Source organism: Thioclava sp. F42-5, assembly GCF_002213195.1.
Lineage (GTDB): Bacteria > Pseudomonadota > Alphaproteobacteria > Rhodobacterales > Rhodobacteraceae > Thioclava > Thioclava nitratireducens.
Map to the genome: position 1 here is coordinate 507,492 of NZ_NBNZ01000001.1, position 115,343 is coordinate 622,834.

At 64.7% G+C, this 115,343-nt stretch carries 65 protein-coding genes (2 of these 65 cut by a window edge); 27 read left to right on the plus strand and 38 right to left on the minus strand.

Annotated features, from left to right (window positions below; translation table 11 throughout):
* Both B6V74_RS02395 and B6V74_RS02400 read right to left on the minus strand, forming a co-directional pair.
* Nucleotides 1-351 carry the 5' portion of an acyl-homoserine-lactone synthase gene (locus B6V74_RS02395; protein ID WP_088718978.1) on the minus strand. 315 nt of this gene lie to the left of the window's left edge, so only the first 351 of its 666 coding nucleotides appear in the window; its start codon is at nt 349-351; its stop codon lies off the left edge, out of view.
* Nucleotides 352-424: 73 nt separating this feature from the next.
* Entirely contained in the window at nt 425-1,027 is a 603-nt protein-coding gene (locus B6V74_RS02400) for a LuxR family transcriptional regulator (RefSeq protein WP_088721860.1), read from the minus strand.
* Nucleotides 1,028-1,126: 99 nt separating this feature from the next.
* Between B6V74_RS02400 and B6V74_RS02405 the strand changes: the two genes are divergently transcribed.
* From B6V74_RS02405 to B6V74_RS02425, 5 genes are all read left to right on the plus strand, one after another.
* Nucleotides 1,127-1,558: an autoinducer binding domain-containing protein gene (locus B6V74_RS02405; protein WP_075776039.1), complete on the plus strand. Its 432-nt coding sequence runs from the start codon at nt 1,127-1,129 to the stop codon at nt 1,556-1,558.
* Nucleotides 1,559-1,948: 390 nt separating this feature from the next.
* A complete protein-coding gene (locus tag B6V74_RS02410; RefSeq protein WP_240497060.1) occupies nt 1,949-2,923 on the plus strand; it encodes a UDP-glucuronic acid decarboxylase family protein in 975 nt (324 codons plus the stop codon).
* Nucleotides 2,920-4,734 carry a glycosyltransferase gene (locus B6V74_RS02415; RefSeq protein WP_088721862.1) on the plus strand — a complete coding sequence of 605 codons (1,815 nt, stop codon included), beginning with the start codon at nt 2,920-2,922 and terminating at the stop codon, nt 4,732-4,734. Before B6V74_RS02410 ends, B6V74_RS02415 begins: the two co-directional genes overlap by 4 nt.
* Nucleotides 4,735-4,766: 32 nt before the next feature.
* Nucleotides 4,767-5,678 (plus strand): glycosyl hydrolase, encoded by a 912-nt coding sequence (locus B6V74_RS02420; protein ID WP_233243027.1) that lies wholly within the window; start codon nt 4,767-4,769, stop codon nt 5,676-5,678.
* A 267-nt stretch (nt 5,679-5,945) separates the two neighbouring features.
* Nucleotides 5,946-6,221, plus strand: coding sequence for a hypothetical protein (locus tag B6V74_RS02425; RefSeq protein WP_141104886.1), 276 nt, complete (start codon nt 5,946-5,948; stop codon nt 6,219-6,221).
* A 54-nt stretch (nt 6,222-6,275) separates the two neighbouring features.
* Here the strand turns inward: B6V74_RS02425 and B6V74_RS02430 are convergent, their stop codons facing one another.
* The 13 genes from B6V74_RS02430 to B6V74_RS02490 all read right to left on the minus strand — a co-directional run bounded on the left by B6V74_RS02430 (nt 6,276) and on the right by B6V74_RS02490 (nt 64,546).
* Entirely contained in the window at nt 6,276-7,082 is an 807-nt protein-coding gene (locus tag B6V74_RS02430; RefSeq protein ID WP_088721863.1) for an efflux RND transporter periplasmic adaptor subunit, read from the minus strand.
* Nucleotides 7,083-7,094: 12 nt separating this feature from the next.
* Nucleotides 7,095-9,089: a preprotein translocase subunit SecA gene (locus B6V74_RS02435; protein WP_088721864.1), complete on the minus strand. Its 1,995-nt coding sequence runs from the start codon at nt 9,087-9,089 to the stop codon at nt 7,095-7,097.
* Nucleotides 9,082-11,232, minus strand: coding sequence for a biotin/lipoyl-binding protein (locus B6V74_RS02440; protein WP_088721865.1), 2,151 nt, complete (start codon nt 11,230-11,232; stop codon nt 9,082-9,084). Before B6V74_RS02440 ends, B6V74_RS02435 begins: the two co-directional genes overlap by 8 nt.
* Nucleotide 11,233: 1 nt before the next feature.
* Nucleotides 11,234-13,075: an HlyD family efflux transporter periplasmic adaptor subunit gene (locus B6V74_RS02445; protein ID WP_088721866.1), complete on the minus strand. Its 1,842-nt coding sequence runs from the start codon at nt 13,073-13,075 to the stop codon at nt 11,234-11,236.
* A gap of 156 nt (nt 13,076-13,231) precedes the next feature.
* Nucleotides 13,232-51,475: a matrixin family metalloprotease gene (locus B6V74_RS02450; protein ID WP_146694508.1), complete on the minus strand. Its 38,244-nt coding sequence runs from the start codon at nt 51,473-51,475 to the stop codon at nt 13,232-13,234.
* Between the two features lie 337 nt (nt 51,476-51,812).
* Nucleotides 51,813-55,226 (minus strand): error-prone DNA polymerase, encoded by a 3,414-nt coding sequence (locus B6V74_RS02455; protein WP_088721868.1) that lies wholly within the window; start codon nt 55,224-55,226, stop codon nt 51,813-51,815.
* On the minus strand, nt 55,223-56,701 hold the full coding sequence (locus B6V74_RS02460; protein ID WP_088721869.1) for a DNA polymerase Y family protein: 1,479 nt from the start codon (nt 56,699-56,701) through the stop codon (nt 55,223-55,225). Before B6V74_RS02460 ends, B6V74_RS02455 begins: the two co-directional genes overlap by 4 nt.
* A 96-nt stretch (nt 56,702-56,797) precedes the next feature.
* Nucleotides 56,798-58,024 carry a glycosyltransferase gene (locus tag B6V74_RS02465; RefSeq protein WP_088721870.1) on the minus strand — a complete coding sequence of 409 codons (1,227 nt, stop codon included), beginning with the start codon at nt 58,022-58,024 and terminating at the stop codon, nt 56,798-56,800.
* Nucleotides 58,021-59,631 carry an ABC transporter ATP-binding protein gene (locus B6V74_RS02470; protein WP_088721871.1) on the minus strand — a complete coding sequence of 537 codons (1,611 nt, stop codon included), beginning with the start codon at nt 59,629-59,631 and terminating at the stop codon, nt 58,021-58,023. The genes B6V74_RS02465 and B6V74_RS02470 overlap by 4 nt, the downstream gene beginning before the upstream one ends.
* The gene (locus B6V74_RS02475; RefSeq protein WP_075776049.1) at nt 59,628-60,740 is read right to left on the minus strand and encodes an ABC transporter permease; all 1,113 of its coding nucleotides are present in this window, start codon (nt 60,738-60,740) and stop codon (nt 59,628-59,630) included. Before B6V74_RS02475 ends, B6V74_RS02470 begins: the two co-directional genes overlap by 4 nt.
* Nucleotides 60,740-61,897 carry an ABC transporter permease subunit gene (locus tag B6V74_RS02480; protein WP_088721872.1) on the minus strand — a complete coding sequence of 386 codons (1,158 nt, stop codon included), beginning with the start codon at nt 61,895-61,897 and terminating at the stop codon, nt 60,740-60,742. The genes B6V74_RS02475 and B6V74_RS02480 overlap by 1 nt, the downstream gene beginning before the upstream one ends.
* Before the next feature lie 32 nt (nt 61,898-61,929).
* Entirely contained in the window at nt 61,930-63,846 is a 1,917-nt protein-coding gene (locus B6V74_RS02485) for an extracellular solute-binding protein (protein ID WP_088721873.1), read from the minus strand.
* Between the two features lie 151 nt (nt 63,847-63,997).
* The gene (locus B6V74_RS02490; RefSeq protein ID WP_075776052.1) at nt 63,998-64,546 is read right to left on the minus strand and encodes a cytochrome c family protein; all 549 of its coding nucleotides are present in this window, start codon (nt 64,544-64,546) and stop codon (nt 63,998-64,000) included.
* A 206-nt stretch (nt 64,547-64,752) separates the two neighbouring features.
* Here B6V74_RS02490 and B6V74_RS02495 point away from each other — a divergent pair, with 206 nt between their 5' ends.
* Entirely contained in the window at nt 64,753-65,610 is an 858-nt protein-coding gene (locus tag B6V74_RS02495; protein WP_088721874.1) for a prephenate dehydratase, read from the plus strand.
* 12 nt (nt 65,611-65,622) lie between these two features.
* Here the strand turns inward: B6V74_RS02495 and B6V74_RS02500 are convergent, their stop codons facing one another.
* Both B6V74_RS02500 and nudC read right to left on the minus strand, forming a co-directional pair.
* Complete coding sequence (locus B6V74_RS02500; protein ID WP_075776054.1) at nt 65,623-66,090, minus strand: SRPBCC family protein; 468 nt, start codon at nt 66,088-66,090, stop codon at nt 65,623-65,625.
* A gap of 65 nt (nt 66,091-66,155) precedes the next feature.
* On the minus strand, nt 66,156-67,187 hold the full coding sequence (gene nudC, locus B6V74_RS02505; protein WP_088721875.1) for an NAD(+) diphosphatase: 1,032 nt from the start codon (nt 67,185-67,187) through the stop codon (nt 66,156-66,158).
* A gap of 232 nt (nt 67,188-67,419) precedes the next feature.
* Here nudC and B6V74_RS02510 point away from each other — a divergent pair, with 232 nt between their 5' ends.
* The 4 genes from B6V74_RS02510 (at nt 67,420) to B6V74_RS02525 (ending at nt 72,146) form a co-directional block, all read left to right on the plus strand.
* A complete protein-coding gene (locus tag B6V74_RS02510; protein WP_168184170.1) occupies nt 67,420-69,336 on the plus strand; it encodes a 5'-nucleotidase C-terminal domain-containing protein in 1,917 nt (638 codons plus the stop codon).
* 174 nt (nt 69,337-69,510) lie between these two features.
* Entirely contained in the window at nt 69,511-70,524 is a 1,014-nt protein-coding gene (locus B6V74_RS02515; RefSeq protein ID WP_088721877.1) for an ABC transporter substrate-binding protein, read from the plus strand.
* Nucleotides 70,525-70,596: 72 nt separating this feature from the next.
* Nucleotides 70,597-71,385, plus strand: coding sequence for an ABC transporter ATP-binding protein (locus B6V74_RS02520; RefSeq protein WP_088718999.1), 789 nt, complete (start codon nt 70,597-70,599; stop codon nt 71,383-71,385).
* On the plus strand, nt 71,385-72,146 hold the full coding sequence (locus B6V74_RS02525; RefSeq protein ID WP_088721878.1) for an ABC transporter permease: 762 nt from the start codon (nt 71,385-71,387) through the stop codon (nt 72,144-72,146). Before B6V74_RS02520 ends, B6V74_RS02525 begins: the two co-directional genes overlap by 1 nt.
* Nucleotides 72,147-72,286: 140 nt before the next feature.
* On the opposite strand, the gene B6V74_RS02530 is transcribed toward B6V74_RS02525, so the two are convergent.
* The gene (locus B6V74_RS02530) at nt 72,287-75,544 is read right to left on the minus strand and encodes an efflux RND transporter permease subunit (RefSeq protein ID WP_240497032.1); all 3,258 of its coding nucleotides are present in this window, start codon (nt 75,542-75,544) and stop codon (nt 72,287-72,289) included.
* Nucleotides 75,534-76,523 carry an efflux RND transporter periplasmic adaptor subunit gene (locus B6V74_RS02535; protein WP_088719001.1) on the minus strand — a complete coding sequence of 330 codons (990 nt, stop codon included), beginning with the start codon at nt 76,521-76,523 and terminating at the stop codon, nt 75,534-75,536. Before B6V74_RS02535 ends, B6V74_RS02530 begins: the two co-directional genes overlap by 11 nt.
* 200 nt (nt 76,524-76,723) lie before the next feature.
* On the opposite strand from B6V74_RS02535, the gene serS reads away from it, so the two are divergent.
* Together serS and B6V74_RS18875 are read left to right on the plus strand one after the other, a co-directional pair.
* Nucleotides 76,724-78,013: a serine--tRNA ligase gene (gene serS / locus B6V74_RS02540; protein WP_075776060.1), complete on the plus strand. Its 1,290-nt coding sequence runs from the start codon at nt 76,724-76,726 to the stop codon at nt 78,011-78,013.
* 123 nt (nt 78,014-78,136) lie between these two features.
* The gene (locus B6V74_RS18875; RefSeq protein ID WP_157771566.1) at nt 78,137-78,310 is read left to right on the plus strand and encodes a hypothetical protein; all 174 of its coding nucleotides are present in this window, start codon (nt 78,137-78,139) and stop codon (nt 78,308-78,310) included.
* An 83-nt stretch (nt 78,311-78,393) separates the two neighbouring features.
* Here B6V74_RS18875 and der read toward each other — a convergent pair whose 3' ends face one another.
* The 3 genes from der to B6V74_RS02560 form a co-directional block, all read right to left on the minus strand.
* Complete coding sequence (gene der / locus B6V74_RS02550; RefSeq protein ID WP_075776062.1) at nt 78,394-79,908, minus strand: ribosome biogenesis GTPase Der; 1,515 nt, start codon at nt 79,906-79,908, stop codon at nt 78,394-78,396.
* 49 nt (nt 79,909-79,957) lie between these two features.
* The gene (locus tag B6V74_RS02555; RefSeq protein WP_075776063.1) at nt 79,958-81,280 is read right to left on the minus strand and encodes a PQQ-binding-like beta-propeller repeat protein; all 1,323 of its coding nucleotides are present in this window, start codon (nt 81,278-81,280) and stop codon (nt 79,958-79,960) included.
* 71 nt (nt 81,281-81,351) lie between these two features.
* The gene (locus B6V74_RS02560; protein WP_088721879.1) at nt 81,352-82,029 is read right to left on the minus strand and encodes a hypothetical protein; all 678 of its coding nucleotides are present in this window, start codon (nt 82,027-82,029) and stop codon (nt 81,352-81,354) included.
* 196 nt (nt 82,030-82,225) lie between these two features.
* Between B6V74_RS02560 and B6V74_RS02565 the strand changes: the two genes are divergently transcribed.
* Both B6V74_RS02565 and B6V74_RS02570 read left to right on the plus strand, forming a co-directional pair.
* Entirely contained in the window at nt 82,226-83,404 is a 1,179-nt protein-coding gene (locus B6V74_RS02565; protein ID WP_088721880.1) for an efflux RND transporter periplasmic adaptor subunit, read from the plus strand.
* Entirely contained in the window at nt 83,401-86,955 is a 3,555-nt protein-coding gene (locus B6V74_RS02570) for an efflux RND transporter permease subunit (protein WP_088721881.1), read from the plus strand. The genes B6V74_RS02565 and B6V74_RS02570 overlap by 4 nt, the downstream gene beginning before the upstream one ends.
* Before the next feature lie 158 nt (nt 86,956-87,113).
* Here B6V74_RS02570 and B6V74_RS02575 read toward each other — a convergent pair whose 3' ends face one another.
* Entirely contained in the window at nt 87,114-88,961 is a 1,848-nt protein-coding gene (locus B6V74_RS02575) for an ABC transporter ATP-binding protein/permease (RefSeq protein WP_088719006.1), read from the minus strand.
* A gap of 137 nt (nt 88,962-89,098) precedes the next feature.
* Complete coding sequence (locus tag B6V74_RS02580) at nt 89,099-90,670, minus strand: LysM peptidoglycan-binding domain-containing protein (RefSeq protein WP_088721882.1); 1,572 nt, start codon at nt 90,668-90,670, stop codon at nt 89,099-89,101.
* Between the two features lie 135 nt (nt 90,671-90,805).
* On the opposite strand from B6V74_RS02580, the gene B6V74_RS02585 reads away from it, so the two are divergent.
* On the plus strand, nt 90,806-91,360 hold the full coding sequence (locus B6V74_RS02585; RefSeq protein ID WP_088721883.1) for a TIGR00730 family Rossman fold protein: 555 nt from the start codon (nt 90,806-90,808) through the stop codon (nt 91,358-91,360).
* Here B6V74_RS02585 and rarD read toward each other — a convergent pair.
* Nucleotides 91,346-92,287: an EamA family transporter RarD gene (gene rarD / locus B6V74_RS02590; RefSeq protein WP_088719009.1), complete on the minus strand. Its 942-nt coding sequence runs from the start codon at nt 92,285-92,287 to the stop codon at nt 91,346-91,348. The genes B6V74_RS02585 and rarD overlap by 15 nt on opposite strands.
* Before the next feature lie 134 nt (nt 92,288-92,421).
* Here rarD and B6V74_RS02595 point away from each other — a divergent pair, with 134 nt between their 5' ends.
* On the plus strand, nt 92,422-93,267 hold the full coding sequence (locus tag B6V74_RS02595; protein ID WP_075776071.1) for a DUF1206 domain-containing protein: 846 nt from the start codon (nt 92,422-92,424) through the stop codon (nt 93,265-93,267).
* A gap of 219 nt (nt 93,268-93,486) precedes the next feature.
* Here the strand turns inward: B6V74_RS02595 and B6V74_RS02600 are convergent, their stop codons facing one another.
* From B6V74_RS02600 to B6V74_RS02620, 5 genes are all read right to left on the minus strand, one after another.
* Nucleotides 93,487-93,942, minus strand: coding sequence for a host attachment family protein (locus B6V74_RS02600; RefSeq protein ID WP_088721884.1), 456 nt, complete (start codon nt 93,940-93,942; stop codon nt 93,487-93,489).
* Nucleotides 93,942-94,169: a hypothetical protein gene (locus B6V74_RS02605; protein ID WP_088719011.1), complete on the minus strand. Its 228-nt coding sequence runs from the start codon at nt 94,167-94,169 to the stop codon at nt 93,942-93,944. The genes B6V74_RS02600 and B6V74_RS02605 overlap by 1 nt, the downstream gene beginning before the upstream one ends.
* Nucleotides 94,170-94,360: 191 nt before the next feature.
* Nucleotides 94,361-94,960: a superoxide dismutase gene (locus tag B6V74_RS02610; RefSeq protein ID WP_075776074.1), complete on the minus strand. Its 600-nt coding sequence runs from the start codon at nt 94,958-94,960 to the stop codon at nt 94,361-94,363.
* Between the two features lie 102 nt (nt 94,961-95,062).
* Nucleotides 95,063-95,908, minus strand: a complete 846-nt coding sequence (locus B6V74_RS02615) for a DMT family transporter (protein ID WP_075776075.1) — start codon at nt 95,906-95,908, stop codon at nt 95,063-95,065.
* Nucleotides 95,909-96,032: 124 nt separating this feature from the next.
* Nucleotides 96,033-97,052: a ribose-phosphate pyrophosphokinase gene (locus tag B6V74_RS02620; RefSeq protein WP_075776076.1), complete on the minus strand. Its 1,020-nt coding sequence runs from the start codon at nt 97,050-97,052 to the stop codon at nt 96,033-96,035.
* A gap of 111 nt (nt 97,053-97,163) precedes the next feature.
* On the opposite strand from B6V74_RS02620, the gene B6V74_RS02625 reads away from it, so the two are divergent.
* From B6V74_RS02625 to purF, 5 genes are all read left to right on the plus strand, one after another.
* Nucleotides 97,164-97,763 carry a 2-hydroxychromene-2-carboxylate isomerase gene (locus B6V74_RS02625; protein ID WP_075776077.1) on the plus strand — a complete coding sequence of 200 codons (600 nt, stop codon included), beginning with the start codon at nt 97,164-97,166 and terminating at the stop codon, nt 97,761-97,763.
* Nucleotides 97,764-98,579, plus strand: a complete 816-nt coding sequence (locus tag B6V74_RS02630) for an alpha/beta hydrolase (protein WP_088721885.1) — start codon at nt 97,764-97,766, stop codon at nt 98,577-98,579. It abuts the gene before it with no gap.
* 4 nt (nt 98,580-98,583) lie between these two features.
* Complete coding sequence (radA, locus tag B6V74_RS02635) at nt 98,584-99,948, plus strand: DNA repair protein RadA (RefSeq protein WP_088721886.1); 1,365 nt, start codon at nt 98,584-98,586, stop codon at nt 99,946-99,948.
* A gap of 22 nt (nt 99,949-99,970) precedes the next feature.
* Nucleotides 99,971-100,582, plus strand: coding sequence for a CvpA family protein (locus tag B6V74_RS02640; protein ID WP_075776080.1), 612 nt, complete (start codon nt 99,971-99,973; stop codon nt 100,580-100,582).
* Between the two features lie 106 nt (nt 100,583-100,688).
* Nucleotides 100,689-102,167 (plus strand): amidophosphoribosyltransferase, encoded by a 1,479-nt coding sequence (gene purF / locus B6V74_RS02645; protein WP_075776081.1) that lies wholly within the window; start codon nt 100,689-100,691, stop codon nt 102,165-102,167.
* Between the two features lie 68 nt (nt 102,168-102,235).
* Here the strand turns inward: purF and B6V74_RS02650 are convergent, their stop codons facing one another.
* Genes B6V74_RS02650 through B6V74_RS02660 form a run of 3 tightly spaced genes read right to left on the minus strand, consistent with a single transcriptional unit; the run spans nt 102,236 to nt 103,600 of the window.
* Complete coding sequence (locus tag B6V74_RS02650; RefSeq protein WP_088721887.1) at nt 102,236-102,658, minus strand: MliC family protein; 423 nt, start codon at nt 102,656-102,658, stop codon at nt 102,236-102,238.
* A complete protein-coding gene (locus B6V74_RS02655) occupies nt 102,655-103,032 on the minus strand; it encodes a cell division protein ZapA (protein WP_075776082.1) in 378 nt (125 codons plus the stop codon). The genes B6V74_RS02650 and B6V74_RS02655 overlap by 4 nt, the downstream gene beginning before the upstream one ends.
* Nucleotides 103,025-103,600, minus strand: a complete 576-nt coding sequence (locus B6V74_RS02660; protein WP_088719018.1) for a hypothetical protein — start codon at nt 103,598-103,600, stop codon at nt 103,025-103,027. Before B6V74_RS02660 ends, B6V74_RS02655 begins: the two co-directional genes overlap by 8 nt.
* Before the next feature lie 201 nt (nt 103,601-103,801).
* On the opposite strand from B6V74_RS02660, the gene tkt reads away from it, so the two are divergent.
* The 3 genes from tkt to B6V74_RS02675 are packed head-to-tail and all read left to right on the plus strand — an operon-like array spanning nt 103,802 to nt 107,636.
* Nucleotides 103,802-105,820, plus strand: a complete 2,019-nt coding sequence (gene tkt, locus B6V74_RS02665) for a transketolase (protein WP_088721888.1) — start codon at nt 103,802-103,804, stop codon at nt 105,818-105,820.
* A 41-nt stretch (nt 105,821-105,861) separates the two neighbouring features.
* Nucleotides 105,862-106,749, plus strand: coding sequence for a DMT family transporter (locus tag B6V74_RS02670; protein WP_158275080.1), 888 nt, complete (start codon nt 105,862-105,864; stop codon nt 106,747-106,749).
* A gap of 11 nt (nt 106,750-106,760) precedes the next feature.
* Nucleotides 106,761-107,636: a lysophospholipid acyltransferase family protein gene (locus B6V74_RS02675; RefSeq protein WP_075776085.1), complete on the plus strand. Its 876-nt coding sequence runs from the start codon at nt 106,761-106,763 to the stop codon at nt 107,634-107,636.
* Nucleotides 107,637-107,687: 51 nt separating this feature from the next.
* Here the strand turns inward: B6V74_RS02675 and B6V74_RS02680 are convergent, their stop codons facing one another.
* The 5 genes from B6V74_RS02680 to B6V74_RS02700 all read right to left on the minus strand — a co-directional run bounded on the left by B6V74_RS02680 (nt 107,688) and on the right by B6V74_RS02700 (nt 112,976).
* Nucleotides 107,688-109,289 (minus strand): APC family permease, encoded by a 1,602-nt coding sequence (locus B6V74_RS02680; RefSeq protein WP_088719020.1) that lies wholly within the window; start codon nt 109,287-109,289, stop codon nt 107,688-107,690.
* Between the two features lie 119 nt (nt 109,290-109,408).
* Nucleotides 109,409-110,824 (minus strand): aldehyde dehydrogenase family protein, encoded by a 1,416-nt coding sequence (locus B6V74_RS02685; protein WP_075776087.1) that lies wholly within the window; start codon nt 110,822-110,824, stop codon nt 109,409-109,411.
* Nucleotides 110,825-110,885: 61 nt separating this feature from the next.
* A complete protein-coding gene (locus B6V74_RS02690) occupies nt 110,886-111,671 on the minus strand; it encodes a metal ABC transporter permease (protein WP_075776088.1) in 786 nt (261 codons plus the stop codon).
* Complete coding sequence (locus tag B6V74_RS02695) at nt 111,664-112,464, minus strand: metal ABC transporter ATP-binding protein (protein WP_088721889.1); 801 nt, start codon at nt 112,462-112,464, stop codon at nt 111,664-111,666. Before B6V74_RS02695 ends, B6V74_RS02690 begins: the two co-directional genes overlap by 8 nt.
* Entirely contained in the window at nt 112,461-112,976 is a 516-nt protein-coding gene (locus B6V74_RS02700; RefSeq protein ID WP_088719023.1) for a Fur family transcriptional regulator, read from the minus strand. Before B6V74_RS02700 ends, B6V74_RS02695 begins: the two co-directional genes overlap by 4 nt.
* 85 nt (nt 112,977-113,061) lie before the next feature.
* On the opposite strand from B6V74_RS02700, the gene B6V74_RS02705 reads away from it, so the two are divergent.
* The 3 genes in view from B6V74_RS02705 to B6V74_RS02715 are tightly spaced (at most 35 nt apart) and all read left to right on the plus strand, a layout consistent with a single transcriptional unit that may run on beyond the window.
* Nucleotides 113,062-114,012 (plus strand): zinc ABC transporter substrate-binding protein, encoded by a 951-nt coding sequence (locus B6V74_RS02705; RefSeq protein ID WP_088721890.1) that lies wholly within the window; start codon nt 113,062-113,064, stop codon nt 114,010-114,012.
* Nucleotides 114,013-114,044: 32 nt separating this feature from the next.
* Complete coding sequence (locus B6V74_RS02710) at nt 114,045-114,809, plus strand: 2-dehydro-3-deoxygalactonokinase (protein ID WP_088721891.1); 765 nt, start codon at nt 114,045-114,047, stop codon at nt 114,807-114,809.
* Between the two features lie 35 nt (nt 114,810-114,844).
* On the plus strand, nt 114,845-115,343 hold the 5' portion of the coding sequence (locus B6V74_RS02715) for a MarR family transcriptional regulator (protein ID WP_075776093.1). 32 nt of this gene lie beyond the right edge of the window; only the first 499 of its 531 coding nucleotides appear in the window; the start codon lies at nt 114,845-114,847; the stop codon falls past the right edge of the window.

Here is a 115,343-nt window from a genome sequence, read left to right on the forward strand (position 1 = left end):
AATCACCAGCCGCGTACATTCCCAGACCGTCTCGCTGGCAATTTCGGTCGGCAGGATTTCCGGCGGAATATGCGGCAACTTTCCCAGATGCGCGTCGCGCAGCATGTAGGTATTGCCACCCCAGATCGCCGCGGTGGACATCGCGCGCGCACCGCCCACCACCTGCCCCTCCTTCAGCACGAGCGAGTAATGCGCTAGGGGCGTATCATATTGATCCATCTCCACTTCGTCGTTATGCGGCACGTCCCAACCGAGCGTGTCGACGAAGACCTCCTTGCGCAGGCGCAGAAAGTCGTAAAACGCGGTGCCGAAGCGGTGAAGTTGCGAGAATTCGAAAGTGCAGTTTTGCATTGGAGCCTCCTTCTGGATAACTCCATCGAAACCACGAATTTGTAAAAAATTCACCCTTTTAGGTTGTACCAGCCTAGATGAGTCGCCTCGACGTCGCGATTGCGAGCATCTCGATCGCATTTCGCGCACCCAGCTTTCGGCTGGCAGAGGAAAGCCGGGCCTTCACGCCGCTCTCGGAAATCGCGAGTTTCGCGGCGATCTGCTTGATCAAGAGCCCGTCCGCGCGGTAGCGGATCGCCTCGAGTTCGGCTGCCGTGAGAGAGCGTTGCGAGGCATCGACATGCAAGGTCTTGAGCATCTCGAACGCTTCCTGCAGCTCGGCATCGGTGAAGTCCCGATCCGACCGGAACAGCGCGGCGTGGCTGCGTCGTCCGACATCGCGCGGCGTGTTGAACGAGATCGTCGCGCCATAGAGAAGTCCCATGCGCCGCGCCATCCCGACGACGTCGCGGGGATCGTCTTTCAGATCGGCCCAGCGCACGTACCCAACATTGTGATAGACCCAGTGCATCGAAGGGTCCTGCACCACCAGACCGTGCTGAGTATAGAGGTCCACCCAGTCACTATTCAGACGGTTGAGTTCGGCCTCAGGGAAAGAATAGCCAACCCTTAGCGCGAGATAAAACCCGGCAGGGGCGATTTGATTCAATCGCGTTTCGCAGTCCCTCAGTTCCATGATCTGATGGTCAATTCACTTGCACTCGATGCGGTCTCAGCCTACCGTCGCGCGGGACGCTGAGACCCTCTTCCGACAACCTAAAGACGAAATCCCGTGATGGAAACAGCAAACCGCAAGGAAATCGATAACCTTCTCAAGGAACTCGGTCAAACCTGCGACACCGGTTTCGCGTTTGCCCTGCACATCCGCTTTACCCGCCCGAACATCCTGTATCGCACCTACCCCGAGCCGTGGATCGAGGAATATAGCGAGAAGGGCATGATGATGGATGATCCCGTCGTGCTATGGGGCATGCAACACGAGGGTATCGTGCGTTGGGAGGATCTCGATGACCCCAAAGGGGTCTTGGAGGGGGCAAAAGCCCATGGCCTTCGGAACGGGTTGACCTGCGCGGTACTGGAAAACGGCTCTCGTTCGATCTCGGGCTTCACCCGCTCTACCCAGCCTTTCTCTGAGGCCGAGGCGCAGGAGCTGTTGGAGATGACCCGGCAGCTACACAATCTTACGGCGGGCCTCTCTGACCTCTGAGACGCGGCCTTTCGCACCAGCCTCGCGCCGATTGTGCAAATCGAATCAACGGGTCTCTGCAATTCCGACTGGCCGAAGCCGCTGCACCTAATTCAACCTCGGCGTGTAAATTTCATCTAACCGAAGGTTGGTTTTTGTCGGCCATTCGAATTTCGGTCGAAAAGCTTGGCTTTCGCTTGATAGGCGCAAAAGGCGCCCCCTAACCTCTTAAGTATCTGTAATCGGGATCGACGGGCCTGGTCCGGCCCAAAGCGATTAAGTCGATATCAAACCGGACTGGGCAGTCGCTGCCGTTCTTCTGTGGGGGGGAACATGACGCATCTGCCACGTTTCGAGACGCAAGATATCTCTTGGGCAAGGCCGCGCCGACATCGGGGGCAGTTGCGTTGTCTGGTTGCCGGAGGGGCCGGGTTTCTGGGATCGCACCTGTGCGACCGGCTGATCGAGGCCGGTCACGACGTTATCTGCATCGACAACCTCCAGACCGGGCGGCGACAGAATATCGCCCACCTGTCGGAGCATCGCGATTTCACTTTCTTCTGGCATGACGTCATCGCACCGCTGCGGATCGAGGGCGAGATCGACCGGATCTACAACCTCGCCTGCGCGGCCTCGCCGCCGAAATACCAGCTCGATCCGCTGCACACGTTCCAGACCTGCATCGCCGGGTCGCTGAACCTTCTGACCTTGGCCGAGGAGAAGGGCGCGCGCATTCTTCAGGCTTCGACCTCCGAGGTCTATGGCGATCCTGACATCTCGCCCCAGCACGAAGACTATCGCGGACGCGTGAACACCACCGGCCCCCGCGCCTGCTACGACGAGGGCAAGCGCGCGGCAGAAACACTGTTCCACGACCTTCAGGCCAGCCGCGGCATCGACACCCGCATCGCGCGGATATTCAATACCTACGGGCCCCGGATGGACCCCGAGGACGGCCGCGTGATCTCGAATTTCGTCACGCGGGCGATCCGTGGCGCGCCGCTCCAACTCTATGGCGGCGGCACGCAGACTCGCTCGCTTTGCTATGTCGACGATCTGATCAGCGGGCTGGTCGCGCTGATGGAAAGCGAGACGGTCGGCCACGATCCGGTAAATCTGGGCAATCCGGGCGAATATACCGTCGCCGAGCTTGCCCATATCGTGCGCGACATGTGCGATAGCCGGGCGCCGCTCGTGGTTTCGGACCTGCCGCTCGACGATCCGATGCAGCGCTGCCCCGACATCACCCGCGCCGAGACCCGCCTGGGCTGGCATCCCGAGATCGCATTGCGCGACGGCCTAGTGCCGACCATCGCCTATTTCCGGGCCGAAATGACGGGCGCGGCATCCGAAGCCGCCCCCCCGATCGCGACGGCCGCGGAATGATCCAGCGCCCCGACATACGGGCCGCAATCGCGGCGGGGCATCTGGCACCGATCCTCTCCCCGAGACAGGCGCTGCGCTACCGGGTGCTGTTCGCGCTGTGGATGCTCGCCACGGTCTATTTCTGGAGCTGGTGGCTCACACCGTCGCATATCCTTGCGACGGTGCCTTATCTGATCCTCACCGGGGTGCTGATCTGGCTTCTGGCGATGCAGGTCTATTTCTTCGTGATCTTCCTGCAGGCGCTACGACCGGTCTCCCCCCTGCCGGAGCCGGGTCGCTGGCGCGTCGCGATGATCACCACGAAAACCCCGTCTGAGCCCTTCTCGGTTGTCCGCCGCACGCTGGAGGCGATGCTCGCACAGGATTATCCGCATGACACGTGGCTGGCCGACGAGGCGCCCTCGCCCGAAACGCTCGCATGGTGCAAGATCCACGGGGTGAAGGTGTCCAGCCGCCAGGGCATCGAGGCGTACCATCGCAAGGAATGGCCGCGACGGACGCGCTGCAAAGAGGGCAACCTCGCCTATTTCTACGACCATTGGGGCTATCGCGATTATGATATCGTGAGCCAGCTCGACGCGGATCACGTCCCGCAACCGGGCTACCTACGCGAGATGCTGCGCCCCTTCGCCGATGATGCGGTGGGGTATGTCAGCGCGCCCTCCATCTGTGCTGCCAATGCCAAGGAAAGCTGGGCCGCGCGCACGAGGCTCTATTTCGAAGCGGCGTTCCACGGCGTGTTTCAGGCGGGCTATACCGGGGTTCTGGCGCCGATGTGCATCGGCTCTCACTACGCGGTGCGCACCTCTGCGCTGAAGGAAGCTGGCGGGCTCGGCCCCGAACTGGCCGAAGATCACTCGACGACGCTCCTGATGAACGCGGCTGGCTGGCGAGGCGTTCACGCGATCGATGCGATTGCGATCGGCGACGGTCCGGCCACGGTGACCGACCTGATCACCCAGGAATTCCAGTGGTCGCGCTCGCTGTTGAGCCTCCTTCTGCGCTACATGCCGGACTATGTCGGCAAGATGCCGTGGCGGCTGAAGTTCCTCTTCGTGCTCTGCCAGAGCTGGTATGTCTTCTTCGCGCTTTCGATGTCGACGATGTATATCGCCCCGATCATCGCGATCAGCTTCGACATGCGTTTTGCCGACGTGACCTATCCCGCCTTCGTCGGACATGTGCTGCCCGCCGGCATCGTGACGCTGATTTTCGCCTTCATGCTGCGGCGCGATCAGTTCTTCCGTCCGCGCGATGCCAAGATCATCGCGTGGGAGAAAGCGCTCTTCGTGATGATGCAATGGCCTTGGGTGCTATGGGGCTGCATCATGGCCATCTATGACAGGCTATCGGGAAAATTCGTCGATTTTCGGATCACACCGAAGGGCGAAGCGGCCTCGACGATGCTGCCCGAGCGGATCATCGCCGTCTATGGCGGGCTGGCCCTGGGGGCCTTGCTGCCGGTTCTTTTGGTGGACAACGTCATCGAGGCGCGCGGGTTTTACCTCCTCTCCATGTTCAACGCCGCGTTCTATTTCGTCTTGCTGAGCGTGATCTTCGGCGCTCGCGCGCGCCGCGTTCAGATCGATTGGCGCGGCTGGCCCCGCGACATGGCGGTTCAGATGGGCACGCTGAGCGTCATCGTCTCGCTGAGTTTCGGAGCCCTTTGGCTCCGCGGCGGCGAAAGCGTCTACGCGCTCATGATCGGGCTGACATCGGTTCAGCTCGCAAAGGTCGAATACATCGTCTCGGGGGCCGGCATGGGCGCTCCGGGACAAGCGAAGTTCCTCGTCAAACCGAGCTGGAAGTGACGGAGCTTCGCACCCAAAAGGAGGAGACTGAAATGGCTTATGATCTGATGACCCGTCGCGAGGTGATGGCCGGTGCCGCGGCGTTGGGACTGACCGTATCGGCGCGACCGGCATTCGCTGCGGATGTCAGTGTGCCGCCCGGCTCCTTGCCGTTCGGGGTCTATGATCCCGATGGTGATTTTGCGGATGTGTCGGGCGTGGTGATCGAACACCTGTTCCTGCCCTGGGAGGACGTTTTCCTTCCGTCGCTGAATGATGCCGATAGCTATGCGCTCGAACGCAACCGCGCACTTCTGGTGACACTGGAGCCCTGGACATGGTCGCGCTCGGAGCGCAACACCGCGCAATATCTGCGCCGCGGGATCGAGCGGGGCGAATACGACGCCAACATGATCGCGGTGGCCGATGTGCTGGCGACGCTGCAAAGCCCGGTCACCCTGCGCTTCGCCCATGAGATGGACGACAAGTCCGGCCAGTTCATCTGGTCGGATTGGAACCCCGACGACTACATCGCAGCTTATCGCCGGATGACCGACGTCGCCCGCGACCGGGCGCCGAAGATCAACCTGATGTGGTCGCCGCTGGGCGACGAGAACATGGGCGACTATTACCCGGGCGACGACTACGCCGATATCGTCGGGCTCACGGTCTTCGGACTGCAGGCCTGGGATCAGGCCAAGTTCGGGCGCGATCAGACCTTCGACGACATCTTCGCGCCCCGCTACGCTCGGGCGGCGACCTATGGCAAACCGGTCGCGGTGGCCGAGCTCGGCTATGTCGGAAACCAGTCCTATGTTTCGATGTGGCGCGACCGCGTCCGTCAGGAATTGTCGGATTATCCGAGCCTCGTCGGCGTCAGCTACTTCAACCAGCGCGAGGTCTATCCGTGGCCGGAAGGGTTCGGCGCCCCGGATTGGCGAATCAAAAATCAGGTTTTGACGTAACCCACCACGGATAGTGGCGAGTTTTCGCCTATCACACCACCTCTAGACAAGACCTTGATGCCGCGCGGGAAATCCTCCCGCGCGGCACTTTTGCGATTTGCCATGATCTTGCCTGCTTCCCGCCACGTCACCTACCAACTTGACCCATAGGCTGGGATCGACCAATCCTTCTGCATGAGGACGCAATCGGCCCTCTTCCGCGCAGACGGGAAGGGCCAGACCGCAACACGAGCAGACAGGATTACAGTTCCGATGACGTTTTTATCCGTGAAAGCGGCCCGCCTTGTCGTGGCCGGCCTGATCTTTGCTGCCCCGCTGAGCAGCGCCCATGCGCAACAAGCCGGCATGCTGGATCTCAAACCGATCCGCGTCGCCGCCAAGAGCACGGCCGGGCATGGCAGCGCCAAGTTCGACTGGCTCGCCGGGCGCACCAGCAAATCGCAAGCGACCCCGCGCGTCGTTCAGACCCGGTTCATCGGCAAGGGCAAGTGGATTTGCTCGCCCGCGGGTTTCGGCAAGAAAGCAAACTGCTTCCAGCGCTGAGCGCCGCGCACATGCATGGGATGACGGCCCTGTCCTAACCGGGCCGCCTCGCGCTCATTCGGCGGGGAACCCCACGGTGCAATCGATCCCGGCGGGCAGTTTGCCCTCGGGATTGGGCAGCGCGAGACGCACCCCGAACGTGTCCGAGGCCGCATCGAAAACCTTGTCGACGACGCTCACCGTCGCGTCGTATTCGCCGCCCACGGGCGCGGCAGGATAGACCTTCAACACCTGATCCTTCTTGACCCGGTCATACATCGCGGTCGGCAGGAAGACCTCGACATGCAGCGGGTCGATCTGCGCGAGCTGCGCGATCGGCGCTTGCGAATAGACATATTCGCCCGGCCCCATCATCCGAGTGATCACCAGCCCGTCGATCGGTGAGCGGATTTCGCGCCGCGCCAGTTGCGCCTCCACTCGCTGCAGATCGAGCTTCGCCAGATGCTGGTCCATCTGGGCCGAGCGCAGCTCCAGTTGCGCGACCTCCGCATTGGTCTGCGCCTCCTGCACCTGCGCATCTGCCATCACGTTACGCTTGCCCATCTCGGTCGCGCGGTCGGCGGCCTTTTGCAGCAGCGCCACCTTGGAGCGCGCGATGTCGATCGGCCCCTCATCCTGCGCGCGTTCCTTCGCATAGGTCAGCTGCGCCTCTTCCGCCTTCGATTCCAGCTTCGCGATCGGGTCGCCCTTCTTCACCGTATCCCCGCGCGAGACGAAAACCTGATCGATCACCCCGTCCACCGCCGAGCCGATCTCGAGCACTTGCCCCGGGTCGATCAGGCAATCGAAGCGCTCCTGATCCTGCGCGAGCGCCGCACCGGGACCGAGGGCCAAAAGAAGGGTGATGGAAGTAAGCCGCATGGGTGGTCCCTTTCAGTTGCCCCTGCCGCTGAAGGCGAGCAGGTCTTCGAGATTGTCGTCGGCGCGCAGAAGCGCTTTGCGCACGCCCGAATGGCGCGCTTCGGTCGCGCGTTGCGCAAGCCGGGTCACGGGCGCGCCGATCAGCCACGGCACACGTCCCTTCCCGCCCGAAAAAGTGCGGATCAGGCTGGAGAGCCGTGTGCCGTAGAAGACCCGCAGCAAATCGTCCTCGAGCGAGACGAAAGTGATGAAACTGCCCGGATCGCCTTGCCGTCCGCAGCGCCCGAAAAGCTGACGATCGATGCGGCGCGCGTCATGGCGGCCCGTCGCGATGACATGCAGCCCGCCAAGGGCGCTCATCTGCTGATCGATGCGGATATCGGTGCCGCGCCCGGCCATGTTGGTCGCGACCGTGATCCGCCCATGCCCGCCCGCTTCGGCGATGATATGGGCCTCGTGCTCGGTCTCGCGGGCGTTGAGCACGCGATGCGTCAGCCCCTCTTCGGTCAGGAGCGCGCTGATCTCTTCAGAGGCGGCGATGGATTGCGTGCCGATCAGGATCGGGCGGCCCGTCATGTGAACGCGTTTGGCCTCGGCCAGCACGGCGCGCCATTTCTGATCGGCAGTCGCGTAGTGCCGCTCGCCCAAGTTCTTACGGCGTGAGCGGCGGTTCGTCGGTATGCGTTTCGTGCGTAGCCGGTAGACTGCGCGCAGCTCGCCGGAGACCTCGGCCGCGGTGCCCGTCATGCCTGCCAGCGTCAGATAGCGGCGGAAGAAACGCTGATAGGAGATGCGGATCAGCGTCTCTTGCCGCCCCGTGATCTCGCACCCTTCCTTCACCTCGATCATCTGGTGTAGCCCGCGCTCCCACGAGCGGTCGGACATCACCCGGCCGGTATATTCGTCGACGATCTGAACGCCCGCCTCATCGACGATGTAATGCTTGTCGCGGTGATAAAGATGCAGCGCCGAGAGCGCCTGCCGCGCCAGTTCCTCACGGTGAATCTCGGTCGCCCAGACGCCCCCGAAATGCGCGCTGAGCTGGCGCAGCCGCGCCTTGCCCAGATCGGTCAGTTCGACCTTCCATTCCTTCTCGCGCAACGTGAAATCGCGCGGCCGGGTCAGTTTGCGGCCGATCTCGACGGCGCGCTGATAGGTCTGCTCCAGCCCAGAATGATCGCCCGCCCGGGTGATGATCAGCGGCGTGCGCGCCTCGTCGACCAGCACGCTGTCCGCCTCGTCCACGATCGCGTAGCATAGCCCGCGCATCAGCAACCGCTGCCGTTTCGGATCGGTCTTCGACAGCCCCTCCAGCGCCATATGCAGCGCGCGGGTCTCGCCTTCGAGCACCAGCCGGTCCTTGAGGTAATCGAAGGCCAACTGCTTGTTCGTGCAGTAACAAATATCGCAGGCATAGGCCGCCTGACGTTTCTCGGGGCTGAGCCCTTCGATGATAACGCCGACGCTGAGACCCAAAGCCCGATAGAGCGGCCCCATCCATTCCGCATCGCGCGCGGCAAGGAAATCGTTCACCGTCACGATATGCACGGGGACGCCCGACAGCGCCATGATCGCGGCGGGCAGCGTCGCGGTCAGCGTCTTGCCCTCGCCGGTATCCATCTCGGCGATCCGGCCCCGCAGCATCGCGCGCCCGCCCAGAAGCTGCACGTCGAAGGGGCGCATCTGAAGCGAACGTTCGGACTGGATGCGCACCAGCGCGAAGGCACGGGCCACCAAATCGGCGCGCAACCCCTTCACCCGCAGCTTCTGCGCGACCTCGACACGGGCCGCGTTGAAGGCATGCGCCTCCAGCTTCGCAAGCGCCTTCTCCTCTTTCGCGACGCGCCGCAGGAAACCCGCGCCCGCCGCCGATTTGACCGAGAAGAATTGCGAGACCCGCCCCACCGCGCTCGCCATCACCCGGTCGAGCGTGCCGAGGCGTTCATCCTCGCGCTCGGGGTAGAAGGCGGTCAGCAGGCCGGGGCGCTGGACGAGTATCTCAGACATCGTAGAGCCTCAGGAACAGCTGGCGCAGCGCTCGGTAGGCCTGAAACCCGATCGGCAGAGTGCCGTGAGAGAAACGCACCTCGACGCGACGGCCCAGCAGCGGCAGCGCGGCGTCGGGGGCCATCTCCAGCTCGAACTCGAAGACCCGTTGCAGCGTGCGCAGCCCCTTGTTGTCGCCCGGATCGACGGGAACGGTGCCGCCGCCCTGCAGTCCCAGCGCGGGGGTCGGCAGGTCGCGGATCCCGCCGGGCACTTCGCGCACGATGGTCGCGGGATAGCTCTGGCCGCCATATTCGACCGGCATCACATCGACGCGGCCGGTCGCATTGCGCACCAGATCGACATCGTCCTGACCGACCACGACGCGCAACGCCGCCGTGTCTTCCTCGGTCAGAACGTAGGAGATCACCTGCCCGCGCTTGGCGAACCTTCCCTGCAGATCCTCGCCATTGGGCACCACGGCCAGACCTGCGCGCGGTGCGCGGATCGACAATTCGTCCAGCTGCTGGGCCAGCCGGTTGCGGTCTTCGCGGGTCGCGGAAATCTCCGCCGCGATCATCTCGGCCTCGACCCTGTCGGTGCGCACCGCCGCCTGACGCTGCAGCTCCAGCCCCGCAAGTTGCGAGTCCAGCACCTCGAGCCGCGCGCGCAGCAGCGGATCGTCGAGCTTGATCATCACCTCGCCCGGCTTGACCGCGTCATAGGTCGCGACCGGTACCTCCGTCACGAAGCCGCTGGTTCCCACACGCACCTGCGCCTGCTCGGAAGGCCATGTCACCCCGCTCACCACGGATCTATACGGTGCTGGCAGCACGAAAAGGATCACGAAAAGCGCGGCGATGAGCCCGCTCGTCACAAGGATCGCACGCGGCCTGTTGGAGCGGAGTTTCGGACTGGAAGACAGAAAGGACATGGATTTGCCTATGGGCACGAGGATCTGCGTCGTGATCGCCCAAGCTGCCAGCAGCACCCCGATGAAGAAGAAGCGGCCGGCGATATAGGTGATGATCGCGAACATGATGAAGAGGCGATAGATGAAGGCGGCGATCCCGTAGAACAGGAACCAGCGTTTCTCGGCGGGCAGCGAGGTGACGGGGTCCGCCTCTTTCATCCCGAACAGGTATTTCTGCGCGAGATAGGCATAGTAGCGGTTCGCGCGCTGGCCAAAATTGGGGATCTCCAGCCAATCGGCGAAGACGTAATAGCCATCGAAGCGCAAGAGCGGGTTGCCGTTGAACAGAAGCGTAGAGACGCCCCCGATCAGCATCACGTTATAGGCGACCGCATGGGCCGCGCCGGTCTCGGCATTAAGCCAGACGAAGAGCGCGATCGAGGCGAGGAACAGCTCCACCATGATCCCGATCCCTCCGACCAGCATCCGTTGATACTTGTCACGCAGTGCCGAGGCGGCGGAGGCGTCGACATAGGGCACAGGCACCAGAACCAGCAGCATGATCCCGATTTCATGGACCTCGCCGCCGTTCTTCTTAACCGCATATCCGTGACCCAATTCGTGAAACGCCTTCACCACCGGATAGACCAGCCACAGCACGAAGAGGTTCTTCGGCGTCAGCACCCGGTCCGCGATGTTGTCGGTGATCGCGCCGAAATTGATCGCGGCGAAGATGAAACCCGCGAGCACCACCAGCACCCAGATCACCGCAAAGGTGCGGGTAAAGAAGGGGCGCACGAAGGGCATGGTGCGGGAGAGAAACGCGTCCGGGTCCCAGATCGGGATGCGGACGGCGAGCGGCGACCAGATCTTCTGCTTGATCTGCATCGACTGGTGGCGCTGGTAGCGGCGGAACAGCTCGCGCCCGTCGGGCGGCACGTCACAGATCAGCGCATCGGCGGCGTGCAACTGCCCCATCAGCCGGATCGCCTCGTCCTGCGTGGGGGCCTTCTCGCCAAGCTGCTCGTTGGTGGTGTTCCACAGTTCGTCCATCGTGCGTTTGCCGTTCATCAGCCCGACCAGCCGCCACGCGGCTGGCGAGATACGATGGAAGCGCCCCGTCGCGATGTCCTGGATCACGAACCAGACGCGGCCGCGATAGTCATGCCGATGAACCGCGACATGCCTGCGCAGGCGCGGTTTGAGATCCTTCACCCGATACCAGGACGGAGAGAAGAGCGAGGTGGCCATGTCACGGCCACCAGGACCAGAGCGTCATGCGCACCCAGAGAACGATCCGCCGGGTCCAGATCCAGACCAGGCGGTGTTCCTCGACCTCGATCTTTGCTACCCCTTCCATACCGGGGCGCAGCGCGTTGATGGGCCCGTCGGTAACGGAGGCCTCGACGAGGAACTTGTTCGCCCCGGCTTCGGCATTGGAGATCGGCGTGACCCGGTCGACCTTCACTTCGATCGGGGTGTCGGGCAGCGAGGCGAGCACCAGCGCCCCGCTCTCGCCCGCCTTTACATCCTTCACGTCGCGCTCGTCCACGCGCAGCATCACGCGGTAGTCGTTGAGCGGGGCGACCTGAAACAGCACGTCGCCGCGCCCGATCGGGGCTCCCAACGCCTGCGTCAGATCGCCCGAGACCACGACCCCGTCGAAGGGCGCCTTGATCACCATCCGTCCGATTTCCTGATCGAGCAGTTCGATCTGCGCATCCGCTTGTTCGATCTGGCTTTGCAGGATCAGTGCCTTGGCGCGCTCGCGCTTGGCCATGGCTTGCGAATATTCGCGGCTCTGTTTGGATTTCTGGCTTTCCCATTTCAGCCGCTCGAGCCGCAGGTCGCGATCGTCGAGCTTGGCCATCACCTCGCCCGCCTTCACGATATCGCCCGCGCGCGCATCGGCCTCGGCCAGATAGCCTTCGATGGGTGCCGAGATCGCGCGCTGGATACGGCCCTCGACCGTCGCATCGGCGGTCACGCGATACATACCCTTGGCGAACCACGCGAAAGCCAGCAAAGCGACCAACGCAATCGCGGCCAGCTTCAGGGCCGCGTGATTGGGGCCGAACAGCGCCTTGAACGTATTGACGCTGGCATCCCATGTCTTCGCGGGCAGCCAACGATCCTCGCGGCGCTTGATCGCCAGAACCGGGCCCAGCAACACCCCCGCATATTCCGCCATCTGGATCGTGTCGCGCCCGAACGGCTCGCCCGCCGGACGTTCCAGCACCAGAGCGCCGACCAGCTTCTTGTCCTCGGTCAGCGGCACCGTGCAGAGCGTCGCCCCGCCTTCGATCTCCGACAGTGTCGCATGGGCGCGCAGCACCCGTTCGCCCCCGTCCTCGGGTGGCGGATAGCTCAGCACCGCCTGCTGATCGATCGCCTCGTCCATCGCGGCTTCGATGGCGCGCACGAGGTTGGACCGCTTGCCGAAGCTCGCCGAGTTCGACAGCGCCCGCACGCGCGCATGACGCCCGCGCGTCAGGCCGATCGCAACCAGTTCGCAATTCAGCACACCCGCAAGTTCCGAGGCCACCGCGGTCGCGGCTTCGGTGAAACGGTCGTAATGCAGGCTGGTGGCGAGCAGTTCGATCACCGAGGCGAGGCTGTCGCCCGAGCCGCCCTGCTTCCGGCGCAAGAAGGCCTCGAGCCAGCCCGTGCCCCATTGCAGCTGATCAATTGCCAGGTCAGTGCGCGCGTCCGGGTTCGCGCCGATCTGGATTGCCGCCGCGCCGCGCAGATGGCCCTCCATCCGGATCGGCACCGCGATGGCCGCGCCGCCTTCGCTCAGCGTTTCGATCACCATCCGCTCGGCATGGATCGCGCCGTCCACGGCGGCCATCAATTCGCGTTTCGGTTTTGCATTCTCGGGCCAGACCCCGGCAGGCTCAAAGCGGCTCCGCCCGATCCCCGCAAGCACCACCAGCCCCTGCTCCAGACCCGTAACCTGCCGCGCCATCGCGTCGAGCCAAGCCTGCGACACATGCGACCGGTCGGTCCCCGCTTTCAGTCTGCCGAGGGTTTCGGAATCCAGAAATACCGAGCCCGTCGCCTCGCCAGAGGTTGTCCCCGCGTGTTGCTGCAAAATGGCTCCCTCAAGGGTGCTCCCCAGCGCCCTTTGTCCGTCCCTGTCCCTGACAAGGGCCGACCGAACGGCAAAATCGCCCCTTACGTTAAGTAAAGGATTAGTTCGCGATTCAAGCAAGAAAAAACGTGGCAGTTGAACGCACTGGGCGCCGCGTCAGCCTTTTGTACCGCGCGATTGTTTACCCGAATTACCTGAATTACCCCGCGCGGACGTGGTTGTTGCTGGCGCGGGATCGGTGACAGGGGCAGCGCTCGGGGCCGAGGTGGTGTCGCTGGTCGCGGCATCCTGCGCCGTGCTGGTAGTCGTCGCCGTGTCGCTTGCCGTATCGGTCGAACTATCGGGCACCGATGCGGGCGCGGGCGCGGCCGCCTTCTGCGTGGCAAGGGTCGGGTCCATCCACGCCGCCGCGTCGCTATCGTCGGCAAGACCGAGGATATGGCCGAATTCGTGCTTGAGCGCGTCGACGAGGTTCAGCCCTTCGCTGCCGTCGAGCGACCAGCCATGCCCCGCCCCGTCCGCGTCGAGCGTTATCGCGCCCGCGGTCGTGTAGCCCAGCAGCGTGCCGTCGAGCGAGGCGATGGAAATCTGCACCGCTTCGAGCTTGGCGAGATCCTCAGCGCTCAGCCCCAGTTCCTGCGCGATCTCTTCCAGCGCCTGCGCCCGCGCCTCGGCCAGAAGGGCTTCATCGAGAACTGCGCCCTCCGGCGCGGTCGCAACCGTTTCTGCATGGAGCGCCTGCGCCGCCTCGATGGTCAGCGACCAGCTTTCCAACGTGCCGGTCTTGCGCTTCGCCCCGTCGACGATTTCCAGCGTCCAGACACCGCCCGACATCTTGCCCTCAAGCGCCGCCAGATCACCCGCCGGACAATAGGTCACGCCGTAAGGCGCGGCGGCACTGGTGATGCTCTCTCCCGCCGCATCGTCGAAGCGCGTATCGATCGCCGTACCATCAAGCGCCGCGAACAGTTCGATCCGCGTGCCATCCGGCGCGATCAGCGTGACGGTCAGATCACTCAGCCGCTCATGGATCAGGCTGAGGGTCACGTCGAGATCGGCGATCACCACATCCGAGCCGACATATAGGCTCTGCGTCGTGACGCCCTGATCCGCAATCGCGATCGGACCTGCGGAATTATAGTCGTAGATCAGCGAGCCGGTGTCGGGCGTGAAATAGGCCGGGTCATTCGTGGCAAGGCGCACATCGTCGAAGCTGGCCGCGTCGAAGGCCATCAGCCCGACTGTACCGTCGGCGACGGGCGCGTAGAAGGCGTGGCCCAGAATTTCGTGGCCGTTGAGCGAGAGGCTGACAGTGCTGCGGGCGAGCGTGATCTCGACCTTGTTGGAATGTCCGCCATCGATGGCGATGTCGTAGCTCGCAGTTTCCACGAAGCCGTCGCGCTGCGTGTAATAGCCGATCGAGACGCGGTCGTTGGCCGTGTCGATCATGGCGTATTTGTAGCGCCCGTCCGTGTAGCTGTCGAAGACGAAGCCCGCGCGGCCGTTGGTCTCGATCTGCGCTGCAAGCCGCGTGACAGAGGTCTCCGCGATCACCAGATCGGCGAGCGCGATGGCGGGGGCACCTGCAGGCTGAGCATTCAGCGCGCCCGCATCGATCTGCCAAGCGGCGTCAGTGGCGAAGCGATCCGCGATGCCGTCAGTGAAGTCCTCGGTCTCATCAAGGGTAAATTCCGGTGGCAGCACCTGCACCGCGATATTGTCGAGCTTCGTCACCGAGTTCTGCGCGCCGATCCCGACATAGCCCGAGTTCAGCCCGTGCGTGACGCCGTATTGATCGACTCGCGCGTCAAAGACATGGGTGAAGTATTCCTGCCCGTCGATCACCAGCGTCGCGGTCAGCCCGTTGATCGCAAGGAGCAGGTTATAGGGCGTGTCGGGCTTGGCCTGCACCGGGGTCTGCTCCAGCACGATCCAGCCATCGGCGGTGCGGATACCCATCTCGAACTTGTCGGTCGAGATGTTCACGCCCGCGAATTTGAAGTCGGTCGGCGACTGGTAGTCGAAGATCAGATAGGCGTTCGACTTCAGACCCGCCGTGGGCTTGCCGCCGACGATGGTCGCCTTCATCTCGAAATAGCTGGGTAGCGCGTCGCCGATATAGAAGACCGAGACAGCATCGCCGCCGAGCGTTTCCGGGCTCACAGCAAAGGCGCCGCCCTGAACTGTCCAGACCCCGCTATCGGCTGCGAAACCCTTCGCGTCCTGACCGCCGCCATTGCCGTTGAAATCGGCCGAGCGCAGCACGTCGCGGCGACCGCCCGGAATGTTGCCCGGCTGCGGGTCATTCGGCGCGCCGGTCTGATCCTGCCACGCGTCGTCCTTCTGCATCACCAGCCCCAGCTCGCCCCACGGCTCGCCGTTGCGGTCGGCATTGTAATCGCCAGTATCGGCCGCGCGGGTGGGATCGGCGCCGTCGGAGGCCGAGAGATCGTAGAGATATTCCTGGATCTGCGGTGCCAGCGCGCGGGAGATCGTGAAGGCACCGAAGGGCGCGAAGGGCACGATGTAGCTGTTGAACTCACCCACCCAGTCGATCAGGCGATCACCGCCAGTGTTGCCGATCATGATGTCGCGACCGGCACCGCCATAGACGATGTCTTCATAGCTCGACGACGTGTCGGGCGTGTCGTTCGCGCCCAGGGCCGAGCCATCCGCGTCGCGGGTATGGTCGTCATCGACATCGATCAGATCGTCGCCCCAGCCGCCATAGACATGGTCGCGCCCGGTGCCACCGACGAGCCAGTCATTGCCCAGATCGCCGAAGATCACGTCATTGCCATCGCTATAGACCGGGCTGCCATCCTGTTCGAGCGTGCCGACCTGCGGCGCGCCCGGATCGGCCGGATCGAAGCTCGCGAAGAAGGTCAGACCGTCGACCGCCTCGGAGAGCGAGACGTAATGGCCAGCGGCGTCGATCACGATCACATCGCGCGGGTTGTATTCGTCATAGGCCGCGAACTCGCCCGCGTAGAAGGCGTTGTAGCCCAGCGCATTTCCTTGCGTGACCGTCGGATCGGCGGACCAGAACGGAACCGTGTAATCCGAGCGGACCAGCACGCCGGCCACACCCGGCGCCAGCGCGTCGTTCGGATAGGCGAGATACCAGGCCTCGGCCAGCGCCTCAGCGCCCGAGACCAGATCGTCGCCCGCGCCGCCATGCAGGAAGTCGTCGCCCAGACCGCCATAGATGATGTCGTCCGCATAGGCCGGATCGAGCAACGGATCGACGGTTTCGCCATCGGCGGTCAGGAAGAAGGGCGTGAGGTTCACGGTCTTCTTCAGCGCGCCCTGAACGTTGATATCGGCCTGCTGGATTTTACCCGGGGTCGAAATCGTCTCCTTGCTGACACTTGCGATCGCGTAAAGCGGCTCGTCGTAGCTCGAGGAATTGCGCGAGGTCCAGATGCGACCGTCGTCGCCCAGCACGCCGTCCTGACCGGTGCCGCCCGAAATCCAGTCGTGGCCCCAGCCGCCGATCAGATCGTCGTCCTGACCTTCGCCATACAGCACGTCATTGCCGGTCATGCCGTAGATCGCGTCGTCGCCGCCCTCGCCGTGGATTTCATCCGCGCCGCCATTGTCGGTCAGCGCAGCCGCGCCCCAGACATCCGGGCCGCCGGTGTGATAGTCGAGCAGCTCGACCGCGCGCACCACCAGCCAGGCGTCGGCGTGATCCGCGCCGCCAACCGCGATACCCGCGGCCCGCGCCGGATCGAGCGTATCGTAGTTGAAGCCGAGGAAGCCGTTCGCACCGACCAGACGCAGGATGCGGCCGTTGTCGCCAAGGATCACATCCGCGTCGCGGGCATGGGCGTTGGCACCGCTCTGACCATAGTCGTTGCGGCTCAGCGTCACCGGATCGCCCTGACCGCCGAAGAGCATATCGGCACCGTCGGGACGGAAGGCCTCGGTGACATTCGCGGTCGCCAGCAGATCGAGGCTGAAGCCCTCACCGGTCGCTCGCGCGTCATGGATGTAGAGATCCGAGGAACCGCCGATGATGTCGTCCTGACCGAGCCCGCCGAAGACGATGTCGTTGCCGCCATTGGCCTCGATATAGTCGTCGCCGTCGCGTGCGGCATTAATGCTGCGGGTCGGGTTCACGCTGAGCGTGCCATCGGCAAGGCGCGTGGCGTAGCCGTTGTCGGTCGCGTCATAGGCGGTGTCATTCGGCAGCAGCCCACGGAACGTGGCCGAGCCGTCGCCCTGGATCGCATCGTCGCCGAGCTGGCCGAAGATCACATCGTCACCCGCACCGCCTGCGAGGTAATCCGCGCCGTAGAGATCGGTCCGGTTGGCCTCGGTCGCGTCGGTGTGATCGAAGAGGGCGATCAGCCGCTCTTCCACGCCGGTCGGGTTGGTCTGGGCCGCATCGCCCGCATTCGAGCCGGTGCCGTCATCGGCAGCGTCATAGATCGTCAGCGTGCCATCGGCGAGCATCCGGAAGCGCAGGCTCTCGGCCGCGTCGGTGCGGATCACGATGCCATTGTCGCCAAGGATCACGTCATTGTCGGTCGCGTTCGGGTCGAGCGCCTGCGCGTCCAGATCGAACCAGGCGCTGATCACCTGGCGATCCTCGAACAGTACCGCGCCGTTGCCGTCGATACGGTCCGCGCCGTCATCGCCGCCCGGACGGTTATGGCCGCCAATCAGGTCGTCGTCGCCATTGCCGCCGTAGATCACGTCGGCGCCCTGCTGACCCAGCACGATATCCGCGCCATCCTCGGCGAAGATCATGTCGCGCCCGCCGCCGTCCAGCTCGCTGCGCAGGATCGAGTAGAAGTCGAACTGCGTCGTCAGCTCGGACAGGTTCAGCGGCAGCAGGCCTGCGACCACGCCGCCACCCGGCTGCGCCACGATCCGACCGTGATCGCCGAAGACCAGATCATTGCCCGCACCCGCGAAGATCGTGTCATCCGCCGTACCGCCGATGATGAAGTCGCGTCCCGCGCCGGTAGCGATCAGATCGTTGCCGCCGATCATCGCGCCGGTGTCGGCATAGCGATCCTCGGTGGTCGCGATCTCGTCGATATCGGAGGCGTCTCCATCGAGGCCGACCCAGTCGATGAAGCCGGTATCGCCGATCACGATATTGCCCGCGTCATGCAGCGTGGCGTCGGTGTCGGTTGCGGCGTAGACCTCACCGACCTTCACGTTGATCGCGTCGCCGCCAGCTCCGCCCAGAACTATGTCATAGCCGATGCCTGCAAGGATCACGTCATCGCCGCCGATCTCGGGCGCGGTCGTCTCGATCAGGCCCAGCGTGATCGGCTGCGTACCGAAGCGCGGCGCGTCATCCGTGGCGGCCAGGATCCCGCCGTTGTCGCCCAGCACGATATTGTCGCCCTGCCCCGCGTCGACATAGTCGCCCGAAATCTCTTCGCCTTCGACGAGGATCGTCGCGGCGATGGTTTCGCGGTCGCGCGAGCGGGTGCCGTCGATCAGCGCGTCGATGATCGTCTCGCCATCTTCACCGGCGAGCACGATATCGTCGCCCAGGCCCGTCACGATCCGATCGGAGCCGCCACAGGTCTCGGCGGTGGTGGCGATTTCGTCGATATCGCTGCGGTCGCCGTCAGCCGAAACGTAGTCGACAAACCCGCTGTCACCGATCACGATATCCGTACCGCTGTCGGTTGCGCCGTCGGTGGTGATCGTGTCGCCATTGACGCCGCCCAGGACGATATCGTCGCCGCCAAGCGTGGTGATCGTGTCCGCACCACCGATGGTCGGGTCGATCGTGTAGATCAGCGTGGGCGCGACATCGGTACCGTCATTGACGTGATCCGGGCCGCCCGAGCCAAGCTTCAGCGCATAGCCCGTGCCATCCGCGGTGAGATAGTCGATCCGACCGCGATCGCCGAAGACGATGTCATTCGCGAGACCCGAGGTGATGCGGTCATCGCCCTGACCGCCGAAGATGATCAACGGCAGCGTGCTGAGCGCTGCATCGACGACATCGTCATCGGCGAATTCCAGATAGTCGCGGGCATAGCCCCAATCGGGCACATAATTCGCGTCATGCGGACCTTGGGTGTTGAGCACGAAGGCCCCGTCCTCGCTCGCCTGCAGATCCACGGTCACATCGTCATTGCCCAGACCGGTGTTCAGAACCGTCAGCTCGCGGCCGCCTTCAATGTCACGCGCATGGGTGCCGTCGATGGCGATCGCATCGGCGCCGAAGCCGGTCCAGTAGGTGATGCCACCCAGGAAGTTGCCCGCCGCATCCGCGCCATAGGTGATCGGCGCGGGCGCGATACCGACGACGAAGATCTCGTTGACGCTCGACAGCTCGGTATCGTCGCCCCATGCGGCGGCGGCGGCCAGCGCGACATCGCGATCATCGGTGATTTCGGCGCGCAGATCGGTCGTGCCGTCGCCCTGCACCGTCGCCTCGTCCGAGATCATCAGCTTGTGGCGGCCGGTGCCCGCTTCGATGTTGAGCATGCCTTCGATGTTCAGCAGATGGCCGGTCAGGAAGGTCGTGTCGGTGTCGAGCCCGAAGCCCGCCTCGGAGGAGACATAGATCCGCTCGTCGCCTGCACCGAGGTTCAGCGTGGTATGGGCGGTGGTGCCGCGCACGTTGATCACGTCATTGCCTGCACCCATCCCGATCTCGAGATATTCGACGCCGTAGTAATCGACACCATCCATCCGGGTCTCGAGCGTGGCCAGATCGGTCTGGATCCCCAGCGGGCCGAGCAGATAGTCGAGCGCCGGGTCGCCGCCATTGACCACGACCGAAATCCGCTCGCCCGAGCGCGAGGTGATGACAAGCACCGTGCCCTCGACATGGGCGATGATGTTCGGACCCTGCGCATCCATGATCTGGGCTGCCAGCGCCGTGGCCACATCCGCCGCCGTATCCCCCGCCAGCGCGGTATAGGCGAAGGAGGACAGTGCGAAGTCGCCCGGGAAGGCATCGTCGAACAGCGGCGTCGCGAGATCGGTCAGATCGATGGTGAAGGTGTCGCCCGCGCTCGGCTCGGCGATATCGATGCGCGCCTCCAGCACATCGCCCGTCAGACCGCGCGTATCGACAGCCTCGACCGTGGTCTGGGTCAGCGCGCCTTGGAAGGTCAGGTAGATCGTGTCGCCGAAGCGGTCGACCGCGAAGTTCTTGGTGTAGGGCAGGAACGGACGGCTGTTATTCGGGTTCAGGATCGGCTCGAGGATCGCGGCGATCTCTTCGGCCGTCGCGTCATAGGCGATCGGGTCAGAGATCCGCAGATCCATGTTGCCAAGCACATCCGGCACGATGAAGGCCAGCGTGAAGGTCCCGCCCTCGGCGGCGATGGTGATCGCCTGCATCTGGTTCAGGCCCGGATCGGTGGTGCCCTTGATGACTTCGGTGACCTCGATATTGGCGGTGGTGTTCGCATCGCTGGTGATCCCGCTCGCATCGACGATCAGGTCGGGCAGATCAACGCCCCCGGTCGGGCCGCCGAAGATGACGGTGTAGATATAGCCGCTATCGGTCGCCTCTACGCTGACCTCCGCATCGGTGCCGTAATCGGCAAAGACCGTGTCGATCGCCGCTTTCATCGCCGCGGCATCCGCATCGAAGGCCACCGTGACCGGCGTTCCATCCGGCAGAGCCAGCGTGAAGCTGCCGCCGGTGCCGCGGGTCTCGATCTGGATACGCTCGGCCACCGAGGGCATATCGAGCCCGGCCACGCGCGCGCCGTCCAGCACGAGGACGTTGTCGTTCAGGTCGGCGCTGTCATCGAGGAACAGACGGTCATTCTCGCCCGCGCCCATGTCGACGATCAGCAGGCCGGTGATCTGGTCGACCACGCCCTGATCGGAGCCGATATAGACCTGATCGTCGCCATTGCCGGTGCGGATGATCGTGTGACCGGCAGTGGTCTTCACGTAGATCACGTCATTGCCGTCGGCGCTGTCGATGATGGTCTTGCCGCGATGGGTGCTTTCGACCGTGAAGGTGTCGACGTTGCGGCCCAGACGGATATCGACCACTTCGAGGCCGGTATAGCTGACGCCGCCCGCGATCAGCTCGCCGCCGATATAGGTGTCGCCGCCCATTCCCAGACCCGAGAGATGGTTCTCGGTCAGCACGCCGCTGTCGATGGCCGGGCTCTCGTTGTTGAAGACGGTGAGCGTGTCGATCTGCTCGGCCTCGTCCACGCGCAGGTTCGGATTGACAGGCGCATAGGTGATGAGCGCGCCCGGATCGGTGTCGAAGTCGGCGGGCGGCGTGCTCTCCAGCACCATCTGGCTGCCCGAGACGACCGGCGCATAGACCGAGGAAATCCGCGCCGCCAATCCTTGGGTGACCGAGCCGAAGCTGCCATCGGCAGTGACCGAAGCCGGCGTGGCCGCACCGTTGATCGTCAGCGCCCAGCTCGCGCCGCTCACCGGCGGTTGGATCAGGTGGAACGCAGCCGTGGTCCAGTGGATATTCGCGTCGTTGTAGAGGCTCTGCACCGGCGCGCCGCCGATGGTCGAGGTCAGGCCCGCATAGGTGGTGACCGCGATATCGAAGGCGACCGCATCGGCGCGCTTCACATGCAGGCGGGTCTCGCCCAGCAGGTTCACGGTCGCCACCGCCTCGTATTCGGCCGAAGCGTCGATCAGCGCAGCCAGTTCGCGCAGCACGATCGAGCGATAGGCGTGCTCCGTGTCCGGCGTGTAGCTGAAGTCGGTGCCGTCGAGAGTCACGGTCACGGTTTCGAAGGCGGTCACGTCGCCCGCCAGATCGACCGAAGCCGTCAGCCAGTCGATCAGCGAAAGATCGCTTTGATCGGGGGTGCCGAAGAACCAGACATAGCCCTCTTCGACCGCATCCTGCGTGCCGACTATCAGCGAGAGCGTCATGCCAGCATCGTTGACGAGCGAGAGGATATCTTCCGAGACGCTCGCGATATCGACACGGCCGCTCAGCGTGCCATCGGGATCGATGGTCGCGATGTCGTAGATCGTGGCGGTGTCGTTGATGCGCGGATCGAAGCCGGGACGCTCGCCGTAATCGCCGTTCACATGGGTCAGCTCTTCGGGATCGATGGTGATCACCGTGCCGCCATCGGTCACCGTCCCGGTCACGCCATCGGCCAGCGGAATGTTCGTCTCGCCCGGCAGCAGCACCGGCACGCGCAGCGACACGTCGGTATCGCTCTCGCCGCCGATGATCGAGACCGGGCCGCGGATCGAGTTCACGCGGTCGTTGAAGGCGCCGAAGACCTGCGCGTCGCCGCCATCGACGATCGTGTCATCGATCGCGATCACGGTGATCTGCTGCGGGGTCATCCAGTTGGTGTAATCGAACTCGACGAACTGACGCGCCGCGATCTCGCCCGCCTTCTGGCCGCTGACCGACGCGGAGGCTGCGTAATCCGCCGCCGGATCGGCCAGTTCGCGGATGGAGATCACGCGACCATCGACGATCACCTCATAGGCGCGCGGATCGCCATTCGTGGTGGCCGCATCATTCGCGAGGTTGATCTGCGCGCCCAGTGCGGCCGCGATGTTCGACAGCGACTGACCGGCGCTCACGGTATGGGAGAAGGTCTGGCCGTCGAAGTTGACTGTCCAGACCTCACCCGCCGCGGGCGCGCCCATCATCTCGAATTCGAGGACATTGGCGAAGTTGAAGTCCTGCACGGTGCGGGTGTCGATGCTGCCCTGGCTGTCGCCCGCGATGCCGACCTCGACGAAGAAGCGACCGCTCGCTATCGCGATTTCGATCGCGCCATCGGCGGTGAGCATGGCGCTGTAGCCGGACACACCGCTGATCGCTGCGATCAGGCCCGCAGCAACCGCATCCAGATCGTCGCCCGCCTGAACCGTGTAGCCGACCGTCTGAGCGCCAGCGCGGAGCGCCACATCGTCGAAGAGCGTGACCTGCCAGGTCTCACCCTCGACCGCTTCGCCTGCCAGCGACAGCGCGGCGAGCGGGGCTGCGACCTGAACCTGCACAAGTTCGTTCTCTCCGAAGTTCGCATCCGCATTGAACGCCTCTTGCGAATTGTAGGTGCGGGTCGGCAGCGGGGTGACATCGACGCGGACCGTGTTGTTGCCGCTCAGCGCACCGGTCAGCACGACCGAGAAGCTGTCCACGACCTGCACATCGCCCGGCGCGCGTTCTGCCAGATCGGTCGAGCCACCCGTCTGGATGATCTCCACCGTCGGCGCGTCATCGTCGAGCACGGTGACGTCGAGCGGCGCGGGCGCGAGATTGTCGCCGTTGCGGCCCACGACGTAGCTGTAGGGCGTGAATTGCTGCGCGAGTTCGGCATTGGTGATGTTGGTCCCGATCTCATAGGCGAGGCTCGTGCCCTCGGGGATGACGATCGGGGTCAGCGGCGCCGCGAAGGCGATGCGGGCAAGCTGCCAATGAGTCTTCGATTTAACCGCGTCCACGCTGACATAAACGCCGCCGATCGTGGTGCTCGCCGCGTCGGGGCTCGACTTGCGCAGCACTTCGATAGAGAAAGCCTCGATGCCACCCGCGCCCGGGGTGCGGAAGATGAAGATCTCGCCCGGATCGTAGCTCGGCGGCGTGAGGCTCGCATCGCTCGCAATCGCGATCGAGGCATCTTCGCTGTCGAGCGGCAGCAGCGAGAAGGCCGTGGACGAGGTCAGCGTGATCGCGCCATTGGCATCGACCGCCGCCGTGATCCCGAGATTGGCCGCGTCGATCAGCGCCGCCAGCTCGTCGGAGATGCCCGCGATGCCGCCCAGCTCGTCGCCCGATTGCGAGGTGTAGCTGATGAGCTGCCCGTCGACGAGGATGGTCCAGGTCTTCGAGCCGCTGGTCGGGCTATAGATCGCGCCTTCGACCGAGGGCAGCAGCGTCGCTTGCAGATAGCCCGCCGAGGCCGAGTAATCGGCACCCGCGAACTGCGCGACCAGCTTGTTGACGATGTCGCTCATGGTGTCGCCGAATTCGGCGGTTGCCTGCACCTGCAGACCGTCGAGCTTGATGATCCAGGTCGCGCCATCGACCAGCGTGCCATCGGCGGCCAGCGTACCGTCCGCCATCGACGCGCCAAGGCGGAAGGCCACGATGTCGTATGCGCGCTTGCTGCTGGCCGTATCGACGCTCAGCTCATCGCTCGAGAACTCGAACGCGTCGCCCGAGATCGAGACATAGATGTCGCCGGTGGGTGTGAAGAGGTAGCCGGAGGCGGGATCGCTGGTTTCGATCAGCAGCTTGAAGGAGACGCCATCCGCCGCCGAAATGCTGCGCGTGGCACCCGTGCCCGTCATCGCCGCGGCCTGCTCGGCGTCGGCATTCACCAGCGTCGCGAAGGCATCTGCGATATCCGCAGCGGTCGCGGTCTGATCGAGGCGCGCATCGACCACGATCGTGCCTTCGGTGACGGTCGAGAGGTCGGCCACCACTTCGCCGATTCCGACGCCGACCACGTAGTCGATCCCGCCCAGCGTGAGCGTGTAGATCTCGGACACCGCGGTATTCGGGCGCAGGATCGTCAGATCGGCAGCGGTATAAAGCACCTCGGCGCTGCGCGGCTGGCTGATATCGCGGTTGATGTTCGCCGCGACCCCACCGGCCACGTCCGCATAGGTCGCACCAAGGAAGGCGTCGCGCGTATCTTCGAAGATCGAGGGCTGGATGCGCGCGTAATGCACGCCCTCATCGGCGCTATCGTTCACCGCCTCGATCGTCACGAATTTCGCGGTGTTCCAGTCGGAGCCGTCGAAGTTCACGACATTCGAGGACAGCGTCACGTTGCCATCGACCGCGAAGTTCACCTGCACCGGGCCGGTCGGCGCGCGGCTCAGCATCACGGCGAAGCGGTCATTCGCGGCAAGCGCCGCGGCCTCGGCCACGATCGTATCGCCCGCGAGATCGATGGCCGAGGAGTTGTCGACCGGGAAGATCAGCAGCTCGGCCACTTCGTCGTCGATCACATCGACCAGCATGTTCGGCACGGCCAGATTGTCGAAACCGGTATTGTCGGCGCGGCTGTCGCCCTCGGTCACGGTATGGCGCAGCTGGACGATGCCGCGACCCTCGGCCACCAGATCGTTGATCGCGGTGACGGTCACGTATTGCGGCGTATCCCAGTTGGCCGCGGTGAAGTGCAGCACCGTGCCCGAGGCCGAGCCGTTGACCAGCACACCCTCGGCACCGGCGGCCACGTCGCCCTCGGTGCCCAGCGTCGGCGAGATCGTTATGTAGACGTCTTCGTCCGGCGCGCGCGACAATGCGATCGCGTAGCGGGTGACCGACATGGTCGGATCGGCGGTTGCGGCCTCGAAGACGCGCAGCACGCTGGAGCCCGCCTCGCCATCGGCATTGAAGAAGACCAGATCGGGCGCGTCATTGTCCTTGATCTGCGAAACCGGATCCTGCGCCCAGATTGCCTGATAGCGCGGATCGGTGCTGTCGACCGTGGTCTGGATCAGGCCGCTATGGCCGTTGAGACCGTTCGACACGACGGTGATCGCGCCGCCCTCGGTGACACCGTCGAGATCCGAGCCGCCAAGGTTCACGCTATCCGAGCCCAGACCACCCACGATCTCCAGCAGCACGCCCTCTGAGGTGCTCTCGATGAAGAAGGTGTCGTTGCCCTGCAGCGCATCGACCACCAGCTTCTCCATACCCGTGTAGGAGATGAACAGCCCGCCGCCAAAGACGCCATTCTTGGTGATGACGTAGTCGTCGCCCATCTCGGTGCCGATCACGGTCATCGTGTCGAAGCCGTCGCCGCCATCGATGCGGACCGGCGCGTTCACCGCGTATTGGATGAAGTCGGCACCCTGCCCGCCATTGATGTTGGTGAAGGGCGCGGCCGGGTCGTTCGGGTCGACGCGGACGAAGGAGCGGACCTGGAACGTGTCGTCGTCGGCCTCGCCATAGAGGAACAGCTCGGCCTTGTTCGAATAGACGGTGAAGCTGTCCTCGCCGTCGCCGCCGCGGATCGTGGTGTCGAAGCTGACGCCGTTCGACAGGAAGCCGACTGTGACCTGCGTGGTCTCGTAATAGTCGATGCCGCTCAGCCCGTTATAGGGGTTCTGCTCGTCTCGGAAGGAGGCGAAGAGCTGGCCGATCTGGAACGTGTCGTCGCCCGCATCGCCGAAGGCCTGAACGCCCGCGAGCGTGTCGTCGAAGACGAAGAGGTCATTGCCCGCGCGCCCGAAGACCCGCAGATCGGCGTCGATGGCGGAGTTGTATTCCACCCGCTCGACCACGGTATTGAGGATGGTGCCATCCTCGGCGATCGGCAGCGCCGCGACCACGCCTACATCGAGGTCATGATTGGCGCGGAACAGGAACAGGTCGCGCCCGTCGGTGCCGCGGATTTCGGCGCGGTCGATGCCGTCGAAGGCGGTACCGGTATCGAGGATGCGGATCGTGGAGTTGCCCGCGCTCGCCAGGCCGATGTCATAGAGATCGCTGCCCGCCTGACCGTCGATGTCCAGTTCGAACCCGTCGATGCCGTTGAGGAAAGTCTGGGTGCCGTCGGCGTAGTAGTTGACCTGCACCAGATCGTTGCCCGCCCCGAGGTTGAGGAAGGTGCGGCCCGAGATCTTCTCGATGGTGATCGCATCCGAGGTCGCATCTCCGGTCGCGGTCTCGTCGCCGGTGTTCAGCGTGGTGATGCCCGCATGGGTGTCGGAGACGTGGAAGCCGTTATTGCCGTTGCTGAGCGACAGCTCCAGTTCCTCGAAGCCCGCATAGACCACGCCCAGCGTCATGCCGAGGCCGACGATCTCCGTGCCGCTCAGATAGCCACCCTGATCGGGTAGCGTGTCGCCCGCATCGGACACGATCAGCGTATCGCCATGGTTCACGATGGTGCCGTCGACCGTGTAGGTGACCGGATCATTCGCGCCCGCATCGATCGTCAGGTAGCCGAAGAGGATCGCGTTCAGCGTGCCGTCATTGGCCAGCGGCGTGTCGGGATCGTCATCGGTGACGGTGACCGCATCGTCGCCCGCGCCGGTGTCGATCGTGGTCGGGCCATTGATCGCGAAGACCTTGATGATATCGGCGCCGTCGCGGGTCCCGAGCGTCGTCACGTCGCGCTTGCCGGTCGACTTGAGGGTGACGTCGTTCACGCCGTCGCCCAGATCGACATTGACGTTTTCGAGCGCGATATAGCGGATGCCTGCGGTCGCGGCGGTGAAGCCGTCCACGAAGATGAAGCCCTCGACCGCCGTGCGATCTTCCAGCCCGATCACCCCGATGGTCGCGCCGGTATTGCCGCTGTCGTCGATGTTGAGCGTGTCACTGCCGCGATCGGCGAGGATCGGGCCGCTATAGGTGTCATAGGCGTCGATCTGGATCAGCGCGGCAATCCCCGAGAGCGTGCCGCCCAGCGGGGCGGTGCCCGGCTCCGACGAGGCGGCGGAGCCGAGGTTGATCACGTCGTCGCCGATGCCGCTGTTGATATAGATCGGCAGATCGGTCGCGGTGACGGCGATCACGTCGGACCCCTCGCGGGTATCCACCTCGATCACGTCGAGATTGCTGTGATCGATGCTGACAGCCGCCGCGCCCAGCACCTTGTTCGCCGCGTTGGTGTAGCGCGACACGGTCATCAGGCCCACCGACAGCGCGACGTAGTCGTCCCCCTGCGAGCCCAGATAGACCAGCTTGTCGGCGTCGGTGGTGCTGCTGTCCGTAATATGGACGGTGAAGCCCGAACCGAGCGGGGCCGCGATGATGTAATGCTCCAGATCGCCGCTCGCATCCGACCCCTTGTTGTCGAGCGTCACTGTGCCGTTGAAGGCGCTGACGCCGATGGCCAGACCGCCCACCGTGACCGAGCCGCTCAGGTCGTTGACGACGAAGGTGTTGTTGACGCCGTCGCCGCCGGTCAGATCGACCGCCTCGAAGATGCCATTCAGACGCTCCACCGTGGTCTGGCCCGCGCCAATACCGGAGGTGCTCCACAGATCGGCGTCGCCCGGCACCATCGCGCCATCGGTCGTACCCTCCGCATAGGCCGTGGAGCCGTCCGCCTGGAAGACCTTGCCCACCAGGAACAGGTTCTCGTAGAGGCCCATATCCTCGCCCGCGAAGACCTCGATCAGCGTGTCGGTCTCGTTTGCCTCTTCGGTGTCGCGGAAGATGTCGAGCCCCTCGCCGCCGGTCATGGTGTCCGAGCCCACGCCGCCATCGATCACATCATTGAAGATCGAGCCGATGATCCGGTCATTGCCGCCCTGCCCTTCCAGCGTCAGCGCGATCAGGTCATGGGTCAGTGGCGTCGCATTGGCCGGGTCGCCCGCAGCCAGGGCCGGGCCCGCGGTGATCTTGTCATTGCCGCCCGCTGCCGAGATGCGCAACGTGTCGCCCTTGGCGCGGATCGTGTCGTCGAAGGTGACGGTCACGGTGCCGGTCGACCAGGCGGCGACGAGGATGAATTCCTGATCGGCCACCGCACCCGCCTTCAGCGTGAAGGTATCGGCGCCACCGGTACCGTTGAAGATCACCGCATCGGCCACACCGTCGCTCGCACCGTCGATCTCGGCCACATCCGTCGAGGGATCGGCGGATTCCACGACCAGATCGTCGTCGATGCGCATCGTGTTCAGATCGGTCTGGCCAAGGGGGTTGACCGTCAGCGTATCCGTGCCGCCAAGCAGATGGATGATCAGCCCCTCGACACCGTCGGCCTCAAACCCGCTGCCATCAGCGTCGAGCGCCTGCAGGATGCCGGAGTTGGCGGGCTTCTGGCCGACCGTGACCGTGTCGGGGTTGGCCGTGCCGTAAAGCAGTATTGTATCGGTGCCCCCGCCGCCGTCGATCACCTCGATGCCATCGGAGGCGAGATTTCGGAAGATGCGGTCATTACCAGTGCCGCCGTTGATCGTGTTCGCGCCGCCGCGACCATCGATCTCGTCCGCGCCGCCCTCGCCATCGATCACATCCGCTGCCGCGCCACCGATCAGGCGGTCCGCGCCGGTGCCGCCGTAGATTGTGGCAACGCCCGTGCCGTTCTGCAGCACCACGTCATCGCCACCGAGCGCGTAGATCGTGATCGGCACCAGCGCATCCGAGACGATCCGGTCATTCGCGCCCGAGCCGTAGATGATCGAGCCAGCCGCGACGCCGCTGCCGATGCTGATCTGATCGCCCAGATCGCCCGCGGTGCCGCCTTCGGAGGCCGAGTTGATCGTAACCTGACCGTCGCCCTCGTAGGCCACGGTATCGACACCCGCACCGCCCACGAAGAGGATCGGCACTGCGACGCCGTCGCGCACGACCAGCAGGTCGTCGCCGGAGCCGCCATAGCCGCGGATTTCATGGACGTGCTCAAAGACCTGCTCGCGGCCCGAATAGATCACGCGGATCGTCTGCGCGCCGTTCACGACCGGGGTGACGGCCTCGATGATATAGGTCTCACCCTCTGTCGCTTCGCCGATGCCGCGCTTGGTATTGGCGTCGCCCATGTTCAGCACGAGGATCGTGGAGGTGTCGTCCCAGTCCTTGTAGGTGCCCGAATTGGTGTCGCCGTTCAGGTCGCCCGCGAGATAGATCGGGGTCGGGAATTCGACATAGCCCACGGTGAAGGACATGCTCACCGAAACTTTCACGAAGAGCACCTTCACGCTCGCGCTGGCCGAGATCACGATCGGCACGCGGCCGGTGCCGGTCGCGGTGGCCGAGAAGCTGATCGAAACCGTGGCCCAGCTGATGTTGAAGGCGCGTAGCGAAACCGAGGCCGAGCCCGACACACCGAGCTTGTAGACGTCCGCCGCATCGTCGAAGAGGTAATAGACCCGGATCGAGAAGTTGCCCGTCAGGCCGAAGCTGTTCGAGCCCAACACAAGGCGACCGCTCAGCGAGAGGTCGAAATAGCCATCCGAGTTGAACCAGCCGTTCACGCTCATCGTGGCGAGGCCGAAGAAGTCCATGCTGGCATAGAAGTCCACGCGCCAGTCGTTCTGCACCACTTCGATCCGGAAGCCCGCGTCGAACTTGAGGACCTTCAGGAACTCGACCTTACCGCTGAGATCGAGCACGAAACTGCTCGCCTGCAGCACTCGGCCCGAGATCGTCACGTCGCGGCCGACCGTGTTGAGCATCAGCTTGCCGTTGGCTTCGATGTCGATCACCAGCGCGATATTGGCGTTGATGCTGACATCGAGGAGCAACGCGAGACCGTCGAGCTCGCCAGTGCTGGAGTTGAAGAACAGCACCGCGCCACCCGCCGCCGAGACGTTGAGGCCCGCAAGACCGAAGGTCACGTCGAACTCGACGCGGAACTCGCTCGCGTTGAGGCCGATATAGACGCGGCCCGAGGCGGTCGCGAGATCGATGAAGTTGACCGAGCCGACGATCTCGAGGCTGAAGCCCGAAGCGACGGTGACCGAGATCGTGCTCTCCTGACCGCTTGTATTGATGGTCGGGATCTCGAGGGTGCGCGCGCTGGAGAAGGTGTTGAGCTGGAAGGTCGCGTCGCCAGTCACGGTGATGACGCCCGCGAGGTCGAGGTTGAGGTCGATCTCGGCATAGATCACCAGCCCGCCATCCGCGATCACGAGACCACCGGTCAGACCGAACTCGGCCACGCCCACGAGCCGCGCCTGCACATCCAGCGTCGCGACCAGTTCGAAATCGGGTGCGGTGCCGATGCGGAAGGTGAAGACGCCCGTCAACTCGATCACATCCGAAACGACCAGCGTGCCGGTGACCTTCAGGAACAGCCCGTTCTCGACCGAAATCGTGCCGTAATAGAAGGTGCCATCCGTGTTGGCGGTCGCATCGCCCGCAAGAACCAGAGCGTCATATTCGCTCTGCGTGACGATCGTGTAGCGATCCTGCGTCGTCGCGTAGGTGTTGAATTCGAGCATGATCGAGAGCGACCCGCCAAGGCTGACGCCCGGAAGCTCCAGCCCGCCGACCAGCGACAGCTCCGCCCGCCCGACCACGCCCGGATCGCTCGCGCCGATATTCGCCTCGAGATAGAGCATCCCCTCGACCGCGCCGAAGTTCTCGATCCGGCCGGAGACCGTCCCCTGGATCGTCACGGTCACGGAGTCCTCCTCGCCCGTCACCGACAGGAAGCCGTTGAGCGTCACCGTATCGAAGAGCGTCACCGAGCCGCTGATCTGGACCACGAAATAGGCGCCCGCGGATTTCCTCGTATCCGGCGTGTTCTGGCCCAGGATCGGCGGACGGTCGAAAATCTCGAAGGTCGTCGGCACGTTTGCGGGCAGGAACGGCACGAGCGCGTCGGGCACATCGAAGACCTGGTTGATGCCGGTGGTGTTGAAGAGCACGATCACCTCGGCCTCGAAACGGAAGATATCCGCCGCGATATTGCCGAAGCTGCCGGCATTGTTCGCCGCAGCCGTGCCGCTGCCGCCGTCGACATCGCCCACACTCAGTTCGAGCGACAGGCTGCCCGCGACACCGAAGGCGCTGCCCGGGGCGGTGCCGAAGTCGATGATAAGCAGACCGACCGCCTGACCAGAAATCACGTTGAAGACATTGGCGCCGGCCGCGACGAAGACCTCGACCCGGTCTTGCGAAATCTTCAGGTAGAAGGCGCCGGTCAGCTCGGCATAGACGTTGACGCCCGTGTCGACATCCGGGTCGTTCGCGTTCTGATCGGTTAGCTTGATCGCGCCGCCGATATAGAAGACGACCGAGTTGCGCGACAACTCGTAGGTCTGGTCTTCGGAATGCAGCGTCGCGGTGCCGTCGAGGCTTTCGATGAAGTAGATCGACCCGCCGTCGGTGATCCGCCAGCGCGACTGGGTGTTCAGTTCGCGCACCAGTTCGATCTTGGCTTCCGAGCTGAGCGTGACGCCGAACTGGGCGAAGGTCGTGCGCACTTCCGTGCTTATCGCCTGCTTCTGGTAGAAGCCTTCGTTGGCCTGGCTCGGCAGCGCGCCGAGATCCGCCACGGCCACCGTGTCATCACCGCCAGCGGTGCGCTCAAGCTGATCGCCGAGGATGCCTTCGAGCGACAGGGTCTCGACCTTGTCCTCGCCCGACATGTTGATCATCAGGGTCGCGTTGCCCTTGATCCAGACGCCGTATTCGTTGAGCGCTTCGAAGTTCGGCTGGATGGTGGCCACGCCCCAGAACTGCGGCAGGCCGCTCGACAGGCCGCCCGTTTCCAGCACGAAGCGCGCCGCGGCAGAGCCGATATTGCCGAGCTTGTAGACCTCGATCGTGCCCGAGGCTTCGAGCGCGAAGCGGAAGACCTTGGAGCCGTCGGCCTTGATGTAATCGCCGAAGGTCAGTTCGGCCTGCGCGCGCAGCTCTACGAGCGGCTCGTCGACGATGCCCGCCGAATTCAGGGTGATCGAGCCGGAGACGCGGATGAAGAAGACGCGGGTAGTGGCCGGGTCGGCATCGGCGCCGGGCTGGCCGCCTTCCTGCATCTGGTCGATGACGCGGAAGCTCTGCTGGCTTGCGCCGCCTTCGTTGCCCTGCAAGTCGGTCCAGCTGCCCTCGTTGAAGGAGACGGTGACCGTGCCGAGGCCGAATTCGCGCGAGACGTAGTAGCGGAAGGTACCGTCACCCATGTCGGTCGGGGTGATATCCAGCAGGTCGAGATTGGCCCCGCCTGCCCCGCCGAAGGTGAACTCGTCGCCATCGATCGTGGCCGCGTCAATCGCATAGAGCGCGTTGAGGCTCGGATCGCCCAGCGTGTCGAAGGTGATGTCGATATAGGAAGCGGTGTCGGTGGGCTTGATCGAAAGCGTCGTCGGATCGATCGCCTCGGAGGCAGCGGTCCCGTAGTTCCACGCACCCGCCGCATAGGTCAGGGTCAGCACCGCGCCGTCGGCGGCGTCGGCGGTGTCGAAGGTCACAGCGAACTCGCCTGGGGGACCACGGGCTTGGATCCCGGTGATCGTAATCGAGTTGCCGTCGATATCGGTCAGCGTGAAGTCCGTGATCGCAAGGCTGCTATCGGTCAGCGTCTGGCTCGTGCCGAGCGACAGCGCCACATAGGTCGCCGTCGGCGCACTGGCACCCAGACCGATCTTGCCGGTCGTCACCACCAGATCTTCGCTGTTGGTCGCGGTGATCGCCTTGATGGTGCCGCCATCGGTGCCGAGCCAGTCGAAGCTACCCGAGATGAATTCGACTGAGACGTTGTCGTCGAGGTTCGAACCCGCGAAGTCGCCCAGGTACCAGATGCGGAAGATCGGGTTGCCGTTCGCGTCGTCGCCCATGTAGGTCGGCACCTGGCTGTCATCGACTTCGATCGTGTAGCCCGTCGCGCTCAGGATTACCTCGGCGCCCGCATCGGTGATGCTCTCGAGATCGATGCCGGTGGCGTAGCTCGGCAGCTCGAAAGTGACGTCGACGAAACCGCGCTCGTTCAAGGGCGCCTGCCCCACCGAGGCGCCTTGGACCGGGTCGGTCAGGCTCGCACCGAGCTGGACGAGACGGAAGCTCTGGGTCTTCGCGTCGTTGTCGTAAGCGCCCGAGCCGAAGCTGGCCGCGGCGTAATCGACCTGCACGGTGCCCGCGGTGAACTTGCCCGTGAGGAAGTAGCGCACGGTCAGGCCGTCGCCCACGACCAGCGCCGAGGAAACGGTGACGCCATTGGCACCCGCGCCCGAGAAGCTGATCTCGTCGCCCAGAGTGCCGAAGTCGATCTCGTCGCCATAGGTCGGCGTGTAGCGCACGTCGATGAAGGCCACCGAAAGCGTGCTGGCATCGAAGGAGACCGGGCCGGTCGCATCGTCGGCCGTGCCATCGGCGCGCAGAACGGTCGGCTGATCCTCGATCGTCGCGATGCGCGAGATCGTGGTGTTCGCCGCAGCCGCGCCGGTGGTGAAGTAGCGGAAGATATAGTCGCCCGAGGTCGCCTGCGGGTTCAGCCAGACCGGGGCGAGTGTATCGTCGAAGGTGATCGAGCCGCTGCCGCCGAAGGTGAATTCCGGCGCGAGATCGGTGATCGAGCCCACATCGAGCGCGCCGCCGACCGGACGCTCGAAATGCAGGTCGACATAGCCGCGCCCGTTGACGTCACCGAGCCCCGTGCTGCCCTCGTTCGCCGGATCGACCAGATCACCCTGCGGGCCCGAAACGGTGAAGAACAGCGTCTGGACACGGTTCTTGGCCGCATCGCCGAAGCTGTTCGCCGCCAGCGTCACGTCATGGCTGCCGATCCCGAGCGAGCCGTCTGCGAAGACGCGGATCGTGCCGCCCATATCCATCAGCTCGGTGATTGTCAGGCCGGTCACGGTGACGTCGCCGATCGCCAGTTGATCGGTGATGTCTTCGCCGTAAGCCCCGCTCAGTGCGATATCGAAATAGGTGCGGTCGCCCGGCAGGTTGGCGGTGCTATCGGCCGTAGGATAGGTCGAACCGCTCTTGACCACGATAGTCGGAGCGCTTTGCGCTGTCGTCGCAAAGAAGGAGATCGAGGTGATATCCAGCGTCAGCGTGATCGTCTGCGGATAGAGATCGCCGGTGAGCGACGCGGGCTGCGCCGAGTTGGTCTCATCGATGAAGGTCTGCAGCGAGTAGATGAAGGAGATCTTCGTCGGATCATTCGCATCGTTTTGCAGCAGCGCCGGCGCACCCTCGCCCAGTTCGACACGGAAGGTGCCGCCGCTCAGGCGCGAAGTCTCTACCGTGTCGGTCTGCACGGCGAACTCGGCGGCGAGGTCGAGCACCGAAGCCGGGTCGAGCACATAGCCCGCCGGGATATTGGTGAAGGTGATCTCGACCGAACCCTCGGTGATCTCGAGATTGGCCACCACGCCCAGACCGTCTTCGCCGCTCTTGATCTCGGGGTCAGTCGTCGGGTTCGCGCTGTCGGAATAGTGGTAGGACCAACCCTGTTCGACCGCGGAGATGGTGAGATCGCCAAAGGTCTTGCTGCTGTCGAAGCTGCCGGTGAGCCAGTAGCGATAGACCGGGGCCGCGTCGGTGCCGCCCACGCGGACCGGGGCCACACCATCGTCGATCTGCACAGTGCCGAGGCCCGCGCCGCTCAGCGTGAACTCCGCACCGCCATCGGTGATCGAGGCCGCGTCATAAACGAAATCGCTGTCGGGCACGTCCGGGAACTGGATGTCTATATAGTTGCGACCGTTGAGCAGGTTCACGTCGATCGCGGCGCCCGCGCCCGGATCGACCATGATTGCGGTCGCGCCTTCGACGGTGATGACGCTGTCACCGGTGGCGCCTGCATTGCCCGCCGCATCCTTCCATTCGCCGTTGAAGGTGAGCGTGTAGCTGCCCGGCGCGAAGTCGAAATTCGCTGTCGTGATGGCATAGGCGAATTGCGTGATGCCCTCTTTCTTGAGCAGCGCATAGAGTTCGGCGCCATTGCCGGGCAACGCGTGGGCATAATCCGCACTGCCGACGGCGACGATCCGACCATCGGCATCGAGACCGAGCTTCTTCAGGCTCGCCGTGCCGTCGGCGTTCATGAACATAGCGACCGGGTCCGGCGCGTTGGAGATATCGATTGCGGTGTTGGCCGTCGTGCCATCCGCATTACCGGTGCGGGTCAGCGTGAACTCGGCTCCGGGATCGAGGATCGAGGCGTAATCGAGCGAACCGCTGCCCGCCGGATCGAAGGTCACGATGATACGCTGATCGGCATTGGCGAGGTTCACGTCGACGGTGTAGCCGTCGCCGTCCAGCTGATAGGGCGCGCTGAGCGAGGCTTCGGGCTCGACCACCGAGAACACGGCATCGGGCGTGGCGGTGTTGTTCTTGCCGGTCTGGCTGACCCAGGTGTCCGCGGTGAAGCGCACGGTGTAATCGCCGACGGCGAGCTGGTTGTTCGTGAGGTCCGGATCGCTGGTGTCGATGAAGTAACGCACCTTGCCGCCGCCGATCGCGATGGCGCCAAGGAGGTCGATCTCGTCGCCCTCGTCATTGAACAGCTTGAACGGCGCCACACCGTTGGTCGCGATCGCTGCCAGCGTCTCGGCGGTGATCTCGCCACCGATCTCGGCGATGAACTTGATATCGACCCACGGGCCCGCGACAGCCGGGTCGCCGCTATGGATCGAGGTGTCCTCGGGCGCATAGACGGTCTGGTTCGTTGCGGTCTCGGTGTAGGACCAGGACTGGAACAGGAAGGTGTAGGTCACAGAGTTCACATCGCCCGTGCCGGTCAGCCAGAAGCGGAACGTGTCGGCATCGAACTGCGCAGGCGCCTGCGTGTTGTCGAGAGCGAAGTCACCACCCTTGATCTCGAATTCCGGCGTCAGGTCGAAGACCGAAGCGGCGTCCACCGTCGCACCGTTCACCGTCGGGAAGGTGATGTCGATATAGGCGCGCTCGTTGAAGTTGCCGACGCCGGTGACGCCACCATCGCTCGGCCCGTCAAGGCGCTGCGTCGGCGTCGCGGCCTGCTCTTCGACCACGGCGAATTGCGTGGCCTCGCCAAGGATGTCCTTGAAGCCGAACTGCAGCGAACCCTTGATCGTCAGCAGATCCAGCTGATCTGGAATCTTCACAAGCAGAAGGATCGTCGCCTCACCGGACGCGATCTTCGACAGGTTCGCGTAGAGCCGCGCCGAGAGCGACAGGTTGTCGGCGGCGAAGTTGAGTTGGCCGATCACGAGAATCTTGCCGTCGGTCGAGATCTTGATCGTGACCTGGCCGTTGAACACGGCCTGCGAGGTGTAGATCGAATAAAGCTTGGCCGAGCCGGTGATGATCATCGGCGAGGTGAAGGCCGCAGCAAACCCGCCGCCCGCTGCCGAGCCGTTCTGGATCGCGATATACTGGTTCACCACCTGCTGCTGCACCGAGTTCAGCCAGTCATCGACCGAGACGTTCAGCGGGAGCGCGAAATCGGGACCGTTGAGCTCTTCGGGATCGGTGATGTCGGGCAGCGACTTGAAGAAGTCCACCCCGCCGGTGAAGTCGTTGATCGCGAGGCCCGAATTCGGCTCAAGCAGGATACCGCCCGGCACCGAACCCGAGACCAGCACGCCCAGCGGGCCCAGTTCCGACAGCGCGAAGCGGATGGTGAAGCCGCCCAGGCCCGAGAACGAGAAGCCCGCCTCGACCCCGATGAAGAAGATGCGATCTTTCACCGGGCTCGTCAGGTCAAAGGTGGAGAGCACCTGATTGCCGTCGCCGATCCGAATGATGCCGCCGATCAGCGCCCCCTCGATTTCGCCGCCGAACGCGTTGCCGCCGATCTTCACGCCGATCGAGTCTATGCCGATTATCGGGAATTTGCCGTCCAGCAGAAGGCCCACATCGATGCGGATACCCTCGACCGTGCCCTCGAAGGTCAGCCCGTCATAGCCCTGCAGCCCGGTGATCGAGGCCGAGAGGGTCAGGACGAAATCGCTCGGGTCGGCCTGGATGTCGGGCCATTGCACGCCGATCTCGGTGATCTTGATCGGCAGCCAGCTCGGCCATTTGAAGTTCGCCCCGGAGGCGCCGCCCACGCCGATGAAGACGCCGAAGCCCTGCTTGGTGACGAAAGTGCCGTCGCCGAGGAAGGCGAACTGCCGCGCCTCGCCCGAGAGGTTCAGCGAACCGATCTTCAGTTCCGCGCCGATCGACACGAAGCTGATCAGCTCCTCGTCATCGGCTGCCCCGGTGTCGAGCGACAGGCCCACCCCCTTCAGCTTGAGGGCCGAGCCGATATTGATCTCGAAGGTGTCGAGCTCGAAGATGAAGCCGTCGACCACGCCGTCGGTGAAGGTCAGGCCAGCTTTCAGCGCGAGCGTGTCGTTCACATCCTCGCCCGAGACGCGGTCGGTGACCTTGGCGTTGATCGCCTTGCCCGGCGCGAAGGTCGCCCCGCCAGAGCCGACATAGATCGTGCCGTCGAAAGTCACCTCTTGACCGAAGATCAACGAAAAGTCGGTGACGCCGATGCGCAGATCGTCGAATTCGAGGATCGAGCCGAACTTGATCTTGCCGGTAGCACCATCGGTGCGCTGGACCGCGCCCGTGCCGGTGCCTGAGCCCGCGCCGGTGCCCGAATAGATGATCTCGCCGCGCCCGATGCGGAAGCCGTTGTCGTAGATCGTGAGGCCGCGCACGCCCTCATAGGTGGTGATCTGGCCCGCGATGCCGAATTTCGGGAAGGTGACCTTGATCGTGTCGATCTTGATGATCTCCTGCCCCGCGCCCTCCGGCGTGCCCGCGACCGGAGTTTCGGGCGCGGTCCAAGAGGGATCGTATTCGACTTTGATGCGGTCGGCCTCGAAGAGGACCACATCAGGGATCGAGCCCGTCAGCTTATCGGCGGTGATCGACCATTTGCCGGTGAGCGAGACGACCGGATCGTCGCCGCCGCCCGAGATCACGCCCATCACATCGATGCCGATATCGAACTTCACCAGCAGGTTGGTCAGGGTGATCTGGGTGCCGCCGCTATTGGTCTGGGTGCCATCGGCATTCTGGGTCGCGGTGCCACCGAAGGCGAGCGAAGCGCTTTCCGCTCCGACCGAGATCGTCAGGACCAGCAGACCGTCCTTGAAGCCGAGCTTCGCAAGACCGACCTCCGGCGCGAGGATCGAGACCGGACCGACCTTGATCGGGGTCGCAGCCTCGGCCGCCGGCAGTTCCTGCACCTTGAAGATCTGCACATAGGCGGTGGTCTTCGCGGGCGACGCGACCGAGCCGTTCTCGCCGCCGAACCAGTAGACGACATCGTCGGAGGTGCTGTCCAGATTGGCGCCGCGATCGGTGTATTTCCAGGTGCCGGTGATGAACTCGACCTGCACATCGCCCACGTTGAAGGCCGGGTTCGCCTGCGAGGTCGAGGTCGAGGTCGGCGTGCCGACAACACCCGTGCCGGTGGCGGTCGCGGCAGGCGGCTCGGCGAAGACGTAATAGCGATAGGTCGTCTTGCCGATCTTCTCGACCGTGTAGGTGCCGTTGGTGTTCGTCAGCAGATTAACGTTCGACGCGCCGCCCGTGCGCACGAAGCGGATCTCGTCGCCATTGATCGAGCTTCCATCGAGGATCTCGCCATTGGGCAGCACGAAGGTGACGTCGATATATCCCTTCGAGTTCAGCATCGACTTGTCGATCACCGCGCCATTGAAGGGCGAGGCCAGCTCGATCGAAGGCGCGGCGGTGATCGTGGTCAAATCCTGCGGATCGGTCGCCGGGTTCGCCGCGGGCGCATTCTGAACCGGCGTCTTGCGGATCGTGAAGCGTTCGTATTCGGCGGCGCTCTGGGCCCCGGCGGCATCGCGCCAGGAGTTGGCGAGGAACTGCACCTCATAGGTGGTGTTCGCGGACAGGCTCACAGGCGTGGTGATCTGGTAGCGATAGGTCGGGCGCGCCGTGCCTTCGACCAGCACCCCTGCCCCATCGACCGTGATCGCCGCCGTCGTGTCGCCGTAGCGTGCGGTGATCGTGAATTCCGGGTCGATATCGGTGATCGAGTCCGGGTCGATGCCCAGCGGATAGGCCGGGTAGGCATCCGCGTCCAGACGGTTGGTGTTGTAGAAAGTGACGTCGATATAGGTGAAGCCGTCGAGATTGATGATCTGGCCATTGAGCGGCGAGGCAATATCGGCGGTCAGCGGGCGCAGGTTCGTCGTCGGCGTCACCGAGACGGTCTCGCCAAAGAGCGTGTAGCCCGTCACCCGCATATCGGTCAGCTGGAAGCCGGTCGCGCCGCCGAAGCTGAACTGGGCCGCGCCTTCGATGCCGAAGCTGTCGGCTCCCGGCGGCGTCACGGTGATCGAGGTCTCGGGCGCATCGACCGAGATCCGGCCATCGGGCGTCTTGTTGAACAGAACGTCGTTGGAGCTGATCACCAGCAGATCGCCGGTCTCGGCCACGCCGAAGCTGATCTCGACCGAGCCCTTCACGCGCTCCATCTGCGGGGCGACGAAGGTGATCGCGACCGGAGTGGCCGAGGTGCCGCCTTCGAGCAGCGGGAAGCCGGTCACGTTGGTCGAGAAGGCGGTGCCCGACGTGTTGAGCCACACTTCGACCGTGCCCGAGATATTGAGTCCCGGAATGCCCAGCGCCTGAACCTCGCCCTTCGCATAGACCGCGAATTTGCGGTTGGCGGAGGTGCCGAATTCGAAGATCGCGATCGTGGTGTTCGAGATTAGCAGGCCGATATCGTCATTGGGGTCGTTCGGGTCGCCCGCATCGCCGAGGAAGATCGAGATGTTACGCCCAATCTTGCCGCTGGTCGCGCCCGCAGGCAGTTCGGCCGGGAGAATGTCGCTCAGGCTGCCTTCGATGGTGAAGTAAGGCTCGTAGCTCAGCTTCACCTCGGCCAGCGCGATCTGGTTCACATTGGCTTGGCCGCGGAAGTCGAGAATGTAGGTCGCATCGCCCACATCGACCTCTTCGTAGATGTCGGTGCGCGACGTGGTGTTGATGCGGATGATCGCGCTGGCCGAGGCCGAGAAGCCCGCCGCCGAGCCTTGCGCGCTCGCCTCGATCTGCGCGGCGATGCCGTTCTGCGACAGGGTGGCCGAGCCCGAATAGATCAGGATCACGCCCTTCGCGTCTTGGATGGTGAAGCCGTCGCCATTCGAGTCCGTATAGCCGCCCGAGACCCCGGTGAAGGCGATGGTCATGCGCTTGGTCTGGTTCGGCGCAACCCCGGTCGTCAGCTGCGAGAACATCAGCGTGCCGCTCAGGCTGATCTCGGGGGCGTTGCCCACGTCGATCGTGCCGTCTTTGTCGTTATCAGTCGCGTTGAAGTCGACAGAGAAGGCGGCGTTCTCGACTTCGACCCGCAGGAACTGCCCGCGCGGCAGGTCGAGCACATTGTTGTTCCCGAAGTCGACATAGACCGCCTGAATGGAGGTGTTGATCTCGAGCGTCGCCGTCGTGCCATTGCCGATCTGATAGGCATTGGTGCCGTCGTCGAACGCGATATCGGGAAGCGTAACCGAGAAGCTGCCAGCCATGCCCTGCGGCATCAGATAGAGCAGCGCGTCGCCGGTGAATTCATAATCGCCGAATGTCAGGGTGATGTGGGTTAGCGAGATTTTCGAGTAGACCGCGCCCGTCGCGCTGGTGGTCTTTTCGAAGGACAGATCGCCGGAGAAGGCAAAGTCGGCATCGTCTGCGCTGGTGGGCGTATCGCCCGAGAGGTTCACGAGAAGCTCGATCCCCGATCCCACCGGATCTCCATAAGCCGAGACCGAGAGGAAAGTGCCCTTGTAGCTGAGGTCGTAGAACGCCTGCAGCGGGGTCATATCTGCAAAGGCCGTGGCACCGGGGTCGAGGCCCGTCACCTCCGTAAAGTCGAAGCCCGTGAGGATCGTCTGGGCGCCCGCTCCTGCGGTGCCCGACTTGCCTTGGTTGAGCTTGAGCTCGACGCCGCTCGCACTGATCGCGACGCCCGGAATACCGGCAAGCGCCACCTCTGCGATCGAAGCGTAGAGCGCGGTGTATTTCTCGCCGCCCACCACCGCGACGCCATTGGCATCGACCTGGCTCAGCATGGCGAGGCGGAAGGAGAAGTTGGTCAGGACCAGACCCTGTGCCCCCGAAGTATCGGCCATCGGCTGCACGACCGGGGTGGCGCCCGAGGTATCGACCTCGAAATACGGCCCGCCGGTGCCGACAAAGGCGCTGATGCCATCGCCCGAGATTTCGGTCGCAGCGAAAGTCTTCTGGTTCGGCGCCGTGCCGACGGTCAGGGTCGCGCCCTTCTGGAAGGCCACCTGCCCCGCGAGGAAGACGTAATCCTCGAAGCCCAGCACGACGAAGCCGGACGCTGCAAGGATCGCGCCATTGGCATCGAGCGTCACGGTATCGGTGTCGCTCACCTTCACGTCGAAACCGCCGCCATCGAAGCTCGCAAGGTTCAGCGCTTCCTTGGCCTGCGTGCTCAGAAGTTTGCCCTGGTTCAGCTCGACCTCGAGCCCGTAGCCCGAGAGCGTCACGCCGTCGACGCCCACCAACTCGACCGTGCCGCCCGCCTTCAGCGCCATGTACGAAGCCGCCGCCGGATCGGTCGCGGCCAGCGCCACGCCATTTGCGTCGACCGTCTTGAACATGGCGAGCGCGAGATAAGCATCGGTGATCTTCAGGCCGACCGCATCGCCCTGATCGCCGAAGGCCTTGGTCAGGTCGTAGCCGGTGCCGACGAAAATGTTTACATGCTGTGCGCCGACCGTCACCGCCTTGAGATTGCGGCTCGTGCTCGTGCCCGCGACGAGGGCGGAATAAATCTCGCTCGACTGGGTGAAGGCGAACTCGCCCTGGATGAAGACATAGGAGTCGAAGCCGATGGTCAGGGAGCCCGACACTTCCAGCGTCGCCACGGTCAGTTCGTCGAAGGTGATCGTCTCGGCGCCGACCGTGATGTCCCAGGTGCCGCCCACCCCGCCATAGGTGAAGTCGAGCGTATTGTAGGGCGTCGTCTCGTTGCCGCCGCGGTTCATGATCAGCGTGAGCGAGCCATCGACCGTGACATTGTCGACGCCGATCAACGAGGCCCCGCCCGTCGCCTTCACGACCATCCAGCTCTTGAGCGGAGTGGCTGTCGGGTTCGCCGGATCGAGCGGCATTTCCTTGACGATATGCAGGCCCATGCGCTGCAGCGAGAGCGCGACGCCCGTCGCATCGGAGGTGGCATCGACTTCGCCATTGGTGATCGTCGGCGTGCCGACCCCGGCGAAGACCACGGCATCCGAGATACCGATCGACAGCACCGAAGCCTCGAAGGAGGTGGTCGAACCGACCATGCGGGCTGCGACCTTGTCGGTCTTGGTCAGCGTGATCTGGCCTTCGATATGGACGAAGTCCTCGATCACGATCGTCGCACCCGCGAAGAGCGAGAAGCCCGACTGGCTCATATCGAGGACCGTGTCAGTGGTCGCCGGGTCGACGTCATTGCCATTCGTCGCGGCGAGCAGGTCCTGACCGGTGATGCCGGTGTCGCCATCGGTCCATTCGGTCGAGTCGAGATTGATCGACTGGCCCCAGTCGAGCACGCCGATCACGCCGGTCGCATCATTGGCCTTGTTCATCTCGAGCGACAGCGTGTCGAGCGTGATATCCACCAGATCGACCCCGGTCAGCGAGGCCGAGGCGATATCGGCCTTGAGCGCGGTGAAGGCGCGGGTGTCGGTGAGCGGATTGGCCGCCTTGATCGAGGCGAGCAGGATATCGGCGCTTTCGATGGTGATGCCGGGACCGTCCGGGATGCCGATGAAGAACTTGGCCTCGTAATCCGCCGGAGCGTCGCCGCCATTTGCAGCCTCGTCCGCAGGATTAATGCTCAGGCTGATCCGGGTCAGCACCGCATCGTTCATGTCGGTCGCGATATCGAAGGTGCCATCGTGGTTCACGTCCACATCGACGATATCCTGCGACAGAGTGAACTTCGCGCCCACATCGACGAAACCGAAGGCGTTGAGCGTCAGGTAGCCCACGACCTGCGTGCGGTCGGCGCTGGCGTCGAACGTGGCCACCTCGTCATTCGGGCCATAGGTGAACGTGACAGCGGCGGGCGGATCGTTCGCGGGATCCCCCTGCGCGGGCGTGCCGTCCAGATCGATCGAGTTCCAGTCGAAGAAGGTGGTGATACCGTTCCCGGCAGGCTTCGTTGCGTAATAGTCGAGCGAGAAGGCGTTGACCGTCAGCTCCATTCCCTCGGGCAGACCGGCGAGCGTGCCGCCCTGGATATTGCCCAGTACCGCCGTCGCCGAAGGCGTGGCGGTCACGGGCAGCGTGCTGTTCGCAGGCGGGGTCGCCTTGATGAGCGCGAGCGCGATATCGGCGGAAGCCACCGACAGGCCTACACCGCCGGGCTGGCCGACGAAGAGGTCCTGCACATGCAGGCCGATCAGCATGAGGCTCGCGTTTTCGAGACCCGCATTGGTGCTATCCAGCTCTGCCTCGATCTGGTTGCGCATCACGATGTCGAAGGTGGCCGAGCCGGTGACGAAGCCGAAGATATCCAAATCCAGACCGCCCGAGATCACCAGATCCGTGCCGTCTTCGGGCGCAACCGCGTCGACGCCCAGATCCTGAATGATCGGCGCCCAGTCGAGTTGGTCGCTATTGGTGGCGTCGCGCCCGTTCACCGTGAAGTCGAGCGAGGTCACCGTCAGGTCCAGCCCCTGCGGCAGGCCGCGCGGCGAGATCGTGTCGGCATGGGCGGACATCGCGGTCCAGCTGCGCGCGACGGCGCTCGGGTTTGCGACCAGATCGACCACCTCGGTCACCGAGATCAGGTCGAAGGCGAGCCCTTCGGCCGCGAAGCCCGTGCCCGCATTGGCGACCGCGTCGACCCGGTCGAATTCGTCATAGGTGAACTCGCCGTCCGCGCCCACGAAGACATAGGCGCCGTCGATCGAGAAGGAGAAGGCCTTGGCGCTGATCGTGCCGCCCTGCGGATCGTCGACGGTGAGATCGCGGATCACACCCGACATACCGCCCGCCAGCAGGATCGCCCCTTCGATCTGCAATTCGACATAGGCGCCGAACTCGATCCCGAAGCCCGCGTCGAGATTGGTGATATCGGCCAGCGCGTTGATCTGATCGACGCCGGTCGCGCCCCAGTCGAGCTTGTTTCCGTCCGCATCGGCGCCGTTCATCGCGAAGTAGAGATCCTTCACCGTCGCGGTCAGCGGCAGGCCCTGCAGACCCAGTTGATCGACGCGCAGCGACAGGGCCATCCAGCTGCGGGCCACGGCGGGCGAGGTCACGGTGGCCGGGTCTTCTGACACCATCACCAGCTCGATCGAGCCGCCCTGCGCCACGAAGCCCATACCCTGATCGGGATCGATCGTGCCATCATTCTTGAGCGCACCGTCCACACCGGCGAAGAAGTTCAGATCGCTCAAGGTGAAGATCAGAACCTTCGCCCCGGTCAGCGTGCCATCCGCATCGATGCCGGTGGCGACCGCCACATCGGCCAGCAGGCTCTTGATCGAGAAGGTGCCCGTCGCGATCACGACGCCTGCCACGTTCAGCTCCGACACCGTGCCGGTCACCGACAGGATCGCGGTCGCGTCATAGCCATCCGTGCTGTCGGTGATTGTCAGGCCCAGATCGAGGCCCTTCCAGTTCATCACCGAGTTGTTGGCCGCGTTCAGCGGGTCGGTGTAGCCGAAGTTGGCTTCGACCGCGACATCCGAGATTTTCAGCGTGAAGCCTGCGAGGCCGGTCACGCCGACGCTGTCCGAGGTCACGAGGATTGCCGACCAACTTTTGACCGTGCGGGTCTCGACCACACCTGTCGTCAGCGGGTTGTCGGCAGTCTGGGTGACCGAGGCGAACTCGATGCCCACATTGTTCGCATAGATGCCAGTACCCTCGGTCGTGCTCACATCCGTGATCTTGCCATCGGAGCGGGTGAAGACACCGCCCTGCCCCGCGAAGAAATAGCCGCCTGTCAGCGCGAAGGTCATCACCGAGGCGCCCTCGACGATCAGCCCGTTGCCGTCGTCGAGCGTCTCGGTCAGGATCTGGCCCGCCATCGTGCCCGCGACGGTCACGAAGCCGTCGACGGTGAACTCGACATAGCCACCGAAGGCGATGTTGAAGCTCGCGACCATCTCGGTGACGTCGAACAGATCGCCCGAGTGGAGGTCGCCGATCTCGGTGACACCGGTCGCGGCCCAGTCGATCCGCTCGCCATTCACCGCATCAGGGCCGTTGAAGCCGAAATAGAGGTCGTGGCCCTGCACGGTGACCGTGTTCGGCAGCCCCTGCAGACGCACCGTGGCTACGTCGAGCGCAACTGCGGTCCAGCTGCGCGGCACTGCCGGGAGGGTCACGCCTGCCGGATCTTCCTTCACCAGCACCAGTTGCAGCGAGGCGTTCTCGGCCACGAAGCCGGTGCCCTGATCGGGATCGATCGTGCCGTCGGACAGAAGCGCCCCACCGACACCTGCGAAGAGGTTCAGATCGGACAGGGTGAAGATCAGGATATTCGCACCCAGCACGGTCTCGGTCGTCATGCCCGAGGGCACTGTGATGTCGCTCGTGAAGCTCTTGATGCCGAAGGTACCCGAGGCGACGATCACGCCCGCCACGTTCAGCTCCGTCACGGTGCCGGAGACCGAGAAGCCATCGGCGCGGGTCAGACCATCGGTGGCATCGGCGAGGCTCAGCATGTCGAGCCCGGTGACTGCACCCAGCGACGCCCAGTTCAGGAAGGTGCCGTCGATGGCCGCGAAATTCCCGTCGACCGCGAGGTCCGCGAGGGTGATCCGGAAGGCGTCGATGCCGCGCAGGCCGAGGCTCGCGACGGTGACGCGCAAGGCGGTCCAGCCGATGGTGACGGTCTCATCATCCCATTGCGTGGTCGCGTCGTTGTCGTTGGTCGCCGCATTATCGGTCAGCACGCCGAGGCGGGTCACCTGCGCGAATTCCAAGGCATCGCCCGCCGTCATCGAAGCATAAATGCCGGTGCCCTGATCGAGCAGCCCGGTCACCTCGTTCGTGGTCGCATCACGATCGAATGCGCCGCCCGCACCGACGAATATCTGCGCGCCGGTGATCTTGAAGCTGGTGATATCTGCGGCGGTCAGGGTGATCTCGCCGTCGTTGATATCGGCGGTCGAGATCGAGCCTTTGACCGTGCCATAGACCAGCACGAAGCCGTCGAGCGCCAGATCGAGCGTGCCGCCGAAGGCGATGCCGGTATCGGCATTGATCTGAGCAATCCCGGGGTTCTCGGTTGCGTCGACAATGGCCGACCAATCCAGCTTGGTCGCGCCGACCGAGGCCGTGTTCATGCGGAAGTAGAGCCCGGTGACCCCGAGCGCAAATTCTGTGGGCAGTCCGCGCATCCCGACGTAATCGACCGAGAGCGACAGCGCGCTCCAGCTCTTGGGCGTAGCGGTGCCGACTTGCTCTTTCACGACGATAAGCTCGAGCGTGCCGCCCGAGGCAAGGAAGCCGGTGCCCTGATCGGCAATCGCGGTGGGCGCATTGGCGTCATCGAAGGCACCGCCGACACCGGCGAAGAAATTCACATTCGTCAGGGTCAGCCGCGTGACCTGCGCATTGGTGATCGCCGCTTGGATGGTGTCGTCGATCGTCTCGGTCGAGGCCGAGAAGTTGAAGGTGGCGAGCGCGAAGACCGTCTCGGAAATCTCGACGGACAGCGTACCAGACACGGCCAGCTGATCACCCGGGCCCAGATCGCCAAGCGCCGTGGTCACGTCGGTATCGTTCACGGTCGACCAGTCGAGGCGCGGGCCGGTCAGCGCCGTCGTCGAGTTCGAGGCCAGTGCCATGCCCGACAGCTTGATCTGAACCGCGTCGATGCCCTTGGCCTCCAGCGCGCTCAACGAGCCGATCACCCCGGTGTATTTCACGCCGGTCGTCGTGTCGGTCAGCAGGCCAAGCGCAAGATCACCACCCGCCGCATAGAGACCCGCAGCATCGCTCGCGAGGGCGAGAGTGGTCGTGCCGGTCGCCTCATCCGTTGTGGTGGACGCGCCCGTGCCCGCGAAGAACTCGACATCGCTGAGCATCACGAAGGTCAGCTTGCCCGCGGTGATATCGAGCAGATCGAGCGTCTCGGTGCTGCCCGCCTGCGCGGTCACGTCGATCGCCTTCAGCCCGAAGCCCGCGCGCAGATAGACGAAATCGGCCACCGCCAGCGTCAGCTTGCCCGAGACCGCAAGGCTTACCGTGTCGGTCACCTCTTCGAGGCCGGACAGGCTCGACCAGTCGAGAGTGGAGAGGGTGTTATCGCTGACCGAGTTGTAGAGCACTTTCAGGCTCGCAAGGTCCAGCGTCACGCCTTCGACATTCACCAGACCGAGGCTCGCGAGGCTCGCCGACACGCCGGTATAGCTGATCGGGGTCGGGTCGGTGGTGGTCAGGATGCCGATGTAGAAATTGCCGCCCATCGCCGAGAAGCCGATGGCATTCGTGGTGTCGAGCCCGCTTGCGCCGATGGTTGCGCCCGAGCCCGCGAAGAGGTCCAGATCGGTAAGCGTGATGTAGAGCAGATCTCCGGTGACGCCGCCGACCGAGGTGCCCGCGGTCTTCTCGACCGAGAAGCCGCCGGTCAGCAGCACGGTGTCCGAGATGTTCAGCTCGTCGATGGTCGCGCCGATGAAGAAGCGCTCGGTATTGTCGAAGCCGTCCGTGGCGTCGGTCAGCGCAAGCGTCGTGCCCAGATCGAGCCCCTTCCAGGTCATCACCGTCGGGTTCATCCCGCCCTTGGTATCGGGCGCATTCACTTCGACCACGAAATCGCTGACCGCAAGCGTGAAGCCCGGAATGCCCGCGACTTCCACCGTGCCGACATGTAGCTTGATCGCGCTCCAGGCGTTCAGAACGGCGCCGGTCGTGCCATCGACATTCTTCACCGAGGCGAATTCGAACAGCACGCCTTCCGCGCCGAAGCCGGTGCCGACCAGCTTGCTGTCGCCATCGCGGGTCAGCCCGTTGACCTTGCCGTCGATATCGGTGGTGAAGCTGCCGCCGCTGCCCACGAAGATGTAGCCGTTCGCCAGTGCGAAGGTCATCACCTGCGCATCGGTCAGATCGGTACCAAGCGGATTATCCGCCGCGGCGATTGTCTGCTTCGTCACCGTGATCGCGATATCGCCTGCGAGCAGGACGGTGCTCTTGATCGCGAAGACCGCGCGCACATCGATCGTGAAGCCCGAGAAGGTGCTGTCGAAGCTGAAGCTCGGCCCACCGACCTGCGTCCAGTCGAACGCCATGCTGGCATAGGTCACGTCGAGCGCATCGACGGTCGCGGTCACGTTGCTGATCCCGTGCAGCGTCGCCGAGGTCGAGAGTTCCAGCGCGGTGACCTTCTGGCCTAGGTTCGCCCCAGCCGAGGTCACGGTGAACATGGCCAGGGTGAGATTGAGCGTCGGGATTTCGAAGCCGGTGGCATTGGTCAGGTCGTAGCTGCCGCCCGAGACTTCGGCGCCGACTCCCGCGAAGAGGCGCCCGCCGATGATCGAGAGGGTGAAGTAATCGCCATCCTCGGACGCACCATTGAAGGTCACGCCGGTCTTGGCGGAGCTTTCCAGGGCGAAGGTGCCGCTGACATAGACCGCGTCATTCACAATCAGCGTCGCGGTGGCTTCGACCTTGGTGAGCGCACCGTTCAGCGTCAGCCCGGCATCGCTCAGCGCGCCTTGATCCCAATTCAGCGGGGTAGCGACGCCCGACGCGGTGTTCACTTGCACCGCGACATTGCTCACCTCGGCGGTCAGCCCGGTAATGCCGACCGGGGTCGCGTTGGCAAAGGAGAAGTCGATGCCGGTATAGGTGGTGCCGCCCGCGCTCAGCACCGCGAACGTGCCGGTGAAGCCGGTGACCGAGAAACCGAAGGCGTTGGTTGTGTCGACGGTGACCGGGCCGCTCGTGTCGAAGACCGCGCCGGTGCCCGCGAAGAATTTGACCGCGTCGAAGCCGAAGACCATCAGATCGCCGATCGTGTCGGTCGCGCCGGTCAGGCCGCTGACGATAGTTTTGGTGAAGCTGAACCCGCCCGCGATCAGAACCTCGCCGCCGATGGCCAGCGTCACGTTGCCCGACACTTTCGCGAGCGGCGCGGTCGCGCCCGTCGCTACGCTGTCGATCTCGGAGACGACGAGCTTGGCGCTCAGCGTATCGTTGGGGTCGGTCAGTTGCGAGGTCACCAGTTCCAGCGTGCCGTTCGAGAGCGTTGCGGTCACGCCGTCGACATTCACCAGACCCAGCGCATCGACCGCGCCATTGGCGATCACCCACTGGCGGCCCGTCGCGGTCTCGCGGATCATCTTGACCGAGAAGCTGAGGTTGTCGACCGCGAAGCCGACCGAGCTGTTGGGCTGGCCGCGGGTGAAGTAGCCGTTCGCACCGCTGCCCGCGAAGAACGAGCCGCTGGTGAGCGCGATGGTGGTGACCTCGAGACCGCCGGTGACGGCGGTCGTCGTGCCGGTGCCCACTTCGTAGAGCACACCGTCGAGTCCGGTATTGGTGGTATAGCCAATCGGCGCGCCGACGCCGTCACTGGTCGCGAGGCTCACGAAATCGCCGACCGAGATTTCCATCAGCCCGGCATCGCCCGCGAAGCCTGCAGTGACGAAGCCCGGCCCGTCGATCGCGAAGGCATCGGCATCGGTGCCACCCTCGAGACGCTCGACCCCAGTGAAGGTGATGGTGAGGCCGTTCCAGCTCAGCGACCCTTCGTTGATGCCGGTGATCGTCCAGACCGTCGCGGCATCCGGCCCCTCGATCGTGTCGCTGAGGCCGGCCCCTGCCGCGATCGAGGTGATCGGGGCGCCGGACGTGCCATAGGTCGTGCCGTTGACGGTGACGGTGCCGTCGAGGTTCACGGTGTAGGTCAGGTTGCTGTCGGCGGTGCCGTCGAGCGCGCCACCCGCTTCCGAGATCGCGCCTGCGACCGGAGCGCCGAGGCTCGGGGCCGCGTCGGGAAGACCGATGCGCTCGCCGGTGCCGAGCGTCGCGCTCATCACCGCAGCGTCCGCATTATGGTCTAGGCCGAGTGCGTGGCCGATCTCGTGAAGCAGAACCGTGTAGAGGTCGACGCCCTCGGAGGCCGCACCGTCCGTCGCCACCAGACGGTCGCCTGCGAGCAGATCGAATTCGGAGCTGTCGGCGGGCGTCGCGTCGATGAACCAACCGGCCCCGGCAGCGTCGGCGTCGATCTCGATCAGCGTGCCGGTGATACGGGCGAGTGCGCCGTCCTCGAGATCGGTGATGGTGAAGGTGAGTTGCGACAGGATCGCCGCGTCGGTGCGGCTGGCCCACTGAGCGAGGGCTTCCTGGAAGATCGGGGCGACCTGAGCCTCGGTGATATCCGCAGCGCCGGTATCGGTGCTGTCCGCGGTGGCGTCGAGAAGCAGATATTGCGGCTCTGCGCCCTCGTCAGCCGGGCTATCCCCTTGATTTTCGCTGGTATCGTCGGAGCCAGCAGTGACAGACCCGGCGTCCGGATTGTCAGTGTTTTCGTTATTTTCCAGTGCATTAGAGTTCGCATCCGGGGGGCCGGTCGCCTCGTGACCCGTCAGGTCCGCCACGGAACTGCCAATCGGGTCCTGCCCTGCATGGGGCATATCTTCCAGCCACGACAGCGCCGATTCCAGCAGCTGCTGCACCTGAACGGCAGTCAGGAAACCGCCGGAATGAAGCTGGTCCGCTGCCGTTTCCAGCAGCGCTGCAGCCTGTTCGCGTGCCGGTTCGGCGACCGCTTCGAGCGGTGCCACTTCCGGCTCATGCGCCCAATCCTCGGGCCAGGCCACATCGCTTTGCGGGCCTTCCTCGGGATCGTGATCGGCTGCCAATTCGTCCTGCTGATGCAGGTCATCGACGGTCTGAACTAGGGCGGAAAGCCCTTCGATCGGGTCGATTTGATGTGCGGTCGCCGCAACGCGGGCCAATTCGCCGAACACCGGGTCCGCCGAGAGCAAAAGCCGCGGCTCGAGGGCCTCGATGCGGTAATTTTCTTCGCGGTGAAGGGTGTTATCGGCTTCGTGGAGCGCGCCTTCATTGGCCAGACCGACGTCATCCTGCACGTCGGAGCGGGTCCGACGCAGGAATTTGGTCACACTGGTCAAGCCGAACAAAGACAAGACGCGCCTGAAGCTCACCGGTTTCGGCAAGCTCCCTCCCAAAGTTGCGATATGAACGCGGTTCCGCCTTCTGACGAAATTTTGTTCTCTTTTAGGCTGAACCTACGCAGAAATATTGCAACGGAAATAGTATCCACAGGACGCGAAAGCCGATCATTTTGAAATATCTTCAAATGCTTACGCGCATTACCCTGCGTCAACAATCAAACTTATCCACAAGACTTTCCTGACGTAGCGGGAACAATTGCGTTCAAAGCGAGGCGAATCGCCGCAGCGGGAAATGTGTCGCGCGGTGGCCGATAGAGACCGGATTTCAGTGGAAATCCCGGCTCGGGAAAAGTCGTTTCGCCTGCTCTCGCGGATGACGTGCGGTGGTCTGCGGACGGGGTCTGGGGGCGTCATCCGCTTGGGGTGCGGTGAGGCCCAGAACGTCGTCGAGCGGGTGCCCCAGATCGGCCAGTCGCGGGGAGAGATCCTCGATCTTTTCGGCGATCAGATGGACCACGGCCCCCTCCCGTTCGAGCCGCCCCGAGACCCGCAGAAGACGCCCGCCCATCACCGCCCGGCGGAACCGTTCATAGAGCTTCGGCCAGACCACGACATTGCTCACGCCAGTCTCGTCTTCCAGCGTGATGAAGATCACGCCGGAAGCCGTTCCGGGGCGCTGGCGGGTGATCACGAGGCCGCAAACCGTGACCCGCTTTTGCGGTGTGCCGATCAATTCGCAATGCGGCGTGAGGCCGGGAATGGCGGGGCGCAGCAGCTCCATCGGGTGGGCGCGGAGGCTCAATCTGAGGGCCACGTAATCCTCCACGACCTCCTCTCCCAGATGCATCGCGGGCAGCTCCACGGCCGGTTCGCGCCCTCCTTCCCCGTCCATCGGATCTGCGAAAAGCGGCAGCGGCGCGGGGGCCCGGATCGCCTTCACGGCCCAAAGCGCATCGCGCCGCGTGAGGCCGATTCCCGCAAATCCATCGGCCTCGGCGAGCCGTTCGAGCACATGTGGAGGCGTGCCCGCGCGCAGCCACAGGCTCTCCGGATCGGGGTAGCCATTGCCCCTGGCTGCGACGATCCAGCCCGCATCCTCCTCGCGAAATCCCTTGATCTGACGAAAGCCCAGACGCAGCGCCAGGGCCCCGTCCGCGCGGCGTTCCAGCGAGCTGTCCCAGCCCGAATGGTTCACGCAAACGGGCCGTACCTCGATCCCATGTTCGCGCGCATCGCGCACGATCTGGGCAGGCGCATAAAAGCCCATCGGCTGCGAGTTCAGCAGCGCGCAGGCGAAGATTGCGGGGTGGTGGCACTTCAGCCAGGAGGAGACATAGGTGAGATGCGCGAAGGCCGCCGCGTGGCTCTCGGGGAAGCCGTATTCGCCGAACCCCTCGATCTGGGAAAAGCAGCGATCGGCGAAATCGGGCGTGTAGCCGCGCGCCAACATTCCCTCCACGAACCGGTCGCGAAAGGTGCCGATCGTGCCCATCTTGCGGAAGGTCGCGAGCGAGCGGCGCAGGCGGTCGGCCTCTTCGGGCGTGAAGCCCGCAGCGACCACCGCGATCTGCATCGCCTGTTCCTGAAACAGCGGCACGCCGAGGGTTTTGCCCAAGACGCCTTCCAGCTCCTTCGAGGGAAAATCGACCTTTTCGCGACCCTGACGGCGGTTGATATAGGGGTGGACCATGCCGCCCTGAATGGGGCCGGGACGGACGATGGCGACCTCGATCACGAGGTCATAGAACGTCTGCGGGCGCATCCTCGGCAGGAAGTTCATCTGCGCCCGGCTCTCCACCTGAAACACCCCCACCGCATCTGCGCGGCACAGCATCTCATAGGTCGGCGCGTCCTCCTGCGGGACGGTGGCGAGCGACATATCGAGCTTCTCGTGCCCCGCCAGCAGCTCGAAGCTCTTGCGGATACAGGTGAGCATCCCGAGGCTGAGAATATCGACCTTCAGGATGCCCAGCGTGTCGATGTCATCCTTGTCCCATTCGATGCAGGTACGCCCCTCCATCGCGGCATTCTCGATCGGACAAAGCGCGTCGAGGCGGCCTTTCGTGATGACGAAGCCACCGACATGCTGGCTGAGATGGCGCGGAAACCCGATGATCTCGCCGATCAGTTTCAGCGTCTGTGACAGCCGCCGATCGGTGGGGTCGAGGCCCAGCTCACCCATCCGCGCGTGGTCCGGCCCCTTACCGGAAATGCCCCAGATCTGGCCCGCGAGGCTCGCCGTGACATCGGCGCTCAGCCCCATCACCTTGCCCACTTCGCGGATCGCGGCGCGGGTGCGGAAATGGATCACGGTCGCGCACAGTCCCGCGCGGTCGCGGCCGTAGCGTTCGTAGATCCACTGGATGACTTCCTCGCGGCGCTCATGCTCGAAATCGACGTCGATATCGGGCGGCTCGCCGCGATATTTCGAGATGAACCGCTCGAAGACCATGCCGATCTGGTCGGGGCTGACATCGGTGATCCCGAGCGCCCAGCAGATGATCGAATTGGCCGCCGAACCGCGCCCCTGACACAGGATGCCGCGGCTGCGGGCGAAGCTCACGATGTCATGGACGGTGAGGAAATAGGCGGCGAAGCCCAGTTCGGAGACGAGGCGGAGTTCCTTCTCCAGCAGGCCTGCGTGCCGCTCCGAAATGCCCCCCGGAGAGCGCCGCGCCAGCCCCTCGCGGGCGAGCCGGTCGAGCCGATCCTGCGCGGGCTCGTTCTGAGCGACCTCGTCGGGATATTCGTAGCTGAGTTCGTCGAGATCGAAGCCGCAGCGCGCCGCGATCTCGCAGCTGCGACGCAGGGCTGCGGGGTGGCGGCGATAAAGCCGCGCCATGTCCTCGGCCCCTTTCAGGCGGCGTTCCGCATTGGGCAGCGCGCGGGTACCAAGCGCGTCGATGGTGCAGCCCTCGCGCAGGCAGGTCAGCACATCGGCCAGCTGCCGGCGCGACCCACGATGCATCAGCACGTCGCCGGTCGCCACCATCGGCGTCGAGGCCCTCAGCGCGAGCGCTGCGCAAGCGTCGAACCAGCGCTGATCCGAGCCGTCATAACGCGGCGGCGCGCCAAGGAAGACCTGCCCCGGATAGCGCCGCCGCATCTCTTGTAGCGGGCGGTAGGCACGGGCCAGATCGGCGGGCGGCAGGGCGATCAGGATCATCCCCGCGCAGCCCTCCAGCAGATCCGCGCGGGTCAGGTGACACTCCCCCTTCCCCGCCCGGCGCTTGCCGCGGGTAAGAAGCTGGCTCAACCGGTGATAGGCCGCGCGGTCGGTAGGCAGCGCCACCCATTCGACCGGGCAATCGCTCAGCACCAGCCGCGCGCCGACGATCAGCTTCGGCAGTTTTGCGGTTGTCGGCCGGGCCAGATCCTGTGGCGAGCCGATGGGCTGGCGAGAGCTTTCGTCGCGCTGCAGTTCCGAGCGGATACGCAGCGCCTCACCGATCTCGCGCTTGAGTTCCTTGAGCGCCGAAAACGCCCGAACCACGCCCGCGAGCGAGTTGCGGTCGGTGATCGCGATGGCCTCCAGCCCCAGTTCGGCGGCGCGCACCATCAGCTCCTCGGGATGCGAGGCCCCGGTGAGGAAAGTGAAGTTGGAGGTGGTGCAAAGCTCGGCATAGGCGAGCGGAATGGCGGGCGTGTTGGCGGTGGTCACGCCCGCCGAGGGGGCGCTGCCCCCGCGCCCGTCGGGCGCCCCCCGGGATATTTCGACCAAGGCGAAGGGAGCGGTCATGCGAAGACCCCCTCGACATACCAGCCGGGATCCTGCGGCGTGTGGAACATCCAGAGCCGCAGCCCCTGCCCGGTCTCGACGCGCCAATAGTCGCGCATCCCGCGCCGCCAGTTCGGATCGTCGAACCACCATTCCGGGGTCAGCCGTTCCGGCCCCTCGATGCGTTCCGCGCTGAGCGACTGGCGGCGCCAGCGGAAGCGGCGCGGCGGATCGGGGGCGTCGGACATGAGCGGCTCCGGCGGGAACAGCCGCAGCGGGCGAGGGTGCGGCTGGTGCCAGTTGCCCTCGGGGTCGGTGAAGGCGGCAGGCGCAATCAGGAAGCTGCGCTCGGGGATATGGCTGTCGGCGGGCAGGTAGCGCTGGACGTTCTCCAGCCCGATGCGCAGCCCGATCCGGGTGATCAGATCGCCCAGCCTGTCGCGCCGCTCGGTGGCGATGGTGCCGATCTGGCGGGCGGGGAGCGCCTCGACCTGCGTGGCCGCGAGGCGCATCTGGTCGATCCCGAAGCCCGCGTCGATATCCTCGATGCCGCGCGCGAAGAGGGCCGCGATCCGGCTGGGGTCGCTGAGCGGGGTGGCCAAGCGCAGCTCGACCTCCTGGCTGGCCTGATCGACGCGGCGCAGGGTAAGGCAGAGCACCCGTGCGCCAACTTCGTTTTCCTTGAGTTTGGCGCAGAGCCGATCGAGCAGCCGTTCGATCCCCGCCATCACATCGGCCTGCTGGCCGATCGGTTCGGGCAGGGTCAGGCGGGTCCCGTAATGGGGCGGATCGGCCACGGGCGAGACCTGTTCGGGCAGATCGCCCAAGGCCTGATCGAGCCGCGCCATCAGCCCCGCGCCAAAACGGCGCACGAGCGGTGCTCGCGGCGTGCGGGTCAGATCGCCGATCTCGCGCAGTCCCAGCCGCTGCAACCCTGTCACCGTCTCATGCGGCAGGCGCAGCGCGGCCACCGGCAGCTTGCCCAGAGCCGAGAGCCGCGCGCCGGGTGGGGCCCGACCGGGCGCGAAATGCGCCAGCGCCCAAGCCGCGCCGCGGGTGTCGGCAAGGCCAAGCCGCGCGGTGATCCGGGCGCGCTCCAGCCGGGCGATCATCTCGGCCATCATCGGCTCTTCACCGCCCCAAAGGTGATCCGAGCCGGTGATGTCGAGCACCAGACCGTCCTCGCCGTCCAAGCCCACCCAAGGGCAATAGCGCGTGGCCCAGCGGCGCAGCGTCTCGAGGAATTGCGCCTCGCGGGCGGGATCGGCAGGCGCGGTCTGCAGCGTGGGGCAGAAGGCGCGGGCCTCGGACAGCGCCATGCCGCGCGCCAGCCCCTGCCCCTCGGCCGCGGCGTTCAAGCAGTGCAGCCGGTCGGCATTGCCCTCGCGCAGGACCAGCGCGAAGGGCCCCTCGATGGGCCGTGCCCGAAGAACCCGGTCGCTCGCCAGCCGGGGAAACCAGAGAGTGAGAATACGCCGTGTGCGCCCGTCGAGCATGTCGCTGAGCCTAGAGTTCGAGTCATTTGTTCGCGCTTTGTTCTTTTTAGGTCTCGCGGGATGCGGAGTCGAGTCCGTCTGGTGTCGGCATCGCGATCAGGCGGTGGCGATCGCGCCCTCGACGAAGGCGATCAGGCGCGGCAGGCAATGGGTGCGCAGATCGTAACGCTCGCACATATGGGTGCGGGCTGCCTCGCGCATCGGGGCGAATGTCTGCGGGGTAGCCAGCCCTTCGGCCAGCGCCTTCGACCAACCGGGAATATCGAAGAAATCCACCAGCCGCCCGGTCTGCCCGTCGGTGATCACCTCGCGCACCGGCGCGGTATCCGAGGCCACGATCGCACATCCGGCGGCCATCGATTCCATCAGCGACCAGCTGAGCACGAAGGGATAGGTCAGATAGGCATGGGTGCGGCTGACATGGAGCATGTCGACGTAATCGCCGTAAGGGATGCGACCCAGAAAATGCACGCGGTTCATATCCAGCCGGTCGCGCACCTCGCCCAAGAATTTCTGTTTCCAGCTTCTGGCATCCTTCGGCGGGCCGCCATAGCTTTGCCCCTCCTCGCCCACGATCAGCACATGCGCCTCGGGCCGCGCCGCAAGCACATCGGGCAGCGCGCGCATGAAGGAGTGATAGCCACGATAGGGCTCGAGCGAGCGGTTCACGAAGGTCAGAACCTCGTCGCCGGGGCGGAAGGTGAGCGTGGTTTCCGGCACGGTGAAACGCGCCTGCGGGTTCGGCGCGAGCCGCGCGCAGTCCACACCGTCATGGCAGATGGTGAGCTTGGCGCGCAGCTCCGGCGGGAAGGTCTCGGCCTGAAACTCGGTCGGGGCAAGCCCCGCATCGGCCTGTACCATCGACTGGATCAGATGGGCCGAGCGCGCGGTGGTGGAGATCCGGGTCTCGAGGCCGGGCTTCTGGAATTCCGCGTCGAAATCGGTGTCCATCCCGGTCGTGCGATACATCAGCTCGGCATAGACCAGCAGTTTCGCCTCGGGCCAGACCTCGCGCAGGAACAGCGTCTCACCCCAGCCGGAATGGCCGAAGATCACGTCCGGCACATAGCCGTGCCTGTCGCGCAGCTGCCGGGCGGCCAGCGCGACCTTTGCCCCGCGCGCGGCGCTTTCGGCGTAAAGGCGCGTGAGCCGCGAGGACATCTCGACCGGCTCGGGCTTGCGGTACTTCACCACCTTCACCGGCGAGGGGCGCTGGTTCGTCTCGACCGTCAGAGCCAGAACGTCATGCCCGCGCGCGGCCAGAGCCGGTGCCAGATGTACGAACTGGCCCGGGAAGTTCTGGTGAACGAAGAGGATCTTCATGCAATCTCGGGGGTCAGCGAACTCTCCCCCAAAGCGGCCACCATCAGCTGGCGCGTATAGGCGGTCTGCGGATTGGCGAAGACCTCCGCCGCGTTGCCCGCCTCGACGACGTCGCCGCGCTTCATCACCATGATCTTGTGGCTGAGCGCGCGCACCACCCGCAGGTCGTGACTGATGAACAGATAGGCAAGCCCGTGGCGTTTCTGCAAGTCGCGCAGCAGGTCCACGATTTGCACCTGCACCGTCATGTCGAGCGCGGAGGTCGGCTCGTCCAGCACCACCACCTTGGGACGCAGGATCATCGCGCGGGCGATGGCGATCCGCTGGCGCTGCCCGCCCGAGAATTCATGCGGGTAGCGCTCCATCATCGATGGATCGAGCCCGGTTTCCTCCATGATCTCGGCGACCATCTCGCGGCGGTTGCGGCCCGGCTCGACGCCGTGGACGGTCAGACCTTCGCCGATGATCTGCTCTACCGTCATACGCGGCGAGAGCGAGCCGAAGGGATCCTGGAACACGATCTGCATGTCGCGGCGCAGCGCGCGCAGCTTGTTCGCCTGCCAGCTGGAGATGTCCTGGTTCTCGTAGATGATCGGCCCTTCGGAGGGAATGAGCCGCATGATCGCGAGCGCGAGCGTGGTCTTGCCCGAGCCGGATTCGCCCACGATGCCCAGCGTCTCCCCTGCCCTCACCGAAAGCGAGGCGTCGTTCACCGCCTTCACGTAACCGATGGTCTTGCGCAGCAGACCGCGCTGGATCGGGAACCAGATTTTCAGATGCTCGGTCCGCACCAGTTCGGGCGCGTTCTCGGGCACCGGTTCGGCGCGGCCGGTGGGTTCGGCCTCCAGCAGCTTCTTCGTATAGGGGTGCTTGGGATTGGCGAAGATGTCTTCGGTCTTCCCCTGCTCCACGATCTCGCCATGCTGCATGACGCAGACCCGGTCCGCGATGCGGCGCACCACACCGAGGTCGTGGCTGATGAACAGAAGGCTCATCCCCATGTCGCGTTTCAGGTCGGCCAGCAGTTCGAGGATCTGCGCCTGAATCGTCACGTCGAGCGCGGTCGTGGGTTCGTCCGCGATCAGCAGGTCCGGCCCATTGGCGAGCGCCATCGCGATCATCACGCGCTGGCGCTGCCCGCCCGAAAGCTGGTGCGGATAGTCCTGCAGCCGGTCTGCCGGGTTCTGGATGCCGACCTTGTCGAGCAAGTCGATGATGCGTTTCTTGGCCTGCTCGCCGGTCACGCCCTGGTGTAGCGCGAGGCTTTCGCCGATCTGCTTTTCCAGCGTGTGCAGCGGATTGAGCGAGGTCATCGGCTCCTGAAAGATGAAGCTGATATCGTTGCCGCGCACCTGCATCAGTTCACGTTCCGAGGCGCCGACCATCTCGCGACCCTCGTAGCGGATCGAGCCTTCTACCTTGGAATTGCCGCCGACCAGCGCCACGGTCGAGAGCGCGGTCACGGATTTGCCCGAGCCGGACTCGCCCACCAGCGCGACAGTCTCGCCCGCGTTCACGGTGAAGCTCACGCCTTTCACGGCCGGGGTGAATTTGCCCTCGGAGCTGAAGGCGACCTTCAGGTTTTCGACCTCGAGAACCGGTTTCATCGGAACACCTTTCTGGGATCGAACGCGTCACGGATGCCCTCGAAGACGAAGACCAGAAGCGAGAGCATGATGGCGAAGGTGAAGAAGGCCGAGAAGGCCAGCCACGGCGCTTGCAGGTGCTGCTTGCCTTGCAGCGCAAGCTCCCCAAGCGACGGCGCGGAGGACGGCAGGCCGTAACCCAGATAGTCGAGCGAGGCGAGCGCACCGATCGCGCCGGTGATGACGAAGGGCAGCATGGTCAGCGTGGCCACCATCGCATTGGGCAGGATGTGGCGGAACATGATCACCCGGTCCGACACGCCGAGCGCCCGAGCAGCGCGGACATACTCGAAATTGCGCGCGCGCAGGAACTCGGCCCGGACGACGCCGACCAGCGCGGGCCAGCCGAAGAGGATCGAGACCATGACAAGCAGCCAGAAACTTCGGCCCAGGATCGCGAAGAGGATGATGATGACGTAGAGCGCGGGCGTGGAGGACCAGATCTCCAGAATACGCTGGAAGAACAGGTCCACCTTGCCACCGAAATAGCCCTGCACGGCGCCCGCCGCGATCCCGATGATCGAGCCGATCCCGGTCACGATCAGCGCGAACAGAACCGAGGTGCGGAAGCCGTAGATCACCCGCGCCAGCACATCGCGCGCGGTGTCATCCGTGCCTAGCCAGTGATCGGCATCGGGGGCCGAGGGCGCGGTGCCCACATCGTTGATCGTGTTGTAGCTGTAGGGGATCGGCGGCCACAGGAGCCAGCCCTTCTCGATCTTCTCGCCATCGACCTCGCCCGTCTTGAGCGCCTCGTTGGCGAAGGCCTTCGGGTCGTCCGCGTCGAAGCAACCCTCGGTGCCGCCGGTCTCGATCAGGCATTGCACGGTCGGGTCGCGATAGATCGCCTCGGTGCGGAAATCGCCGCCGAAGGCGGTCTCGGGGTAGAAGTTGTAGATCGGGAAATACAGCTCGCCGCGGTAGCTGACCACGATGGGTTTGTCGTTCGCGATGAACTCCGCGAACATCGAGGCCACGAACAGGATCGCGAAGATGATCGCCGACCAGAAGGCGCGGCGATTGGCCTTGAAGTTGCGCCAGCGGCGTTGGTTGAGAGGAGACAATGCCATCAGCCGGACCTCTTCTCGAAATCGATCCGCGGGTCAACGAACACATACATCATGTCGGAGATGATGTTCACGACGAGCGAGATCAGCCCGAACATGTAGAGCGTGCCGAAGATTACCGGGTAGTCGCGCTCCACTGCCGCCTGGAAGCCCAGCAGCCCCAGACCGTCGAGCGAGAAGATCGTCTCCACGATGATCGAGGCACCGAAGAAGATGCCGAGGAACTGCGCCGGGAAGCCCGCGATCACGATCAGCATCGCGTTGCGAAAGACGTGCCCGTAAAGCACCTTCTTCTCGGCCAAGCCCTTGGCGCGGGCGGTCATCACGTATTGCTTGTTGATCTCGTCGAGGAAGGAGTTCTTCGTCAGCAGCGTCATGGTCGCGAAGCTCGCGATCGTCGTCGCCGTCACCGGCAGCGCGATGTGCCACAGGTAATCGAGCGCCTTGCCGATCATCGTCAGCTGATCGAAATTATCCGACGTCAGGCCGCGTAGCGGGAATATCTTGAAATAGCTGCCGCCCGCAAACAGCACCATCAGCATCACCGCGAACAGGAACCCCGGGATCGCGTAGCCCACGATGATCGCGCCGGAGGTCCAGGTGTCGAACGGGGTGCCATCGCGCACCGCTTTGCGGATGCCCAGCGGGATCGAAATGATATAGGCGAGGATCGTCGACCACAGGCCCAGCGTGATCGAGACCGGCATCTTGTCGATCACGAGGTTCACGACGCTCTCGTTGCGGAAGAAACTGTTGCCGAAATCGAAGGTCAGGTAGCCCTTCATCATGATCGCGAAGCGCTGCCAGGCCGGGATCTTCTCCTTGTGGCAGGCCGGGTCCGCCAGATCGGGCGTGCCGGTGAACCCGTCATCGCAGACGATCCGCGCGAAGCCCATCTGCACTTCGAGCTGATTGAGCAGCTCCGGAGAGATGCCGCGCGCCCCCTGATAGCCGCTATCCTCGACGCCGCCCTGGTTCTGCGTGCCCGCATCCCCACCGCCCGAGATGTTGCGCATCGAATCCGCCTCGCCCTGAACGCGGGCAATGACCTGTTCGATCGGCCCGCCGGGGACGAATTGCGTCAGCGTGAAGTTGATGATCATGATTCCCAACAAGGTGGGGATCACCATCAGCAATCGCCGCAGGATATAGGCGCCCATGACCGGCCCTCTGCTCGTTTATCGGCGGTCGCTCAGAGCGCGCCGCTCGCTTTCAGTTTCTTGGCCTTGTCGGCGTCATACCACCAGAAATCCAGTTCTCCCAGAGCGTAGGGCGGCAGTTTTTCCGGGTGATCGTACATGTCGTAATAGGCGACCGTGTAGGTGGGCTTGAACCACTGCGGCACCCAGAAGCGCAGGGCGCGCAGGCTGCGGTCCAGCGCATGGACACGCGGCAACAGCTCTTCTTCTGTATTCGCCTCTTCGACCATGCGGATCATCTTGTCGATCGCCGGGTTCTTCAGCCCCATCGCGTTGAACACGTCATCGGTCGAGCCCGAGCCGAAATACTGCTGCAGGTTCGAGCCGGGGATTTCGTCCTGCCCCAGATGGGTGGTGATCATGTCGAAGTCGTGGCTGCGACGGCGGTTCTCGTATTCGCTGTCGTCGACGCGGTCCATTCTGGCATCGATGCCGAGCGCGCGCAGGTTCTGCACATAAGGGTTGATGACACGATCGAAGGTCTGGCTGTCGTTGAGGATCGCAACGGTCAGCTTCTCGCCCTTGTCATTGCGGCGCATCCCGTCGTCGCCGACGGTCCAGCCCGCCTCTTCGAGCAGCTTCGCCGCCTTGCGCATGTTCTTGCGGTCGAGTTGGCGCTTGCCCGAGACCGGCTGGATCACCGCGTCGTCGGTCAGGATGCCGTCAGGCAGATCCTTGGCGAGCGGTTCGAGGATTTTCTTCTCCTCCGCCGAGGGCTTGCCCTGCGCCTGCAGCTTGGAGTTTTCCCAGAAGCTCTCGACCCGATCATAGAGCCCGTAGAAAAGCGTGTCGTTCGACCACTCGAAGTTGAAGACGAGACCGAGCGCCTCGCGGACGCGGATATCGTCGAATTTCGGCTCGCGCAGATTGATCGCGAAGCCCTGCCCAGAGGCGATGTTGCCGTTGGGCAGTTCCGCCTTCACGACCTCGCCCGACTGCATCGCCGGGAAGTCGTAGGCGGTGGCCCAGATGATCGAACTCGCTTCGTTGCGGAAGGTGTAGGTGCCCGATTTGAAGCCCTCGAAGGCCGACTGGTAATCGCCGAAATACTCGACGCGGATCTTGTCGAAGTTGGAGCGGCCCTTGTTGATCGGAAGGTCCTTGCCCCAATAGTCGGGATTCCGCTTCCAGGTGATCGCGCGATTGCTTTTGACGCTGTCGAACATGTAGGGGCCCGAGCCGATGAAGGGCACCGGCGAGGTCTGCGACAGGTCGATGTTCTCCTTTTCGAACTGCGCCTTGGAGAAGATCGGCAGCGACGCAACCGATTGGATGATATCGCGGCGCGGGTAATCGGGCTGGAAGTCGAAACGGATGTGCTTGTCGTCGATCGCCTTAGCGGATTTGACCTGCTGGGCGATCACCGCACGGAAAGAGCTCAGCCCCTTGTCGCGCAGCTGCTCGTAGGAGAAGACCACATCCTGCGCAGTCAGCGGCGTGCCGTCGGAGAACTTGATCCCGTCGCGCAGGGTGAAGGTGACCCAATCCTTGCTCGGCGGATATTCGAGGCTTTTGCAGAGCAGGCAGTAAAGCTCGCCAACCGTGTCGGCGGTACCTTCCATCAACGACTCCAGCGGCACCGAGGACAGTGCGGCCGCTCGGCCCTGGATCGAATAGGGATTGTAGTTGTCGAAGCCGCCCGGCGCCCATTCCGAAATTTCCCCGCCCTTGGGCGCATCCGGATTGACGTAGTCGAGATGGGCGTAATCGGCGGGATACTTCAGATGCCCCAGCGTCGCGATCCCGTAGGAGGTGATCGTGTCGCCGCCCTGGGTGCTATCCTGTGCATGTGCGCCGAAGGCCAGCCCCGCCCAGATCAGACCCGCTGCAACCAGCCCGCTCAGCGCGCGCGGCGCCACCTGCGTCCAATCCGTATCGATCGCTTTACTCGCCACTCGCGCTTTTGCCATGCACACCTGCTCCCTGCTCCAAAGCGTTTTCGCGTCTGCCTAGCTAAAAGCCTTAGCGCGCGGGGAGCAAGTTACGAATCTGTAAAGCACGGCGGGAAATGCAAAAGGCCGCCCAAAGAGGCGGCCTTGAGAGATTTCGAGAGGGCTTGCCTCAGTTCGAATGCTCTTGCAGGTAGGCAATCACGTCGTTGCGGTCTTCGGGCTTCTTGAGACCGGCGAAGGACATCTTGTTGCCCGGGATGAAGTCTTTCGGGTTGGTCAGCCACTCGTTGAGCGCTTCGAGCGTCCATTCGCCGCCATGGCTCTTGAGCGCGTCCGAATAGGAGTAATCCGCGACCGAAGCGATCGGGCGACCGACCACACCGTCGAGATGCGGGCCGACACCGTTCTTGCCTTCGAGCGAATGGCAGGCCTTGCACTTGCCAAAGATCTTCTCGCCCTTGGCGGCATCGCCGGTGCCCAGTTCGACCTGTGCGACTTGCTCTTCCTTCGCGGCGCCATCGCCTTCTTCCGGCGCGGCCAGTAGATCGCCGGGCGCTGCGGACATCATGTCCTTCATCGCGTGCTCGCTCCCGCCCGAAGCGTCGTGGCTTTCGCCGACGGTGTAGAGCGCGCTCGAGGCCCAGGCCGTAAGCAGGAAGAACAGCAACGCGCCCAGAAACGCGCCCGCCGCCTTGGTGAAGGTCATCGTGTTGAACATGTCTCGTCCCTGATATGCGTCGTCGTCCCGCGCATCTATCCGCACAGGGCCCTTTAGATCAAGCGAACTTTACCAGATGTGATCGGATTTCCGAAGAGTGACCGGGGGATGACGCAGCGTGAGCCCTCTGCGCCCCGGCTCTTCCCTTCCGCGCAGGCACGGGCTAGGCAGGGGCGCGAGACGAGATCAGTGCGGGGGGATTGCCCATGAGCAGCCAAGGACAAACGCCGAGAACCGGACGGATCGCTTTTCAGGGCGAACTGGGCGCGTATTCGCACCAAGCTTGCCGCGACGCGCGTCCGGACCTCGAACCGGTCCCTTGCCGCACCTTCGAGGACGTGATCGCCTCGGTGAAGAAAGGCGACGCCGATCTCGCGATGCTGCCGGTGGAGAACTCCACCTACGGGCGGGTCGCCGACATTCACCGCCTGCTGCCGGAATCGGGGCTGCACATCCTCGACGAGGCCTTCGTGCGCGTGCATATCAGCCTGATGGCCCTGCCCGGCGTGGAGATCGAGGAGCTGGAAAAGGTCCGCGCGCATCTGGTGCTTCTGCCGCAGGCGGCGAGCTTCCTCGCGCGCTACGGGATCCGGGGCGAGGCCGCCGCCGACAGTGCGGGCGCGGCCGCCGAACTCGTGCAGGCGCAGACCCGCAGCGTCGGCGTGCTGGCCTCCGACATGGCCGCCGAGACGTATGGCCTCAACATCCTCGCCCGGCATATCGAGGATCACGCGCATAACACCACGCGCTTCCTGATAATGGGCACCGAGCCCGACACCCGCCCGCGCGGCGACAAGATGATGACCACTTTCGTCTTCCGGGTGCGCAACATCCCGGCAGCCCTCTACAAGGCAATGGGCGGGTTCGCGACCAATGGCGTGAACATGACCAAGCTCGAAAGCTACATGGTCGGCGGGCACTTCACCGCGACGCAGTTCTACGCCGATGTCGAAGGCCATCCCGACGATCCGGCGCTGGCGCGCGCGCTCGAGGAACTGGATTACTTCACCAGTTATCTGGAAATTCTGGGCGTCTACCCGGCCGCACCGGAACGCAAGAGCTGAGGGGGCCGGGCGTCAGGCGATCTTCTCGTGCTGACGCTCGATATCCTGCGCGAATTGCTCGATCCGTTCCTTGAAGCGGCGTTCGAGGTTGCCCTTGCCGAGCTTGGCCGACTGGATCATCAGCCGCGCGCCGAGACTGCGCGGCTTCAACTCCAGCCCCACCTGCAACCGCGTCCGGGTTCGCGACAGATCCGTGAGATCGAAATCCATCACCGCCTCGAAACTGTTCGAGACGCCCTCGTAGACGATCAGTTCCGGCACTTCGAAACGCTTCACATCGGTGATCATCTGGCGCTGCTTGCCACGAAAACGGAAACCGATATCCCAAGACATGCCTGCACCCGGTTCGTTCAGCGTATCGAGCCGTTTCAGCGTGATCCCGCGGCGCATCGCCACCCGCTCGAAGCTCCCGAAATCCGCGAGCCGTCCGAAGACGAAACCGGCGGGCGCGGAAATATCGGTGCGGGTCGACAATTTCATGAGACGAATTCCTCGGATCAGCAGTCAGGGCACCGGAGAGCGGCACCGTGCGCGGCAAACTGGCCTCATTCCAGCCGATCTGCAAGCCACTCGCGCATCAGCCAACCGGCGATCGCGCCCTGGCGTGGCGCGGAGATCTCAGGGTCGCGCCCAGCCACAACCTGCAGTAGACGCTCCCGGTTGATCCAGCGTGCATCGGCGATCTCGACCGGGTCGATGGTGATATCGGTGGTCGTCGCCACGCCGCGACACCCCAGCATCAAAGAGGCCGGGAACGGCCACGGCTGCGAAGCGACGAGAGAGACCTCCCCCACCTCGACGCCGCTTTCCTCGAACACCTCGCGGCGCACGGCGGCCTCGACCGTCTCTCCCGGCTCCATGAAGCCCGCGAGGCAGGAATACATCGTCTCGGGCCAATGCGGGCCGCGCCCCAGCAGGAGCCGGTTGCCGTCGGTGATCAGCATGATCACGACCGGGTCGGTCCGCGGAAAATGGTGCCGCTCACAAACCGGGCAGCGCCGATGCCACCCCGCTTGCTCCAGCTCGCTTTCGGCGCCGCAGGTGGAGCAGAAACGATGCGTCCGGTGCCATTCCACGAGCCCGCGCGCGGTGGCGGCGATCTCCGCCTCGACCGGGCTCAGAAACCCCATCCGGCCACGCAGCTCGGCGAAGACGATATCGTCGGGCAGATCGGGATGGCGCTGCTCGGAGGCGTCGAAGAAGGCCGCCCCGTCGGGTCGTTCACCCTCGGGCTCGAAAGCCGAGACATCGCGGGAAAACAGAGCACACTCGTCGTGGCACCCGAGGAAAATCTCCGGTCCCGGCATAGCCTCGAGCGCCGCCTCGCCCGCGCGCAGAAGGTGCAGCCCCTCGGGCCCGAACAGCGGACGCCCGCGCCAAAGCGCAACCACCCGCGCCGCTTCGCCTGCGCGCAGCTCCGCGAGCCGCTCTGCATCGCCCCGCAGATGGGCCGCCCGCTCGAGCGCACCCGGCGCTTCCGCAAAGGCCAAGCCCCGCGAATCGAGCACGCGTCCTTGAGACAGCCGGGCGGGTTGAGAAATCGGCTTTCGCGCGTCGGCGAGGGAATCGGGCGGCATGAAAAACTCCTGCGGATCGCCCTACCCATGCCACGGGGCGCCAGCCGGAGACCAGTGCCGATCAGGTGACGCGCAAGCCAGAGCCGCCACGTGCCCGGACCTCGCAAACGCGTTACGTCAATTTAAAACTTGGCAAACGACCGACCTCTACTCTAGCTTGCGTGTGGGACACACGACCGCCAAGGGGCGGCATTTAAACGATAAAAGGTCAATTACGGGCCAAGGGGATCACATGGGGAAACTGTCTGACCGGGATTGGCCCGGCCAGTTTTCGGATCAGCGCGTCACACTCGCGCTGAGGGTTCTTGAGACGACCGATTTGCATGGTCAAGCGCGGGGCTACGATTACTTCAATGACCGCCCGGCCCCGCGCAGAGGCTTGGCAGCGCTGGCCTCGGAGATTGCGCAAGCGCGCAGCGAAGCCCCGAACTGCCTGCTGTTCGATTGCGGCGACTTCCTTCAAGGCACGCCCCTGACCCAGCTCTGGAGCGAGCCGGGAGAGACGGCGGACAGCCACGACGGCGAAAACCCGATGATCGCGGCAATGAACGCTTTGGGCTACGACGCGGCCGCGCTTGGAAATCACGAATTCGATTTTGGGCTGGCGTCGCTCGAGCGCGCTCTGGAAACCGCGCATTTTCCCACCGTCTGCGCCAATCTGCATGCCTCGTCGGATACGCGGATCCGGCCTTGGGCGATGATCGAACGCCGCTTTCGCGACAGTCACGGTACCGAGCGACATCTGCGGGTCGCGGTGATTGGCGTGCTGCCGCCCCCTAGCCTCGCTTGGCTCGAGACGCGACCCGAGGCCGAGATTTCGACCTCCTCACTTCTGGAGGCGATGAAGGCGCAGCTCCGTCTGATCCGTGCAGCCGGGGCCGATCTGGTCGTCGCCCTCGCCCATACGGGGATTTCTCCGCTGCCGCTGGATCAGAACGCGCCGCAAGGCTCGGCCCCCGCCGCCGAGCGGGCGGCAGTCACGATCGCGCAGCTCGACGGGATCGACATCGTGCTGGCTGGGCATGACCACCTGCGCTTTCCCGATCCTTCCCGTCCGAGTTTCGCGGGGATCGATCCGGTTCTGGGCACGCTTCACGGCAAGCCCGCGCTCAACGCCGGGGCCGGCGGGACGCATCTGGGAGTGCTCGATCTCGTTCTGGAAAAACGGAAGGAAGGCTGGGCACTCGCGGCGCACCGGGCAGAGTTGCGCCCAGCGCAGGGCGAGAGCGGGCCGGACAGCGCGGCCGTGCTTGCCTCCTCGGCCCGCGCCCATCGCCGCACGCTCGATCATATCCGCCGCCCCATCGGCACCACCGCGGAGCCGCTGCACAGCTATTTCACCCAGATCGCGCCGGACCGGACACTCGCCCTGACCATCGCGGCGAAACGGCGATATGCCCGCGAAAAGCTCGCTGGACGCCCCGAAGCGGACCTGCCCCTACTCGGCGCTGCGTCGAGCTTCAAATCGGGCGGTACGGCAGGCTCTGCGCATTTCATCGACATCCCTGCCGGCCCGCTGCGGATGAGCCATCTCGACGACATCTACCTTTTCAACAACATGGTCGCCGCGGTCGAACTCAGTGGCGCGGAACTGCGCGACTGGCTCGAACAGGCGGTCTCGATCTACAACCAGCAGCGCGCCGACGGGCGGTTGCGGATGCTCTGCGATTTCGCCTTCGCGAGTTACCATTTCGACGTGATCGCGGGGATCACCTACGAGATCGACCTGTCGCAGCCACCGCGCTTCCGCCCGGATGGCAGCCTGAACACGGACGCACGGGGACGCATCCGCGACCTGCGCCACGAGGGTGCCCGCGTCAGTGATACAGACCGCTTCATCGTCGTGAGCAACGATTTCCGCCTCTCCGGCGGCGGCGGGTTCAAGCAGCGGGGTCGCCCCGTCTCCCTCGCTCCCGAGCCGATGCGCGTGCGCGACCTGCTGCTGCAGGAAATCGATGCGCAGCGAGGACCGCTCCGCATCGACGCGCCGCCGATCTGGCGGTTCGCTCCCCTGCCCGGCGCGCGCGCCTTGTATCATACGGGCCCCGGCGCATCGGCCTACCTGTCGGAGCTCGCGCAAGTCGGATTGCAAGCCGAACCCGGACCGGTCGATGCGAACGGGTTCCTTCCACTCGAGATCGCCCTCTGAGGGCGCGCCAATGTAGCGCCCAATTTTCTTGCATTTGCGCAGCACCCCGCACAAAACTTAATCACGGAACCGTGAGCGCCTCGCCTGCTCGCATGGCGCGCGCGGTTTGAGTTTACCCCCGCGCACCGCCGGTCAGGATCGGGGCGAAAACGGATTAACGGAGTGAGGGATATCATGCTGCACATCAAACCGGGGCTTTTCGCCACGCTCGCGCTCGGCCTCTCGGCCACGCTGGCACAGGCCGAAACCAAGATGCCTTTCGCGCTGGACTGGAAATTCGAAGGCCCCTCGGCGCCCTATTTCCTCTCTATCGACGAGGGGTTCTACGGCGAGGCCGGGCTGGAGGTCGAAATCTCCGAGGGCAAGGGCTCGCTCGACGCGATCCCGAAAGTGGCAACCGGCGCCTATCCGGTGGGCTTCGCCGATATCAACTCACTGATGAAATTCCTCGACCAGAACCCCGGCGCGCCCGTCACCGCCGTGATGATGGTTTATGACAAGCCGCCCTTCGCGGTGGTCGGCCGCAAGTCGCAGGGCGTGAACGAGCCCAAAGACCTCGAAGGCAAAGTGCTGGGCGCGCCGCCCCCGGATGGCGCCTGGGCACAGTTCCCGATCTTCGCCAAGGAAGCCAGCCTCGACATGGACAAGATCAAGGTCGAACCGGTCGGCTTCCCCACGCGCGAGCCGATGCTGGCCGAGGGCAAGGTCGATGCAGTCACCGGCTTCTCCTTCTCCTCGACGCTCAATCTCAAGCGTCTGGGCGTGGGCATGGAGGACCAGTCGGTGCTGCTGATGGCCGATTACGGCGTGGCGCTTTACGGCAACGCGATCATCGTGAACACGGATTACGCGAAGGCGCATCCCGAAGAGATTACCGGCTTCATCAAGGCGACCGCCGAGGGCTGGAAAGCCGCCGTGGCCGATCCGGGCAAGGCCGTGGACGCGCTTCTCAAGCGCAACCCAGCCGCCGACAAGGATCTGGAGACCGAGCGACTTCAAATGGCAATCGATGCCAATGTCCTGACCGATTACGTGAAGGAAAATGGCATGGGTGGGATCGACGCGGACCGGATGGCCACCGCGATCGAGCAGACGAAAACCGTCTACGAGTTCCAGAACGCGCCCGATGCGGCTCTCTATTTCGACAGCGCGTACCTGCCCGACGCGGCAGAGCGGAAGATCGACTGATCCGACATCCTTCAGGGGCGGGCGCCGCGGATGCACCCGCCCCTATTCTCTGCCTTCTCGCGCCGGACCCTCATGGAAAATCTCATCGACATTCGCGGCGTGACCCACGCCTATCAAACCAAGCATGGCCCCCTGCCCGTGCTCGACCAACTGGACATCCGCGTACCGCAGGGCGAGTTCTGCGCCGTGGTCGGCCCCTCGGGCTGCGGCAAATCCACCCTCACCCGTCTGGTGGCGGGGCTGATGAAGCCCGACCGGGGCGAGGTCTGGCTTCATGGCGAGAAGGTCACCAGCCCGCGCAAGACCGTCGGCATGGCGTTCCAGAACCCAGTGATGCTGGAATGGCGCTCGATCATCGAGAACGTGATGCTGCCTCTGGAGATCGTGGCTCCGGGCATGGCGAAATCCGAGAAGGCCGCGCGCGCCGAGCACTTGCTGGAGATGGTGGGCCTGAAGGGGTTCGAGACCAAGCGCCCGTCGGAACTGTCCGGCGGGATGCGCCAGCGCGCCTCGCTCTGTCGCGCCATCGTGCACAAGCCGGATGTGCTGATCATGGACGAGCCCTTTGGCGCGCTCGACAATTTCACCCGCGAGGATCTGTGGCAGACGATGCGCGACCTGCGCGCCGCCGAGCCTTTCACCGCCGTTCTGATCACCCATGACCTGCGCGAGAGCGTGTTCCTCGGCGATCAGGTCATCGTCCTCTCGGGCCGCCCGGCGCATACGCAATACGTGCTGGATGTGGACCTGCCGAAAGATCGCACGATCGACGTTCTCTACGAGCCGAAAGCCGTCGAGATGCTGCATCTCCTGCGCGACCAAATCCGGATCGCGCAGGGCCGCGACGAGGGGGTACACTGATGGACGCCAAGAAAATCTTCACCCCGATCCTGTCGATCGTCGCTTTCCTCGCGATCTGGGAATTCATCGTCTGGGCGAATGGCTGGCCGAACTACGTCATGGCCTCACCGTCGGACCTGCCCGCCGCCTATATGCGCTACTGGAACCTGTTCCTGATCGATAGCTGGCAGACGCTATGGCGGACGGTAGCAGGGCTTGCGATCTCGATCGTGTTTGGCACCTTCCTCGGCATGCTCATGGGCTTTTCGCGCACCGCGCGCGATGCACTTTATCCGCTTCTGGTGGGCTTCAACGCGGTGCCGAAGGCGACAGTCGTGCCGGTGCTGGCGCTGCTGTTCATCGGCGCGCATGACTTCAACACCGTGCTTATGGCCTTCATGATCTCCTTCTTCCCGATCGCCGTGTCAGTAGGGATCGGCCTGTCCACGCTGGAGCCCGAATATCGCGATATCCTCGGCGCGCTGGGGGCCTCGAAATTCACCATCTTCCGCAAGATCGCCCTGCCCAAAACCCTGCCCGAGTTCTTCGGCGCGTTGAAAGTCTCGGTGACGCTGGCCTTCATCGGCACCAACCTCGTCGAGATCATCTCGCCCCACGGCAAGGGCCTCGGCGCGCTGTTCCTGTCGGGCCAGACCAACGGGGATTACCCGCTGATGTTCGCAGTGCTGATCGCCTTGGCCTTCCTCGGAATCCTTCTCTATTACGCCGTCGTCGCGCTGGAGAAAGTCTTCGCAGGTTGGGCCGAACGGCAGCCGGGGTAAGGGGCGCTGCCCCTTCTGGCTTCGCCATTCATCCCCGGGATATTTCTGCGAAGGAAAAGGGCGCGCGTCGACCGCGCAACGAAAACCGCCCGCACGAGAGAAACGTGCGGGCGGTTTTGCGTTTCAGGTCAGTGACCGGATCAGGTCTTGAAGATCCGGTAGATCGCCGGGATCACGAGCACGGTCAGCAGGGTCGAGCTGAGCAGACCGAACAGCAGCGAGATCGCAAGACCCTGGAAGATCGGGTCGGCCAAAATCACCACCGCACCGATCATCGCCGCGATCGCGGTCAGCAGGATCGGCTTGAAGCGGATGGCGCCCGCCTCGATCAGTACCTCAATCGGCGGTTTGCCCTCATGGCTGCCGTGGCGGATGAAGTCCACCAGCAGGATCGAGTTCCGCACGATGATCCCCGCCAGCGCGATGAAACCGATCATCGACGTGGCCGAGAACGGCGCGTGGAAGATCCAGTGGCCGAGCATGATCCCGAGGAAGGTCAGCGGCACCGGGGTCAGGATCACCAGCGGCAGCCGGAACGAGCCGAACTGCGCGACGACGAGGATGTAGATCCCCAGAAGCGCCACGGCGAAGGCCGCGCCCATGTCGCGGAAGGTCACCCAGGTCACCTCCCATTCGCCGTCCCACAGAAGCGTCACATGGCTTTCGTCCTGCGGCTGGCCATGCAGCGATACGACAGGCTTCTCGCCTTTCGGCCAATCCATGTTGTTGATCGCGTCATCGACGGCAAGCATCCCGTAGAGCGGAGCCTCGAACTTGCCGGCGAGTTCCGCGGTGACCATCTCGGCCTCGCGCCCGTTATGGCGGAAGATCGGATAGGACGCCTTCTCCTTGTCGACGCTGACCACGTCGCCAAGCTCCACGACGCCGCGCGCGCCGGGCAGGACGTTGGCCGGGATCGGCGTCGAGAGCGTTTCCTCGTTCATCACCTTGTTCGATTTCGAACGCTCCATCACGATCGGGATCGGCTGGCGCTCCTGCCCGCGATGGGAATAGCCCACGGTGGTCGAACCGTTCAGCATCCCGAGCGTGTCCCAGACATCGCCTTCGGAGACCGAATAGAACTCCAGATCGTCGGAATTGACCGTGGCGCGCAGCTTGTCGGGCTGGATGCCGAAGCTGTTATCCACGTCGACGATATAGGGCACCTGCTTGAAGGCGTCCTCGATCCGGCGGGCCGCGTCACGGCGCGCCTCGGGCGTGGGGCCATAGACCTCGGCCAGAAGCGTCGCGATCACCGGCGGACCGGGCGGCGGTTCGACCGTCTTCAGGCTCGCGCCTTCGGGCAGCTTGATCGCCTTGATCTTGTCGCGGATCTCCAGAGCGATCTCGTGGCTGGTGCGATCGCGTTCCCCTTTCGGCGCGAGTTGAAGTTCGACATCGCCCTGATTGGGCTGCGCACGCAGGTAGTAGTGGCGCACGAGCCCGTTGAAGTTGAACGGCGCGGAGGTGCCCGCATGGGTTTGCACCGAGAGCACCTCGGGCAGTTTGGTCACGATCTCGGCCACCTGCTGGGCGACCGCATCCGTACCCTCGACCGAGGTGCCCGCAGGCATATCGACCACGACCGAGAGTTCGGACTTGTTGTCGAAGGGCAGCAGCTTCACCGTGACATGCTTGGTGTAGAGAAGCCCCAGCGAGCCGAAGGACAGCACCGACACCACCAGCAGGAACAGCCCCGAGCGCGCTTTCGTTTTCAGGATCGGGCGCGCCACGGCGCTGTACATCCGGCCGAGCCTGCCGCCCGCATGTTCACCGCCATAGGTGTCGTCATCGCCGTGATGGCCATGCAGCTGCGCCTTGCCCGCGACCTTCACCATCAGCCACGGGGTGATGATCACCGCCACGAAGAACGAGAAGATCATCGCCGCCGAGGCCACCGCCGGGATGGGCGACATGTAAGGCCCCATCAGCCCCGACACGAACAGCATCGGCAGCAGCGCGGCCACAACGGTCAGGGTCGCGACAATGGTGGGGTTGCCTACTTCGGCCACGGCCTCGATCGCCTTGGTCACGCGCGAGCCGGGCGTTTTCATCGCCCAATGTCGCGCGATATTCTCGATCACCACGATGGCGTCATCGACGAGGATACCGATCGCGAAGATCAGCGCGAAAAGCGACACGCGGTTGAGGGTGAAGCCCATGATATAGGCGGCAAACAGCGTCAGCAGGATCGTCACCGGGATGACCACCGCCACCACGATGGATTCGCGCCAGCCGATCGCCAGCAGCACCAGACCCACGATAGAGATCGTCGCGAGGCCAAGGTGGAACAGCAGCTCGTTTGCCTTCTCGTTCGCTGTCTCGCCATAGTCGCGGGTGACCTTCACCTCGACATTGTCGGGGATCAGCTGGCCGTGCAGCTCGTGGATGCGGTCGAGGATATGCTCGGCCACGACCACGGCGTTGGATCCCGCCCGCTTGGCGATGGCGAGGGTGACGGCCGGCGTGCGCTCGATCTTGCCGTCCGCGTCGCGCTGGACGTTCGAGACGATATGATCCGAGGCATCGGGCACGTAGGAGACCTTCGCGACATCGGCGACATAGACGGGGCGATTGTCGCGGGTGGTCAGCAGGAGCCCCGCGATCTCGGAAGGCGCGGTCAGCGTCTCGCCAGCCGAGAGGCTGATCTGCTTGCCCTCATGGCGGATATTTCCGGTGTTGAAAGCGCGGTTCGCCTGCGTGACCTTGTTCGACAGCTGCTGCAGCGTGACCCCGTAGAGCGCGAGCTTGTCGGGCTCGGGCTCGATACGGATCTCGCTCGTTGCGTCGCCCACCAGATAGGTCAGGCCGACATTCTCGATTTTCGTGACCTCGGTCTGCAATTCGCGCGCGACGCGGGTGAGTTCATCGCTGTCGACCTGCGCGCCGTCCTTGCCGGTCAGCGTCAGCGAGACGATCGCCACATCGTCGATCCCGCGACCCACGATCACCGGATCGGGGATACCCTTTGGGATCTTGTCCATGTTGGCGCGGACTTTTTCATGCACGCGCAGGATGGCGGCATCCGACGAGGTGCCGACCTTGAAGCGCGCCATCACCAGCGAATAATCGTCCTGAGTGCGCGAATAGACGTGTTCGACCTCGTTGATTCCCTGCACGATGGTTTCCATCGGCTCGGTCACCAGCTTCATCGCGTCCTGCGCCTTCAGACCCGGGGCCTGCAGGTGGATATCCACCATCGGCACGGAGATCTGCGGCTCTTCCTCGCGCGGCAGAGAGATCAGCGCGACCAGACCGACCGCCACGGCGGCGAGGATCATCAGCGGCGTCAGCGCCGAGCGGATGAAGGATTTCGTCAGACCGCCCGCGATACCCAGCTTGCCGTGGATTTCGTCGTCCTCGGGCATCTCCGGCCCGGTGCCTTGGTTATTGCTCATCGTTCGGCACCACCGTGTCGCCGGCGTTCAGACCGGTAAGAACTTCGACCATGTCCTTGCCATCGCTCGTGACATGCACCCCCGGCACGACCGTACGCAGATAGGTGCCCCCCTCTTCCTTCACGCGGACAAAATCGAGCCCCGTGCGGTTGAAGACGTATCCCTGCGGCACGAGAAGCGCCTCTCGCTCGCCCATCGGCAGCTTCACCAGAAGCCGCGCGCCGACGAAGCGCGAATCCAGATCGGGCACTTCCACATCGGCCTGCACCCGGCCACCCTCGATCTCGGGGTAAATCTTGGCGAGCTTGCCCTCGATCTCCTTCCCGTCGGGATCGGTGATCAGGATCGTGTCGCCGGTGTGCAGCGTGTCGGCGTGGCGCTCGGGGATCGACAGACGCAGGAAAAACCCGCCGCCGCCGATCGTCGCGATCGTCTCGCCGCCCATAATGACGGCATCCTTGGTGACCGGAACGGTCACGACCTTGCCGTCGATCGGCGCCGTAACGGTGCCGAATTCCTGCTGCTGCTCATAGACCTTGCGCTGCGCTTTCTGCGCCGCGATCTGGCCCTCGTAGACATTCACCTGCGTCTGCAACTGATCGACATTCTGCGAAGTCGACACGCCGCGGGCCTGCAATTCCTGCCCGCGCTTGAGCTCGGTCTTGGCATTCTCCAGCTGCGCTTCGAGCGCATTGATCTGCGCATCAACCGCGCCGATCTGATAATCGAGCGTCTGGTCGGTGATCTTGCCGATCTCCTGACCGGCTTTCACCTCGTCGCCCTCGGTCACGTCCAGCGCGGTGATCGTGCCGGAAATCCGTGCACGCGCCGCGATCGTGTTCTTCGCCTCGACCTGCCCATAGACAGATTTCCAATCGGTCACGACCTGCGGTTCGACCGTGATCGCCCCGTCCTGCGCCAGCGCGATTCCCGGCAGGATCAACGCGGCGAATGCCAATGGCAGAAGCTTCAACGTCATCTCGGGTTCCCTTCCCTTACCGGCGCGCCCCTGCGCCTGCGGTTTTATATTCCGGTTATTGAATATGTATTCGCCCGACAGAATACAAGCACCGCACAGTTTCTATTGCCTTGACCTGTGTCATGGCCGCATCGCCGGGGGTTTTCGCTTTCACTTTCATGCGCTAAAGCCGTTCCCGCAACAGTCTTGGAGATGGTGAGATGCACGATATCCGCGCAATCCGCGAAAACCCCGAAGAATTCGACGCGCAACTGGCGCGGCGCGGGCTCTCGCCGCTCTCGCGCGAGATTCTCGCAATGGACGAAGCACGCCGCACGGCGATCCACGCAGCCGAGACCGCGAAAGCCGATCAGAACGCCGCGTCGAAGCAGGTCGGCGCCGCGAAAGCGAAGGGCGACGAAGCCGAGTTCGAGCGCCTGCGCGCGCTGGTGGCCGAGAAGAAGGCCGAAGTGGCGCAGATGCAGACCGAGGCGGGCGAGCTTGACGCGAAGGTCCGCGATTTGCTGATGACGATCCCGAACCTGCCGCTGGCCGACGTGCCCACCGGCGCGGACGAGGACGAGAATGTCGAGGTCAGCCGCTGGGGCACGCCGCGCGCGTTCGCCTTCGACCCGAAGGAGCATTTCGAGCTGTCCGCCGTGGGTGGCGAGATGGATTTCGAGACGGCGGCGAAGCTGTCGGGCTCGCGCTTCGTTGTACTCAAGGGCGGAGTCGCCCGCGTCCACCGGGCGCTCGCGCAATTCATGCTCGACCTGCATGTCGACAAACACGGGCTGTCCGAGAACATCACCCCCGTGCTGGTGCGCGACGAGGCGATGATGGGCACCGGCCAACTCCCGAAATTCGCCGAGGACAGCTATCAGACCACCAATGGCTGGTGGCTGATCCCCACCGCCGAGGTCACTCTGACGAACTACGCGAATGGCGAGGTGATGGAGGCCTCCGCCCTGCCCCAGCGCATGTGCGCCCATACCAACTGCTTCCGTTCGGAGGCCGGCTCCGCAGGCAAGGATACCTCGGGCATGCTGCGTCAGCACCAGTTCGAGAAAGTCGAGATGGTCACGCTCTGCACCCCCGAGACCGCCATCGACGAGCACGAGCGCATGACCAAATGCGCCGAGGCGGTGCTGGAGGCGCTGGAACTGCCCTATCGCCGCATCGTGCTCTGCACCGGCGACATGGGGTTCGGCGCGCAGAAAACTTACGATCTCGAGGTCTGGCTTCCGGGGCAGAACACCTATCGCGAAATTTCCTCGGTCTCCACCTGCGGCACCTTCCAGGCGCGGCGGATGAACGGGCGCTACAAGCCCGAAGGCGGCGGCAAGCCCGAGTTCATCGCGACGCTCAACGGCTCGGGCCTCGCGGTCGGGCGCTGCCTGATCGCGGTGCTGGAGAACGGTCAGGAAGAGGACGGCTCGGTCACCCTGCCCGCCTGCCTGCACCCTTATCTGGGCGGCAAGACGCGGCTGGTGGACGGGAAACTGGTCTGACGCTGCGACGCGGCGACGCGAGACTCGGGGCGGGAACGTTGTTAACGTTTCCGTGTACGAAGTGAGTCGCAGGGGAAACTGCATATGTCGGTAACGATCACGCGTAAGCGGGACAGCGTCTTGATGACCCGCATCCTTGAGATCGGCGAGGACCAGATCCCCGAGCAGATCATTGCGATGCGTCGGGAAAAGACGCTCTCGAAACTGATGGCGGAGATCAATGCGGGTGCGCTCTCGGGCTCGACCGAGGAGCGCGCGCGCGCCCGGGCGGCGCTCGATCGGCTGGGCTTTCTCTAAGCCGCGTCCACATCGCCCGAATTAGAAACGCCCGCCGGAGTCTCGATATCCCCCGGCGGGCGTTTTCATTCCAGCTCAGTCGCTCACTCGCCCTTCTTCGCCTCGCGCGCTTTACGCGCCGATTCTTTGTGGGCGGAGCGCTTCTTCGCATCGACGTGCTTTTTCAGACGCGACGGGATCGACTTCTTGCGATCCTTGTAAGGGTTCGTCTTGCCCTGATCGCGCATGTAGAGGCGGATCGGCGTGCCCGGCATGTCGAAGCTCTCGCGCAGGCCGTTGATCAGGTAACGCTCGTAGCTCTCCGGGATCTTGTCGGTATGGGTCGATTTCACCACGAAGCCCGGCGGACGGGTCTTCGCCTGGGTTATGTAGCGCAGCTTGATCCGGCGACCGCCGGGCGCGGGTGGCGGGTGCGCCTCGGTCATCGCGGTCAGCCAGTTGTTCAGCTTCGCGGTCGGCACGCGGCGGTTCCAGACCTCATGGGCCTTCAGGATCGCATTGTGCAGCCGGTCGAGCCCCTTGCCGGTCTTGGCCGAGACGGTCACCAGAGGCGCGCCCTTGAGCTGCGGCAGCAGGCGTTCGAACGCTTCGCGCAGTTCCTTCAGCTTCTCGGGCTTGTCTTCTTCGAGATCCCACTTGTTCGCGGCGACCACGACCGCACGGCCCTCGGTCTCGGCGAAATCGGCGATCCGGAGATCCTGCGTCTCGAACGGAATATTGACGTCGAGCAGCACCACGACCACCTCGGCGAAGCGCACGGCGCGCAACCCATCGGCCACGCTCAGCTTCTCGACCTTGTCGGTGACGCGCGCCTTCTTGCGCATCCCCGCCGTGTCCCAGATCCGCATCGGCGTGCCCATGAAATCGGCCGTGACCGAGATCGCATCGCGGGTGATGCCTGCCTCGGGGCCGGTCAGCAGGCGGTCTTCGTTCAGAATCTTGTTGATCAGCGTAGACTTGCCCGCATTGGGGCGTCCGATCACGGCAAGCTGCAGCGGTTTCGTGGCGGAGGGCGGCTGGTAGGCGGGAATGTCGCCTTCCTCAAGCTCCTCGTCGATGACCACATCCGTGACCGGCGCGTTGGCGGCATTGCGCTCGGCGAATTCGTCCGCCAGCGGCACCAGCGCGGTGTAAAGATCGTCCAAACCTTCGCCGTGCTCGGCCGAGATCCGCAGCGGCTCGCCGAGACCAAGGCTCCATGCCTCCATCGCGCCGGCATCGCCTGCCGCCCCTTCGGCCTTGTTGGCCGCGAGGATCACGTTGGCGTTCTTCTTGCGCAGGATATCGGCGAAAATCTCGTCGGCCGGTGTCACGCCCACGCGCGCGTCGACCATGAACAGGCAGATATCGGCCTCTTCGACGGCGCGTTCAGTCAGGCGCCGCATACGGCCCTGAAGGCTGTCGTCTTCGGCCAGTTCCAGACCGGCCGAGTCGATCACGATGAAACGCAGATCTCCCAGACGCGCATCGCCCTCGCGAAGGTCACGCGTGACGCCGGGCATGTTGTCGACAAGCGCCAGTCGCTTGCCGACAAGCCGGTTGAACAGCGTCGATTTTCCGACATTTGGGCGGCCCACGATGGCCAGGGTAAAGCTCATGATGCCCTCCTTGGGCGGTCGTAAGCGGCCCCCTTACACCCTAAAGGGCTCACTGAAAAGCGTGCAGTTTCCCATCGCCGCCGACGACGTAGAGGGTGCGCCCCGCCACGACCGGATCGGTCGCAGCCCCGCCCGGGATCTTCGCCTGGCCGATGAGGCTGCCGTCGATCGGGCTGAACACGCGCAGAACGCCGTCGGAAGACGCGACGAACAGCTTGTTGCCGGCAAGAACGGGCCCGTAGCTCGCGACGATGTCGCGCTGACGCTTCGGCTTGTCCTTGGTGTAGTACGGTAGATCCTTCGACCAGATCTGATCGCCGGTCTTGGCATCAAGCCGCACGATCTTGCCCTGATCCGAAACGAGGAAGATCGAGCCGCCCGCAACCTGCACGGGGCTGTTGGCCCCTTCGGTCGCGGTCCAGATACGATCGCCGGAATTCACATCGAAGGCCGCCAGCTTGCCCGCCGAGGAGCCCGCGTAGACGGTATCGCCCACCACGACCGGATCGCCCGTCAGATCGACGATATTGGCATAGCCCACGCCCGGACGTGCGCCCGGCACTTTGGAGTTCCACATCTGCATCCCGCTTTGCGGCAGAACGCCGCTCAGGAAGCCCGAAGAGAACGGGAAGATCACCATGCGGTCGGTCACCGCGGGCGAGGAGACGCCGGTCATGCCCGAAGCGGACGGCGCACCCGGCACCTGCCAGATTTCCTTGCCGTCGCTGGCGCGGATCGCCCAGGCCGAGGAGTCGCGGGCGACCACGTAGACCACGCCATTCTTCACGGTCGGCGCACCGCCGATGCCTGCGTCGAAATATTGCCGCCACTTGATGCCGCCGGTGGCCGCGTCGATCGCGACGAGCTCGGCGAAATCGGACGTCACGTAGACCGTGCCGTTGGCATAGGCGATCCCGCCGCCCGAGGCGTCGCCCTCGCGGTCGCCGGGCGGCGTGATGTCGGCCTGCCAGACGCGCCCGCCATTCGTCGCGGTTGCAGTGACGCGGGCCTGGCTATCTAGGGTGTAAATCTTGCCACCGCCCACGATCGGATCGGCGGTGATGCGGTAGCGGCGCGCATTGCCCGCACCAATATCGGCGGACCAGACCGGCGTCGTGCCGTTTCCGATCGCCGCGTTGAACAGGCTATGGGTCGCCGAACCCGCACGTTGCGGCCATTCTGCATTGCTCACCTGACGTGGAAGCGAGATCGGCAGCGACTGCTGGGCGGGCGCATCAGCCAGCGGCAGCCCTTCTTCGGCGCGCAGCGCGTCGCGGGGCGAGAGACGCTCGCCGGGGAGGATGGTTTCCTTGGTACAGCCTGCCACGAAAGCCGCCACACTCAGCACACAGATCGTCTTGCTCAGCTTCACGCCTGTTCCCCCTGCCTGTCTCGGCTCTCTTGCAGCTCCTGCGCATCCGAAAGGCGCGCCGGTTCAACCCTTTACTCTTGCGGTGCCGGAGCGCCCTGCCCCGGCTGGGTCGGCACTTCGCCACCCAGCGCCACAATCAACTCTGTCGCGCGTTGTTGCAAGCCCGGCGTGAGGCCGGCGTCCTCAAGAATCTGCTGAGCGATCGAGATTGCGCCCTCCTTGTCGCCCGAGGACAGGGCCGCCGCCGCCTGCTGCTCCATTGCCAGAAGGCGGTAAGGCGCTCCGGGGGTGGCCAGTTCCTGCAGCGTCGCGTCGCGTTTGGCGGCGTCCATCTTGTCGCCCGCCGCGATCACCGCCTTGAGCTTGGCGAGATCGCTGATCGAAGCCGGCAGCCCCGGCTCGGCGCTGACCGCATCGAAGAACTTGATCGCCTCGTCGGGCTTGCCCGCCTCGATAGCGGCGTCGCCCTGCATGATCTTGAGAACCGCGGTGCGGCCGGGACCGTCGGGGGTGATCTTCGCGAGGTCCGCGCCCGTGGTGTCGCCGTTGACGGCAGCCATCACCTTATCGCCGAAGGCGCGCGCCTCGGCTTGCGTTTTTTCCTTCTGCCACGCGTTCCAGGCGGTGCCGCCGACGATCGCGATGATGATCACCGCGCCGATCCAGCCCCATTTCTTGAACGCCGCCCAGAGCTTGTCCTGACGCACCGCCTCGGTGACTTCGTCGATGAAACTGTCGGTATCACTCACGCGCGGGTCTCCTCGTAGCTTTGGCGCCCCTCTTACACGGCTCCCCGGGCGCTGCCAAGGGCCGCACGGACCGCTCCGGTCCGCGCATCGCTGAGGAATGCAAGCCTTGAGATCACGCCTCGCTCTCGGTAAGTTGAACTCTGCGGTTCAGTCCCCATTTAGGCGGAACGCCGCGCCCATTTACAGGAGCCCGCCGATGCGTCCGGTCCCGATCCTCAACGCGATCCTCGTTCTTGTCGCGCTCTACCTTCTGGTGTTCGAGCGCGACCGCCTGATGGGCTATCTCGGCGATGCCGCGACGCCTGCCGAGCAAGCGCAGCAGGTAGAGGAAACCGGCACGGCGGGGGTGCCGGTGCAGGCGATGGTCTCGACCGCGGAGCCGCTCGACCAAGGCGTTCTGACGCGCGGGCAGACCGAGGCTGCGCGCCGCGTCGAAGTGCGCGCCGAGACGACGGGCAAGGTGATTTCCGAACCGCTGGGCAAAGGCGCGCAGGTCGAAAAGGGACAACTGCTGTGCAAGCTCGACCCCGGCACGCGCCCGGCCGCACTGGCCGAGGCGCAGGCACGGCTGACCGAGGCCCGGCTGAACGCCACCGCCGCCGAGAGGCTGAAGGAAGGCGGCTACCGCTCTGAAACCGCAACCGCTTCCGCGCAATCGGCGCTCGAAGCGGCTACCGCCGCCGTCGAGGCCGCGCAGACCGAATTGGCGCGGCTCGAAATCACGGCGCCCTTCGCCGGGCTGATCGAGGAAGATACCGCTGAACTCGGCTCGCTACTCTCGGCGGGCGGGCTTTGCGCCACCGTGATCCAGCTCGATCCAATCAAGCTGGTGGGCTACGTCCCTGAAACCGAGATCGACCGTGTGCAGTCCGGCGCGATGGTCGGCGCACGGCTTGCGACCGGGCGCGAGGTGATGGGCAAGGTCACCTTTGTCTCGCAATCGGCGGATGCCGCCACGCGCACCTTCCGGATCGAAGCCGAGGCGCCCAATGGCGACCAATCGATCCGCGAGGGCCAGACGGTCGAGATGATCGTCGCCGCCGACGGGACCAAGGCTCATTTCCTGCCCGCCTCCGCGATGACGCTGAACGATCAGGGCAAGCTGGGCGTGCGGCTGGCGGTGGACGGCGTGGCCCGTTTCGCCCCGGTAGACTTCCTGCGCGACACGCCCGAGGGCGTCTGGCTGGCGGGCCTGCCGGAAAGCGCCACGGTGATCGTGGTCGGGCAGGACTACGTCACCGAGGGCTCGCCCGTGGCCGTGACCCTCGTCGATCACGCGCCGGGCGATGCGGCCAAAGACACGCCCGACCCCATGACGCCCGCGCCGCAAACCGATGGCGGTGCCGCAGACGCCACCGACGGGGCCGCGCAATGACCGGCATCGTCGATTGGGCCGCAGCGCGCGCGCGGATGGTGATCGCCTTCGTGGCGATCTCGATCCTCGCGGGGCTGACCGCCTATCTGAGCCTGCCCAAGGAGGGCGAGCCGGATATCGAGATTCCGATGCTGTTCATCTCGGTCCCCTTCCCCGGCATCTCGGCCACCGATTCCGAGAAGCTGCTGGTCAAGCCGATGGAGACCGAACTGGCCGGGCTCGACGGTCTGGACAAGATGACCGGCATCGCGAAGGAGAATTACGCGGGGCTCATGCTCGAATTCGACTTCGGCTGGGACAAGACCAAAATCCTCGCCGATGTCCGCGACGCGATGAACACCGCCGAAGCGAAATTCCCCGACGGCGCGGAGAAATATTCGATCAACGAGATCAACTTCTCGGAATTTCCGATCGTCGTGGTCACGCTGTCGGGCAATGCGCCCGAACGCACCCTGCAAAAGCTCGCCCGCGAGTTGCAGGACGAGGTCGAGGGGCTGGAGCCAGTGCTGGAAGCCCAGATCGCAGGCCAGCGCGACGAGATGCTGGAAGTGGTGATCGATCCGCTGAAGCTAGAGGCCTATAACGTCACTGCGCCCGAGTTGATCAATGTCGTCCAGGCCAACAACCAGCTGATCGCGGCGGGCGAGGTCGAGACCGATGGCGGCGCGTTTTCGGTGAAGATCCCTGCGACCTTCGAGACCGCGCAGGATGTCTACGCCCTGCCGGTGAAGAAGAACGGCGAAAGCGTCGTGACGCTCGGCGATCTGGCCGATATCCGCCTGACTTTCGAGGATCGCACCGGCACCGCGCGCTTCAACGGCGAGCCGACGGTGGCGCTACAGATCGTCAAGCGCAAGGGCTACAACGTCATCGACACGGTGGATCTGCTGCGAAAGACCGTGGCCGAGGCGGAGAGCCAGTGGCCCGAGCCACTGCAACGCGCGGTCGATGTCGGCATCTCGCTCGATCAGTCGAAAACCGTGGGCGCAATGGTCAGCCAGCTCGAAGGCTCGGTGCTGACCGCGATCGCGCTGGTGATGATCGTGGTGCTTGCGACGCTGGGCACGCGCTCTGCGCTCCTGGTGGGCTTCGCGATCCCGACGTCGTTTTTGCTGACTTTCCTGCTGCTGGGCGCGATGGGCGTGCCGATCTCGAATATCGTGATGTTCGGCCTGATCCTCGCCGTGGGGATGCTGGTCGATGGTGCGATCGTGGTGGTGGAATATGCCGACAAGCGTATTTCCGAGGGCTCCGGCCCGATGGCCGCCTATACGGAAGCCGCGAAACGCATGTTCTGGCCGGTCGTTTCCTCCACCGCGACGACGCTCTGCGCCTTCCTGCCAATGCTGTTCTGGCCGGGCGTGCCAGGCGAGTTCATGGGCATGCTGCCGGTCACGATCATCTTCGTGCTCTCGGCCTCGCTGGTCGTGGCGCTGATCTATCTTCCTGTCGTGGGCGGCGTCGCGGGCCGCGTGAGCCGACGACTGGATAACGGGGCCGCGCACCTCAAAGGGCGCCCCTATTGGCTGCGCCTGCTTCTGGCCCTGGTCTCCGCCGCACTCGTGTTCCTCGGCGCGCTGCTGACGCTCAACCCGGCCTTCTTCACGGGCACGCATACCGCCTCGGGCAACCTGCTGGCCTCGCTGCCCGGCGTGATCCTCTTCGTGCTCGCGGCGATGCTCAGCTCGATCACCTTCACGGCGGCCACGCCCCAAGGCAAACCGAAGCCCATCGATGCGGGGTATCGCCGCCGCCCCTTCGGGCATTTCACCGCCGCTATCGCAGGAAATCCGGTGATGCCGCTGATCGTGGTCGCGGTGATCGTGGCGGGCGTATTCATGACCTTCGGCTATTACGGCAAGAACAATAACGGCACCCAATTCTTCACCGATAGCGAGGTGGAACAGGCGATCGTCTATATCCGCGGTCGCGGCAACCTCTCGCTGACAGAGAAGGACGCGCTCCTTCAGCAAGCCGAGAACATGGTGATCGGCACGCCCGGCGTCAGCGCGGTCTTCTCCTTCGCGGGCGAAGGCGGGCTGAACCAGAACACCGGCGGCGCGCAGACCCCGCGCGATACGATCGGCCAGATACAGATCGAGATGATCCCCTGGGAAGAGCGCAAGAACGATCCTTCGCTCGATGGCGATGTGGTGATGGAGAAGATCATGGCAAAGATCGCCACCATCCCGGGGATCCAGTCCGAATATCTCGCGCAGGATCGCGGGCCGTCCTCGGGCAAGCCGATCCAGCTGCGGCTCGAGGGCGATGATTTCGCCGCGCTCGATCAAGCGGTGCGGAAGGTCGAGGCGCATATGGCGCAGATGAAAGGCGTGACCGACATCGAAGACACGCGCCCCCTGCCCGGTATCGACTGGGTGATCGACGTGGACGTCACTCGCGCGGGCCGCTTCGGCGCGGATGTGGCGACCGTCGGCGGCATGGTGCAGCTGGTCACGCGCGGCATCCTGCTCGACACGATGCGCGTACCATCGTCGGACGAAGAGATCGAGATTCGCGTGCGCCTGCCCGAGGAAGACCGGGTGCTGTCGACACTTGATACGCTGAAGCTGCGCACCTCCGAGGGGCTGGTACCGCTTGCGAATTTCATCACTCGCACGCCGCAGCCGAAGATCGGGCAGATCGATCGGATCGACCAGACCCGCTTCTACGACATCAAGGCCGGCGTTCAGGAAGGGCTCACCAACGAAGACGGGCAGCCGATCACAAGCAACGAGCGGATCGCGGCGCTTGGGAAGTGGCTCGAGACGGAGGCCGCGCTGCCGCCGGGCGTCAGCTACGAATGGTCAGGCGATCTGGTCGAGCAGAACGAGAGTCAGGACTTCCTGATGACCGCCTTCGGGGGTGCGCTGGCGCTGATGTTCGTGATCCTGCTCGCGCAGTTCAACAGCTTCTACAATTCGGTGCTGGTGTTGCTGGCGGTGATCCTGTCGACTGCGGGCGTGCTGATCGGGATGCTTGTGATGGGCCAGCAATTCTCGATCATCATGACCGGCGTGGGCATCGTCGCGCTGGCCGGGATCGTGGTGAACAACAACATCATCCTGATTGACACCTATCAGGAATTTTCGCGCTACATGCCCGAGATCGAGGCGATCATCCGCACCGCCGAAGCCCGTCTGCGGCCGGTACTGCTGACAACCATCACCACGATGGCGGGGCTCGCGCCGATGATGTTCGGCCTGTCGCTCGACTTCTTCAATGGCGGCTATTCGATCGACAGCCCGACCGCGCTTTGGTGGAAGCAACTGGCGACGGCGGTGGTGTTCGGGCTCGGCACCGCGACTGTCCTGACGCTGGTTCTGACGCCCGCGCTGCTTGCGCTTCGCGTCTGGTTCAAGACCGGCGCCTACCGCTCGACCCGCGCGCTTTCGGCGCTGATGCAAGGCGCCGAAAGCCGCGCCGCCCGCGATCTGGCGCTGGAACGCGCGATGCGCAAGATGCGTGGCCGCGAGATCATCTGGGATGACGATGCGCCCGAAGGCGGCGTGAAGCCGCATCTCGTGACACGGCCCGACGCGGCGGAGTGAACCCGCGAAAACGCCCGGGCCGCGCCCGACCCTCCCCCGGGAGGGCGCATTGGCAATGTCATCGCAGGCACGACCGACCTACGGACTTTCGCGATAAAGCGCCAAGCCTCGTCGGGAAGGTCGCGCCTACCCAAGGGTAAGGCGCCGCCCTTCACGCGTTACGCCGCCCCCTGCTCCGCCTCGTCTTCCTCTTCCGCCGATTGCCGCGCCCACATCGAGGCATACCGCCCGCGCTGCGCCAGAAGCTCCTCGTGGCGCCCGCGTTCGACGATTTCGCCTTTGTCGAGCACGAGGATCTGATCGGCATCCGCCACCGTCGACAAACGGTGCGCAATGGTGATCACCGAGCGCCCCTCGCCCATCGCCTTCAGGCTCATCTGGATGTCGCGCTCGGTCTGGGTATCGAGCGCCGAGGTCGCCTCATCGAGCAACAAGATCGGCGGGTTCTTCAGAATCGTGCGCGCGATGCCAACCCGTTGTTTCTCGCCGCCCGAAAGCTTAAGACCGCGCTCGCCCACCGCCGTGTCATAGCCTTCCGGCAGGCTGGTCACGAAGTCATGGATCCGCGCCGCTTTCGCAGCCGCGACGATCTCCTCGTCCGTTGCATCGGCGCGGCCGTAAGCGATGTTGTAGCGGATCGTGTCATTGAACAGCACGGTATCCTGCGGCACCACGCCGATCGATTGCTGCAGGCTCTCCTGCGTCACGTCGCGCAGGTCCTGACCGTCAATGCGGATCGCACCGCCAGTCACCTCGTAGAACCGGAACAGCAAACGCCCGATCGTCGATTTGCCCGAGCCCGAGGGCCCGACCAGCGCCACGGTCTGCCCCGCAGGCACGTCGAAGGAAATCCCCTTCAGGATCGGCCGCGTCGGGTCATAGGCGAATTCGACCCGGTCGAAACTGATATGCCCGCCTTTCACTTTCAGAACATCGGCGCCCTCTTTGTCCTGAATTTCGGCCGGTTGCTGCAACAAATCGAACATTTCGCCCATATCGACGAGTGCCTGCCGGATCTCGCGATAGACCGTGCCGAGGAAGCCCAGCGGCATGGTGATCTGGATCATGTAGGCCTGCACCATGACGAAATCGCCGACCGTCAGGGTACCCGCCTGCACCTGCATCGCGGCCATGACCATCACCGTAACCAGCCCGATCGTAATGATCAGCGTCTGGCCGGCATTGAGCGCCGCGAGCGACTGGCCGGTCTTCACCGCCATCGTCTCGTAGCCCTTCATCGACTCGTCGTAGCGGTCCGCCTCGCGCTTGGCCGCGCCGAAATACTTGACCGTCTCGAAATTCAACAGGCTGTCGATCGCCTTCTGGTTCGCCGCCGTGTCGGCCTTGTTCATCTCGCGCCGGATGTTCACGCGCCACTCGGTGACCTTGAAGGTGAACTTGATATAGGCCGCGATGGTGACCAGCACGACCGCCGCGTAGCGCCAGTCGAACACGACCGCGAAGATGATCGCCACCAGCGTCAGTTCGACGATCAGCGGGCCGACTGAGAACAGCATGAAGCGCAGCAGGAACTCGACGCCTTTCACCCCGCGCTCGATGATCCGGCTGAGGCCGCCGGTCTTGCGGGTGATGTGATAGCGTAAGGAGAGCTGATGCATATGGGTGAAGGTCTGCAGCGCCAGATGGCGCAGCGCGCGTTGCGCCACCTTCACGAAGATCGCATCGCGCAGCTCGCCGAAGGCCACCGTCATCAGCCGTGCGACGCCATAGGCCACGGTGATCGCCACCGCCCCCATGCCCAGTGCCCAGGCCGCCGAGGTTCCCTCGCCCGAGAGCGCGTTGACCGCCTCGCGATAGACGAAGGGCGTTGCGACCGAGATGATCTTGGCGAAGACCAGCATCACCATCGCGAAGACGACACGCCGCTTCACCCACGGGGCTTCATGCGCCCAGAGATAGGGCAGCACCGCGCGGATCGTGCGCCAACCGCGGGCGCGCTCCTCGGCATTCATCTTGCCCTTGGTCGTGATCTGTGCCGGAGGCATCGCGCCCTCCTCTTCCTCTTGACGAAAATATCCCGAGGGCTCCCGTCAGGGAGCGGGGCAGCGCCCCTCACGGGTGGAACCTGCGCGCAACCTACTCGGCGGCGCGCAGGAGTCCAGCCATGCAAGCGGTGTGTGCGCTACTGCGCAGCCCCCGAGACGTCCGTCTCGGGCGACGGGATATTGAAGACCTGCCCCGGATAGATCAGGTCGGGGTCGCGGATCTGGTCGCGATTGGCGTCGAAGACCCGGACATAGAGGAACCCGTCGCCATAAACCTCGCGCGCGATCGCCCAAAGCGTATTGCCCTTCACGATCTGCACGACCTTCACCGCGTCGCCGACCTCGCCGGTCGCGCGCACGGAGGCTGCCTGCGCACCGGTCGGGTCGGCGGCATTCGCCACGAGGATTTCGTCGGGCTGATCGAAGCCGGTCTCGGCCCGCGCGACGACCTTGCCCGTGGCGTCCTGCGCATCGATCCGCAATTTATGCTCGCCCGTGCCCAAGCCCGGCAGGTCGAGCGACCAGCGCCCATCCGCGCCCGGCTGCGCCTCGGCGACGAGCGTGTCGTCGAGATAGGCGCTGAGCGTCGTGCCTTCGGGTGCGCCACGGCCTTCGCTGCGTGCGACCTCGCCCGAGCCGAAGGAGATCGTGTCGATCACCAGGTCATCGCTTTTCGGGGCGAGCAGCCGCGCACCGTCTGCATCGGCGATGAGCGGCGCTGCGGGCGGCGTGGGCGTCGATTGTGTCACCTCGGTCGCCGTAGCGGGCGTCGTGGTCGTCGTGGTCGCAGTTCCGGCGGACGTGCCAACATCGGTCCCAGTCGCGGCGCTTCCGCTCATCGCCATACCATCTGCCGCCGAGGCCGTCGCATCGGCGCTACTATCTGTCGCACCGTCCGCAGCCGGCCCAACGGGCGTCTGGGAGGGTACGCTCTCCTCTGCAGAGGCAATCCTCTCGGTTTTCGGCTGTCCGCGCAGCACGAGGGTCTCGGCGCTGTCGCGCGCGGAGCCATCCGCGCCGGTGACCCGCAGCGAGAGCGCGCGCGGGCCGTCGGCGGGCGGCAGATCGAAGAGCGAGGCGAAGCTGCCGCCGCCATCGGCCTGCGTGCTCGCCACGACCTTGCCGTCGACGAGAATATCGAGCTTCGCGCCCGGCTCCGCCCGCCCGGCGAGCGTCACCGAGCCGTCGGGTGCGGCCCGCAGCGCGTCGAATTGCACCTGGGCGAGCGGCTTGCCGTCACGTGCCGCCTTCGCGGTGGTGCCGTCAGTCGCCATATCCGCGCCCGTGGCAGAGCTTCCCGACGCGGCCTCCGCACCCGGATCCTTGACCGTTTCAACCAGCTTGTCGGTGGGTTCCTGGGCCAGCGGCGCCGCGGCGCTCGCCGCTTCTTCAGCCTCCTGCGCCACCGTCTCCGCGCTTCGCGTCTGCGGCGCAGCGGTCCCGGAGGTCGCATCGGCGCTCCCCGTTTGCGCGGTTTGCGCTGCGTTGTTCGCCGCCGCATTCACACCGCCGGCCTCCTTATCAGCCTCGGCCGAACCGGTCGCGGCAGTCGTCTCCGTGCCCGACGGTTGCGCCCCTTCGCGCTCCACCGGGCGCAGGACGCCCCAAAGCACCAGCCCCAAGATCACGAGGAGCAGCGCCGCCGCCCCCCCTTTCACCACACCGAGCCCGGTGCCCCCGGCCGGTTGATCCGTTACGTTTTCATTCATCTAAGTCCCGCCTTAACGTCATCCCCAGGGCCCTGCCGCCTGTTGTTATCTGCGGCTAGGTGACCCGATCCCTTGAGGGAACTTAGCAACCCCGGTATCACCGCTCAATAACAATGCATTTCCGGAGACACCGTCATGACCATTCCCCGTTCCGTCTGTGTCTATTGCGGCTCGCGTGCGGGCGCGAAGCCTGCTTATGCGGCAGCGGCGCGAGACACCGGCGAGATGCTGGCCACGCGCGACTGGCAGCTGGTCTATGGGGCGGGCGATGTCGGGCTGATGGGAGAGGTCGCCCGCGCGGCGCAAACCGCGGGCGGGCGCACCTTCGGCGTGATCCCCGAGCATCTCTTCCCCCGCGAGGTCGGCAAGCGCGACCTGACCACATTCGTCGTCACCGAGACGATGCACGAGCGCAAGAAGGTAATGTTCATGAATGCCGATGCGGTGGTGGTACTGCCGGGCGGAGCGGGCTCGCTCGACGAGCTGTTCGAAGTGCTGACATGGCGTCAGATCGGCCTGCACGAGAAGCCGATCTTCCTGCTCAACACCGAGGGCTACTGGGCGCCGCTCGGGTCCCTGATCGACCATATCATCGAGCAGGGCTTCGCGGATCCGTCGCTGCGCGAGCTGGTGGTGACGGTCGATAGCGTGGCGGAACTGGAAACCGCGCTCGTCTCAGCTTTCGCCTAAACCGCGCTGCGTCGCGGGCTGTGCCGCCGGCTGCGGTCGGCGCATCTTCAGATTGGCGCTCGAATAGAGCGCGAGCGCCGTCCAGATCAGCGCCAGCGCGATCGCGTGCCAGATGGTGACCGTCTCGCCGAAGGCCAGCGTCGCCACCGCGAATTGCAGCGTCGGGTTGAGATATTGCACCAGACCAACGGTTGCCATCCGCACCCGCTGCGCCGCATAGGCGAACAGCAGCAAGGGCGTGCCGGTGAGCGGGCCGGAGAAGATCAAAAGAACCGTGGTCTTCCAATCGCCGCCGAAATGGCCCGCGCCGGGCGCGCTGCCCCACCATCCCGCGTGATAGCCCCAGAGCACGATCAGCGCGACTGGCGAGAGCAGCAGCACCTCGGCGCAGACCGAGACCATCGCGCCCGCGCGCAACCCCTTCTTGATCAGCCCATAGGTGCCGAAGGTCGCGGCAAGGATCAGCGAAACCCATGGCGCGACACCCAGCCCGATCGTCAGGACGATGACCGCCGTGGCGGCCAGCGCGACCGCCATCCATTGCCGCGTGCTCAGCGCCTCGCGATAGACGATCAGCCCGAGAACGACGGCGACGAGCGGGAAGATGTAATAGCCGAGCGACGCCTGAACCGCGTGGCCGAAATGGACCGACCAGATGAAGGTGAACCAGTTGGCCGATATCATAAACGCCGCGGTCGCGATCACTAACGCCCCGCGCCCGCGACGTTCGGCCAGCGCGGCCCAAAGCTCGCCGAGGCGGCCTTTCAACCCGAGGATCACGGCGAAGAACAGGAAGGACCATAAGGTGCGATGGGCGAGCACTTCGATCGGCGGCATCCCGTCGAGCATCTTGTAATAGAGACCCGACAGCCCCCAGATGACGCAGGTCGTCACCATCGCCCAGAAGCCTTTGACCGCCTCGTTCATCGAAATTCCCTTCTCTCAACCGCGTGACCCTGACCGATCGGCGGGCGAAAGGAAAGACCACGGCGCGGCGGAACCTGTGCGCTTGTCCACGCATTGGGTCTGCGTCAATTCACAACGCCGAGAGAGACCCCCCTATGTCCGCCACCAACAGCCACGATCCCGACGATTTCGCTTGGGCAGTGCCCGTAATGCGCACAGGCTACGGCGGGCGCGGTCTGGTCTATCTCGTCGTCGCGGGTGTCTCGCTCTGGTCGCTTTTTCATGGCGGCAGCGCCGAGGGCACCAAACAGGTGATGGAGAAGCTCTCAAGCGGCTGGGGCGCCGTGGTGCTCGTCGGCATCGCCCTTGGCATGGCGGCTTACGCAATCTGGCGCGTGGTGGACGCGGTCTGGGATCTCGAGGCCTATGGCTCCGAGATGAAGGGGTGGATCGCCCGTATCGGCCTCGTGGTCAGCGGTCTCGTCCATCTCGGCATCGGCGGCATTGCGGTCACGGCGCTCGTCGCGCGGGCGAGCAGCGATGGCGGGACGAACAAGCTGGTCTCGACGATCCTGAGCGCGCCGATGGGTCGTATCGCGCTCGGCGTGATCGGCCTGATCGTGATCGGGGCCGGCGGTTACTATCTCTACAAGGGGCTCACCAAGGCCTATCTGAAGCATCTGATGGCCAACGAAGTCACCCGCCGCGCCAATTTCGTCCTGCAGGCGGGGCTTGCGGCGCAGGGCGTGGTGGTCGCGATCATCGGCGCGCTTATCGTTTATGCCGCCTACCGCTACGATCCGTCGAGCGCGGGTGGTCTGGGCAAGGTCTTTGACTGGGTGCGGGGCCACCCGTTCGGGCAATTCCTGACTGGGGCGATCTGCGTCGGATTGCTGGGCTTCGCGGTGTTCTGCTTCGTCAACGCGGTCTACCGGATCGTGCCGCGTGCCAGCGACCCGGACATCGAAACGCTCAAGCAGAGCCTCGAGAGCGACGACTGAGGCGCGCCCTGCCCCGTCGACGGAACGCCGCGCCCATCTCGCGCGGCGTTTTCTTGCGCTCTGCCGATGCGCGCGCGATGTGCCCGCATCACAGGTGCGGTCACTGACCTCCCGCGGGTCTCGCCGCTTCCCCGCAGCGCTCCTTCGGGAAAGCCCCATCAAAAAAGCGCCGCGCGGACAACCGCGCGGCGCTTTGTCTGTCATCGCAGCGAGGCGCGATCAGACGATCGCAAGCTCTTCTTTCACCAGCTTCTCGATCTCGTCGCGGGGGTGATTGGTCAGCGTCTTGTCGATCTCGGCCACCACGACGTCGGCGACTTCCTTGTGCAGCGCGTGACGGATTTCACCCAGAACACGGGGTGCCGCGACGATCACCAGCCGCTCGATCCGACCCTTGTGGACCATCTTGTAAAGATGTTCGGCCAGATCGTCAGCGAAGCGCATCTTCGCCAGTTCGTGCCAGTCCGTCTCCTGAAAAGCCGAGCGCTGGCCGGGGCCGTCATCGGCCATCCGACCCGGGCTGTCGGTGCCCTGCTCGTGATCGGGCGGGTTGTCCTGCTCGTCGACGCGCCGCACGACGAGGTTCGGATCCTCGTCATCCATCATGTTTTCCAGAAACAGCGCCTTCTCGCCATCCGCGATGACGACCCAAGTACCCTTGGAGAGTTTCTTCATCACATCTTCTCCTTTTCGCCGCTATCTCGCTCGTCGCCACCGAGCGGGCGCGTCGTGCCTGCGGAGGTTTCGTCGAGCTGCTTCTTCTCATCGCGGGTGCCGACCTTGCGGTTCAGGTTCCCGCCCGAGCTGCCTTGCCCTTCCGGCGTCTCGATATTCTCGGGCTTCTCGCCGAGGACCTCTTCGGTTTCGCGCTTGCCGTCATTGGAGCGAATGCGTTCAGCCATCGTATCCTCCTCTTGGTTACGGGTTTCTGTCAAGAAAACCGATCCGGCGGCGTCGCGGTTCCTGCTTAGCGGTCTTTCCGTCCCGGCAATCGCCCCGGCACACAAACGTGCTCACAAACGGGCGTCCTGAAGCGCGCAAAGAAAAAGGGCGCCCCACGGGACGCCCTTCCAATTCGCTCGTTTCGCGGAGATTACATGCGCGAAGCGACGTTTTCCCAGTTCACCAGCTTGTCGAGGAAGTTCGACAGATAGGCCGGGCGCTTGTTGCGGAAGTCGATGTAATAGGAGTGCTCCCACACGTCGCAGCCCAGAAGCGCGGTCTGGCCGAAGCACAGCGGGTTCACGCCGTTCTCGGTCTTGGTCACTTTCAGCGAACCGTCGCTGTCCTTCACGAGCCATGCCCAGCCCGAGCCGAACTGGCCAGCGCCCGCGGCAGCGAAGTCTTCCTTGAACTTGTCGACCGAGCCGAAGCTTTCGGTCAGCGCCTTTTCCAGCTCGCTCGGCATGGCCGAGTTGCCCGGACCCATCATTTCCCAGAACTGGGTGTGGTTCCAGTGCTGCGAGGCGTTGTTGAAGATGCCGTTCTGCGCGACGGCGTTCGGCTGATAGGTGCCTTTCACGATCTCTTCGACCGACTTGCCTTCCCATTCGGTGCCGGCAATCGCCTTGTTGCCGTTATCGACATAGGCCTTGTGGTGAATGTCGTGGTGATATTCGAGGGTCTCCTTCGACATGCCGAGATCCGCGAGTGCGTCGTGGGCATAGGGAAGATCGGGAAGTTCAAAAGCCATGATGTCCTCTCTTGAGTTCGAAGGTTCGTACGTCAAACACTAAAGAAGCGCTGGAAGTTCCGAGGTCAAGACGTTTCCGCGGCGAACATCCGACGGTTGTGCTCAGGTTTTCCGCCGCAGCGAGAGCGCGATGCCGCCGATCACCAGCGCCGCGGCCAACCAGAAGCGCGCCGACGGGATTTCGGCCAGAAGCACCGCCCCGCCCAGCGCCGCGATCAGAGGCACGGAAAGTTGTGCGATCGCGGCGAGGCTCGCAGGGATTTGCGGCAGCACGCGATACCACAGCGCATAGCCCAGCCCCGAGGTCACAGCACCCGAGAGGATCGCGGGCGCCCAGCCCCAGCTTGCGCCCTGCCCCCAGTCGCCCGCGCCGAGCATCCAGATCAGCGCCAGCGGTGTGGCCAGAGCGAAGTTAAGCGCGGTCGCGACCAGCGGATCGTGCGTGCGCCGCCCGTTGAGCGAATAGAGCCCCCATCCGATCCCGGCGAGCGCCATCATCGCGAAACCGCGCGGATCGATATGGGCGTCGCCCGAGGCGGGCAGGAGCAGGACCATAAGCCCTGCGAAGGCCAGCCCCGCCCCGATCCAGCGCCAGAGCGAGATCGCCTCGCGCAGCCACAGCGCCCCCGCGAACATGGTGATCTGCACCATCCCGAACAGCGTCAGCGCGCCGACGCCAGCGTCGATCAGCCCGCTCGCGATGGAAAACCCGAAGATATAGAGCGCGAGCGTCGCGACCCCGGCGCTCAGAACCGCCCTTGGCAGACGCAGGCCCCGCACTCCTTTCGCCCGCATCGCTAGAAGCAGCAGAACAAGCGCCCCCGAGGCGAGCCGTACGAAACCCGTCGCAGCGGGCCCCCAGCCAGCATCATGCACCGCCATCCGGTTGAGCACCGAATTGGCCGCGAAAGCGATCATGACGAGAGCGGTGAGAGCGAAAAGGCGCATGCCGCCAGAATGGCGCGGAATGCGCCGATGTCCATCGGGCTTTCCGACGAAATGAAATGACCCGGAGCATGTACCCCGGGTCGATCCAAACAAGCGAGCGCGGCGCATCCAGCGGCGCGACCGCTCAGTCGCGAGTGTACATGCCCTCGTAGATCGGGACGAGCGTGTCTGTCTCGAAGAGCGAGGACACCGAGGTGCCCGACCAGGTGTTCAGGATCGCTTGTGCGAACATCGGCGCAGTCGGCACGATGCGGATATTCGGGCAGGCTTTCACGGCCTCGGTCGGCTCGATCGAGTCGGTGATGACCAGCGTCTTCAGTGCCGAATTGGTCACCCGCTCGACCGCCGGGCCCGACAGCACGCCGTGCGAGATATAGGCGTGAACCTCGGTCGCGCCGTGCTCGATCAGCAGGTCGGCGGCCTTGCACAGCGTGCCTGCCGTGTCGACCATGTCGTCGACGATGATGCATTTCTGGCCCTTCACGTCGCCGATCACGGTCATTCCCGCGACCTCGCCCGCCTTTTCGCGGCGCTTGTCGACGATGGAGAGCGGCGCGTCGATCCGCTTGGCCAGCTCACGGGCGCGGGCCACGCCGCCCACGTCGGGCGAGACGACCATGATATCGTCGGTCTGGCCCTTGAAGTTGTGCAGGATATCGAGCGCGAAGACCGGCGAGGCGTAGAGGTTGTCCACCGGAATATCGAAGAAGCCCTGGATCTGGGCTGCGTGCAGGTCGAGCGTCAGGATGCGGTCAACGCCCGCTTCGGTCAGCAGGTTCGCGACCAACTTGGCCGAGATCGGCGTGCGGGCCTTGGTGCGGCGGTCCTGACGTGCATAGCCGAAATAGGGGATCACGGCGGTGATGCGATCTGCCGAGGAGCGTTTGAGCGCGTCGGTGATGATCAGCAGCTCCATCAGGTTGTCATTGGCCGGGTTCGAGGTCGGCTGAATGATGAACATATCCTCGCCGCGCACGTTCTCGAAAACCTCGACGAAAATCTCGCCGTCGTTGAAACGCTCGACCCGCGCATCCACCAAACCGACGGACATGCCGCGATGCATCGACATGCGGCGCGCGATCGATTGCGCGAGCGGTTTGTTGGAATTTCCGGAGATGAGCTTCGGTTCGGTGACGACGGACATGGGCCAGTTCCTTCGTGACGCCGGGCAGCCCCGGCGGGATTCGCTTGATTGCGCCTGCCTTAGCACCGGGGTAGCGTGGCGGCAATTTCGACTGTCAAGAAAGTGTTATGAATGGCACGGATCGACTACTATTTCGGCACGTTCAGCCCGTGGGCCTATCTCGGCGGCCCGCGATTCGAAGAGATCGCGGCGCGTCACGGCGCTGACGTGACCTACAAACCGCTCGACCTTCTGGGCCTGTTCGACCGCACCGGCGGCGTGCGCCCGGCGCAGCGTCACCAGAGCCGGATGGAATACCGGATGCAGGAGCTCAAGCGCTGGTCGAAGCGGCTCGGGATGGAGATGAACTACACGCCTCCCGGCTATCCGCCGAACCCCGCACCGTCGTCTTACGCGATCATCGCGGCGCAGAAAGCGGGCGGCGGCGATGTCGGCGGGCTGGTCAACGCGATCCTGCGCGCCTGCTGGGCGGAGGACAAGGACATCGCCTCGGACGAGGTGATCCGCGAGGCGCTGGAAGCCAACGGTTTCGACGGCAATCTGGCGACCACCGGCCTCTTCGACGGCGCGGTCACCTACGAGAAGAACCTCGAGGACGCGGTCGAGGCCGGCGTGTTCGGCTCGCCCTTCTATATCGTCACCGACACCGATGAGCGGTTCTGGGGGCAGGATCACCTGGAGTTGCTCGACGACTACCTGGGGACGCTCTGAATGCCGCGCGACCAACGACAAGGGGCCGAAGTCTTCTGGCAGAGCTTCGGTCAGGGCGAACGTCCGGCTATCGCGATCCACTGCACGCTCGGCAGTTCGAACCTCTGGGCGAAGGCGCTGATGCCGTTGGGCCAGCAGATCACGGCGACCGCCTTCGATCAGCCGAGCCACGGGCAATCCGCACCCTGGCGCGGCGATGCGAGCGAGCCCGGGAGCTTCCAGACGCAGGTGACACGGATCGCTGCAAGCTTCATTGAGCGCCCTGTCGATCTGATCGGGCATAGTTTCGGCGCCTCGGTCGCGCTGCGCATCGCGGTCGGCGCGCCCGAGGCCGTCCGCTCGCTGACGCTGATCGAGCCGGTGCTGTTCGCGGCGCTGCCCGAGGACGACCCGGATTGGCAGGACCTGCGCGCCAAGCAGGACCATTTCGAAGCGCTGATGGAAGCGGGCGATTACGAGCCGGCCGCACGCGGCTTCATGCGTGACTGGGGCACCGGCCAGCCGTGGGACAGCTATACCGAAACGCAGCGCGAACGTTTCACCGCGTGCATGCCGATGGTCGAGAATATCTCTCGCGCCAATTTCGAAGACCCGGCGCAGATAGCACGGCCCGACGGGATCGAGCAGATCGACGCGCCCGCAATGATCATCCATGGCGACCGCTCGCCGCCGACGATGCCGAAAGTGGCCGAGGCGATTGCCGCGCGCCTGCCCGATGTGGGCGTCGCCTGCGTCGAGGGCGCGGGCCATATGCTGCCAGCCACTCATCCCGAACAATGCGCGAGCCTGATCGCCGCCAATCTGGAACGCAGCTGACCTCATGGCCAAGCAATCCGCGATCTTCCGCTGCGCCGAGTGCGGCGCGACGCATGCCAAATGGTCCGGGCGTTGTGACGCCTGTGGCGCATGGAACTCCATCCACGAGGAAGCCCCGATCTCGACCACGCCCGGCTCCGGGATGAAAGGCGCTAAGGGCAAGGTGATCCCGCTCACCGCGCTCGACACCAAGGAAACCCCGCCCGCCCGCGTGAAATCGGGCATGGAGGAGTTGGACAGGGTTCTGGGCGGCGGTCTCGTGGCGGCTTCGGCGGTGCTCGTGGGTGGCGATCCGGGCATCGGGAAATCGACGCTTCTGCTGCAGGCGACCGCCAGCTTCGCCCGCAAGGGCGTGAAGGCACTCTATATCTCGGGAGAGGAAGCGGCGAGCCAGGTGCGGATGCGCGCGCAACGGCTGGGCCTTGCGGACGCGCCGGTCGGGCTGGGCGCTGAAACCTCGCTTCGCGACATCCTGACGACGCTGGAAGCCGAGCGCCCCGACCTCGTCATCATCGATTCGATCCAGACCATGTGGTCGGACAATGTCGACAGCGCACCGGGTTCGGTAAGCCAGCTGCGCGCCGCCGCACACGAATTGGTGAGCTTCGCAAAAAAGCGCGGCACCGCCGTCATCCTCGTGGGTCACGTCACCAAGGAAGGCCAGATCGCGGGGCCGCGCGTGATCGAGCACATGGTCGACACGGTGCTCTATTTCGAGGGCGAGCGCGGCCACCAGTTCCGCATCCTGCGCGCGGTGAAGAACCGCTTCGGCCCGGCCTCCGAGATCGGTGTCTTCGAGATGACCGGGGCGGGTCTGGCCGAGGTCGCCAACCCCTCGGCGCTGTTCCTGTCGGAGCGCGGCCAACCCGCGCCGGGATCGGCGGTTTTCGCAGGAATAGAAGGCACGCGACCGGTGCTGACGGAGATTCAAGCGCTGGTTGCACCCTCAACGCTTGCTTCGCCCCGTCGTACCGTAGTCGGGCTCGACAGCGGGCGGATCTCGACCATTCTCGCGGTGCTGGAATCGCGCTGCGGCATTCCCTTCGCGGGGCTCGACGTGTTCCTGAATGTCGCGGGCGGGATGAGGGTGGTTGAGCCCGCAGCCGACCTCGCCGCGGCCGCCGCGCTTCTCAGTGCGCGCGAAGATGTGGCGCTTCCAGCGGACATGGTGATTTTCGGGGAAATCAGCCTGTCGGGCGCGCTGCGTCCCGTGGGTCAAGCGGAAAACAGGTTGAAAGAAGCGGCGAAACTTGGTTTTTCACAAGCGATCGCACCCTCGGGAACGAAAGCCGAAGGGTCGAGCGGGATGTCCCTGCGCAAGCTGGGCGATCTCGTGACTTTTACCGGGGAGATGTTCGGCGCCGGATAACGCCGAGAACACAGGAGCGAAAATGGACGGGTTCACCATTGTCGATGCCATCGTGGCGGTCGTCATCATTCTTTCGGCGATCCTCGCCTATTCGCGGGGCTTCGTGCGTGAGGCGCTGGCCATCGTCGGCTGGATCGCGGCGGCGATCGTCGCTTACATTTTCGCCAACGAGGCGCGCCCTCTGGTGCAGCAGATCCCCGGCCTCGACAAGTTCATCGGCCAAAGCTGCGAGCTGGGCATGATCGGCGGCTTCGCGGTGGTCTTCGCCGTGGCGCTCGTCGTGTTCTCGATCCTGACGCCCTTGTTCGCCTCCGCCGTGCAACGCTCGGCCCTTGGCGGGATCGACCAGGGGCTTGGCTTCCTGTTCGGCGTGGTGCGCGGCGTGATCCTCGTCGCGGTGGCCTTCGTGGTCTACGACCGCGTGATGAGCAACGACCCCGTGCCAGTGGTCGACGACTCGCGCTCGGCCAAGGTGTTTTCGCGCGCCTCCGGACAGCTCGACGAATCGATGCCCGCCGATGCGCCCGGCTGGATCGTGCAACGCTACGAGCAACTCGTAGCCGCCTGCCCCGCGCCTCCGGGTGCCGATGCCCCGGCCCGGACGGACGAATTGCCCCCGGCAACGGCGAATTGATGACAGCCACATGACGGTTTTTGCAGGCGCGAGGGGTTAACACCTCTCGCGTTTGCATATAAATGAGCGCAAGCGCCCTCCCCTTGCGTCATACGGAGCTGATGCCATGTCCTGCCCCGCCGCCCAGAAGACCCACTTCGCCCATCCTTTCGACGACGACAAGCTCAAGGAAGAATGCGGCGTCTTTGGTGTGGTCGGCATTTCCGACGCCGCGAATTTCGTGGCTCTTGGTCTGCACGCCCTGCAACACCGCGGTCAGGAAGCGGGCGGTATCGTCGCGCATGATGCCGCAACCGGCTTCAATTCCGCTCACCGCTTCGGCTACGTCCGGGACAATTTCACCAAGTCGAGCCTGATGGAAACGCTGCCAGGCGATATCGCCATCGGCCATGTGCGCTACTCCACCGCAGGCTCCAAGGGGGCGGTGATCCGCGATATCCAACCCTTCTTCGGCGAGTTCTCGATGGGCGGCTGCGCGGTCGCGCATAACGGCAACCTCACCAATGCCGACGCGCTCCGCCGCGAACTGATCGAGCGCGGCGCGATCTTCCAGTCGTCGTCCGACAGCGAATGCATCATCCACTTGATGGCGCGCTCGATCCAGCGCAAGCACGCCGACCGGATCGCCGACGCGCTGCGCCGTGTGGAAGGCGCGTTCTCCATCGTCGCGATGACGCGCACCAAGCTGATCGGTGTGCGCGACCCGCTGGGCGTGCGCCCGTTGGTGCTGGGGAAGCTCGGCGAACATGGCTATGTGCTCAGTTCCGAGACCTGTGCGCTCGACATCATCGGCGCGGAATTCGTCCGCGAGATCGATCCGGGCGAGATGGTGGTCATTCAGGACGGCCATATCGAAAGCTCGCGTCCCTTCGGCCCCTCGACCGGGCGCTTCTGCATCTTCGAGCATGTCTATTTCTCGCGCCCCGACAGCATGATCGGCGGCCGCTCGGTCTACGAGACCCGTCGCGCCATCGGCGTCGAGCTGGCCCGCGAAGCCCCGGTCGAGGCCGATCTGGTCTGCCCCGTGCCCGACAGCGGCACCCCCGCCGCGATCGGCTACAGTCAGGAAAGCGGCATCCCCTTCGCGCTCGGGATTACGCGCAACCAGTATATGGGCCGCACATTCATCGAACCGACCGAGCAGATCCGCAACATGGGTGTGCGCCTCAAGTTGAACGTCAACAAGTCGCTCATTCGCGGCAAACGGGTGGTCCTTGTCGACGACTCGGTCGTGCGCGGCACCACCTCGCGCAAGATCAAGGACATGATCCTCGATGCGGGCGCGAAATCGGTGCATTTCCGGATCGCCTCGCCGCCGACCGCATGGCCGTGCTTCTACGGCGTCGACACGCCGAACCGCGACAAGCTGCTGGCGGCGCAGATGACCGAGGAAGAGATGCGCGAATGGGTCGGCGTGGACAGCCTCAAGTTCATCTCGCTCGACGGGCTTTATCGCGCGGTGGGCGAGGCCAAGGGCCGCGACAATTCCTGCCCGCAATATTGCGATGCCTGCTTCTCCGGCGAATATCCGATCACGCCTTCGGATCAGCTGGAAAAGGGTTTCGAGATGAAGGCGGCCGAGTAAGCGCGCGGCGCTTTCCGTTCGTCTGATACGATTTCTTCAGGGCCGCCGCGCGTATCGCGTTGCGGCCCTCAGTCTTCCTGACAGGCGCGGAACAGCGGTTGCGCCTCGCCATCCTCGGCGATCCAGTCGAGCATCGCGCCGTGGCCCTTTGTCCACCACACATAACCCGCCTCGCCCTCGCCATCCTCGGCGTATCTCGCGCCGTCGGCAGAGCGGATATGGCTCATCACGACGAGCCGTCCCTGCAGGAACAGGGCGACGCGCTGGGGATCGGTGTCGTTGATGTAGGCCGCGTGCACTTCCGCGCCGCGCTCGCAATGATAGGTGACGGTCACCACCGGCTCTACCGTATCGCCGGTCGTCGGGTTGAGCGGCTCAAGCCGCTCGACGGGCGTGTCGTGTTGCCCCGATGGCGCCGCCGCATCCTGCGCCTCCACCGGCCCCGTCAGCGCGGCGCCCGCGAGCAGCGCGCCAAATAGCGTACGTCTCACGCGTCGTCCTCGACCCGGTCGGCGAGCGACTCCGCGCGTGCGGCGATCTCGGCCAGCGTCTCGGTCACTTCGGGCGGCAGGATCGGCACTTCGACATGGGCCGGGTTCGACTGCAATTCGTCGATCTTCGCCTGCAATTCGCCAAGACGGTTCATCGCGTCGCGCAGCTGATCCTCGATACCCGCAGCCTTGTCGGCCAGCATCAGCCCCGACATCAACAGCATCCGGTTCTCGGGCACGCGCCCGATCTGGCCCAGAAGCACCTGCGCCTCGCTGTCGAGCATCCCGGCAGCCGAGCGCAGGAAATGTTCTTCACCCTCTTGGCAGGCGACCTGAAAATCGCGGCCGCCGACGGAAATCGTCACCTCAGGCATCGGTCCCCTCCTCGCGGTTCGCCGCTTCGATGATCGGGTCGAGACCCGCGATGATCTGCTCAAGCTCGGCGCTTTCGCCGTCGCGCGCGGCGCGCAGGCTTTGCAGCTCGGCCATCAGCGCCTCGTCGGAGAAGGCCACGCCCTCGTCCATCAGCTTGCGATTGGCCGCGACCAGCGCCGCGTTGGCTTGCTTGAGGGCAGCGACCTCCTTGAAGGCAGATTCCTGCGCCCGGACGGCGGCGCCGTATTTGCGCTCCATCGCGCCCAGCGTGGTGTCCTGTTTCTCGCGGATCGCGCGGACGCGTTCGGAGAGTTGTGCGTTCGCTTCCTGCTCCGCGGCGAGCGCGGCTTTCAGTTCGGCCACCTCCGCTGGATCTGCGACAACTTCGGGCGGCGGCTCCGGTACCGGGGGCAGTTCCGCCTCGGCGGCCTCCGGCTCGGTTTGCTGCGCTGCGGATTGCGCTGCCTTGGCCTGCATTGCCTCGCGCTGCTTGAGCGCTTCGACCCCGCGCCCGATCCGTTCGAGCGCGAAAGCGATGCGGCGTTCGTATTCGGCGATATCACTCATGCACGCCTCCTCGTCCTCATGTTTTTCGCTTGCCATGGCCGAATCGCGGCCCGGCTGCGGATTTCGATCAGTCTAACCCTTTGCGACAGGGCAAGCCCACCCTTTTGCCCCAAGCACTTGTGGGCCACGCTTGATCTTGGGCCGATCCCTGCTATCAGGGGCGCGGACCCATCCAACTGCTGCCCCGCGAAAGGACGTTTCATGGAAATCGAAGAGCTGCGCGCCGCCCATCCTGAGCATTGGAAACTTGCCTCCGCGATCCGCGCATTGGCGATGGATGCGGTGCAGGCCGCCAATTCCGGTCACCCCGGCATGCCGATGGGTATGGCCGACGTGGCGACCGTTCTGTTCCAGAACCACCTGAAATTCGACGTGAAGAACCCGAAATGGGCTGACCGCGACCGCTTCATCCTTTCGGCCGGCCACGGCTCGATGCTGATCTATTCGCTGCTCTATCTCTGCGGCGATGAGCAGGTCACGCTCGACCAGATCAAGAACTTCCGCCAGTCGGGCGCGCTGACCGCGGGCCACCCCGAGAATTTCCTGCTCGACGCGGTGGAAACCACCACCGGGCCGCTCGGCCAGGGCCTCGCGACCTCGGTCGGCATGGCCATCGCCGAAGAGGCGTTGCGCGCGCAATGGGGCAAGAAGCTCGTCGATCACCGGACCTGGGTCATCGCAGGCGACGGCTGCCTGATGGAAGGCATCAGTCAGGAGGCCATCGGCCTTGCCGGGATGCAGGAACTGTCGAACCTGATCGTGCTGTGGGACAACAACGACATCACTATCGACGGCCGCGTGTCGATGTCGGACAAGACCGACCAGCGCAAGCGCTTCGAGGCGTCGGGCTGGACTGTCTTCGCCTGTGACGGCCACGATCCGGTTGCCATCGACGAGGCGCTGACCAAGGCGAAGCAAGCCAAGGGTCCGGTTCTGGTCGACTGCAAGACCATCATCGGCTTCGGCGCCCCCACCAAGGCCGACAGCTACTCCGCCCACGGCTCGCCGCTGGGCGACGAGGAGATCGCGCGCACCAAGTCGATCTACGGTTGGGATCACGGCCCGTTCGAAATCCCCGCCGACGTGAAGTCGCAATGGGAAGCGATCGGCACCCGCGGCGCAGCAGAGCGCGCCGAATGGGAGGAGCGCTTCGGCAAGCTCTCGGCGGCCAAGCAGGCCGAGTTCACGCGCATCATGGAAGGCGGCGTCTCGAAGAAGCTGACCGGCGCGATCCGCAAGTTCAAGAAGGAACAGGCCGAGGCCAAACCGAAGGTCGCGACCCGCAAGGCGTCCGAAATGGTTCTGGGCGTGATCAACGCCGCCTGCCCCGAGACCATCGGCGGCTCGGCCGACCTCACCGGCTCGAACCTCACGAAGTCGAAGGACATGACGGTCTTCAACGCGGAGAACCGCAAGGGTCGCTACATCCACTACGGCATCCGCGAGCATGGCATGGCCGCCGCGATGAACGGTCAGTGGCTGCATGGCGGCGTGCGCCCTTATGGCGGCACGTTCTTCTGCTTCACCGACTACGCGCGCGGCGCGATGCGTCTCTCGGCTCTCATGAAAGTGCCGACCGTCTATGTCATGACCCATGACTCGATCGGTCTGGGCGAAGATGGCCCGACGCACCAGCCGGTCGAGCATCTCGCGATTTGCCGCGCGACGCCGAACACGCTGACCTTCCGCCCCGCCGATGTCATCGAGACCGCCGAGGCGTGGGAAATCGCGATGAACCAGGAGGGCACGCCCTCGGTTCTGGCGCTGTCGCGTCAGGGTCTGCCGACGCTGCGCACCGAGTACAAGCCGCAGAACCTCACCGCGCGCGGCGCCTATGTTCTGGCCGAAGCCGATGGCAAGCGTCAGGTGATCCTGATGGCGACCGGCTCGGAAGTGGAAATCGCGCTGAAAGCTCGCGAGATGCTGCAGAAGGAAGCGATCGGTACCCGTGTCGTCTCGATGCCCTGCATGGAGCTGTTCGCCGAGCAGGACGAGGCCTACCGCAAGCGCGTGCTGCCGCCGAACTCGGTCCGCGTGGCGGTCGAGGCCGCCGTGCGCCAGCCGTGGGACCGCTGGCTTCTGGGCGAGCGTGGCCGCGAGGCGAAAGCCGGCTTCGTGGGCATGGAGGGCTTCGGCGCCTCCGCCCCGGCAGGCGAGCTTTACGAGAAGTTCGGGATCACCCCCGAGGCCGTGGCCGAGAAGGTCAAGAGCCTCCTCTGATGGCTCTGCCCGGGTTGAAAGCGACAGCGAGGGGGCCCGGCGTGGCCCCCTCTTTGCTTCCCGAGGGCGATCGCCCCGGGATGGGGATCGCGCTGATGCTCGGCGCGTTCTCGATGCTGACTCTGATGGACGCTTTTGCGAAACTTCTCGGGCAAGGTTACCACCCGCTTCTGATCGTCTGGGCGCGCTTCGCGGTGAATGCCGCCGTGCTGGCGGTCATCTATCGCGGCAGCCTGCCGCGCAGGCTTCGCAGCGCACAGCCGAAGTTCCAACTGGGCCGGGCCTTGTTCCAGATGGGTGCGATCGTTTCGTTCTTCTACGCGCTGAAACATGTCCCGCTGGCCACCGCGACCGCGCTTGGCGATCTGAACCCCGTGATCGTGACGCTCGGCGCCGCCCTGTTTCTGGGCGAGCGGCTGGGCCCACACCGCATCTTCGGCATCGCGGCCGCGTTCATCGGCGCGATGATCATCCTGCGCCCGGGTTTCGCGGGCTTTCATCCGGCAGCACTGTTGGCGCTACTCGCCGCCTTCAGCTTCGCGGGCGCGGTGCTGCTGACGCGCTACCTGCGCGGCGATAGCGCGGCCACCTCGCAGCTCTGGTCCGCCTATACCGGGCTTGCGCTTTCCTCGCTCGCCCTGCCCTTCATATGGCAGCCGATCGCGCTCTCCGATCTTTGGGTTTTCCTCGGCCTCGGGCTTGCGGGTAGCCTCTCGCAATTTCTGCTGATCCGCGCCTTCGCGCTGGCCGAGGCCTCGACGCTGGCACCGTTCGGCTATTCGGGTCTGCTGTTCGCGTCCTTCTGGGGCTGGCTGATGTTCGGACAGTTTCCCGACGGGTTCACGATCGCCGGGGCGCTTGTGATCGTGGGGGCTGGCCTCTATGTCTGGTCGCGTGAGCGCCGAGCTGCGCGCCAAGCCAGAGCCTGACACCCGACACGATGAAGTACCGCGAACCCACCTTGTCCGACCGCGTCTCGAATGCCCTTTTCGTGGCGGTGATGCGGCTGGTCCAGCGGCTACCCTACGAGCGGCGCATCCCGGCGGCGGGGCGGATGGTGGCGCGGCTCGCGCCGGTCCTTGGCTTCACCCGCAAAATCCGCGAGAATCTGGCGATCGCCTGTCCTGATCTGTCCGAGGACGAGATCAAGCGGCTGCAGCGCGAGATGCCCGACAATCTGGGCCGCATGTTGGCGGAGATCTATTCCGGCGAAGAATTCGTGGCCCGCGTGCGCGATCTGCCCATCGAAGGCCCCGGGGCCGAGACGCTGGAAGCCGCCCATCGCGAGGGGCGTCCGGTCGTTCTGGCTGCGGGCCATTTCGGCAATTACGACGCGTGGCGCGCGGCGCTTGCAGGGCGCGGCTACCGGGTCGGCGCGATCTACCGCCCGATGAACAACCCGCTCTTCAACGAACAATATGTTTCGACCATTTCCGCCATCGCCGAGCCGCTGTTCTCGCGTTCGCGCCGGGGGTTGGGCGACATGATAAAGTTCTTGCGCGATGGCGGGATGGTCGCCTTCGGCTTCGATCAGCATTTCAGCAAGGGCGCGGAATTGAGCTTCTTCGGCCTGCCCGCCTTCACACCTCTGTCTGCGGCGGAAATGGCGCTGAAGATGAAGGCCGATCTGGTGCCGATCTACGCGATCCGCCAGCCCGACGGGCTCAGCTTCAGGATCTATGCTGACAAGCCCGTACCACATACCGACCCCGAAACGATGACCCAGACCCTCAATGACGGGCTGGAGGAGATGATCCTCAAGCACATGGAGCAATGGCTCTGGATTCATCGCCGCTGGAAGGGGAAACGCAAATAAGAAAAGGCGCGCGAGATTTTCTCGCGCGCCTTTTTGGCCTCTCGGACCGGCTCAGTTGCCGCGCTGGATCCGCTCCATCAGCGCGCCGGTTTCTTCCGCCGGAAGTGCCGCGCGCAGCGCGAACCAGATCACGACCAGCGACCACACCGCGACGAGGGCCATCCCACCCCAGAAGTTCAGCACACCCAGCGCGTGATCCGAAGTGCCGAGCGCGGTGATGATCCAGAGCCCGCCGAACCACAGCGCGAGCCAGCCGATATGGCGCCAGCCGAACTCGGAGGCGGATTTCTTCTGCACGGCGTGGAAGACGAGCGCGTAGATGGCGAAGCCCACGAGCAGCATCCCGAACAGGATCGAGTCGGTGTAGAACCCGGTCCAGTAGATCACGAGGTTCGAGGCAATGAAGGCCAGTGGTGCAAGGAACTCCGCCCCTTTCAGACGGAACGCACGCTCGGCATCGGGCTGCGAACGGCGCAGCACCATCAGCACGATCGGACCAAGGCCATAAGTCAGAACCGTGATCGAGCTGATATAGCCCACCAGCAATTGCCACGCCGGGAAGGGCAGCAGGAAGAAAACGCCCACGGCCCACATCACCGCAACCGCCAGCCACGGCACGCCGTGACGGGTGGTATGCGTCAGCGCGCTCGGCCCGCTATCGGTATCTCCCACGGCATAGAGGATGCGCGAGCCGCCAGTGACGTAGATCAGCCCCGTCCCGCCGGGCGAGATATAGGCGTCCACGTAGAGGAGCAGCGCCAGCCAGCCCATGCCGAGCGTCGCGGCGAGACCGGCGAAGGGACCCGCGGAACCTTTGAAGCTCAGAGACGACCAGCCATTCGCCAGATCGCCCTTCGAGAGGGCCATGATGAAGGCCACTTGCAGCAGGATATAGACGATCGCGGCAAGAATGACCGAGCCGATCACCGCCATCGGGATATTGCGGCCGGGATTGGCGCTCTCGCCGCCCAAGTCGATCGCCGTGCGGAAGCCGAGGAACGAGAACACGATCCCTGCGGCCGGAATCGCGGTGAACATGCCTTGCGCCTTGTAGGTGCCCGGAGCCGCATGCCAGACGCCCCAATGGGACGAAGCCGCGATCAGGCCGACCACGGTGATCAGAGGCACCGCGATCTTCCACCACGTCACCGTATTGTTAACCTTCAGCAGCGCCTTGATCGCCAGCAAGTTCAGCAGCGCCAGAACGCTCAGAAGAAGCGCGGAGGTGATGAAGCCCACCAGCGTCAGCGTGCCCGTCCCGTCTCCGCGCAGAAAATAGGGCAGGTAATTGTTCGCATAGGTCACGATCCCCTCGGCCTCGACCGCAGGCACCGGCGCATAGCTGAGAAACAGCATCCAGCCCCAGAGCCTGCCCAAGGTCGCACCGTGGCTCGCGTGGCTCATATGGACCAGCGCGCCGGATTTGGAGAACATCGTGGAGAGTTCGGCGAAGCACAGCGCGATCAGCATGATGATCGCCGCCCCGACCACCCAGGACCAGACCGAGAGCGGCCCAGCGATTTTCGAGGCGTGATAGGCCCCGAAGAGCCAGCCCGAGCCGATCATCGACGTCGTGGAGGCGAAGAGCAGCCCGATGACCCCGGCGTCCCGCCGCAGCTTGCCTCCTCCCGCCATCGTTTCGGTTGATGCCATTGGTGAATCCCCTGTTTCTTATTGATCACAGGAGTTCAACTAGGGCGCGATCTCGCCAACCGGAGCGATTACACGGGCTTGTGGCGGAACGCGATCACGCGTGAAATCCGCAGTCAGCCTTAGCGCAGAAATTTCTGGGCGAGCTTCGCCATGCGTCCGCTGCGATAGGGCGGCATCAGCATCGCAAGCGGCGCGAAACGGTTCTCGAGCACGGGTTTGAGATGAGTGAATGCCTCGAAGCCCCAATGGCCATGCGCCGCACCCACGCCCGAATTGCCGATCCCGCCGAAGGGCAGGTTCTGGTGCAGGTAATGAACCAGCGCGACATTGATGCCCACCGCGCCGGAACTGGTTGCGCGGCGCAATCGGTCGATCAAGCCGCGGTCGCGCTCGAAGATGTAAAGGGCGAGCGGCTTCGGCCCGGCCTCGATCCGCGTCACCACATCCACCGCATCGTCGAAGGGAATGACCGGCAGGACGGGACCGAAAATCTCCTCCTGCTCGACCGTCATCGACGGATCGGTGCCCATCAGGACGGTCGGCGCGATATAGCGGCTCTGCGCCTCACCGGTTGCGCCGGTCAGCGCCTTTGCGCCCGCTGACTGCGCGCTCTCGATCATGCCCATGAGCCGGGCGAAATGATCCGGGTTGATGATCCGCGCGAGATCGCGCGTGGCCGCCTGCGCCTCTTCCGTCTTGCCATACATCCGCGCAATCGCGGCTTTCAGCTCGGCCAGGAACGGGGCTTCGATCTGCTTGGCGACATAGACGTGATCGGGGGCGATGCAGGTCTGACCGGCATTCGCGAACTTGCCCCAGGCGATCATCCGCGCGGCCTTTTTCAGGTCGGCGCCGGGGCCGACGATGACCGGGGATTTGCCGCCCAGCTCCAGCGTCACGGAGGTGAGATGCTTCGCCGCCGCCGCCATCACGATCTTGCCCACCCGCGGCGAGCCGGTGAAGAAAATATGATCGAAAGGTTGCTCTAGCAGTTCCTGACTGACCTCGACCCCGCCCTGCACCACACGCACGAGATCGGCAGGTAGCGCCTCGTCGACGATCTGCGCGATCACGGCGGCGCTGGCCGGGGCCAGCTCTGAGGGTTTGACGATCGCGGCACAGCCCGCCGCGATGGCCGAAACCAGCGGCCCGAGCGACAGCGCCAGCGGGTAGTTCCACGGCGCGATGATCAGCGCGGTGCCCTTCGGCTCCGGCACGATCCGCGCGCGGGTGCCCAACATCGCACGGGTCGGGCGCACCCGACGCACTTTCGTCCACGTTTTCAGATTGCGCAACGCGTGCGAAATCTCCGCCTGAACGGGCAGGATCTCGGTCAGGCGAATTTCGGCCTCGGGCTTGGCGAAATCCTCCGCCAGCGCGGCGAGGATCTCCGCCTCGCAATCATGGATCGCGCGCGAGAGCGCCTGCAGCGCCGCGCGCCGTTGCGCCGGATCGAAAGCCATGCGGCGCTGCGGGTTGCCCGCCGCTAGGTCGACGAAAATCTGCGCCGGGGTCTTGAAACTGCGATGATCCATCGAGGCTCCTTTGTCGCGCATCTCACCGCGCGGGACGGGAATTGGCAAGCGGCAGCGCGGCTTAGCGCGCGCGACGCAGCGGCAGGGACAGCACGAAAAGCACAGCGGAGGCCGCCACGATCGACGGACCCGCAGGCGTGTCGAACTGCAACGAGCCCCAAAGCCCGAGCAGCACCGAGGCGATCCCCACCCCGGTCGCGCCCGCCGCCATCGCCTCCGGCCCGCGCGCGAATTGCCGCGCCGTAGCTGCCGGGACGATCAACAGCGCCGCGATCAGAAGCGCACCGACGATCTTGATCGCCACCGCCACGGTCAGCGCCAGCGCGATGGTCAATGCCATCTGCTCGCGTCGCGGGTCGAGCCCCGAAGACATCGCCAGCTCGTCATTAATCGTCGCGGTCAGCAGCCCCTGCCAGCGCCATGCCAGCAGCGCTGCGACCACTGCGGCCCCGCCCCAGACCACGGCCAGATCGCTGCGCGACACGGCGAGTATGTCGCCGAACAGCCAAGCCGACAGATCGACCCGCAGCCCCGATTGCAGCGACGCCGCGACGAGGCCGAAGGCCAGCGCGGAATGGGCGAGCACCCCCAAGAGCGTGTCCATCGCATGGCCGCGCCCCGAGAGCCGCGCGACGGTGAGCGCCATCGCCAGCGCCACGCCAAGCGTGCCGAGATAGACCGAGATGCCGAAGGCGAAGCTAAGTGCCACGCCGAGGATCGCCGCATGGGCGGTCGCATCGCCGAAATAGGCCATGCGCCGCCACACAACGAAAGAGCCCAGAGGCCCGGTCGCGAAGGTCAGGCCGATCCCGGCCAATGCCGCGCGGAAAAGAAAATCGTCAAACATGCGCCTGCCCGTGCGTTTGAGTGCCGTCCTTCGCCGCGTCGTCGCCGTGATCGTGATCGTGGCTGCAGGTTGCGTGATCCGCATGTTCGCCATGATCGTGGCTGTGCTGATAGAGCGCGAAGGCCCCTTGCGTGCCCATCCCGAATAGCGCGCGGTATTCCGGCGCCTCGGCCACCACCTTCGGCGTCCCCTGACAGCAGACATGGCCGTTGAGGCAGATCACCCTGTCCGAGGCCGACATCACGACGTGCAGATCGTGACTGACCATCAGCACCGCGCAGCCGGTTTCCTGACGGACCTCCTCGATCAGCTTGTAGAACCCCGCCGTGCCGGGCTGGTCGAGCCCCTGCGTCGGCTCGTCGAGGATCAGGATCTGCGGCTCGGACAGCAGGGCGCGCGCCAGAAGCACACGTTGAAACTGCCCGCCCGAGAGCCGCGAAATCTGCCGCCCGCCGAGATGCGGGACGCCGGTGCGCTCCAAAGCGGCCTCGGCGCGGGCGTTCGAGACGCGCTTGGGTAGCGACAGGAACCGGCGCACGGTCAGCGGCAGGCTCGCATCGACATGCAGCTTTTGCGGGACGTAACCGATCCGCAGCCCGGCCTCACGGTTCACTTTGCCCCGCGCGGCACGCTCCAACCCAATCAGGGCGCGGATCAGCGTCGATTTCCCCGACCCGTTGGGCCCGACGACGGTAACGATCTCGCCGGAGGAAATCGTGAAGTCGACGCCGTGAAGCACCTCGACCTCGCCATGGCGCACGCTCAGACCCTGCGCCGTGATCAACTCGCTCATTGCGCCTCCTCGGCGGCGCAGTTGGGGCAGAGCCCCAGCGCCTCTACGGTGGCCCGCTCGACATGGAAATTCAACCGCTCGGCCGCGCCCTGCAACGCGTGACGCACCTCGTCGGCCCCTTCTTCGGGGCCGGCCTCGGCGACTTCGCCACAGTTGCGGCAGATCAGGAAAACCGGCGCATGTTTTTCGCCCGGGCTCATGCAGGCGGCGAAGGCGTTGAGGCGACGCACGCGATGCGCGAGACCGTGCTCGACAAGGAATTCCAGCGCGCGATAGGCGACGGGCGGCTGCTTGCCGTACCCATCCGCCGCGAGCCGGTCGAGCACTTCGTAGGCCCCCATAGCCCGATGTTCTTCCAGCAGTATTTCCAGTGCACGCTTACGCACAGGAGTCAGCCGCGCGCCCTTTTCGGCGGCGACAGCCTCGGCGCGCGCCAGCGTCGCGCCGGCGCATCGGCTGTGGTCATGCGGCGTGAAAGCCTTTGCGGAAGAGGTCGAAGAACCCACGAGCATGTTACCTTATCACATTTCTTCTTGACGAGTGATTTTATAACATACATTTTCCGCCCCTCAGATCAAGCTGGACAGGAGACATCAGATGCGCCCCACCCTTCCCGTTCTCGTGAGCGCCCTTGCCGCACTGCCCGCCCTCGCCCAAGCCGAGGCGCCCAGTGTCGTGACCGATGTTCCGCCGGTGCAGTCACTCGTCGCGCAGGTGATGGGCGATCTGGGGCAGCCGGAGGTTCTGCTCGGCCAGAATTCCGACGCGCATCACTATCAACTGAAGCCCAGCCAGGCGCGCGATCTGCAAGACGCGGACCTCGTCTTCTGGGTCGGCCCGCGGCTGACGCCGTGGCTCGAACGCGCGATCGACGGCGTGGGAGTGAAGGGCCAGTCGGTCGAATTGCTTCACGCGCCCGGCACGACCCTGCGCAGCTTCTCGGTGCCGGACCCGCATGATCACAGCGTCGACGCCGACGCGGATCACGCCGAGGCCGGGAATGGGGACCACGCCGAAGTCGACCAGATGACCGATCCGCATGCTTGGCTTGACCCCGACAATGCGAAGCTCTGGCTCGGTCTGATCGCCGAAGACCTCTCCAAGGCCGATCCCGAACATGCCGAGACCTACGCGGCCAACGCTGAAGCCGCGCAAGCGCGGATCGAGACGCTCGACGCCAAGCTCAAGGCCGAGTTCGCGCCGGTCGCGGACAAGCCTTTCCTCGTCTATCACGCGGCGTACGGCTATCTCGCCGATCATTACGGCCTGACCATCATAGGCGCGCTTTCCCCAAGCGATGCCTCCACCCCGGGGGCCGCCCATCTGGTGAGCCTGCGCGAAGAGGCGTCGGCCAAGGAAGCCGTCTGCGCCTTCCCTGAAGCGAACCACGACCCGAAAATGGTCGAAATCCTCGTCGATGGGACGCCGGTGAGGCTCGGCAAGTCGCTCGATCCTTCCGGCACCGCGCTGACCTATGGCCCCGGTCTCTATGAGGACCTGATGCAAGGAATGGCGGACACGATCACCGCCTGCCTGTCGCAGGGTTGATCCCGCACCACCTCCATGCGATCTGATGCGCCATGGCTGATTGGATCGCACTCACGGAAGAATTCGGGCGCTGGCGCGCCGCACGTGTGTCGGACGGGGCGGTGACCGACCGCAAAACCGGGCCCGCCGCGCGCCCGCTCTTGCCTGAAGGGGCTGCTGCCATCGTGGCGGCCTCCACTGCAGGCCCTGACCTTCGCGCGCTTCCCTGCACGCCTCGCCCCGACGGAGCGCTGCCGCTAACCGAGATCGGCGGGCAAAGCCACCCCGCCCTGCCCGGCCTCATCCAAGACAGCGACGGCACCGAGATCACGGCCCCCGAGGCCGCCCGAATCGCCGGTATCCTCGCAGGCATCCCGCAATTCGATGGCGTGATCTGGATTTGCGGCGCAAGCGCGATCTGGGCGCATATCTCGGCGGGCGAAGTCGTCAGCGCGATGCGCGCAGGCTCCGCCGCGATGCTGGCCGCGCTCGGCGCACCGCTCGAAGCCGGCGACGGGTTCGACGCAGCTCTCGCCGATACGCTTTCGCGCCCCGAACGCCTCGCCCGCGAATTGGCCCCGCTCAGCCTTGGACGCCACACCCCGCGCGCCGCCGGCGCCGTGCTGGGCGCGGAACTCGCCGCGGCGAAACCGTGGTGGCTGGGCCAGACCGTGCTGGCGCTGTCCTCCGCCTCCGCCCCCGGCTGGTCGGAAATTTGCGCCCGTGGCTTGCAAGCGCAGGGCGCGCAGGTCACTTTGGGCGACGGAGAGGCCGCGCTGATCGCGGGACTGTCCGCGGCGCGCCGGCCCGGCGCGTAACCCGGCGGCGGAGACAGGCGGCAGAGGATGAATGCATGAGTGATACCGAACTGCCCGAAGCCTTCGCCGAACTCGCCCCCCGTTTCGGATTTTCCCGCCCCGCCGGCCGCTGCCTCGGCGCGATCTGGCGCGCGGCTCAAGCGCCCTCGGCCGACGATCTGGTGGCGCAGCTTGGGTTGTCGCGCTCCAACGTCTCGACCGCGTTGAAGGAATTGCGCGATGCGGGCCTCGTGCAGGCGGCCCGGTCCCCTGGCTCGCGCAAGGATTACTTCGTCGCCCCGACCGAGCCGTGGGAACTGGCGCGGCTGATGCTGGCCGAGCGCGAACGTCGCGTGATCGGCCCCGCACGTGATCACCTATCCGCCCTCGAGGCCCGCAGCGCCGACCCGCGGGCGGCGGCCTTGTGTGAACTCCTCGACGCGGCCTCGGGCTATATACAGGCGCTGATCCGCCTCGATCCGACCGAACTGGCCCGGCATATCGACCCCGCACGCGGCGGCGGTCAGACCGGGAAACCCGCACCGAAAACCTCCA

Excerpts from the sequence above, each read along its gene's own strand:
- B6V74_RS02400 (WP_088721860.1), bottom strand. The coding sequence starts at position 1,027 with ATGGAACTGAGGGACTGCGAAACGCGATTGAATCAAATCGCCCCTGCC.
- B6V74_RS02405 (WP_075776039.1), top strand. The coding sequence starts at position 1,127 with ATGGAAACAGCAAACCGCAAGGAAATCGATAACCTTCTCAAGGAACTC.
- B6V74_RS02415 (WP_088721862.1), top strand. The coding sequence starts at position 2,920 with ATGATCCAGCGCCCCGACATACGGGCCGCAATCGCGGCGGGGCATCTG.
- B6V74_RS02420 (WP_233243027.1), top strand. The coding sequence starts at position 4,767 with ATGGCTTATGATCTGATGACCCGTCGCGAGGTGATGGCCGGTGCCGCG.
- B6V74_RS02430 (WP_088721863.1), bottom strand. The coding sequence starts at position 7,082 with ATGCGGCTTACTTCCATCACCCTTCTTTTGGCCCTCGGTCCCGGTGCG.
- B6V74_RS02435 (WP_088721864.1), bottom strand. The coding sequence starts at position 9,089 with ATGTCTGAGATACTCGTCCAGCGCCCCGGCCTGCTGACCGCCTTCTAC.
- B6V74_RS02440 (WP_088721865.1), bottom strand. The coding sequence starts at position 11,232 with ATGGCCACCTCGCTCTTCTCTCCGTCCTGGTATCGGGTGAAGGATCTC.
- B6V74_RS02455 (WP_088721868.1), bottom strand. The coding sequence starts at position 55,226 with ATGACCGCTCCCTTCGCCTTGGTCGAAATATCCCGGGGGGCGCCCGAC.
- B6V74_RS02460 (WP_088721869.1), bottom strand. The coding sequence starts at position 56,701 with ATGCTCGACGGGCGCACACGGCGTATTCTCACTCTCTGGTTTCCCCGG.
- B6V74_RS02465 (WP_088721870.1), bottom strand. The coding sequence starts at position 58,024 with ATGAAGATCCTCTTCGTTCACCAGAACTTCCCGGGCCAGTTCGTACAT.
- B6V74_RS02470 (WP_088721871.1), bottom strand. The coding sequence starts at position 59,631 with ATGAAACCGGTTCTCGAGGTCGAAAACCTGAAGGTCGCCTTCAGCTCC.
- B6V74_RS02475 (WP_075776049.1), bottom strand. The coding sequence starts at position 60,740 with ATGGCATTGTCTCCTCTCAACCAACGCCGCTGGCGCAACTTCAAGGCC.
- B6V74_RS02480 (WP_088721872.1), bottom strand. The coding sequence starts at position 61,897 with ATGGGCGCCTATATCCTGCGGCGATTGCTGATGGTGATCCCCACCTTG.
- B6V74_RS02485 (WP_088721873.1), bottom strand. The coding sequence starts at position 63,846 with ATGGCAAAAGCGCGAGTGGCGAGTAAAGCGATCGATACGGATTGGACG.
- B6V74_RS02490 (WP_075776052.1), bottom strand. The coding sequence starts at position 64,546 with ATGTTCAACACGATGACCTTCACCAAGGCGGCGGGCGCGTTTCTGGGC.
- B6V74_RS02495 (WP_088721874.1), top strand. The coding sequence starts at position 64,753 with ATGAGCAGCCAAGGACAAACGCCGAGAACCGGACGGATCGCTTTTCAG.
- B6V74_RS02500 (WP_075776054.1), bottom strand. The coding sequence starts at position 66,090 with ATGAAATTGTCGACCCGCACCGATATTTCCGCGCCCGCCGGTTTCGTC.
- nudC (WP_088721875.1), bottom strand. The coding sequence starts at position 67,187 with ATGCCGCCCGATTCCCTCGCCGACGCGCGAAAGCCGATTTCTCAACCC.
- B6V74_RS02510 (WP_168184170.1), top strand. The coding sequence starts at position 67,420 with ATGGGGAAACTGTCTGACCGGGATTGGCCCGGCCAGTTTTCGGATCAG.
- B6V74_RS02515 (WP_088721877.1), top strand. The coding sequence starts at position 69,511 with ATGCTGCACATCAAACCGGGGCTTTTCGCCACGCTCGCGCTCGGCCTC.
- B6V74_RS02520 (WP_088718999.1), top strand. The coding sequence starts at position 70,597 with ATGGAAAATCTCATCGACATTCGCGGCGTGACCCACGCCTATCAAACC.
- B6V74_RS02525 (WP_088721878.1), top strand. The coding sequence starts at position 71,385 with ATGGACGCCAAGAAAATCTTCACCCCGATCCTGTCGATCGTCGCTTTC.
- B6V74_RS02530 (WP_240497032.1), bottom strand. The coding sequence starts at position 75,544 with ATGAGCAATAACCAAGGCACCGGGCCGGAGATGCCCGAGGACGACGAA.
- B6V74_RS02535 (WP_088719001.1), bottom strand. The coding sequence starts at position 76,523 with ATGACGTTGAAGCTTCTGCCATTGGCATTCGCCGCGTTGATCCTGCCG.
- serS (WP_075776060.1), top strand. The coding sequence starts at position 76,724 with ATGCACGATATCCGCGCAATCCGCGAAAACCCCGAAGAATTCGACGCG.
- B6V74_RS18875 (WP_157771566.1), top strand. The coding sequence starts at position 78,137 with ATGACCCGCATCCTTGAGATCGGCGAGGACCAGATCCCCGAGCAGATC.
- der (WP_075776062.1), bottom strand. The coding sequence starts at position 79,908 with ATGAGCTTTACCCTGGCCATCGTGGGCCGCCCAAATGTCGGAAAATCG.
- B6V74_RS02565 (WP_088721880.1), top strand. The coding sequence starts at position 82,226 with ATGCGTCCGGTCCCGATCCTCAACGCGATCCTCGTTCTTGTCGCGCTC.
- B6V74_RS02570 (WP_088721881.1), top strand. The coding sequence starts at position 83,401 with ATGACCGGCATCGTCGATTGGGCCGCAGCGCGCGCGCGGATGGTGATC.
- B6V74_RS02575 (WP_088719006.1), bottom strand. The coding sequence starts at position 88,961 with ATGCCTCCGGCACAGATCACGACCAAGGGCAAGATGAATGCCGAGGAG.
- B6V74_RS02580 (WP_088721882.1), bottom strand. The coding sequence starts at position 90,670 with ATGAATGAAAACGTAACGGATCAACCGGCCGGGGGCACCGGGCTCGGT.
- B6V74_RS02585 (WP_088721883.1), top strand. The coding sequence starts at position 90,806 with ATGACCATTCCCCGTTCCGTCTGTGTCTATTGCGGCTCGCGTGCGGGC.
- rarD (WP_088719009.1), bottom strand. The coding sequence starts at position 92,287 with ATGAACGAGGCGGTCAAAGGCTTCTGGGCGATGGTGACGACCTGCGTC.
- B6V74_RS02595 (WP_075776071.1), top strand. The coding sequence starts at position 92,422 with ATGTCCGCCACCAACAGCCACGATCCCGACGATTTCGCTTGGGCAGTG.
- B6V74_RS02600 (WP_088721884.1), bottom strand. The coding sequence starts at position 93,942 with ATGAAGAAACTCTCCAAGGGTACTTGGGTCGTCATCGCGGATGGCGAG.
- B6V74_RS02605 (WP_088719011.1), bottom strand. The coding sequence starts at position 94,169 with ATGGCTGAACGCATTCGCTCCAATGACGGCAAGCGCGAAACCGAAGAG.
- B6V74_RS02610 (WP_075776074.1), bottom strand. The coding sequence starts at position 94,960 with ATGGCTTTTGAACTTCCCGATCTTCCCTATGCCCACGACGCACTCGCG.
- B6V74_RS02615 (WP_075776075.1), bottom strand. The coding sequence starts at position 95,908 with ATGCGCCTTTTCGCTCTCACCGCTCTCGTCATGATCGCTTTCGCGGCC.
- B6V74_RS02620 (WP_075776076.1), bottom strand. The coding sequence starts at position 97,052 with ATGTCCGTCGTCACCGAACCGAAGCTCATCTCCGGAAATTCCAACAAA.
- B6V74_RS02625 (WP_075776077.1), top strand. The coding sequence starts at position 97,164 with ATGGCACGGATCGACTACTATTTCGGCACGTTCAGCCCGTGGGCCTAT.
- B6V74_RS02630 (WP_088721885.1), top strand. The coding sequence starts at position 97,764 with ATGCCGCGCGACCAACGACAAGGGGCCGAAGTCTTCTGGCAGAGCTTC.
- radA (WP_088721886.1), top strand. The coding sequence starts at position 98,584 with ATGGCCAAGCAATCCGCGATCTTCCGCTGCGCCGAGTGCGGCGCGACG.
- B6V74_RS02640 (WP_075776080.1), top strand. The coding sequence starts at position 99,971 with ATGGACGGGTTCACCATTGTCGATGCCATCGTGGCGGTCGTCATCATT.
- purF (WP_075776081.1), top strand. The coding sequence starts at position 100,689 with ATGTCCTGCCCCGCCGCCCAGAAGACCCACTTCGCCCATCCTTTCGAC.
- B6V74_RS02655 (WP_075776082.1), bottom strand. The coding sequence starts at position 103,032 with ATGCCTGAGGTGACGATTTCCGTCGGCGGCCGCGATTTTCAGGTCGCC.
- B6V74_RS02660 (WP_088719018.1), bottom strand. The coding sequence starts at position 103,600 with ATGAGTGATATCGCCGAATACGAACGCCGCATCGCTTTCGCGCTCGAA.
- tkt (WP_088721888.1), top strand. The coding sequence starts at position 103,802 with ATGGAAATCGAAGAGCTGCGCGCCGCCCATCCTGAGCATTGGAAACTT.
- B6V74_RS02675 (WP_075776085.1), top strand. The coding sequence starts at position 106,761 with ATGAAGTACCGCGAACCCACCTTGTCCGACCGCGTCTCGAATGCCCTT.
- B6V74_RS02680 (WP_088719020.1), bottom strand. The coding sequence starts at position 109,289 with ATGGCATCAACCGAAACGATGGCGGGAGGAGGCAAGCTGCGGCGGGAC.
- B6V74_RS02685 (WP_075776087.1), bottom strand. The coding sequence starts at position 110,824 with ATGGATCATCGCAGTTTCAAGACCCCGGCGCAGATTTTCGTCGACCTA.
- B6V74_RS02690 (WP_075776088.1), bottom strand. The coding sequence starts at position 111,671 with ATGTTTGACGATTTTCTTTTCCGCGCGGCATTGGCCGGGATCGGCCTG.
- B6V74_RS02695 (WP_088721889.1), bottom strand. The coding sequence starts at position 112,464 with ATGAGCGAGTTGATCACGGCGCAGGGTCTGAGCGTGCGCCATGGCGAG.
- B6V74_RS02700 (WP_088719023.1), bottom strand. The coding sequence starts at position 112,976 with ATGCTCGTGGGTTCTTCGACCTCTTCCGCAAAGGCTTTCACGCCGCAT.
- B6V74_RS02705 (WP_088721890.1), top strand. The coding sequence starts at position 113,062 with ATGCGCCCCACCCTTCCCGTTCTCGTGAGCGCCCTTGCCGCACTGCCC.
- B6V74_RS02710 (WP_088721891.1), top strand. The coding sequence starts at position 114,045 with ATGGCTGATTGGATCGCACTCACGGAAGAATTCGGGCGCTGGCGCGCC.